We start from the raw sequence: 115,343 nt of genomic DNA, 5'->3' as shown, positions 1-115,343 counted from the left end.
AGGTTTGGCGAGAAGAGGCTATCCCACAAGTAAGGTCGTGCAAGATAATCGATCAAGAAAAAAGTGCATATATCTCCTGGAGACTGCCTCATACGGTCCTGAAATCACCTCTTAACGGGTTTACCCATTCAGATTTCAGGATCGTATAGCATCGGAAGGAGATATATGCACGATAACATTCTCTATCGATTATCTTTTTGGACGGCTTTTTTTACTTATGGGACAGCCTCTTCGTTTTGTTGCTAGCTGGTACATAACGAATCGAGCTGCCGTCATAGGCGAAGGTTACGTTACAGCAGTCGAAGACCTGCAAAGACCTCCTGCAAAGACCTGCAAAGCTTTGCCCCTTACTCCCGGAGCACCAGCTTTAACCGAATAATCTCGCTGCGGCTGCCCAGGCGAATCGGCGGTCCCCAGGAGCCGAAACCGGACGAGACAACAACGTGCATGGCGTCTTTGCGCATATAGCCCCAATCCAGCTCGAACAGCCGCCTCGTAAACAGATGGTTCGGCCAAAACTGTCCCCTGTGCGTATGGCCGCTAAGCAGCACGTCCGCCCCCGCCTCCGCCGCTTTGGCGAACTGCGTCGGCTGATGGTCCATCAGCACCACCGGCTTGCGCAGATCCGCAGCCTGCAGCAGCTCGCGAACGGCAAGCCTGCCGTCCGGCCCCGACGCCTCCACGGTTTTATCCTTGCGACCGGCGACATACAGCTTGCCGTCGATTTCCACCGTTTCGTCCTGCAGCACGCGTATGCCGAGCGACTTCATTTCCTCCGCGTAACGGTCGATATGCCCGCCATAATATTCATGGTTCCCCAGCACCGCATAGACGCCGTGCTTCGCTTGCAGCCGCCCCAGAACCTCGCCCATCCGGTTGCGCAGATAGGGCTCGATCGAATCGTCGATCACGTCGCCCGGAAGCAGAATCAGATCGGGCTCCATCGCGTTCATACGCTCGACGAGACGATGCAGATGCTTGCGCCCGACCAAGTTGCCGAGATGAATGTCCGATGCGACCGCAATCGTCCACTCTGTTGGCCCCCCGTCCGCAAACTTGTCAATCTGAAGCTCATGCGAACGGATAACGGGACTCCACGCGTTCCGCGAGCCGACAAGCAGCAGCACAGCGATCAAGCCCAGTACGACGCTTCCCGAGACGACGATATAGCCGTTGGACACTCCCGTCGTCAGCCACAGCGCTAGCCGAACCGCATCTGCAAGAAGAAAGAGCAGCAGTCCGATTTCCATGACGAAAATATAAATGGAACCCGCTACCTTCAGCAACCGACCTATCGGCCTTAATGGATCGGGGAGCGGGATTCTTCCCAGCACAAATCCGTAGGCGATCAGCGCAAACGGAATCCAAAATCCATAGGGAGAATAGCCGAGGCCGACCGCCGCCGACCATTCCGTAATATGCCATCCGATGTAGAAGTTAATAGCCGCATACACGGTAAGCAGCAATGAAACGAGGACGATAAACCGAGGTTGAACTTTCATCTGAAATGGGCTCCCTACCTTCACTATCAAGTTATGAGAAAAATTATATCATAGAAGAAGCCCTGAACCGAAACGGCTCAAGGCTTCTCTCCTTATCGGCGAATCATCCCCGGTCCCCCAGCAGGCAGCAGGGAAGGTCCAGCAGCACCGCTCTGGACCACCGCTCGACTTCCTGGCGGATCGGAGGACTCTGACAAGCTTGGAGCTCGCGGCGCTGCCGCAGCATCGCCCTGGTTCTGAACAGCACGGACTTGACCGTCGGCACCGTAACGTCCATCGTGTCGGCCACTTCCTGCAGCGTATAGCCAAAGTAACGGGCGAGCAGCCACATTTCGATACTGCGCTGGGAAAATCGCTCGGCCAACCATTCCAGCGAGCCGCGAATTTCAGCGTAATCGCTGTCCGTATAGACAGCCTCGGGCATTTCCAGCAAGGCGGTGCGTTTGCGCCGACGTTTGCGGCATTCGTCGATCCACAGGTTGCGGGCGATGCGGAAAACGAAAGCTTTCATATTGGCCTCCGGCTCAACCTTGACGAAGTAGACGAACGCTTTAAGCAGCGTGTCCTGCAGCAAATCCTCCGCATCCCACTTCGAGCCCGCCAAGTAGCTGCAGTACTTTTCCAGCTCAAGCATGTGGGGATTTACCCAAGCTTCGTACGCCGATGAAGCATCCATTCGCTCACTTCCCTTCCCGGCATGGACGAACGCTCCGCTCACCGTTCTACAGTCTGCCCCTCTGCCAGTCCATGCTGACCGCTCACGACGATGGAATCGCCTAAGGCAACCCCGCTGAGCACCTCCTGATAAGCTCCGTTCACCCGGCCGAGCTCGACTTTTCGCTTGCTTGCTTTATTCCCGTCCAGAACGAACACGAATGCGTCGGTTCCTTCCTTCAAAATGCTAAGCGCCGGAACGGCGACGACGTTTTCTTCCTCCTGCGTCGTGAGTTGAATGCGTACCCGCGAAGCCGGTTTTAGCGCTCCGTCGGCGTTGTCCGCCTCAAGCTCAAGCGCGTACAGCTTCGTGCTCGCATCGGGTACTCCAGCCATATATACGACTTTCGCTTTATTCGGTTTGCCGTCTCCGTCCGAGTCGATGTAAATCAGTTCCTTCTTGTTGCCGACGAGCTTGACCGCGGATTGCGTCAATTGCGCCTTGATTTTCACTTTATCGGTATTTTGGACGATGCCGAATGTGCCGCCTTGCTGCACGCTCATCCCGACATCCGCGCTGACATCCGTCAGCACGCCATTCGCGGGAGCGACGATTTGGCCGCCGTTCCATGCCTTCTCCGCTTGCTCCAGCGCCAGTCTTGACGTTTCGACGTTGGCTTCCAGCGAAGCAAGAGTCTTGCCGGAGTTTAACGTATTCATCTGCTGCATCGTTGCCTGAAGAGAACGCTTCGTTTTTTCGATCTCGATCTCCGGGCTGCCTTGAGCCGTCTGCTCCTTCAATACCTGTTCAAGATCCTTGATCGTATTCGTAAGCGTAATCCGAGAAGATACAATTTCCGCTTTTGTTTTCTCCAGCATCGCTTCGTCGGCAATCAATCTAGCTTGGGCGCTCCCCCGCTCCAGCTTCCCGCTCTTGCTCTCAAACTCGGCAATCACGTCTCCCGCCTTCACGAGTTCACCGTTGCGTTTCACCAGCTTCAACAGCTTGCCGCCGGCTTCGGCTACGATGTCCGTCTTCGTCGATGCGTTCACCTCGGCGATTTGTTCGCGCGGCTCGCCCATGCTCTGCTTAACCGCTTCCTCTACTTTAATCGTCGCTTTCACATCCGTGTCGGTTTCGGCAGCCGGAGTCGGGGCCGCCGAGCATCCCGCGATATAAGCTGCGCAAATGAAGACAATCGAGATTCGCATCGCTTTTTGATAAACGGTTATTTTGGAACCTTGTGCATTCATGTTCAGTCGCTCCCTTAATGCGATTTATACGTTGAGTTCTTGTCCGGACGATACTTTTCCTTTGCGGTTAAACAGACGGCTCATGCGCGCCTTGAACGATTCAATCATCTCGTACACGATCGGCACGACGACCAGCGTCAGAATCGTAGATGTGATCAGTCCGCCGATGACGACAACGGCAAGCGACTTGGAGATCAATAGTCCCTTGGTTAAACCAAGCGTTAACGGAACCATGGCCGCGATGGTCGCTCCTGCCGTCATAATAATTGGGCGCAACCGTACTTTGCCGGCTTCAATGAGAGCGGGCCGCACCATATAGCCTTCTTTACGCAGCTGTTGGGCGCGGTCCAGCAACACGATCGCATTCGTGACGACGATGCCGATCAGCATAAGAAATCCGATCATCGACGTCATATTGAGCGATTCCCCGGCTACAACCAGTCCCAGCAAGCCCCCGATGACCGCTAAAGGCAAGGAGAACAGGATCGCGAACGGAGTGCCCGCGTTGCCGAAGCAGAGAACCATGATCAGATAGACGATCGCAACGGCAACGCCCATGGCGACGAACATCTGACTAAAGCCCTCCATCATATCGATGTTCGTACCGCGAATCGTATTCGTTACCCCCGACGGAAATTCGACTTCCTGGATCGCGCTCAACACCGCGTTCGTTACCGTAGCTTTGTCTGCCGAATCGATCTTGGCCGTCAGCGATACCATCAGCTTCTGGCTTTCCCGTTGGAAGGCTGTCGGAGAATCCACTTCCTCGAGATGGGCGACTTCGTTCAAATACACGACGCTGCCGTTTGCCGTCCGAATCGGCATTTGCCCCAGCTGCTGCAGCGAGTTTTTATCTTGGGGCGCAAGCTCGACTGCCGCCTGATACAACGTGTTGTCCAAGCGAACGTCGCCGAGCGGGGACCTGCCGATCCATTCGGCCGTCAAGCCTTGAATTCTCGGCACATCCAATCCGAATTGACGCGCCTTGTTCGGATCGACCGTAATTTGCACTTCCTTCTTCCCGTCTCCCAAGTTGTCCTTGATTTCTTTAAGCTCGGAAAATGGTTTCATTTTGCCTTTGATTTGCTCTGCGACCTGTGCCAGCGTTTTCTGGTCGTCTCCGAAAATGACATACGTAAAATCGGGACCCGACGGTCCGCTGCTGCCCTCCGAGAATGAACCGGGCATGACTTCCGTACCTTTCGGGAGTTGGGCCAGAATAAGCTTTTGATAGCGATCCTGGACGGCTTTCGTATCCGCGTCGGCATCGACTTCCGTAATGATCTGCAAATAACTCGGCACGCGTTCCTGCGCGTCGCCCGCATATCCGACGAGCGCCTCCACGAATGTAAATTGCGGTCCGCCGCTCTCATTCTTTGCGTCCTTCAGCAGCGCTTCGATCTGCCTCGCCTGAAGATCGGTGCTGGCGAACGTCGTGTCGTTCGGCAGCTGGATCGAATAGTTCATTTGTTTCGGCGGCGGCGAATACGGCAGGAGTCCCATCGGCAGGAATGGAATCGTGCCCACGATTGTTACGATTAGCAAAAATCCCGAAAGCAGCAGCGTGACAACCTTGTGCTTTAAGCTCCATACGAGCGTCTTTTCATACCAACGCTCCATTTTGCCCCCATCGTGCTCCTTGGCGTCCGTAGACTTGACGTTGTTCAGCACCATGAGCTTGGCCAACATCGGAATGACCGTTAACGATACGAGCAGCGATGCGAGCAACGCGATCGACACCGTTATCGCGAACGGACGGAACAAGGCGCCGATAAAGCCCGTAACGAGCCCGATCGGCAGAAACACGCCGACCGTGACCAAGGTGGACGAACTGATCGCCATGGCCACCTGCTTCACCGCGAGAATAATCACCGACTCGTTTCTCTTCTGGGCCTTTTGCAAATTTGCGTATATGCTTTCGATAACGACGATGCTGTCGTCTACAACCCGGCCAACGGCGATGAACATGCCGCCAAGCGACATAATGTTCAATGTAATGTTCATGTACTTCATCATAACTAGAGTCAAGAGAATCGATAGAGGAATGGACACGACGACGATCAGCGTCATTCTCAGGTTGCGCAAGAAGAACAAGATCATCAGGGCGGCCAGTACGATGCCCATTGCCCCTTCCTTGATCAGTCCTTTGATCGAGCCTTTGACTTCGCTGGCGCTGTCGTACAGCGTCTTGAACGTCACTTCCGGATTCGTCTGCTCCCACTCGCGAATCAAAGCTTGAACGGCATCGGAAAACTCGACGGCGTTCGTATCGGCCGTCTTATACAGATGGATGCCGATTGCGGGCTTATCGTCCAGACGGGCGATAAAGTTGGACTCGTTCACCGCCTCGATCTTCGAGATGTCCTTGAGCTGTACCGTAGTGCCCGTAGCCGTGGCGATTTCCAGGTTTTTCAGCTCGTACAGGCTGTTCAGCTTTCCCGTTACGCGGGTCATCTGAGTGTTGCCGTTGAATTTCACGACCCCCACCGAACCGTTCGCCACGGCGGCTTGGATCGAGGCGTTCACTTCCGAAGGACTTAATTGATAGGCGGCTAGAGCGCCCGCGTCCAACTGGATATCGAGCGAGGATTTGCGCGCTCCGATCGCATCCATATGGTCGATCCCGCCAATGGCGTCGAAACGAGGCTTCATCTCCTTCTCGAACAGCTGATCCAGCTCGGTCTGAGACATCGAATCCGTCGCGTACATCGCCATATAATACACGGGCTCCGATGACATTCCGAATGTAGAAACTTTCGGCCTGCTTGCCGATTGCGGCAGGTTTACATCCTGAACGAGACTTTCCAAATCCTGCTTCGTTTTATCGATGTCGACCTTTTCGTTGAACTGGAGAAGTATGCTCGAGAAGCTATCGCTTGAAGTCGAGGAGAGCATTCTCAGTCCGGGGACATTGGCGATTTTGTCTTCAATCGGTTTCGTCACCTGACTCATGACGTCCTGCGGCGAGGCTTGATACGTGGTGGAGATTGCGACGAACGGAAACGAAAATTCCGGCATGTTCTCTACCTTTAACGAACTGCCCGAATATGCCCCCGCCCCGAACACGATGACGATCATAATGACCATCGCCGCGACTTTGTTCATGGAAAAATCAATGATTGCCTTCAAATCGGCGACCCTCCTGCAATTTCAAATTCGACATTCTAGCGGTTTCAGGAAAAGCTTTCCTGCATCCTTGCCTCAGTTTAATACACGAATATGAATAAATTATGACGCGACAAAAAAAGCCAACGGCGAAGGAATAAGATTCCCGCGCCAATTGGCTATAGTACCGCTCGGTTAATTCTGATGTGGCAACGTCACGGTTACGGTCGTTCCGCCGTCGGGATTGCCTCCGATCGTTACGGAGCCCTTATGCCTGGTAACGATTTTGTGGACGATGGCCAGCCCGAGGCCGTTGCCGATTTTCATTTTATTGTGAGACTCGTCCACCTTGTAAAACCTTTCGAACACCTTGCTCCGCTCCGCGATCGGAATTCCGATCCCGGTATCCGAAATGACAACGTCAATCTGTTCGGAGTGGTGAACGATGCGGATGCCGATGCGCCCGCCTTCCGGCGTAAACTTGATCGCATTGCCGAGCAGGTTGACCCACACCTGGTTCATCTGATCCTCGTCAGCCGTAATTTTCGTCTTCGGTAGCTGAAGCTGCCACTCGATCGCTTTGTCCGCCCATTGCGGCTCGCTTGCGACGACGGCTTTGCGAAGCTGCTCGTCCAAATCGTAAAGCTGCGGCTCGAACGGATGATGCTGACTGTCCAGCGAGGCCAGCTTCAGCAAATTGTCGCTCAGGCGGGACAGACGTTCGCTTTCGTTCTGGATAATGCTTAAGTAGCGGATCCTTTCCTCCTCGGACAACCCGCTCTGCTGAAGCGCCTTGGAGAAGCCGGAAATCGACGTCAGCGGCGATTGGATTTCATGCGAGACGTTCGACACAAAATTTTGCCGCATCGTCTCCAATTGCCCGACCTGGCTGGCCATTCCGTTGATGCTCTGCGCCAGCCTTCCCAGCTCGTCCTTGCGTTTGGACCACTTCAACTGAATGTTGAATTCTCCTTTGGCCATTCGCTCCGCCGCGGCTTTCATCCCGAGTAGAGGTTTGACGATATACCGCGCGGCTACGAGAATGATCAGCCCTCCTACGAGCAGATTGATGGCCAATGCAAACAGAAGCACTTTGGAAATCAGGGACAACGCCGTTTGCTCGGACACCTGCACGAACATCGCATAGCTCTCTCCGCCATACTCGTAAGGCAGTCCTACAAACATCTGATCCACGGAAATGTCCGCGCCGATATGCATTTTCCCGCTCAGCACCGAACGGATCGTCTGATTGGAGATGCTGTACAGCTCCAGGGGCGTATTCCCGGATCCGTCTTCCAGCAGACGAATGGAAGAGTCGTAGATTAAAATATCGTATTTGTCGTCCAACGTCCCTTTCCTTATCTCCTGCGCAGCCTTTTCCATGCCGTTCGCCACATACAGCTCATGAATCTTCTTGCTATCGCTTAGCAATTGGCTTTGCAGCTTCCCGGCATACCGATCTCCGACCGACGAGAGCAGCAGCAGCGTGAGGAAATAAGTGCTGATCAACCCGATGAGAACCGCCGCCATATAGGAAAGAACGACTCTGACATATAGCGACTTGATCATTCCGCAACCTCTAGCTTATAGCCGAGTCCCCGCTTCGTCTCGATGACAAAGCGACAATCCAGCTCCACGAACCGATCTCTGATCCGCTTGATATGTACGTCCACTGTGCGGTCGTCGCCTTCGAAATCCGCCCCCCATACCTGCTCGATCAGATCGTTTCTCGTAAAAATCTGTCCAGGATGGCTCGCAAGCTTGAACAGCAGATCGAATTCTCTTAGCGGCAGCGCAATCGGCGGGGAGTCAAGCTCGTCCTCTCCTCCGACAATGGCGGCATAGCGATGCTTGTCCAGCATTACGTTGCCGATCTGAACCTTCATCTGCGATTGGATGCGATAGCGCCGCAGCAGCGATTTGACGCGGGCCGCCAGCTCAAGCGGCTCGAACGGCTTGACCAAATAATCGTCCGCGCCGAGATGAAATCCTTTCAGCTTGTGGCCCGTCTCTCCTTTGGCCGTCACCATGATGACGGGCATGTCCGGATATTCGGCCTTCAGCTGCTCGCAGAGCGCCCAGCCGTCCATCTTCGGCATCATAATATCGATGATTGCCAAGTCCGCCTTCTTCTCCTCCGCCAGCTCCAGCGCCTGAACCCCGTCGGCTGCGGCAACAACCGCAAACCCTTCGCGCTGCAAGTAAAAACGCATCAATTCCACGATATCCGGATCGTCGTCGACAATCAGGATGTTAACCGCCATAAATACAAGCCTCCCGTATCCGAGTTTCCTCTTTCTAATACGGGAGATTCGACAATCGGTTCCCAACCGTCAGCGCTTCGATAAAATTGCCTGCGGCCGCTCCTGCATCACGGCCCGCGACCAACGCTCGATATCCGTGCGAACAAAAGTTCGCCGCTCGATCCGCTCGCTGCGAACGCGCAGCGTTTCGCGCGTGCGATGAAGCAGCGATTTGACCGCGGAGACGGATATATCCGTCTCCAGGGCAATGTCCTGCATCGAGTAACCGAAATAATAAAACAGCAGCCAAATTTCAATATTGCGCCGAGGAAGGCGCTCAGCCAGCCATTCGAGCGTTCCTCTCACCTCGACGTAGTCGCTGTCTTCAAAGACGCCGCTCGTCTGATCAAGCGCCGCGAAGCGTCTCCCGCGCTGACGCTTGCGGCAGGCGTCGATCCACAGATTTCTCGCCACGCGGATCAAGAACGGTTTAACGTCCACGTAAGGCTCCGTATGAAGGAAGAACACGAAAGCTTTCAGCAGCGTCTCTTGCAACAAATCCTCGGCATCCCACTTCGACTTCGCCAAATAGGTGCAGTAATTTTGCAGCTCGCGAAGATGCGGCAGCACCTTGATTTCATATTCGGAGTACGCGCCCATGCCCGTTCCCTCCTTTCCTCCGCGTAGGACAAGCGTTATTCGAATCGGAGCGCGTCGATTGGCTTCAGCTTGGCTGCCTTGTTCGCGGGGAACATGCCGAAGACGACGCCGATGCCGACAGAGAACGCGAAGGCGATCGCGATTACGTTCGCCGAAAACGAGATATCCATATTAAAGGCGGACGAAGCGCCTCGCGCCGCTCCGACGCCGATGCCGATGCCGAGCAATCCGCCCAAACCGCTTAGCACCATCGATTCGATTAGAAATTGAATGAGAATATCTCGCTTCTTGGCTCCGATCGCCTTGCGAATGCCGATTTCCCTCGTCCGCTCGGTAACCGACACAAGCATGATATTCATGATGCCGATTCCGCCGACGAGCAGCGAAATGCCTGCGATGCCGGCCAGAGCAAGCGTCAGCGTGTCGGAAACGGACGTCAGCGCCGACAGCGCGTCGCTCTGGTTGAATACGCGATAGCTGTCCGTGTTGCCGCGAAAACGGGAGCTAAGCGACTTCTCCAGCCCCGACACGACCGCATCCATCTGCTCGGTCGTCTCGACCTGCACATAGATCGTTCGTACGCCCTTCGTTTTGAACAGCCGCTCGAACGAAGTTTCCGGAACGATGACGACCTCGTCGTTCGAGCCGGTCATTGAGCTGCCCTTCTCGGCAAGCACGCCGACCACTTTGTAGCGCGTGCCTTGAATGAGCACGTATTCCCCGATCGGATCGGCAAAGCCGAACAGATCGGTCGCCGTCGTGTGCCCGAGCACGGCGACCTTCTGATAGACGTCCAGATCGATCTGGGCGACGAAACGCCCCGAAGCCACTTCGTATTCTCTGACGTTGGCATAATCCGCGTTCGTGCCGACGACGCTTACGTTTTCGCTTGAGGAGCCGAATTTGACCGTCGCGTTCTGCGTGTTCGCCGGCGCGATATATTGAATTCCCTCCACCTCGTCGCCGAGGGCAACCGCTTCCCCGACGTCCAGCGCGTTCGCCGATCCCCGGCCGAGAATGTTCACCGTTAACAGATTCGTTCCCAGGCTCTTCACCTGCTCGGTAACGGATTTTGTCGCGCCCTGCCCTAGAGCGACGAGAGAGATAACTGCGGTCACGCCGATAATGATACCCAGCATCGTTAGCAGCGATCGGAGCTTGTTGGACAAAATGCTCTTAATGGCCATTTTGAAAGCCTGCATGACGCTCATTCCGCTCTCGCCTCCTCTTCGTGCAGCCTGCCGTCCTGAATGCGGACGATTCTTTTCGCCTGCCGCGAGATGTCGGGATCGTGCGTAATGAGGACAATCGTATGCCCGAGCGAGTTCAACTCTCGAATGAATCCCATCACTTCGATCCCCGTCTTCGTGTCCAGCGCCCCCGTCGGTTCGTCCGCAAGCAGAATCGGCGGATTGCCTGCCAATGCGCGGGCGATTGCCACCCGCTGCTGCTGGCCTCCGGACAACTCGACCGGTCGATGATGAATGCGCTCGGCCAAGCCGACCTTGCCCAGCGCCTCGATAGCCTGTTGACGGCGCTGCTTCGCGGGAACTCCGCGATAGACGAGCGGCAGCTCCACGTTCTCGATCGCGGTCAGTTTGGTCAGCAGGTTGAAGCCTTGGAATATAAAACCGATTTTGCGGTTGCGGATTTCCGCGAGCTTATTTTCGCGCAGTCGGCTGATCTCTTCTCCGTCCAGCCAGTACTCCCCGGAGGAAGCCGTATCGAGGCAGCCGATCACGTTCATCAGCGTCGACTTGCCCGAGCCCGACGGTCCGACGATCGCCACGAAATCGCCTTCCCTCACCGTCAAGCTGACATTGTCCAGCGCATTCAGCGTTTCTCCGCCCATGCGATATACTTTGTTCAGATGATGAATTCGGATTAAATCTGCGGGTGGCGCACTTTGCTTGGTTGTCATCAACGGCCACCGCCCGCCCCTGCTCCGCCGCCGAATTGGCGATTGCCTCCGCCTCCGGTTCCCGACATACCGCCGCCTCCGCCCGCTCCCGGGAAAGCTCCGCCTCCTACTCCTAAGCCCGGAAAACCGCCCTGCATATTCATATTGGCCGAACCGGAGCTTGAAGTCGTCGGCAGCACGACGATATCCCCTTCCTTCAGGCCGGACACAATCTCGATGTTGTCCTCGTTGTTAACGCCGACCTCGACTTCCACCCTAGTCGTCGAGACCGCGCCCGTCCCCGCTGCGGCGCCCATTCCTCCCTGGCCGCGCTCGGACATGAAGCGCTCGCGCATCGCCGCCCGTTCCTCCTCGGACAGATTGGCGAATCGGTCGGCCCCGCCTTCGCCTGGGGTAAAGCCGCCTTGCCTGGTCTGCCCGTCGGCGCCTTCTCCGGAGGCCACCCCGCCTTGTCGAGTCTGACCGGAGGCGTCCGAGCCGCCTTGTCCTTGTCCCATCCTGCGTTGTCCCTGCTGGTCTTGTCCCCCCTGAGCTCCGTTCGCTTGAGCCGGAGGAGTTCCCGTCGCCAACGGCTCGCCCGAAGGAGCTGCAGCCGAAGGCGTTCCCGCGCCGCCCGCTCCTTGCTGAGCGCTCGCCGGAACCAACACGAAATACTTGCCCTGCGAGGATTGAACCGCTTCAATCGGCACGTAGAGCGCATCCGTCTTCTGTGCCGTCAAAATGCTGGCCTCGGCCGACATTCCCACCTTCAGATTGTCCGCCGCCGTTAAGGAGATCGTAACGTCGAAGGAAGCGACTCCGTTGCTGGACGCTCCTTCGTCGGCTATGGAGACGACTTTGCCCGTGAATTCCTGCTCGGGCAGCGCCTCGACAAGAATGGACGCCTCCTGCTCCAGCTTCACCTTCGGAATGTCCAGCTCGTCAATGCCGACGACCATTTGAAGCTGCGCGTAATTGACGATTTCCGCGACCGTCGAGTTCGGGTTAAGAACGTCGCCCTCTTTGACGTTAAACGACGTCAGCATTCCGTCGATCGGCGCCACTATCGGATCGGCGTTGTCAGCCTTTTCCTCCTTTAACGAAGCAATATCCGCCTGCACGCTTTCGATATCCAGCTCCTGCTTCTGGATGCTGAGCGCGATCGACTCTCGGCTTTCATCATCCGGGGCGGATTTGAACTTCGTTTGCAGGTCCTGCAGCTCCAGCTTTTTCTTCTTCAAATCAATCTCCTTGCTTCTGATCTGGTTTGCATTATCCACTTCTTCTTCCTCGTATGTAACAAGCACGTCGCCTTTCTTGACCGTATCGCCCTTCTTCGCATGCACCTTTTTCACCGTGCCGCTGACGCCGGCCGTAACCGTCTCCCGCGCCGAAGGCTGAATATTCCCCGTTCCGCTTACTTTAACCTCGATCGTTCCTTTGCGGACCTGGGTCGTCGACAAAGCCGCCGCGAGCACGGGCTCCTTCTGACTGTCGAAATAGCGGTAGCCCGCCCATGCTCCCGCCGCAATCACGACGACTGCGACCGTCCACCCTAGCATTTTCTTTTTCATCCGACTGGTTCACCTTCGCTTCTTCTGATCTTGCCGCCAATTATGAGCGGAAAACCTTAGCTCTAGATGAGCGCGCGCTGAATGTTTGCTGAACATCCTTGTGTAGGAGAGGTTCAAAAAAAGCATTTGCGCTTTCAGCATTCTTTCAGCTTTCTCTCAGCGCAAGTTAAGCTCTATCGCTCATAATGGAGAGAGGACGATAATGTCTCCGGGAGGATATAAGATGACGGTTTCAGCTAAACAAGCGCAAAGAATTAAAGTCTTGCTCGTCGACGACGAGCCGAATATATTGCAGTTTCTCGAGCTGGGGCTTGTTAACGAAGGCTATAAAGTGGCTGCGGCGCAGGACGGACAGGAAGCGCTCTCCCTCGCAGAGAGCTTCTCGCCCCACATCGTCATTCTTGATGTGATGATGCCGGGGATGGACGGCTTTGAGGTATGCAGCGCGCTGAAAAAGGAGCGGCCCGTTGCCGTAATCATGCTCACGGCGCGGGAGGAAATCGAGGATCGGGTGAAGGGACTTTCGCTCGGCGCGGACGATTACATGCCCAAGCCGTTCAGCTTCGCCGAGCTTCTGGCCCGCATTCAGGCAAGGGTGCGAAACCAGTTCCCGCATCTGCTGGAGGAGGTCACGATCGGGCCGTTCTCCGTCGATGCGGCGCGCAAGGAGTTCCGCTTCCGCGAACGCGAGTTGGACCTGTCGCCGACCGAATTCGAGCTGCTGAAGCATCTTGTCTTCCATCACGGCCATGTACTAAGCAAAAGCGCGATTCTTGATCGGGTATGGGGGTACGATTTCGGAGGGGAGGACAACATTGTAGAAGTTTACATACGCTCGCTTCGGGACAAGCTGCAAGATCGCGATCATAAGGTGATCCGAACGATCCGGGGCGCGGGTTACAGGGTAGATCTCGTATGAGCCGATTAGCTTCTTGGCTGCAAGGCGTGAGGCCGATTTTGTTCCCCCGCTCTCTTCGCTACCAATTGATCTCTCGCATCCTGCTCATTCTTGCCGGGTTGCTAGTCATTATCGGGCTATCCCAGTACTTGTTCATGGAGCGATTTATTTATCAAAACCGGGCTGCAGCTATACAGAGACAGGTGCAATCGGTCCCTGGCGAGGTCTGGGGGCGGCTGACGGAGTCGGGACGTCGCATTCCCGCGGAGCCGTTCGTCTTCTTCCCCTCCGCGTCCGTCGCTTACGTGAACAAGCAAGGCGTTTTTACCGTGCTTTCGACTAACGGAAGCGAATCTGTGAACTCCGTACCCCGCCTGTCCGACAACGACTATCGCTGGGCTGCGGAGAGGCCGCGCCGAGGCAAGCCGCTGTTTCGCATCGTGAACGGCGCCGGCGGGGAGCAGCTTGTCGTGCTGCAAGCCGTCCGCTCGTTCCAGGGCAGCGGCGGTGTCGTCCAGGTCGCCACCGGAACGGCTCCGCTAAAGGCAGAGCTTCGCCGTCAAGTGCTGCTCTATTCGGCGCTTGCTTTTGCTGCGCTGCTCGGTGCCCTGCTGCTGTTTCTGCCTGTCATCCGGCGCACGCTGACGCCGCTGTCTCGTATGGTCGAGACGGTAGAACGAATCGATTCGGGCAAGCTGAACGAACGTCTGCCGGAGCCCGTCGGTCCGATGGAAATCGATCGGCTGTCCCATTCTTTCAATCGGATGCTGGCGAGGCTGGAAAGCTCGTTCCGCGCGGAGCAGGAAAGCCGGGAGCGCATGCGCCGCTTCGTCTCCGACGCATCCCACGAGCTGCGAACGCCGCTTACTTCGATACACGGCTTTCTTGAAGTTCTGCTGCGGGGAGCCGCATCGGACCCGAATCAGCTGGACAAAGCGTTGCGCGGCATGTACGGCGAATCCGAACGAATCAACAAACTTGTGCGCGACCTGCTGCAGCTCGCCAAGGCGGATCGCATGCCGGATGCGCAGTTGGAGGCAGCAGAATTAGGCCCCATTCTGCGCGAGATGGAGCCTCAGTTCAAGCTGTTGGCCGGAGAACGGCGAGTTTTATTCGACCTGCAGCCGACGAACCAGCTTCAACTGGACGCCGATAAGGTCAAACAAATTGCCCTGAACCTGTTCCAGAACGCGATTCAGCATACTTCACCGATCGGCGGAATGATTACAGTGGCTGTGAGGCCGCGCCAAGACGGCGCGGAGCTGGCAGTTGTGGACAACGGAACGGGTATAGCGCCGGAGCATCTGCCTCATCTGTTCGAGCGCTTCTATCGGATCGATAGCTCCCGCGCCAGAACGCATGGAGGAGCGGGACTCGGGCTAGCGATCAGCCGCTCGCTCGCCGAGCTTCACGGCGGTACAATCCGGGCTGAGAGCCGAGACGGAGAAGGCAGCGCGTTTATCGTTTTTTTCCCTTATTCAAGCGACGAGGACAACGGCAAGGCTGTTACGACAGCTTCTGACGTCGACTAGCGCGAAGCACGGTTAGCGTTCCATACACTGAATGCCTTCGAACAACGTCGCCATATAGTAGCACCGTTCGTCTACGTCTACGTCCGTCACCTGACATCCGATTTTTAATGCCATTAATGAAATGCGTCCGCCGATCGAACTTACCCGATACAGGCCGCGATCGGTGCAAGCGAATATTTCCTGTCCTCGCGATACGATTGAGAAAATAAAAATTCCCGGCATCCGGTACCGATCAAACCCTCCACGCCGGTTGCCGGTCAGCAATTCCCCGTGTTCCGTTGCGCCGATAAGCGTTCCGCGGTGCACGGACAGACTCGTCACGGCCGTATCCAGCTTGTAGTTCATCCAGCTCGTCGTCATCCGATCCAGAATCGACATGCCTTCATTCGTTCCGAGTACGACATACTGAGGCAAATACAGAAAATCGTACACGGTCACATCCGAACGCATCATCATACGCCACTCCTCGTCCTCCATATACCAGAGTCCGCATACCGTCGCAGCCAGCCCGATTTCCCCGAACTGCTTGTACTGGTAGCAGCCAAGGGACAATCCCGCAGACTGCCATTTCCCCTCCGAACAGTTGAATAAGCCTTTGTTGGAACAAGCGTACAACTGATCGTCGTGCGCTTGCAGACGATTGATATGCGTCTGATCCGTCAGCCCTTCGCTGATCTCCACCCAGTCCTTGGCCGTTTCCTTTTTATAGACAATGCCTTTTCCCAATGGGGCGGCAACCAATTCATTGTCCGACAGCTTCTTCACCGAAGAGAAATGAAAGATCAGTTCTCCCGGATTGGTCGATAGTTGCATCGTAAACTGACAACTCCTTTATATGAAGGTGGCTCTAAAAGTCCGAATTTGATCGTTTGTTTATCTCTTCTCCCCTAGTATGAATGATAATGATTATCAATGTCAACTTTTATTGCTGACGATTTTCCTGATCTTCTAGCGACCCGCTCGGCAACCGAATTCGTACGTTCGCCTGCCCCTTACGGTCTCGCAGACCGTTTCGTGAACAACTTCGACTAACAGAAGGCTATTTTCGCAAAATAATCGCTCGAAAAGTCAGCCATAGAAAAAAGCCGCCCCGCAGCAGCAAAGTCTCTTGAGCAAGACTTCGTTGCTGTCGGAACAGCTTCTTGAAAATTAAACTTTAGGCGTCGGAAGCGGCATAAATAAGAGATTGATAGGCAGCATGCTGCCGTTGGCCGGCGTAAACGTAATCGTCACCGATTCCGCCGAATCCCCGGTTTTGTAAAGCATGCCAAGCTCGTTCGTATTGCGCAGAATGCTCGTCGACGTCGTATAGACAACTTTCCCGTTTACCGTAAAGGCACCGGCATAGTGGCCGCCGCGAGGGCTAAGCACAATCGCCGTATGCGGCTGTACGTTGTTCAACTGAATCGTGTACAGCACGCCGTAGTTGCCTGCGTTCAGAACGGGCATGCCCGTCGTCTTGTCGATGCCGGATATTCTCGTATCGACGGCGTTGTCGGCTAGCACCATGCGGCTTTTCACGTCGCCGACCATTTGATTCACATACATAATGCGGTTGGCGTTATCGAACGTTCCGCGCACGTGTACTTTGTCGCTTTCCAGAATGCTCAGACCCGGCAGCGCGCTTATGACATCGCGTTCCGCATCCACAACGACAACTTTGAAGTCCAAAGCAGCGCTCATCCACACATCCGCGAACATCGAGTACACATCGCCCGGTTTAACGGCTTTATCGCTGTATTCTTGGAAGATCATACGGCTTTCTCCCGCAGGGATTTGCACGTAAGAGTATTGCGGCGAGAGCAGAGATTCCAGGAACCGCCCCGTGACCGCTTTGCCTACCGTCGATACGATCGGATTAGGACCGGCCATGCCTTTGGCCCCCATGCGAACCGTAGCCGGCTCAAGGTTGTTGTTCGTCAGAACAATATAGATTTTGACCGGTTTGGAGCGTCCGTTCTGATTGTGAAGCAGGAAGCGGACATCGCCCGACACCATATCTTCGTAATAAATGCCTTCTTCGCGGATCGTCTCCGGGCTGTTCGCGCGGATCAACGTCTGCTGACGATCGTTGATGTTGTAACTCAGCGTCGGCCATTGGAGCACGGAGCTTCCGCTCATCTCGAACTTCTCGCCTGGCTCCGTGTAAAGCAGATCAAACTCTTCTTTGGTGTACAGCGTCTCGTCGGTAATCGTGATCGTCTTGGACACTTCGCCCACCTCGCCGAGCGCATCGGTTACTCTCAGCGTCACGGTCTGCGGTCCCGGTTCGAAAAATCCGCGCTGCGCGTTCGTCCAGACGCGGCTGACGATCCGATCCTCGTCATCCGTACTCAGATCGGTATAAGTAATAAATTCGCCCATTCTGTACGTTTCTTTCTCGATCGTAAAGCTGGCTACCGGAGGCTGGTTGGCCGGTTTAACCGTTATCGTCACCGAATAAGGCTCGCTCCAATTGCCCAGTTCGTCCTTAACCCAGTGAGTAACGACGTAAGTTCCCGGTTGCTCAAAAATGTCGTTGTTGTTCTCCCAACGCTCTTCGATAATCGCTAGCCCGCTGGGATGATAAGACTCGTCCGTATAGCGAACCGGAGTCTGCTCCGCGTAAGGGTTCAACTCCGACACGGAAAACTTGGCGATCGGAGCATTGGACCATGTCAGCTCGATCTGTTTCGTTGCCGGCAAATTTCTCATTGTAAGACCGAAGCTCTGGGCCGCGACCCGAATGGGGAGCATCAGCGTCCCTTTCAATACGTAGGGCGCCCCGGTCATGCTCTTCGTTGCGCCGTTGATCGTGTAGGTCGACTTATCCGCAACGAGTTGAAGAACGTTTTTGCCGCTGGTCAGCGTGTACTTCTTGCTCTTGGAGTCGTAAGCCACCTTGCCGTAAATTTCGTGCATGAATGCTTTTGCCGCAACGTATGTCACGCCTTTGACCTCCGTCATAGGCTGCGGGGCATTGACCGTGACTCCGTTATGCCACATTTCGTTGGAGTCTCGAACGAGAATAAGCGTCTCCAAACCGCCGGCGCTTCCTTCTGCATGAGCGGATTGAGGAATTTGGAACGATAACATCATGAGTGCGGAAAGCAACAAAAACGTAAAACTTTTCTTCATACTCTGCTCCTTCTGATTCTAGTTAGTGAACCACTCCCGTTTGGATCATATGTTATAACGCCAAAAACGGATAAAGGTTGCTAGATTTTACGAAAATAAACTTCCTATTAACTCCAACTTACTTATTTAGACTTTTGCGCATGCGAACATGCGGAATACCCGCATCCAGGAAGGGTTCGATCGAGACGGTCTCGTAGCCCAGTTTGCGGTAAAAAGGTTCTGCCGAGCACTGCGCGTCGAGAATAGAGGCCTGATAGCCTTCGCTCCTCGCTTCGTCTTCCATTGCCGACAACAGATACGAACCTACTCCCGTTCCCCGGCTGCGCTTCAAAACCGCGATCCGCTGCATTTTGGCAACCCCTGGCTCGTAGGATCGATATCTGCCTGCGGCAATGACCCCGTCCTGATCCGAACGAACGATGTAATGACGACAAGATAACGGGGATTCGTCATACTCGTCCAGCTCGATGTCAGCGGGGACACCCTGCTCCTTGACGAACACTTCCATTCGGATCGCAAACGCTTCTCGCAGCTGCTCCATCGTCTCCGCACGTATCCATTCCATTCACTTCCCTCCTCGCTAAGCTATTTCTTCGGGCCGGCGTTAGCCGGCAGGACAACCCGCATTCCTACAGCATACTCGAGCCAGCGGGAATGATCAATGGATCGGCGATTCCATTATTTGCATACGGCCTCGCTTCTTCGTTCATACTATACGGACGCAAAGGAGGGACACGTCCGTACATGCGCCAAGTCAAAATCAGTATCATTCAGGCCATCTTTTTGTTTAATCTGGCTATCGGAATTACGAATCACGTCATTATCGTCCCGCTTATTCTGCAATCCGCCTACCGAGATTCCTGGATCAGCGCGCTGCTCGCCGTTCCCGCGGTCATTCTCTGGACGATCGTCGTCTATCGGGTTATGAACATGACCAAGCAGCAATCGCTGTATCAATGGTTTAAGCAGCATTACAACCCCATTGTCGCATGGCTCGTTATCCTGCCCCTGATCCTGTTGTGCACGACGATTCTTTTCATCACAGTAAGGGATACGACAGCTTGGACCAAAGTGACCTACTTGCCGAAAACGCCGTATCCGATTACCGTCATTCTGTTCGTCGTCTCCGGCATGGTCGCGGCGGCAGCCGGATTGCGAACGGTCGCGATCGCGGCCGGCATCTTGCTGCCGGGCGTCGTTGCTTTCGGCGTATTCGTCATGAGCGTCAATTTCCAATTCAAAGATTACAGCTATTTACTTCCGGTATTTTCTAATAACGCATCGTCGATCTTGCGCGGGACGCAGTATACGCTTGGCGGACTGGTCGAATTTATTTTGTTGCTCGCCCTGCAGCAGCATCTCAGCAAAAAGTTCCGGCTGCGCGCGCTTCTTATTCTGACCCTCGCCGTAACCGGGCTCGTCTTCGGGCCGCTCCTCGCGGCAATTACGATCTTCGGTCCCTTCGAGGCCGCGGATCAGCGCTATCCGGCCTTCGAGCAGTGGAGAATGCTAATGTTGGGCAAGTTCATCTCCCATCTGGATTTCCTGTCGATCTACCAATGGTTGTCCGGATCGCTGATTCGCGTCGCCCTTGCCTTCTATCTCATGTTCGATCTGCTGCAGCTAACCGGGCGCAAGATCAAACTTCCCTTAATGGCGCTTGTCGGCTGCGTGCTTGTCGTCATCATCACGGACGGGCGGATAAGCGATGCGCATTTCCTTCATTTTATCGGCCAATACTTCCCGATCGTCATGACGTTCTTCTACGCCTTCCCGTTTGTCCTGCTGCTCATGATTCTCCCGAAACGAGGGAAAGCCCATGGAACCCAAGCAACCGTTACGTGAAGCACCGAACCCCGATCGTATCCAGGATGCGCAAAGCGGCAAATCCGGCCCGCCCCGGCCCTCTCTGTGTGAGCTCGACCGAGAGAAGCTGCGCGAGCTGTTCTGCGCTTCCGGCGACGTCAACATTCACTTGTATTACAAAGAAGACGAAGCTCCGGTCTCTCTGAATCCTCTGCTCGTTTATTGCGACGGAATGATCGACGGGCGGCAGTTGAACGATTTTCTGTACTCGCAGCTTAGAAGACTGCTGACCCGGGCACCTTCCGAAGAGGATTCTTCCGATGCCTCTCTTCCTTTCCAATCTCATAATTTTTACCGGCTTGAAGGGCATGGCGCGGTGGACAACATGATCCAGCAAGTGTTCTCCGGCAACCTCGTACTCTTCTTTGAAGAAACGAAACAATTGCACGTTGTCCAGATGGCCTCTACCCCGCAACGGGAGACGAGCGAGTCCAATACGGAAATTTCGATTAAAGGTCCTCGGGACGGGTTTACGGAAGCGGTCGAAACGAACGTCGCCCTCGTGCGCAAACGGTTGAAGACGCCCAGCCTTGGCGTTGAATACTTCCAAATGGGCGCTCGCAGCGTCACTTCCGTCGCCTTGCTCTATATGACGGACATTACGAATCGGGACCTTCTGGAAGAAGTCCGCGGCCGACTGCGCAACATCGATGTAGACGGCGTCCTGACGAGCCAACTGCTCGAAGAAGCGCTATCCGATTCCTCCAATTCCCTGTTTCCGCTTATCGAATACATGGGACGCCCGGATTATATTGCCGCCGGGTTGCTGCGAGGGCGCTTCGCGATCGTCGTCGACGGATCTCCGATGGTGCTGATGGCTCCGTCGAATATAATGACGATGCTTAAATCGCCGGAAGATATGCACCTGCCCTTCTATTACGTCGCGCTGGAACGGCTGCTGCGCATCGTCGGATTGATCGTGGCGATTTTCCTTCCCGGTTTCTGGGTCGCGATCTCCGCCTACAATCTCGATCAAATCCCGTTCCCGCTGCTGGCCACGATCGTTGTAGCGCGTCTCGGGCTGCCGTTGTCGGGACCGGTCGACCTGTTCCTGATGATCGGCTTGTTCGAGCTGTTCCGCGAAGCGGGCATGCGCTTGCCGAAAGCGGTCGGCCAGACCGTCGCGGTCGTCGGCGGCCTGATCGTGGGAGACGCGGCGATTAACGCCGGACTGACCGGTCCGACGACTCTGGTCATAGCGGCGCTGACGGCCGTTGCGACTTTCACGCTCGTCAATCAATCGCTTAGCGGTTCGGTAACGTTCATCCGGCTGTTCGTTCTCATTTTAAGCTGCATCTTCGGCATGTTGGGTTTCTTCCTGTCCGTGTTCCTGATCGTCGTATATTTGTCGTCGCTCACTTCGTTCGGCATTCCGTACCTTTCCCCGCTGTCCCCGCTTCGCTTCAAGGAGTCGCTATTCGCCATTGCGGCTTTTCCCAAGCAATGGTATAAGAAAAGGCCGAGCATATACAGAACGCATGATTCCACCCGCCAAGGAGAGAAGACGTAGGATGAGAAACTGGCTGCTCTGCGCATCGGTTATCGGCATCTGCTGCTTGCTGACAGGGTGCTGGGACGTGAAATCTCTGCAGGACGTCAATTATTTTACCGGCATCGGCATCGATTACGAGAATAAGCGGTACGAGGTATACGTTCAACAGCTTGATTTCTCCAGCGTCGCCAAGACCGAAGCGGGAAAGGGAGATAGACCGGCCCTCGTGTGGGTGGGACGAGCCAGCGGCGAGACGCTGTCGGAAGCCATCATCGAGCTGTATCAGACGACTCAGCAGACGGTTTTCTGGGGACATCTGAATTCAATCGTGCTAACGAACAGAGTTTTGAAGAACGGGGATTTGCTAGGACTGATCGATTCCTTGATCCGCTATCCTGAAATACGGTATACGCCCTGGATCTACGGCACGGATAAAAAAATCGAAGAGCTTTTTACGACCAAGCCTTTCTTTAACCTGTCGCCCATGAATTCCATTCTGTACGCCCCCGAGACCAATTACAGTCAACGTCCGATCATTGCGCCGATGCGGGTATCCCGTTTCCTCAGACAAGTTCGCGAGCCCGGGGAGACGACCCTGCTTCCCTCCTTGTCCGTGACCAACCATACGTGGACGCAAAATCGAGAACCCGATCCAAAGCTGGAAATTAACGGAGCCTTTGCGCTGCGCAATACGCATTACCAGGAATGGCTGCCCGCCGAGAAGCTGCTCGGCGTTCGGTGGTTGGTCGACAGAAAACAAGGCGCTCGGGTAAAGCTGAGCGAAGGGGACGAGCGTATCGCCACTCTTCGTTTGAGCAAGCCGCGCACGAAGGTGCGAATCGCCATGCAGGACGGCGAGCCCGTATTCCATGTGGATTTTGAAGCAGTCGCTTCCTTGCTGGAATTGTGGAAAATAAAGTCCGAGAAAGAGCTGGAGACGATAGCGGGGAAACAAATCGAGGAACAGATCAGAACGACCCATCGCATCGGCTGGGAGGCGAACGCCGACGTCCTCGACCTGGAGCATAGACTCTATCGCCGCGACTATCCGACCTGGAAACGGCTGACGTCGGGAGGACGCTCCCCTCTTGCGCCTACGCGCTTGGGGGAAGTGAAAGCGACGGTCAAGATCGCGACCAGCGGCATGTATAAAATGAAAAGAAGAATGACGCCTTATTGAGGGGCTGCAGATGATTGTATAGATAAAAATACAGTGGCAGCCGCAGACTTGATCTCCATAGTCCGTAGCGTACCACTGTTTCTTTTTAGTCATCAAACCAGACATAATCGCTCCAGCTGCTTCAACAAACTTTCGCGCGGAAACCCTTCTCCGATCAATACGACGACGTCATGGACGGTTCCCTGCGGAGTAATCCGCATATAATCGCTCTCCCGGTAGGCGTATTGAAACAGGAAGCGACTGGACGTATCCCGAAAAGTCACGATGCCTTTGCCTCGGTAGACGCCCTCCGGCAGCCCGGCGACCCATTCCTCGAAAATGCGGCTGTCGACCGGTCCGGGTAAATAATAGGTTAATGCTTTGACATGGTCATGAGTGGAATCATGCGCATGCTCGTGAGAGTGCCGATGCTCGTGATCATGCGTACACCCTGGAGGACATATGGCTTCTTGTCGTTCCGCTGGCGCCGAGACGTTGTGATCCATGCGGTAAATTGCGTCCAGATTGAGTTCCGTTCTTACCGTAGAGATCGCCCAGGCGTGCGGATTCCAGTCGGCGATGAAGCCCTCCAGCTCGGCAAGCTCCGCAGGGGCCACCAGATCGGTTTTGTTCAGCACGACAAAACCGGCCGCCTCAATCTGCTCTCTCATAAGCTTATAGGTTTTGCCTGCGCCTATGCGTACCCGGTCAAGCAGATGACGGGCGTCCGCCACCGCAACAACGCCGCGCAGCTCCAACTTCTCATACATGGAAGCCTCGGTGACCGCATCCATCACTTCAAGCGGACGTGCGATACCGGTCGTCTCGATCCAAATGACGTCAGGACGATGCTCGCGAGCAAGCTTCGTCAGCTCCATGCCAAGATCCGCGCGGATCGAGCAGCAGATGCAGCCGCCCAGCATTTCCGCCATCGGCACGTCCTTGCCCAGCAATTGGCCCTCTACGTTGGCGTCGCCGACCTCGTTAAGCAGCACTGCCACTTTCTTTTTCGTGACTCGGCCATCCTCTAGAATACGATTCAGCAGCGTCGTTTTGCCGCTGCCGAGAAAGCCGGTTAATACATATACAGGAATAAGCTGATCCATAGTTAAGCCCCTTTTAGAGGTAGTTCAACAAGTCCGATTTTGATCACACACTTTAGGATAAATACTGCGAGCTCCCGTAAACCCGAAGAAACTGGTCCTTGGCCCGCTCCCTCATCTCGTCGTCGAAGCCCTTTACCTCGCTCAACAGTTCAAAACGGTCCCCGTCTCGGGCTCGGGTTTCCGCGTACAGCAGCCATTGCGCCAGATCGTCGACCGCGCGAATCCGATCAAAGTAATGATGATACCAGATCGAAGCACGTTCGAGATACGCCTGAGCGTCGAACGGGCTCAGCTCGATCGTCTTGGAGAAGGCCGCGATTGCGTCGTCAGGCCGATTCAAATGATTATAGATATGTCCCAAATTGTAAAAGCCTTGTGCATCGTCCGGTACGAGGTCCGTGTAAGCCGTCATCTCGTGCAAAGCTCCGTCCAGATCCTCCATACGATATTGGATCAGCCCGCGAAGCCAAGTTAGCCTGGGGTTCGCCCCTGTCAATTGCAGCCCCCGATCGCAGTCCTCCAGCGCCGCTTCCCAGCGTTCCGCCGCAAAACGGCAGCGCGCGCGCCGATCGTAAATCTGCGGATTGTCCGGTTCAAGCGCCAGCGCCCGAGAATATTCGGAATCCGCCAGCTCGTGATTGCCCATCCCCATGTATAGCTCCGCCATCGCGTACGCCGTCTTGCTTTCCTTCAGAAGATTGCTGTCCAGTTCAGCCGCGGCCTGGATGTCGAGCATCGCTTCCTCATAACGCTCTTCCATATAGCGAGAATAGCTTCGGCGCATATAACATTCCGCGGATTGCTCCAACTGCAAAGACTGCGTATAGGCAGCATCGGCATCGCGATACTTGGCGGCATCGATCAGGATTTCGGCGCGCTGCTTCCAATTTAGCGGGTCGTCCGGCTCAAGCTCCGTTAGCTCCTCGTTCTCTTGAAGCGCTTCGTCCCCTTGACCGGATTCCCGGTAAGCGTCCGCCAACCAGTATCGGACGACAGGATGCTCGGGGTATCGCCGTTTCGTTTCAAGCAGTACTCGTACCGCCTCGTCCGGGCGATCCTGCGACCGCAGCAGAGCGCTCAGTTCCATATGGCCCGGCAGCCACGTCGGATAGTCGGCTACAAGCCGTTCCAGCGCTTCCTGCGCCTCTTGCGGACGATCGAGCAGGCGCAGCAATTGTCCTCGGCGAAGCTGCAAATCAGGGCCTGGCGAATACTGTTCGGTCGCTTCGCGAATCGAAGCGAGAGCGCTCTCTATATCGCCGGCCGCTTCCCTCAGCTTCGATTCGTAGAGAAGGAAGCCGTATTCTTCTTCAGCAGTCCGAATCAAAGTATCGATCGCTGTAGGAGAATAGTTCGTTCTCGCTCTGTAATTGGCGGCCCCTTGTTGCTCTTCATCGCGCCATTGCTTCTGCAGCCTGGTCGCTTGGGCCAACGTTTGAGCCGCCTCGTCCATCCTGTCAAGCATCTCGAATGCTTGAGCATGCCGGAAATAGTAATGAGGAATCGCGTTGCCCGCATCCGAACAAGCGCTTGCGAAAGCAGCCTCCGCCTCCTCGTAGCTCCCCATCTTCATATAGACGTTGCCTAATTCGTAATAGGTGGAAGCTTTGGAATCCTCTCTCCTGAGCAGCGCTTCCTGAAAATCGCGCGCCGCAAGCTCGAAATCCCCGCGATTGTTATGCGAAATCGCCCTGGTGTACCATACGATAGAAGGCTCGGGGTCCAACTTGATCGCAGCGTCCAGGTCGGCGATCGCTTCCTCTTCCCGCCCCATTTCATTGAAAATATGGGCTCGTCTTTCATAAGCCTTCGAGTATCCTCTCTCCTTCAGAAGAGATGTCAGAAACTCGACCGCTTGCTCCGTCTTTCCGTAGTCGTGCAGCAGCATTGCATAATCGACACGCTCCTGCAAGGTCATTCTTTCGATTCCCCAGCGCTCGTGCCAGCGGATCGATTGCCGCAGCTTCCGCTGTTTACTTAATCTCTTGGCCATCCAGCGGGCGATTCTGTACAGCATCGGCTTCGTCCTCCCTCCGGCTTGACGCAAAAGCTGCCGAGCGACTCGGCAGCTCTCTTATTCTTTGTGCTCTTCCGCAGTCTCTGCGACTTCCTCAACCGCATATTCGAAATCGTCGATATCGAACAGCTGTACGGGAACGGAATTGTGCACGACCTTGTCTTGAAACTCGATCTGATCGGTCAGAATCGGGCACTGCAGCTTATTCGCCATTAAAATAATTTCCGTCTCGATCGGATCGAACACTTCGCCGTACTGCATGTTCTCCGCCGCATTCACGATAATGAGCGAGACGTTGTCGTTGATCGGCAGCGGCGGACTTTCCCGCCATGGCGCCATCAACGCGCGCTCGATTTTCTTTTTATTAAACGAATCCTCGAAGTACGCAATCATCTCGCCGATCTTCGTCTTCACGTAAGCATCGTCGTCCGCTTCCGGCATGACCGGCTCCGGGCTGTCTTTCATATCATAGAGCTCCATAACCGAAGTGTACGGTATCCTGTACTCGACAGGACGCTTCGGCAAGAGCAATTGACCGTATATGGCGATCATGACGGCCTCGATGACAAAACGCCGACTCATCTTTGTATTTCCCTCCCACAACTCTAACCGCGCCTTGCGCATTGTTTTACATTATATCACAAGCCTAAACGGCTGTCGTCGTTCTTTGAATGGCGGCGCGGCTGCGTTATAATAATTCTTGAAGTTTTCCAAATTATTGCCGTTAAGGGGCTGTCGGGAATGTCGGAGTCTGCCTTCCTCCACTATATGCGGACCGAATCGGAGGAATTAGAGCAAACGTACAGTGAACGGATCGCGCAGGAAGGATATTTTTCCTTTTACCGGTTTATCGAGGATTTTCGCACAGAGCTGAAAGCGTACGGAGACGACAGGATCGCCACGATTGACCGCAAGCTGTCCCGAGCCCGCGAGCTTTTTCCCGAGCCGCAGCGGTTTAGTCCTTCCTGGAATGCCGTCTGGGACGAACTCGAGCTCATTTTCGTCATCAAAAACGATGTGCTGGCCGCCATCCCGCTTACCGGTCGCGACGGCGAATGGCAAATTCTGCTTGACAATCCGTATTCGCATCAGCAGGTCGTCTGCTATCCGGGCCTGAGCTTTCTTGAAGCGGCTTATCTATACGGCTACTTTCAGCGGGAGCTTAAGCCTAACGAAGTGCTTCGCCTCCAGAAAGTGTCGGACCTTCTGTCGGTCAACGGCAGTAAATCGGCTTCCCTGCTTCCGGAAGCGTAGGCAGACAACCACCCGTGCACTATCGCAAAAATAACAAGCGTCCTTCCAGATTCGAAGGACGCTTGTTTAATGCCGTTAAACGTTCGGCGCCGTACTGGCTCCGAGCGCACCGTCTCGGTAGAAGACGATTCTGGCCGGGTCATTGCGAAGCTTGACATTGGCAAGCTTCGCCTCATGCTCCGTCAGTTCCAGCGTCTCCCATTCCTCAAGTCTGCCTGCTGTCGTATCCTCCGGAGAGATTCCGGCTTGGGCCAACGCTTCCGCTGCAGCTGCTGCGGACGGCACGTTCTCCCAAGTTACGATTCCATAATAAGTAAGCTTATACCCGTTCGTTTGCCAGGCGGCCAACAGCGTTCCCGTGGCCGCGTGGCGATATGCGTAAGGCATCTTCTCAGCCTCCGCCCCATCAAAGGTAAGGATTGTCGTGCTTCGCCTTCAGCACGTTCCAACGCCGCTCGATCTCCGCTTCGAATTCTCGCAGCGTCTCCGCATACTCCGGTTTGTTCAGATGTCTTGTCTTGCCCATCATTTTGAGCCAGTCGGCGACGGGCACCCTTTTTCCCTTCTCCTCGGGGTTATAGGTAATCGTCGTAACGCCGCGCTCCACCTCGTAAAGCGGGAAAAAGCAGCTGTTCACCGCATGATCGATAATATCGGAGCCGTCCTTGTCGTCGGATAACCAGTTAAGCGGACACGTAATCAGGATTTTGCCGTACACAAGGCCGACGTTTTGCGCATACCACTGCGCCTTGGCCCCTTTGCGCACGAGGTCCTGGGGACTCGCCTCGCTGCCGGTGAAGACGTAAGGAATGTTGGTAGCGGCCATAATCTGCGCGGTATCCTTATGATGGAACACTTTACCGCCTTGGAACTTGCCGACGTTGGACGTCGACGTCCGGTGTCCCATCGGCGTCGAATACGAGAGCTGCGCTCCTGTGTTCATGTAGCCTTCGTTGTCGTATTCGAGAATGATCATCTTATGGTTGCGAAGCGCGGCGCCGATCGCCGGCCCCATGCCGATGTCCATTCCACCGTCGCCCGTAATCATCACAAAGGTAAAATCGTCCTTCAGCCCGTACTGATCCAGCTCTCCGCGGCGCTTGCGCTCATGGAACATCTCGACGACGCCGGACAGCGTAGCCGCGCCGTTCTGGAACAGATTGTGAATGTATGTCGCCTTATGCGCCGAATACGGATAGCCCGTCGTGACGACCATCGCGCAGCCGGTATGGAACAGGGCGACGATATCGCCTTCGATTCCTTTGAAGAACAGCTCGAGCCCCGAGAAAATGCCGCACCCCGGACAAGCTCCGTGTCCCGGAGCAATCCGTTTCGGCTTCTTCGTCAGCGAACGCAGCGGCGGAATCCGCACGTTGACTTTGCCCGTCTCCTCGTTCGGAGTTACGGTAATCAGTCCGGTTTTCAAATCCTCGTATTTCATCGGCTCCAACACGCGCTTAGGCGCTTTCGTAGGATCGCCGGGCGTTGCGCCATGATAGTCGAACGGCTTCTCCACATAGCCCTTGTTCATCGCGTCGATCGCGAACTGGAACAAAGCCAGACCGTCCTCGGCGTAGAAATCTTTGCCCCCAAGGCCGTAGATGCGACTGATGACAAGCGTGGACGAATTGCCGTACTGCTGAAGCGCGGCGCGCACCTCCATTACCATGTTGCCGCCGTGGCCCCCGTAAGAATCGGCACGATCGCCGACGGTGACGGCTTTGACGTGCTTCAGCGCCTCCGCGATTCTCTTCGCCGGGAACGGCCGAATAATGTTCGGAGAGATCGCCCCCGCCTTGATGCCGCGCCCGCGAAGCTGGTCGACGACATCCTTGATAATCTCGGCCGACGAATTGAGCAGGAAGACGGCGACATCGGCGTCCTCCATCCGATACAGCTCCAAAATCGGGTATTCCCGTCCGGTCAGCTCCGCATATTCCTGCTGAATGCGCTCAAACACTTCTTCGGCGCGATACATCGCCATGCTTTGTTGGTAACAGTTGTTGATGTAATCGGGCTCGTTCATATAAGGGCCCACCGTAATCGGATTGTCGCGATCCAGCACATGCTGGAACCCTTCCGGCGGATGCTCGCCGACGAACTTCTGCACGTCCTCGCGGTGAGTGAACGTCATTACTCTGCGCTTCTGATGACTGGTGAAATAGCCGTCCGAAGCGACGATGACCGGCAGGCGAACCTCCGGGTCCTCTGCGAGCTTAAGCGCGATGATATTCATATCGTACACGGCTTGCGGATCGCGGCATAGCACGATCGGCCAGCCCGTATTAAGCGCGAAGTACAAATCCGAATGATCCCCGTGAATGTCGAGCGGCCCCGAGACCGAACGGCATACGAGATTGAGCACCATCGGAAACCGCGTTCCCGACTGCACAGGCATTTGTTCGAGCATATAGAGGTAGCCATTCGCCGAAGTGGCGTTGAACACCCTTCCGCCCGCTGCCGAAGCCCCGTAGCATACCCCTGCAGAGCCGTGCTCTCCGTCTGCGGGAATAAGCACGATGTCGTGTTGGCCGTTTGCTTTCATCAAATCGAGAAATTGCGCGACTTCCGTTGAAGGAGAGATCGGAAAATAACCCATGATGTGATAGTTGATCTGGTGTGCGGCGTATGCGGCCATCTCGTTGCCTGATTCATAGACGATCCTTTGCTCTACGGTTCCTTGCTTCACCGCTTCTTGGCGAATATCGATCGACATTTCCAGACTCCACCTTTCCTATCGGGTTCTCGTTGAATGAAGAACATAGAGGCTTTATCTCTGAAAGTTCAAACCTCTTATATAGCCAAACTCTTATATAGCCAAATGGAACTTGTGCGCAACGCGGTGACCGTCCGCGTATCCGTCTTCCTCCAGTTCGGAAGAAAGCGCATCCGTCGGACAGGCTTGAACGCATTTCAAGCAGCCTTTGCAATACTGGTAGTCGATGCCCTGCAGAAACATTTGCGGGCGTCCCTTCTTGTCGGACTGTTCCTCCCAAACGAAGCAGAAATCGGGGCAGACGTTGTCGCACGCCGCGCAATGAATGCATTTGTCATCGGCGAAATGCGGCATTTTGCCTGCGCGGGAAATGCTCAAATCCTTCAAGATGCTGTTGCCCGGGTTCGTGATCAGGCCGCCAATCGGCTGCGTCTCGTAGCCGAGCACCGGCGTGTCCATGCGGACGAAGGTCGGCATTTCGTCTCCCTCCTCCAGACCGAACGTCTGAAAGCTCATTTCGTCGTAGCCGCGCTGAAAGGTGTTCAAAGCCGGCTGGACGGCGGCGGGATACTTTTTCTCAAGCGACTTGCGGATAACGCCCTTCATGAACTCGGCATCAAGAAATTCGCACAACCGGAACAGCCCGCCGAGCATGGCCATGTTGACGCGGTTGTTCTCCTCCATCGCGATGCCGGTGGCGTCCACGACCGCGATAATGCCGGCCTTGAGCTTCAACTGGCTCTTGAGCTGCTCCGGGGTCTTCTTGGAATTGACGAGTACGATGCTGTCTTCTTGCATTCCCGAAATGACGTTGATCGTCTTCGAGAGGTTCTCGTGGAACACTCCGATCACATGCGGCCGCTCTACAGGAGACGTGTCCCGGATGCGAGTGTTGATGTCGCAGAACCGGATGTGGGCCTTAACCGCCGAACCCTTCTTCTCCGAGCCGTAGGAGCTGAAGCTGACGCCGTTGAGTCCGACGCCCATCACCCCGGCTTCCGCGAGCATTTTGCCGGCCAGATTGGCGCCCAGCCCGCCGATCGATTCCAGTCGAATTTCAAAAAAACCGAGCTCATTAACCTTAGGCAGCGTCACCATGTTTTTCTGCAATCCCCTTTCGCTTGTGGTGAAGGAACATTCAGAAAATTTACAATATACAAACATTAATTATTTCGCCTTTAAAAGATGAATTCCTTCCTCTCGTGTGGAAATGCGCCAAATATAGCCAAACTTTATCTGAAATTTGTGCCGCGTCCCTTCCCCTCCCTTGCTTATTATATGTTCGCGATGTTACAGCCTTGCCCTATTGCTTGTTGCCGTCTTACAGTTCCTTCGAGCTTATGGTGGAGGCGGAGAATTGGCTCATTGATGTGAAAATGACGGGTAAGTGGCAGATTAGTTCGTGAGGCGGTCTTATTGGTGCGTTTGCGGTACGGAGATGGCGGATTAGTTCGTGAGGCGGTCTTATTGGTGCGTTTGCGGTACGAAGGTGGCGGTTAAGTTCGTGAGGCGGTCTTATTGGTGCGTTTGCGGCACGAAGGCGGCGGTTAAGTTCGTGAGGCGGTCTTATTGGTGCGATTGCGGTACGAAGATGGCAGATAAGTTCGTGAGGCGGTCTTATTGGTGCGGCCATAAACGAGAGCGGCGTTTTAGCCGCTCAATCGTCCCAACCGTTTAGTCAGCGTAGTCGTCCAGCTCTCGGATAGGGCGTCCACGGCAAGCAAGCGTCGGATGCCTTCCGCGTCGTCCCTATCCTGGTGCATAACCCGATTGGCTTCAGCTACAGTTATGCCGTGCGGGTGAGACTGCAGCAGCGCCAGTTCGTCGCTTGCATGTACCACTCCCGTCTCCAGCACGCGAAAATAAAAACCGGTAGCTCCGCTGTTCGTCACTAACAGAGGAAGCTCGTCCAAACCCCACCTCATGGCCAGCTTCCAGCAAGGCTGCCTGGGCTGGCTTACCTGCACGGTCGCAGAACCAATGCGATAAATATCGCCGACGCGCACGTCTCGTTCGCTCAATCGTTCAACCGTGAAATTTTCTCCGAACGCCCCATAATCGAGCCTATGTCCAAGCACCTTTTCCCAGTGGGGATAATGGTCGTAGCTATACACGCATATCGCTTTATCCGGTCCTCCGTGGTGCACCAGATCGGCTTGCTCGTCTCCTTCGAAGCCGAGCTTGGTCAGTTGCACCGCCTGTTCGACAGAGCTCTTGGCAATGCCGGATTTCGCCTCTTTGCCTTTATACATAGCAGCTTGAACCTTACCGATATTGAGCGCCAGCAGCGGATAATCCTGCGTAGTCACGGCGTTGCCCATGCACCAATTGCTCCCTTCTTCCCCCGCAAGCGACGACTGCTGAATAAGCACAAGCCGGATACGCCACGATAACTGATGTACCATTCATCTTTCTCACCCATTAAACGAAAGGCGGGAACAACATGTCCACCTCCAAACGTCGCCGAGAAAGCGTCTGGAAAAGCCGCAAGCAAAATCCCCAGCCTCACGGAAAAATTTCTTCGCTTCGCGAGCTGTCCGCCGAGACAGCCAACGAAGACAGGCCCGACTCGACGACCTGAACGCGTTCGCTTGTTTGTATTAGGCATTCAGCACTCTAACAGGACAGCTAAACAGCCCTAGCAAAGGCTGGATTGCTCTCCGCTTCAATGGTTGGCGGTCTCATGTATTCGACAGTCCCTTCCATCTTAGGAAGCATTTTTTTGCTTCTATGTTAGCCGCATCTTCTCCGCCGCCGTCAGGCGGCGGCCTCTCGCGGTCATAACCAGTCGCCCGTCCTGCATTCCCCAGATTTCGTCCGCGAACTTCTCTGCAAGCTCTACCCGGTGCAAGGCGGCGACGATCGTCGTCCCTTTCTCGCGGCACAGCTTCTTGAGCGTCGCCATCATCTCCTCGGACGTATGAGGGTCCAGACCGGAGACAGGTTCGTCGGCCAGTACAAGGCGGGCGCCGTGAACGAGCGCTCGGGCGATCGCGATCCGCTGTCGCTCTCCTCCGCTCATCCGCTCCACGATTTGCTTCGACCGTTCCATCAGGCCGACATGCTCAAGCATATCCATTGCGCCCATATAATCGTCGCTACGCACCATGCCGGTAATTCTTCGCCAGATCGGCGTTTGCTCGGACGCTCCTATCAGCACGTTTTTGAGCGCCGTCTTTTTTTCGTATAGAATCGGCTTCTGCTCCAAATAAGCGATTTGCCGCTTAAAGCGCATCTTCGCCAGAAAACCGGACTCCATCAAATCTTTCCCATCTATCTTATACTCCCCCGAGGTCCACACTTCTTTTAACGCAAGCGCTCTCAGCAATGCGGATTTCCCGCTGCCGCTCGAGCCGACGACGGCGATGAACTTTCCGGGCTCCAGCCTCGCGTCCACATCTTTAAGAATCGTTTTCCCGTCGGGTATTGTGCGAGTCAATCCAGAAATTACGATCATGGCTGTGTCCTATCCCTTCAATCTTGATAAATCTAGTGTAAAGTATAATCCCATCCCTTGCCATACGAACAAACGTTTGCTATAATAAAAACAGGAACAAAAGTTCTTATTCTGTTTTCTAAGGTGGGATAATGGATGGTGAAATGCGAACATCTCCGTTACTTGGAGCCTCAGAGAGGCGCCAGACCGTCTAGAGACTTGACCTTCAAATTTTACGACGACGGGAAGCTTGTCATCCTGGATAACGACACAGGCAACACGCTGAGCCCCCGCGAGCTCAGCGGGGGCAGCTACGATTTCTACGTCCGTCAACGCATTCGTCTAATAAAGCGCAACCTGGCAGAGAAAATTCTGAAACATGCATGAAGCAAAACGAAGACGCGGCTACCGCCCGCTTGATCAGGGCAGATTTTTATTGATTCCGTTTAAGCTGGGCGGAAAGCGCGTCATTCTTTTTACGTCTGGATCTTCCTTATGTTCCTTGACTCCCGATGGCTTCATAGGCCCGTTCGAGCTTCTGAACTGCTTCTTATCCATACAATTCACCCCCTGCCCATCGACTGTCCGATAGGGTTACTTTGTAGTTTTCCTCTTTTCACTCATTTACAAACCCGCCGTAGCGAGCCATAATGAGAAAAACGAATCAGGATTTAAGGAGAAACGCAGCATATGAACCAGCAAATTTTATTCGACCTTGACGATACGCTTGTCTATTGCAACAAATATTTTCATTCCATATTGGATCGCTTCGCCGACCGGATGGTTGATTGGTTCGGCTCCGCCGGCATCCGTAAGGAAGAGATCGCGGCCAAGCAGACGGAGATCGACATCGCCGGCGTTCATGTTCTTGGCTTTCAGAGCGAGCACTTCCCTCAATCGATGATCGACACCTACCGGCACTTCCAGCTCGTTACCGGACGATCCGGCTCCTCTCTCGAAGAGGATCTGCTATGGAAGCTTGGCAACAGCGTTTACGATCTGGAAATCGAGCCTTATCCGATGATGGAGGAAACGTTGGAATCGTTGGCTACGGAAGGCCACGAGCTTCATCTGTATACCGGCGGAGATGCCTCGATCCAGTTGCGCAAAATCGAAAGCATGCGGCTGGAGCGCTACTTCGACAATCGGATCTACATTCGCCAACATAAGAACACGGATGCGCTGGAACAGATTTTGTCCGGAGGCATCTTCGACCGCAATCATACGTGGATGATCGGCAACTCGGTTAGAACGGACGTGCTGCCCGCCCTTCACTGCGGCATCAACGCCGTGTACTTGAAGCAAGAAGCCGAATGGGCCTACAACGTCATTCCGATCGACGCCAAGCCTCGCGGAGCGTTGCTCACCCTTACGCAGTTGACGCAGGTTCCGCCGGCGATCCATCAATATTTGGACGCTAATCTGATGGAGGAGTCGGGTTAAGCCGCTCCTCTCGCAACAATAACGGGGCTGTTCCCAAAGGTCGCATAACGACTGGAGGAACAGCCCCGTTTTATCTTTAACCCCTTACCTAATGGCACCGCTCTCTTCACCCAATCCGCTGAGTTTGTCGAAAATTTTGCGAACGCCGACCGACCAGAGCGGGTCTTCGGCATAAGTGCGATTGAACCATTCGAACGGGTCGTAACCTTCGGGACGGCTCTCGCCCAGCTTCACGAGAAGTCTGGCCGCGATGCCCGCGGAGTTGGCGATGTCCGTATTGAACTCCATCCAGCTATGCCCGACGTTAAACGGATTGTTCGCGATCTTCGCCGCCTGCTTGGCCGACTTCGGCACAAAGCCCTGCTCTTGGCCCGTGATGGCGAACAGCAGATGAGGATGCAGATCGTACTCGCGCGCAGTGTCCATAATCGCCTCAAAATAAGGCGCCTCGGCAAGCAGAGAATCCCGTCCGTTCAAGTAGGCGATAAGCGCCTGTTTATCGATCTCCGCATACCTTAGCGCCTTCGGCATTCCAACGTCCGGAGCGGACGCCTGAGACGCTGCCGGCGCAGGAGGCGCGGCGCTCGTAGATTCTTCTATAGATGCGGAACGCTCCCCGCTAAGCGCGATCCACGCGGTCGCACTGCCAAGGGCAACGACCGACGCCAGAACGATGGCGGGGGCAGGCTTCGCCAAACTCCGTACCGCGGCCCAGGTCGCTCCCCGCCAGCCATTGCGGCCCGAAACCAGCTCCTCCGGCAGTTGGACACCTGCCAACGGTTCAGCCGCTGCAAGGAGCGGTGAAGGCCCTCTGTGCCTCTCCAGTCGGGAAGCAAGCTGCTCCGGGCTCCATCTCCGCTGCGTCCGTTCGTTCGCCCATTCCAACAGCGGTTCCAGCAGACGTTCCGTCAAGCGCTCGTCTCCCTGGCCAATTTCCGCAATTAGATCAAGCACGTCTTCCGGGTGAATATCGCGTTTTTCCCCTACCAGGTAACGCGTAATCAATTGATCGATCATTCGTAGTTTAAGCTCGTCCGGCACATTCGGCATCCTCTGCGCGAGCGCCCTGCGAATCGCGTCGGCGACGATCTCGGCTCGGCGTCCGTCCGGAAGCGGAGCGTACTTGGTCTGCACGTATCTGCGAATCGTATGTATGTCCATAGGCGACAGCAATGCCGCGCTTTCCATCACAAACTCCCCCCGCCCCGATTCGATGCCAGTCAGTCACAAGTGTAACATAGAGGAAAGATTTGGGGGAAGCCCTGTCTTCCGTACCATTCTCAAGCGAAATCCGGCCCGGCATTCGACGCCAATCGCGAACAATCGCCGTTACTCGCCCCCGCCAGACGCTGCTTTGGCAATTGTCTGCCGGACCTCCTCGGTGCGGATAAAAGCATTAATTTGCTCCTGCTCCCACTCGGTCAGCTGATATTCGCAATCGCAGCCCTCGTCCTGAGTCACCAGTTGGATCGGATGTCCGTTATGGGTACATACCGCGATAATTTGGAAGTCGGTCACATCCTCCGGCAGCGGCGTATCGCCTGCCGTCTCCGGACGCAAAGCCACATCGACCCACTGCCCATCCCTGCGCTCCGCCTGATATTGAAAGCCTGTAAACCTCAACTCCGACCACATTTCGTCTCCATACCGAATCATTCGGCCGTTCCTCCTCCGTTCATCCGTGAAAAAGAGGCCGTCCCGCAGCGCGGGAACGACCTCTATAAGATAACCGATATCCGTCATGGGAGCAACGTGTCGCCCATTAAGAACTTGTCGACTTCGCGCGCCGCTTCTCGGCCCTCGTTGATCGCCCAGACGATCAAACTCTGTCCGCGCCTCATATCGCCTGCCGCAAACACTTTATTCACATTCGTCGTATATTTGCCATAACGGGCCTTAACGTTCGAGCGGCGATCCGTCTCCAAGCCGAGCTGATCGATCAACGTGCTTTCCGGACCTTCGAAGCCGACCGCGACGAGCACGAGATCCGCAGGCCAGACTTTCTCAGTTCCGGGAATTTCCTCGTAGATTTTACGGCCTTGCTCGTCCACATAGCGGCGGATTTGCACAGTGTGCAGCTCTTTGACGTTGCCCTGCTCGTCGCCGACGAATTTCTTCGTCAGAACGGAAAAGGCACGGGGATCTTCGCCGTACAGAGCTTTCGCTTCCTCATGCGCGTAATCCAGCGTATACACGTTTGGATACTCCGGCCACGGGTTATTCATCTCGTCGCGTTGCTGCGGCGCCTTCGCATGCGTTCCGAATTGCGTAATGCTGGAGCACCCGTGACGCAGCGCCGTAGCGACACAGTCCGTCCCCGTATCTCCGCCGCCGATTACGATCACGTTCTTGTCTTTGCCGGAAATGTACGTGCCGTCCTGCAAGCCGTTGTCCAGATAGCTTTTGATCGTGCTGTTCAAATAGTCCATTGCCTGATGGATGCCCTTCAGCCCGTGCCCTTCCACGTTGCCGATCGGACGCGCCTTAGTCGCGCCGCCGCATAGCACAACCGCATCGTATTGCTCCAGCAGCTCCGCAGAGGAAATGTCTTTGCCGATCTCCGTATTTACGACGAATTGAATGCCTTCGGCAGCCAGCAGGTCGACACGCCGCTGCACGATATGCTTCTCCAGCTTCATCGTCGGAATCCCGTAGGTCAGTAGCCCGCCGGGACGGTCCGCGCGTTCGTATACGGTGACGGCATGGCCGGCCCTATTCAGCTGAGCGGCGGCGGCAAGTCCCGCCGGACCCGAGCCGACGACGGCGACTTTCTTGCCGGTGCGCGTCTTCGGCGGCTGCGGTACGACCCAACCTTCCTCGAACGCTTTATCGATAATCGCCTGCTCAATCGTCTTGATCGTAACCGGCTCGCCAATCAAACCGACCGTACAAGAACCTTCGCACGGCGCCGGACATACGCGGCCCGTAAACTCGGGGAAATTATTCGTCTTCGACAAACGCTCGTAAGCTTCCCTCCACAGGCCTCTGTAGACAAGGCTGTTCCATTCGGGAATCAGATTATTGATCGGGCAGCCCGATACGCTGCCTGCCAATTCGATGCCTGTATGGCAGTAAGGAGTTCCGCAATCCATGCAGCGCGCGCCTTGCGTGCTGAGCTGCTCCTCGGAGAGCATCCGGTGAAATTCATTCCAGTCTTGGATGCGAGCCAGCGGATCTCGGTCGCCCGGCAGCTCGCGCTTATATTCCATAAATCCCGTAGGTGTCGACATCGTGCAAAACCTCCATATCCGTCGGTATCTTTGTGAGTTCGTCCCCTTGCATCATTTGTATGCCGATGATAGATCATCCTAACAAATGAGGCTTATCCTCACAATGGATTATCCGTCGCATTGTTTGCACTTATTTGCTGCCGACCCGCTCATAGACGCAGTAGGCGTGCGGAATCGCGTTCCGCTCGTCTATAACGCCCTCCTCCCGCGACACCAGCCGCCATTCCTCTCGGTCGTATTCGGGAAAATAGGCATCCCCGTCAAAGGGCTGAGCAAGCTCCGTCAGCAGAAGCCGATCGGCGTTGGCCAAAGTCGCCGCGTAAATCTCCGCCCCTCCGATAACCATTAGCTCCTGGTCTCGATAGGCCTCCGCCGCCTCGTCGATCGTCCGCATGAGCACACAGCCTGCCGGAGCTACCTCCAGCGTCCGCGACAAAATAACGTTCTCGCGATCCTTCAGCGGGCGTCCCAGCGATTCGAACGTCTTGCGACCCATCAGCACAGGCTTGCCAAGCGTATTTCGCTTAAAATAGCTCAAATCTGCGGGAAGCCGCCAAGGCAGCTCGTTGTTTCGCCCAATCACTCCATTCGAAGCGACAGCGGCGATTAAGGTGACAGTCATAGCCAACATCCTTTGTATAATTGATCCAAACAGGCCTGTCTATACGGCTACAGGCGCTTTAATTCCGGGGTGATGCTCATAGCCCGCAAATTCGAAATCCTCATAGACGTAATCGAAAATCGAATCCGGCTTGCGCAAAATGTTCAGCTTCGGCAGCGGCAGCGGCTCCCTGCTTAACTGCAGCTTGACTTGCTCCAAATGGTTGCTGTAAATATGAACGTCTCCGCCGGACCAGACAAACTCACCGACTTCCAAATCGCACTGTTGTGCAATCATATGAGTCAGCAGCGCATACGACGCGATATTGAACGGAAGCCCGAGGAACGTATCGACCGAGCGCATCGTCAGCATGCAGCTCAGCTTGCCCTCGGCAACGTAAAATTGAAATACGAAATGGCAGGGCGGCAGCTTCATCTGATCGATGACGGCCACGTTCCAAGCGCTAACCAAATGACGGCGAGAGTCGGGATTTCTTTTGATGGCATCCACTACCTGCTGGATCTGGTCGATCGTTCGACCGTCCGGCGTCTCCCAGGCGCGCCATTGCGAGCCGTAGACAGGTCCGAGATCGCCGTTCTCGTCGGCCCATTCGTCCCAGATGCGGACTCCGTTTTCTTTCAGATAACGAACGTTCGTTTCGCCTTTCAGAAACCACAGCAGCTCGTGAACGACCGATTTCAGATGAATGCGTTTTGTAGTCACAAGGGGAAATCCTTCGGACAAATCAAAGCGAAGCTGACGACCGAAAACGGACAGCGTTCCGGTTCCGGTGCGGTCCTCCTTCTTCGCGCCATGATCCAGCACATCCTGCAGCAAATCCAAATAATTACGCAACGAATACACACCTCGACACCGAATTTTTGTTGTTAAGGAGGAGCAACGAAATTTAGAGATACTTAAACTCGTCGTAGTCTAAAATTGTACCACTCGTCCCTGCGGCTGTCACTCCGCGTTGCCTTGCATGCACAAGTCGCTTATAGCGTGGCGCTCAAGTTTTACGTCATTCCGTTGCGGAAAACCGCTGCGAGCGACGCTTCTTGCGCTGCTCGTAGCGCTCTGGAGCACTGTCGTGCAGCCTGCGCTCGGCTTCGTTCTCGGGGACGACAGCAGGCACCGGCGTCGGCTTGCCGTCGTCTCCGAGCGCGACAAACGTCGAGAACGCAGTGCATGTGACTCGGCGTTCTCCGGTGAACAGATTTTCCGCCCGCACGACGACGTACACCTCCATCGAGCTGCGATTCGTCCAGGTGATGAACGCTTCCAGTTCCACGGCCTCGCCCATGCGAATCGGCGCCAGAAAATCCAAGCTGTCCGATGAAGCCGTCACAACCGTCTTCCCGCAATGGCGCATAGCGGCGATCGCGGATATTTTATCGATATATTTCATCAATGTGCCGCCAAACATCGTGCCGTGATGATTCGTATCCGTCGGGAATACAAGCTCCGTCATGACCGATCTGGATCTTCCGACCGGTCTGGCCGTTTCCTCATTCATCTCGTTCGCCTCCTCACTATGCCTTATTTTACGCCGAAGCCGCGGGTTAAACAATCAGCGCCTTCGCTTTTGCCCAAAGGGCGGTTCGGCGAATAGCGCTGATTGTTTTTATTTGGTCGTACCGCGTTTTTTGCAGCCTTTTATCCTGAAAATGTCGAAAGCAACGCTGGCCAGATTTGCATATGCTGGCCGCAGGAAGGACAGTTTGCCTCTCCGGCCAAATACGGCAAATCGCGAGCGAGCCCATGTTCGCCGATTGCCGCTGCGTGCTTCGCTAACGTCTTCTGTTCCGCATCCGCAAATTTGGCCGTCGGTACGACTTCATAAGCCTCTTGCTCCTCCTCGAACACGGGGTCCTCGGCAAACGCCTGAATACGCCCACCTTCCCCATTCGGCCACAAATACACATCCTGCTCGCAGGCTGGACATACGGCAACGTACTCATCCCCTGACGAGAATGTCATCAGCATATTCGCCACCGGATGCGATCCCCGATAGGCTGCGTCGGCCAGAAGAATGTAGCGCTTCTCCGACTCGTCAACGGGCGCATCGGCGGCATGGGCGCGCACGTCTTCTCCTAAAGACGCCATCTCCCGTATCGCTTCAATATACGAGCCGTAGATGTCTGAGCAGACCGGCGCTCCCACTTGTTCGGCGAGCCCCGCCCAAGCCGCGGGGAATGGCGCCGCTTCACTCCGATCACGACTCGCTTCGATGACGCCGCATGTAACAAACAGATCGCGCCGGACTTCCGGATCGGTCGTCGAACGAGCCATCTGCGTCAAATAAGGAACGGCCGCATAAGTGACCGTATAAATTGTATTTTGATGAAACAAATATTCCTGAAAAAGCTCATCGGCTATTTCTTGATCGTACTCTCCCATCAACTGCTGCAGCAGCGCCGGCACTTTCTCTCCGGTACCATACGGTCCCGTCAATTTTCCCCACGCATCGCTAGTCCACTCAAGCAAAGCAGACGCCTCCCCGGCTCCCATAGTTAACTTATTCCATTGCGGATCAAGTGTACCATGCGACAAATAAGGATAAGAAGCGTCTACGTTCCTATTCCCGCAACTCCCGCAGAACTATCCGATCCCGGTTACGCCCGTCCGCCTGCCGTTAAGCCCCACACCTCTTCCACCGATACGATCGCCCTCGACCGCTTCTGAATCTGCTCGCCGCTCATGCACAGAGGCGGATAGACGGAGAATGCTTGATCCCCCCGCACTCGCTCCAGCTCTTCCTTCCAGCCCGGCCAGCGAAACGTTTCGTAAAACAAGTCCAGATCGCCGCTGCATGCCCACTCTAGAAAATCCGAGTACGGAACCCCGAAGCGCTCCCATTTCAGCGTGTCAGGCGCAAAATAGTAAACATCGCCATGACCGCCGTCAAACGCCCCGAAGTTTAAAGCGAAAAAGCCGCCCATCACATCGTCCGCGACTAGCAATGCTCCGTCCAGTCTACGTTCCGTCAGCTCCAATGTCCCCTCGTTCCATTCCGTTAAGCGGCGCGGCAGTCGGGGGCTGCCTGAACCGAGGATACGCAGCCATCCGTGCTGCACAAGAATACCGCCCGTATATTGCGCTACCGCCCCCAGAGTGGATCGCAAGGAGAGCTTCAGCCTTGCAATCTCCTCTTCGCCCTTGCTTCCTTCCACAGGAAGCAGTTCAACCGCATTGACCGCTTTCGCCGCCCAAGTCTGAATCATGCGCCATGTCGATTGCTCCTGCCTATCTTCTTGACGGTCCGTCATGCTTTCCCCTCCTTATAAAGCGCTGCTCTGGATCGAAAAAAAACAAAACACGGCCTACCTGCACTGTCAAGCAGCGCAGAATAAGCCGTGCATCGCTAACTACTAACTTAAGCTTTAGGCGCAAGCGTGTGGATCGGGTGACCCATAGCCAGCTCGGCTGTATCCATCGTGATTTCGCCCAAAGTCGGGTGAGCATGGATCGTTAGCGCAATATCTTCGATCGTTGCGCCCATCTCGATCGCAAGACCCAGCTCGGCGATCATGTTGGAAGCTTCGACGCCCGCGATTTGCGCGCCGAGCACCAGACCCGTATCGGCATCGTGAACGAGCTTCATGAAGCCGTCCGCGCCGCCCAACGTTACTGCACGGCCGTTACCGCCGAACGGGAACTTGCTGGATTTCGCGTTGATGCCTTTGTCTTTCGCTTCCTTCTCCGTGTAGCCGACGCTTGCGCATTCGGGATCGGAGAACGCCACGGCTGGAATGCACTTATAGTCCACCTTCGAAGGCAGGCCAGCGATCGCTTCCGCAGCTACCTTCGCTTCGTAGGAGGCTTTGTGCGCCAAAGCCGCGCCCGGCACGATGTCGCCGATAGCGTAAATGTGCGGAATGTTCGTACGGCATTGCTCGTCCACTTCGATCAGTCCGCGCTCTCCAACCTTCACGCCGATCAGGTCGAGGCCAAGCTCGCCGTCGGTGTTCGGACGACGGCCAACAGTTACGAGCAGGTAATCTGCCGTTACCGTCTTCTGTTCGCCGCCGACTTCGTACGTTACCGTAACTTCCTTGTCGGTCTGCTCCGCGCCTTTAGCAAGCGCGCCGTTCACGATCTCGACGCCGGATTTCTTCAGCTTCTTAACGACCAGTTGGCTCATATCCTTGTCGAAGCCCGGAAGAATTGTATCCGCGCCCTCAAGCACCGTTACCTTCGTGCCGAACTTGGCGTACATTTGGCCGAGTTCGATGCCGATGTAGCCGCCGCCGATAACAACAAGGCTCTTCGGCAGCTCAGGCAGGGACAGCGCTTCTGTCGAAGACAGAATGCGTCCGCCGAACGGGAACGGCTTCAGCTCGATCGGACGGGACCCCGTCGCGATAATGCAGTTTTTGAAACGGTAGCGCGGCGCTTCCTGATCGTTGAACAGACGGGCTTCGTTCTCGTTGATGAACATAACCTCGCCTTGGAACATTTGCACCTTGTTCGCCTTCAGCAGCATTTCTACGCCGCTCGTCATTTTGTTAACGACCGAGTTTTTGTAGTCCTGCACTTTGCCGAAGTCAACGTTGATGTTATCTGCAGACAGACCGTAGTCCGCCGCATGCTGCATCGACTCGTAGTGGTGCGCGGAGTTAATCAGCGCTTTGGACGGGATACAGCCGACGTTCAGACAGACGCCGCCGAACTTGGCTTTGTCCGCAATAATTACCTTCTGTCCCAGTTGAGCCGCGCGGATCGCCGCGACGTATCCGCCGGGGCCCGCACCGATAACGAGCAAATCAATATCGAGAGAAGCGTCTCCTACGACCATGTCTTATACCTCCATAACAAGCAGTTCAGGATCGTTAAGCAGCTGCTTGATGTAATTTAAGAAGTTTTGCGCCGTGGCGCCGTCGATGATGCGGTGATCGAAGCTGAGAGACAGTGCCATAACCGGAGCCGCAACGATTTCTCCGTTTTTGACGACGGCTTTCTCGGAGATGCGTCCCGTACCGAGAATCGCAACTTCCGGGAAGTTGATCACCGGCGTGAAGAACATGCCTCCGGCGGAGCCGATGTTCGTAATTGAAATCGTGCTGCCCTTCAGCTCGGCTGCGCTCAGTTTGCCGTCGCGGCCGCGAGCGGCCAGATCGCGGATTTCGTTGGCGATCGACCAAATGTTCTTGCGATCGGCGTCGAACACGACCGGAACGATCAAACCGTTGTCCGTATCCGTCGCAATGCCGATGTTGTAGTACTTCTTGTATACAATTTCGTTGGCCGCTTCGTCGATCATCGCGTTCATTGCCGGGAATTCGCGGCATGCGGCGACGAGCGCCTTCACGATAAACGGCAGGTACGTCAGCTTGACGCCCTTCTTCTCGGCGACCGGCTTCGCTTTGGAGCGCAGCGCCACAAGTGCGGACACGTCTATCTCATCCATCAGCGTAACGTGAGGCGCCGTGTAGACCGACTTGACCATCGCGTTGGCGATCGCCTTGCGGATGCCTTTGAACGGTACGCGCTCTTCGACGCCCGGACCGCTGACCGCCGCTGCCGCTTTCGGAGCAGCCGCCGCTGCCGGAGCTTCGGAAGCTTCCGCCGCCTCGGAGGCCGCAGCTTTCGGCGCGCCGCCGGAAGCGTAAGCAACTACGTCTTCGCGAGTAATGCGACCGTTCTTGCCGCTGCCTGCGATCTCTGCAATTGCAACGCCCTTCTCGCGCGCCAGCTTGCGTACGCTAGGCGTCGCCAGCACAAGCGCATTGCTTGCCGCCGGCTTCGCTTCAGCAGCAGCCGGGGCCGCTCCAGCAGCTTCCGCCGCAGGCTGTTGCGCCGGTTCGCCCTTCGTATCCGCGCCGCCGGTGGCGCTGTTGTCGCCGGCAGGCTGAGCGTGGCTGTCTGCAGCCGGAACTTGGTCAGGCACGTCGCCTTCCGCTTCGATGACGGCGACCAGTTCGCCGATATGCATAACTTGTCCGTCTTTGGCCAGCACTTCGAGCACTTTGCCGTTAACCGGACACGGCACTTCTACGACCGCTTTATCGTTCTGTACTTCCATAATAATGTCTTCGTCCGTTACCGTCTGTCCCGGCGCGATGAGCACTTTGACGATTTCGCCTTCGTGCATCCCTTCGCCGAGTTCCGGGAATCGATATTCGAATCTCGTCACCTGGAACCCTCCTTTTTCCGATTTAGAACTGCAGCACTTGATTAACGGTCTTCACGATGCGTGCCGGAGTCGGCAGCCACGCGTCTTCGATCTGCGCGTACGGATACACCGTATCCGGACCTGCGCAGCGAAGCACCGGAGCCTCCAGGTGCAGAATCGCTTTTTCGTTAATTTGCGCGATAATTTCCGCAGCCGCTCCGGAAGTTTTCTGAGCTTCCTGCACGACGATCGCACGATTCGTCTTCTGAATGGAAGCGACGATCGTGTCGATGTCCAGCGGCATCAGCGTGCGCAGGTCGATTACCTCTGCGGATACGCCGTTCTTCTCCAGCTCTTCGGCCGCTTTGACCGCAGTATGCACCATCAAGCCGTAAGCGATAATCGTCACGTCTTTGCCTTCGCGAACGACGTTCGCTTTGCCGATTGGCACTGTGTACTCGCCTTCCGGCACTTCGGCGCGGAACGCGCGGTACAAGTTAAGATGCTCCATGAAAAAGACCGGATCGTTATCGCGAATGGCCGAGATGAGCAGACCTTTCGCATCGTATGGATTGGAAGGCACGATCACTTTGATGCCCGGCGTCTGGATGGCGAGACCCTCCAGCGAATCCGTGTGCAGCTCGGCCGCCTTGACGCCGCCGCCGAACGGCGTACGGAATACGATTGGAGCATGATAGCGTCCGCCCGAACGGTAACGCATGCGGGCGGCTTGCACGAACATCTGGTCAAGCGCTTCATAGATGAAGCCTACGAATTGAATTTCTGCGATCGGGCGGAAGCCTTGCGTTCCCAGACCTACCGCAAGGCCGCCGATGGCGGACTCGGCCAGCGGCGTATCGAATACGCGCTGTTCGCCGAATTCTTTTTGCAGCCCTTCCGTCGCGCGGAATACGCCGCCGACGTGGCCGACGTCTTCCCCGAACACAAGCACGCTTGGATCGCGCGCAAGCTCTACCCGCATCGCATCGCGGATCGCGTCAATCATTGTCATTTGCGCCATGCTGTTTACTCCCCCGTCATTCAGTTTGCGACCGCAGCCGGCCGCTCTTAGTAGTTGCGATTATTGGAAATCCGCCTTTTGCTCTTCCAAGTGTGGCGGAGTATGTTCGAACATCGAATCGATCAAGCCGGAGATCGACATTTTTTCAGTCTGTTCCGCTTTTTTGATATGCTCGTTAACGGCAGCTTTCGCTTCTTCCTTCACGCGAGCCGTGTCCTCTTCCGTCCACAGCCCTTTCTTCGCCAGGAACTTGCCGAAGCGAACGATCGGATCCTTCTGGTTCCATTCCTGCTCTTCGTCTTTCGTACGGTACTTCGTCGCATCGTCCGCCATCGAGTGAGGACGGAAACGGTAGGTCAGACCTTCGATCAACGTCGCGCCACCGCCATTGCGTCCGATTTCGGCCGCTTCTTGCACGGCAGAGATGACAGCCAATACGTCCATGCCGTCGACTTGCACGCCGCGGATACCTGCGGCCAGCGCTTTATGCGCGATCGATTGAGCGCCCGTCTGTTTCTCGTACGGAGTCGTAATCGCGTAGCCGTTGTTTTGCACGAAATAGATAACCGGCAGCTTAAAGGATCCTGCGAAGTTCAAGCCTTCGTAGAAATCGCCTTCAGAGGAACCGCCGTCCCCGGTATACGTAATGGCAACGCGCTTCTCGCCTTTCAGCTTAAAGCCCATGCCGATGCCCGTCGCATGCAGGATCTGAGCGCCGATAATAATCTGCGGCATCAGAACGTTAACGCCTTCCGGAATTTGCCCGCCGTGCTGATGACCGCGGGAGTACAGGAACGCTTGATAAAGCGGGAGTCCGTGCCACACTAGCTGCGGCATATCGCGATAACCCGGGCAGACGAAATCTTCTTTCGTAAGCGCGTATTCGCTGCCGACCATTGTCGCTTCCTGTCCGGATACCGGAGCGTAGAAACCGAGACGGCCCTGACGTCCCAGGTTGACTGCGCGGTCGTCCCAAGTGCGCGTGAACACCATGCGATACATCACTTCTTTTAATTGCTCGTCCGACAGCTTCGGCATGTACTCCGGATTAATTACTTCTCCTTCCGGTGACAGTACCTGCAACGGCTTTACATCTTCGGACTTGACTACGTGCGGTTGAGCGCCGGTTTTGACCTCCGGAGCTTCCGTGGATACTTTGCTCATTAAGGTTCACCTCATCTTTGATTGTGGAAGAGGGCAATCTGTTATAGAATTATTATATCCCTGTTTAAGTGAATTGGTCAAAGAAAAACTCGAAAAAACCTTATTTTATAAAGCTTTTCTCCTTTTCATGTTTATATAACAGGAATTATAAATTTGTAATACAGTGTAGTACAATTTGTGTCTCATACCCTCAGTTGGTTTGCCCATGCCCGGTCAATCCCATACCTGCCAAGGAGGCGTCTCCTATGAGCGACAGCTCGTTGTTTAAGAGAACGATTCACAAGCACGACATCCCCAGCCGCTGGCTTCCGAAGAGCAGCCGCTCAATCCGGGTCTATTTGCCTCCCGGATTTCAGCCTTGGATGAGTTATCCTGTCGTTTATTGTCAGGATGGAGAAGAATTTTTTAATTTTGGCCGAATCGCTACCCATGCCCAAAGACTGATTCTAGAAGAAGACTGGGAGCCGTTTATCGTCGTCGGCGTCGACGTGAACGTCAAGCTTCGCACCTCGGAGTATACTCCGGATGGAGAACGCTATTTGTCTTATACCCGTTTTTTCGCGGAGGAACTCATTCCCTGGATCGAATCTCATTATCCGGTTCGCGATGTTCCCGAACAGCGCCTGCTTGCCGGCGACTCCCTCGGAGGAGCGGTATCGGTGTCGCTTGCGCTCGCCTATCCGGAGCTGTTCAGCCGCATTCTGTCGCTTTCCGGCGCTTTTTACGACGTCTACATGGAGCAGCTTCGCAGCGCCCCTTCGCTTGAGCGGCTAAGCATATGGATGATTGTCGGTCTGCAGGAAAACGAGTTTGCCACCGACCGAGGCACATTCGATTTCGTTGAGCTGAATCGTCAAGCGGAGCAAACATTGAGGGAAAAAGGGGCTCAAGTCCTCTACACGGAAAAGGACGGGGAGCATAAATGGGGGTTTTGGCAGAAGGAGCTGCCCGAAGCTCTGGCCCCCTTTCTCGGACCGGAGCCTCGGGCGTTTCGCTGACTTAGCGCTGAGGTAGCTTCTCGCGAATACGCGTCAAAATTCTCTCGCAGCCTTCATTGACGAGCTCGTACACCTCGTCGAAGTTGCCCGTATAATAAGGATCGGGTACGTCGTCCATGCCTCTCTCCGGAAGCAAGGACAGAAAACGGACGATTTCCGACCGCGGCGAAGCTCCGAGCTTCGCCCGGATATCCTTCTCGTTCTGCGTATCCATTGCCACGATCAGATCAAAATCTCCGCCGTCTTGAACGGAGAGCTGTCGGGCTCTCATCCCTTGATAAGAAATGCTGTAGCGATCCAGCAAGCCGCGCGTCCCTTCATGAGGCGGACGGCCGATGTGCCAGTCGCCGGTGCCGGCAGAATCGACCGTCACAAGATCGCTTAACCCCTCACGTTCGATCAGATGACGCATAACCGCCTCCGCCATCGGAGAGCGGCAAATATTTCCTAGACACACAAACAATACGGAGTAACTCATGATGGACCTCCCGACGCTGCGCGCAACGAACGGCGCGGCAGCTTCCATTTATAATGTACGGACAGCATTCGAAACGCAACGACGAGCAGGAACAGAATAAACAGGAACCAAGGGGCCTGCAGTTTCGATAAGCCGATGACCAAGCCGGCGGCAAGCGCCCAGACGGCATAAATCTCGTCGCGAAGCACGAGCGGCTTCCTGCCGGCCATAATGTCCCGCACCATTCCCCCGCCGATCCCGGTCAGCATAGCCGCGACCATAACGGCGCTAATCGGCAAATTCGCCTTCACCGCATAAAGCGCCCCTTGAATCGCGAAGGCCGACAGACCGATCGCGTCGAAGAAAGCTTCGCTTCTTTTCCAATGATGAATCCAGGCGATCGGCAGCACGAACACGATCAGAATCGAAATGCCCGCCGTCTTCAGAAACAAGCCTTGACTCCACAGCGTCGTCACCGGAACGCCGATCAGCAAATTCCGGATCACCCCTCCTCCGAACGCAGTAACAAGCCCAAGCACGAACACGCCCAATATGTCGTACTCTTCTTCCATGGCGACGATCGCGCCGCTGACCGCGAACGCGATCGTTCCGATCAAGCTGAAAATTTGAAACACATCGTCCAATTCCAACTTTAACTCTCCTCTGCAAACACCGGTTCAACACTTCCGCCGACCTTACGGCAGGCGCTCCGTTACTCATTGTAGCGGGTAGGTCTGCAGTTCTGCAACGGTCTATGCTAAAATTAAATAATATTGGACAATAGATTGCAGGAGGAGCTATTTAGATATGTCCCGTTCCTATTCCGAACGCGCTATTATTTTCGCCGGCGGCAGCCTCGGTCCGTGGGCTGCCGATTTGCCGGTCCCGGGAGATTATTTGATCGGAGCCGACCGCGGGGCGGAATTTCTTGTTCGCCACGGACTGAAGCCCGACCTCGCGCTTGGAGATTTCGATTCCGTCAGCGAAGACGAAATGCGGCGAATCTCCGCCGCTGCCAAGGAGGTGCTTGCCTGCGACGCCTACGATAAAGATTGGACCGATACCGAGCTTGCTCTACGCGAAGCGCTGGATCGCGGCTTCAAGCAGATCGTCGCTGCCGGGGCGCTCGGCACGCGATTCGATCACGGGCTTGGCAACGTGCATCTGCTTCGTCAGGCGCATGAACGCGGAGCTTCGATGACGCTTGTAGACGAGCACAACGAAATTCGGCTGTGCGCCAATCGCCTTCAGTTGGAAGCAGACGGCAAGTACCCTTACGTCTCGCTGCTGCCGCTGTCCCTGGAAGCGACCGGAGTGACGCTGACCGGCTTTCGTTATCCGTTGCTGAACGCTACGCTTAAGTTGGGCTGGTCGCTTGGCATCAGCAATGTGCTCGAAGCGGATACCGGTACGATTGAGCTGTCAGGCGGATTGCTGCTCGTCATACGCAGCCGCGACTAGACGGTTACGACCAGTCCCGCCTCGGCAAGCGATACGCAGGCGGGCAGCCCGTAATCGGCGCGAACGTCGACGTCGTGGGACAGATGCGTGAACAGAACGCGTTCGGGCTTCATCTCGGCAACAAGCTCCAGCCCTTCGCGCATATCGTACACCGACCGCGTCTCCACCGGATAATTTTCCACGACAAAGCTTGTGCCGAGGACAAGTAGAGACAGACCGCGCAAAGGCGACTTTTGCTCCCCTTCCAGATGGATCGAATCCGAGCAGTACGCCCAGGCTCTTCCGTCCTTCATACTCTCGAATCGATAAGCGTAGGAAAATCCGTTTTTACCGTGATTCACCCGCCATGGAGTAATCCGCCACTCTCCGTAATTCATGCCTTCGTCATTGGCCGTCATCGACAATTGGCCGACGATCCATGGAAAACGCTCGACAATGCTCTGAATGACTTCCTGCGGCGCGTATAGAGCGCCCCTCTCCTGCCTCCATCGACAAGCGTCCGCCCACTCCGTCAAGCCGCCGATATGGTCGAAATGGGCATGCGTGATCAGCGCTTGCGAGATGCCGCGACAGCCGATCGCCTCCATTTGCCCTCGCCAGTCCGGGCCGCAGTCCAGAAGCAGCGGCGGTTCGCCCTCCGTCTCCAGCAGAAGCGACGAACGATAGCGGCGGTTCAAGCCGCCGCTTCTCGCTTCCTCGCACACCTCGCAATCGCAATACACTCTTGGCGTCCCCAATGAATCGCCGTTTCCCAGAAAGGTGACTTCCATTCCGCATCCCCTAATTCCCGTATATTTTAAGGTAAGAAAGACAAACAATGACAAGGAGGTTTTATCCCCTTGAAGGAGGCCGCCCGTTGAAAACTCCGACCTTCTCTCTGCTGCAGATCAGCTTTATCTTTATCCAATCGATCGGTCTCGTCAACCATGTGCTCGTCATCCCGTTGCTGCTCGACGCTTCCGGTAGAGACGCCTGGATCTCGGTCCTCGCCACGTTTCTGATTCTCGTCCCCTTTTTCCTGCTGATCGCCCGAATGATCAAGTCGCTTAACCGACAAGCCGCACTTGCTTATCTCCAGGAACGATTTGGCTCCGTCGTATCCCGGACGATCGCCGGCTTGTTTGCGGTTGCGCTCACTTTGTCCGCCGCCGTGACAGTCAAAGACATGACAACTTGGACAACGTCCTCCTATTTGCCATTTACGCCCCAATACGCCGTGGCCGCGTCCTTCTTGCTGCTGTGCGCATACACCGCATCCCGAGGTTTGCGCTCCGTAGCCTTGTCGGCCGGAATTCTACTGCCCTTTATCGTTGTGTTCGGAGAATTCGTTATGATCGCCAACTGGCCACACAAAGACTATGGCTTGCTGTTCCCGATATTCGAGCGCGACGCGGCGGCTTTCTCCCGCGGTATCCCGTTCGCCGGCTCCGGCTTGGTCGAACTCTTGCTGCTGCTGTTCGTCCAACATCATGTTTCCACATCGATCAAAAAGAGACATCTGCTTCTGCTCGCGGTTCTGCTAACCGGCCTGACGCTCGGCCCCTTGCTGGGCAGCATCGCGGAGTTCGGACCGGTCGAAGGCTCGCTGCAGCGTTATCCCGCGTTTGAGCAATGGCGGCTCGTCAAAATCGGCTCCTTTATCGAACATGTCGACTTTCTGTCGATCTTTCAATGGGTGAGCGGAGCGTTCGTCCGATTAAGCTTTACTTTATGGCTGATTTTTCAATTTTTCAATTTTCATAAGCTTGCGCTACCGATCGTGACGCTGGCGATTCTCGGCCTCGTTCTTTATCCGATCGGCGACATCAGCTTCATCTCCTTGCTGACTCACTTTTATTTTCCGGCGGACTTCTATACGATGCTTGCCATGAGCCTGATTTTGCTAATCCTCTTCAAAATTCCCGCCAAAAAACGACAAGGAGCGCAATCATGACTACCGATGCCCTCGATACGCTTAAGGCACGATATCGCCACAATGCGGACGTCATTTCCGATCTCGTTCCTCTTCCGGATCGCACTAGCGCAACTTTGTTTTTCTGTCCGTCGCTATGCGACATTCAACTGATTAATCGGCTGGTGCTGCCGCAAATTCGCGAGCTTTACCACCAAACCGGGCTGGAGAAGACAGAGAATATCGAATACCGCGCTTCGATCCGCCTGCGGCCTATTAAGGAGCTTTCCGCCTCGACAACGGATGCTCTGCTGTTCAAGGGCAATGTAATTATCGGTTTTTCCCAACTGAATATGTTCTTCGCTTTTAACGCGGCTCAATTCCCAGAGCGCCAAACAGAGGAAACAAACATCGAGGTATCGATCCGCGGACCAAAGAATGGATTGGTCGAATCGATAGAAACGAACTTCGGCTTGCTCAGACGTTATATGCCCGTGCATACCGTGTCGTTCGAGACTTATATCATCGGCACAAAAACGGCAACCAAGGTCGGCCTCATCTTCGACTCGGAGAAAATCTCGCCCTCCCTGCTCGCCGATATTCGCGGGAGACTGGAGCGGCTTGGGGGGCAAATCGAGGAACTGATCAGCTCTACGCAGCTTGAAGAGCTGATCTCGGACACTCCATTCAGCCTCTTTCCGCTGACGATCTATACCGGCAGACCCGATTTCGTCACCTCCTGCGTGCTGCGCGGGCGATTCGCGATCGTCATCGACGGAGTGCCCGGCGCCATGATCGCGCCAATCTCGCTGTTGATGCTGCTGAAGACGCCCGAAGATACGCACTTTAATTTCCTGTCCGCATCGTTCGGGCAGCTGCTGCGTCTGTTCAGCCTGCTCGTCGCTATTTTTCTTCCCGGCTTCTATATCGCGCTGACCGGCTACCACCAGGATCAAATTCCGTTTCCCTTGCTGGCGACCATCGTGACGACGAGAATCGGCATTCCGCTAAGCACGCCGATGGAGATGTTTCTGGTGCTGACGCTGCTTGAAACATTTAAGGAAGCCGGATACCGTCTTCCCTCGATGATCGGACAGACGCTAACCGTCGTCGGCGGCCTTATTATCGGAGATGCCGCAATTCGCGCCGGGCTGATCTCCCCTTCCATGGTCGTCATCGCCGCAATGTCGACCGTCGCCGGATCAACGCTCGTGAGTCAAACGCTAAGCGGCACTGTGAGCATATTGCGTTATTCGTCGGTTTTTATTAGCGCAACCTTGGGAATGTACGGCTTTATGCTGTCCGTTCTTATCCTGCTCGTATACTTGACCAGCCTCAACTCGTTCGGAGTATCGTTCCTCGCGCCGCTTGCCCCGATCACGCCGAAAGATATCGGCAGAGCTCTGCTCATGTTCCCCCGCAAGCTGGGCACTTACGTTCCGCGATACTTAAAAAAGCGATCTTAAAGGAATGATTTCGCTTGCCTAAACTGCTGCTAAAGCTCTGCGCGCTGCTAACGATTACCCTCTCGTCCATGACGATCGCAGGATGCTGGGATTACAAAAATATCGACCGCATGAACTATTTGACCTCGCTGAGCATCGACTACGAGAACGAGCAGTTTGTCGTCTATCTCCAGTCGGCGCAATTTTCCGAAATCGCTAGGCGCGAAGGCGCACCCGTCGGCGCCAAGCAGAATGACGTGGTCGGGATCGGCAAAGGCAAATCGATTGCGGACGCGATGTTCAAGGTGTACAAATCCGAGCAATTTCCGATATATTGGGGACACATCAAGACGGTCATATTCACGAAACGAGCGCTGCGCAACGTCGGCATCATCGATCTGACGGATCTTATCAACCGATACCGGGAGATCCGTTACAACCTGTGGCTGTTCGGAACGGATGAACCGATTGAGAGACTGCTTAATGCGTTTCCGTTTTACAATCGTTCGCTTTACGATTCGTTAATGATGAAGCCCGACGAGTCGTATAGACAGTTCTCTTACATCAAGCCGGTTTATTTATACCGCTTCCTGTCCGATACTTACGAGCGCGGCAAAACCGCCATGATCCCGCGGTTGACGATTGATTCCTCAAGTTGGCTCGAAGGCGGCAAACCGATTTCGCTATTGATCATGGACGGAGCCTTTTTCTTCAAGGGAACCGACTTCTTGGGTACGTTGACTACAGAGCAATTAATAGGAAAACGGTACCTGGACGAAAAAATGTTCCGGGTACCGCTTACGATTGAAAATGAGGAAAATCCGGTTATCACCTTTGTTGTCCGCATGAAAAAATTTAAGGTCCGTTACGCCGTTCGGGACGGAAGGTTGAACTTCAACCTCGACATCAAGGTTAAAGCCTTCATTGATGAAATGCAGCAAAATCTCGACGAAGCGAAAATGAGACAGCTGCTGGAGCAAGAGGTCGAGAAAACCGTAAGATCCACTTACGACGCCGGTAAAAACATTGGCGCAGACATTCTGAACCTAGGTTATCCGATCTTCAAATATCATCATTCCGACTGGAAGTCCTACCTGCGCGGAGAGGGCTTCGCTTCCGCCGCGCTCGGTTCGGTTCGCGTGCGGGCTATGATCATCCATTCCGGCAAATACAAGGGACGAATCGCCGAATCGCCGAAGTCATAGCGGAAGCAGTTCGACCTCGTCCCTTCCTTCCAGCTCGCGGATCATCTCTTCCCATTCCTTCGGTTTGTTCGGCAGCGCCGAATAGTATTGCCGGAGGAAACGAACGATTAAGTCGGAAGGCAGCGAATGCTGCGCCGCCTCGGCCGAACAGAACCCGAGATCAAGCTCGGATACCGCTTTGCCCTCGTGATCCCACGAAGGGTGAACGTAATTCAGATCAAGCCTCCGATAGCCGATATGAGACAGCACTTCGCGTCTGACGGCCGGATGCATCGGAAGCACGTTGCCGAACTTCAGCGAGGAAACCGAATGCGGCCGATAAATCTCCGCGAACATGCCGATCGATTCCGTGCCGCTCTCCTTCTGCAGCCTTTCGAGATCGCGGGATCTCTCGATGTACAGAAAACGTCCGATACCCAGCCCGGCCGTGCCGATAATCGTAAAATCGGTCATTGCAACGCGCATATCCGGGTAATAGCGGTATTCCGTCGCACCGACAACGCTGTCGTTATGAACCGCGACATAGACGTGAATGCCCGGATCTTCGAGCGGTTCCTTCCATAATTCGAACGCGAGCACTTCCTCTGGCGGGAAGATCGAGCTCATTAGACGATGCATTTGCGCAAAATTGGGATCTTCTATCGATGTAACGCGGATATATTCCATATTCATCTCTCCGTCTTAAAAGGATTTCGCCATTCCATCAAAGCCGCATAATTCAAGGATTGCTCGTCTTCCAAGTATTCGGCGGCGACTCCTACCGGCAATCTGCCGCAGCGAAGCATGAAGGTGATCACCGGATCTTTCAGCGCGCCTTCGCATACTTTTCGAACGTACTCCTCCGGTCCCATATTGGCGGAATGGACTTTGTAGCCGGGTATGCGTCCTCCTCCGAGCAATCTGCGACAGCCTAGATGAACGACCGTCTCGAACATCGACTGCATCAGCCATTTCCCCAGCCCCAGCTTGCGATAGTGCGGATCTACGCACAGATCGACGACGTAAATCGTATCTCCGTCCGGCTCATGATTGCGAATGTAACCGTTATCCGTCATCGAGGCCCAATTGTGAGGCCTGTCTTCGGACACAGTAACTCGCAAAGCCGTCATCGAGCCAACGATCGTTCCGTCTACCTCCGCGCAAAGCGCTCCTTCCGGAAAACGGGTTGCGTGCTCGTTCAGCTGCTCTTCGTTCCACCACAGCTCGGACGGAAAAGGCGGAGGAAAACACCTCGCCTGCAACGCGATCAGATTCGCGAAGTCCCCCCTTCCATAATTACGAATGGTCAGCGACAGCATCCGGCCTTCGCCGGGCATGTTCACCAGTTTTAGCACCTCTGCACCTCCCGTAGCCGTTCCGGACACGGGGGCCGAAACAATGCTGAAACTATGTTCCCATTACTTACTTCCTATAGTATCGGAATCCGACAATGCCGAGCAAGCCATTTTTAGATCCGGCTGAGTTCAAGATTCGACGTCGAATCCGCTTCCTGTTGAACTTCCTCTTAAACTTTGCGGGGCAGTTGGATCGATACCGTTGTCCCCTTGCCCGGCTTGCTGTATACCTCTACGCTGCCCTCGTGAACGTCGATAATCTTCTTGGCAATCGACAGACCGAGGCCGCTGCCTCCGGTTGATCGGTGTCGAGCTTCATCCACCCGGTAGAAGCGCTGAAACATGTTCGGGATCTCGTTCTCGGGAACGCCGATGCCGTAATCGATCACCTCCAGCTTGATGCCGCTCTTCTGATTGCGAATTCGCACATCGATCGGCTCCTTGCTGTACTTCAGCGCGTTATCGATTAGGATGAGCAGCAGTTGCCGCACCTTATCCTTATCTCCCTTCATGTACACGAACTGATGATCCGAATGCACGCGAATGCTGCGATGGAACGTCGTCCCGAGCACTTCGGATAACTCCCGGACGATGCCCACGACGTCAAAACGCGATACGTTCAGCCAATTGTCCTGCTCCGCTTCGGCGAGGGTAAGCATGGAACGAATCAGATTTTGCAAACGTTCCGTTTCCCTGGCAATCGCTTCGATCGCTTCGTCCCGGACTTCTACGTTATCCCTGCCCCAGCGCTTCAGCATATCCGCGTAGCTGGAAATAACCGTAAGCGGCGTCTTTAGCTCGTGTGAGGCGTCCGCGACGAAATGCTTCTGGCTCTCGATCGTCCGGTCCAGCCGGTCGATCATCTGGTTAAACGCCCGCACCATCTGCTGCAGCTCAATCGATTCTTCCCGCCCGTTCAGCTTGACGCGGTACAGCTTGCCGCTTCGGTCGATCTCGCGCATCGTCTGCACCATCTGGCCGATCGGCCCCGTAAGTCGGGACGTAAACCAATACGTGCCGAAAATGGCGAACACGACCGCGCCGATGCTCGTGACGGTCAGAGCGCCGACCAGAATTTGTAAATAGCTGTCCAGCACCGTCAACCGGCGGGCCGCCTCTATCGTGCCGACCATCCGTCCTTGATCAAATATCGGCTTGGATAGAAACAGCACGCGCTGTCCGTTGATCTGCATCGTGTCCGAGTAGTTGTATACCTGGAACTGCGAAGGGATCGAGAGCAGCTCCTCGTCCGTCCCGACTTTATTGACAATCTGCTCGCCGACGACGACTCTCATCATCTCGTTGTAGTTATAAAGATCGCTGAGCAGCTTCGGTTCGTCAAGCCCCTGCATGCTTCGCTTGCGCAATGACTCGATCACCTGATCCGCCTTGCTGGCCAGAAGCTGCAGCTCTCCTCGCGTCGTGACCCGAATCACGAAGAAGTAGACGAAAATATTGTACAAAATCAAAATAAAAATCAACCAGAAAACCGTAAATAAGGTAAATCTGGATCTAAGGGTCATGCATCCGGCTCCTTCAGCATATAGCCGACGCCGCGAACGGTGTGCAGCAGCTTATGACGATACCCCTTGTCCATCTTCTGCCGCAAATAACGAATGTAGACGTCGACGACGTTCGTATCGCCGATATATTCGTAGCCCCATACATCGGACAAAATTTCGTCCCGCGTCTTCTCTTCGTTTTTATTGCGGGCCAAGTACAGCAACAGCTCGAATTCCCGCGGCGTCAGATCGATCGAATGATCCTTGCGATATACTTTGCGCGTCAGCAGCTCAATCGTCAAATCGCCGATTTTGATTACGTCCTCGCTATCGCCCTCTCGGGACGCTTTGAATATTCGCAGCAGATTCCGCACTCTTGCCAGCAGTTCCTCCATCGCGAACGGCTTCGTAATATAATCGTTGGCCCCATGCTCGAAGCCGCTCACCTTATCGGGAACCGTATCCCTGGCCGTCAGCAAAATGACCGGAACGGCAGCGTCGTTCTGACGCAGCCGACGAAGCACCTCGATGCCGTTCAGCTCAGGCAGCATCACGTCGAGCAGCACGAGATCCCATTCTCCGGACACGGCCATCTCCAGCCCTTTGCGCCCGTCGGCCGCTCTTCCTACGCCATAGCCTTCATGCTCCAGCTCAAGTTGCAAAATTCTTGCAATCGAATCTTCATCCTCGATAATCAATATATTTTCATTATTCATCATCATCACCTCGCGTTTGTTCCTAACCTATTGTACCACGCCTGTCAAAGCGAATAAAAATAGGTCGAAGGGCGTCAGTTTGTCAACGCGATCGTTCGGACAAAAGACTCATCACAGATCGCAGCGCCCGTTGCATCGTTCGACCCGTCCGCTCGTCCCGCGGAAAACCTTCTCCTCTCCACAGCGCGTTCAGCATGAGGGAGGAAGGGAGCTCAGGCAAGATGGCTGCAGGGGCTTCCGGAAACAGGGCCAGCCAACTGGAGCGATCGTCGAACGGCTGATCCCGGTTTGCGATCCATAGGCTGCGAATACCGCGGCGTTCGGCCTGTCCGAACAGCTCCGCGCAGGCCGACTGTCTGCGCGGCGACCATTTGGCCGGATAGCAGTCGACCACGAGCGCGACGAGATCGGCCGTGCGCAGCACATAATCCATCGTCGCGGGATGCTCCCAGCGGCTGGAAACGTCAAGCAGCACAAGCGGAACGCCAAGTCGCCTGATCCACTTGCCCAGCTCCTTGCCCGGCTCGCGGTTAACGGCCGGCTCCTCCTCCGGACGAAGCGGATAATAGGCGGCAGCGCCTTCTCGCCATGCGGGGACGGTCGCCTGTCTCCCGTCCGCGCGAGCGAATACGGCGCTCTTCGGCATCCGCCTCTCCCCGTTCAGCAGAGCGAACAGCTCCGCATCGCCGCCGGGACACTCGACGAGCGCGTGCGCCTTGCTTTGGCTACCGAGCGTCGCCGACAATGCCAACGACGCGAATGTCGCTCCCGCTCCCGGATACGCGGAGACGAGCGCTATGACTCGCGTATCCGCCCGGCTCTGTTCTTGCTCTTGCGCGGCGGACGGCGAAAAGCCGTCCAGGCCGACAAGCTCCAGCTTGATCCGGGATAACTCCTCGAGCAGTTCATCCGCGGAACGCGGTCTGTCCGCCTGCTCTGCCGCCAGCATCCGTCCGAGCAACAGAGAGAAATCGGCGGGAACGTCCTCCTGCAGCGCCTGGGCGATTGCGCCGCGATGGCGCATGGCGAAGCGTCCGCCCGACAGAAGGAAGTACGCTAATGCGCCTAAACCGTACAGATCGGTGCGCTCGTCGGACTGTTCGCCCCGCAGCTGCTCCGGCGCGGCAAAGCCCGGAGTACCGAGCTGCAGCGTGTCGCTCGTCTTATGCTCGCGATAGCGCCGGGCGATGCCGAAGTCGACCAAAATCGCCTTATCGCCCTGACCCAGAAGCACGTTCGCGGGCTTCAGATCGCGGAAGACGACGGCGGGAGCCTGCGAATGCAAATACGTTAGCACGTTTGTCAGGTCGATCAGAACATCGAGCACGAGCGGAAACCCGAGGCGCAGCCCGTACCGTTCGAAGCGCTCGGCAAGCGTATCGCCGGCAATGTACTCCATTACGATGCATGCGACGCCGCTTGCGTCAGGAGGATAATAATCGACGATGGCCGGCAAATGCGGGTGATCCAGCTCGCTCAGCAGCTGCGCCTCCGGAAGGAAAGCCCTGCGTTCCTCCGGCAGCGGCCGGGTCAGCTTAAGCGCCCTCATCTTCCCTCCGAGCCTCGTATCCTCGGCTAAGTAAACCCGCCCCATTCCTCCCCTGCCGATCGGCATCGCAATTCGATAGCGATCGCCAAACAGCATGCCCGGCTCCAGCTCAAGACCATGCATCTGCGAATTATCCATGTTTTTCCTCTCTCCTCTTCTAGGGCGTGTAGCCGGTTAACGCAAATAACCCGCATCTCGTTCCGCAGCTGCGAACGAATAATCGTTCGTGGCTGCGGCCGGATGCGGGATGCTTTCCCGATGGCGGATTTTATTTTCTCTTCACCCATATTGTAACTTCTTCGCGGTTGTGAAACAACTGCTTCACCTGACGAACATCGAAAAGTCGGCCATACTCCTCCGTCAACTCGTCGATCGTCTGCAGCGGCTTACGGTACATAAGCTTCAACGTAATGATGCCCGAGCCTCCGGCGCTAATCGACGGAGCCAACTCCGAAACGATCCGGCAAGTATGATACGGGTCCCAGCTCATGTCGCAAACGAACAAATCGAACGAGCCCGGAGAGAACGACACCTCTGCGGCATTGCGGCGAATATGGCGCAAATGCGGGTTCATAACAAGCGACTCGTCCATCTCGGCCGGATCGACTGCCGTTACCTTAAGACCGCGCTCCAACAGCACGGACGTCCAGCCTCCGGGAGCGGCCCCAAGATCAAGCGCGTTGGAGAATCGGTCCAGCGGCAGATTAAACGCCTTTTCCGCCTCAAGCAGCTTAAACGCCGCTCGCGAGATCAAGCTGTCATCCTTACGGAAACGAACGGCGCCGCCCGGCCAGTCGGACAAATTGTCACGAGGACGTGAGCAGCCCATGAACAGCTTTTTCTTCGACGCATAGATCGAAATGATCCAATCCGCCTCGCGAGCTACGACCTCGGCTCCAAACCCGTTCACGACCGGAACGATCGTATCCCGGCCTTCCGCCGACGAGAACGGGAAGGGACTGTTCTGCTCCTTGCGGACTTGAATCGCCGCCTTCGCGCCCTTCAGCCGTTCCCCGAGTGTGGCGGCGAAAGCTCTCATAAGCTCCGCTGTCGCCTCCCGGTCGCCGCTTGCTTCGCCCTCGGCTTCGACCGGAAACAGATGCCGCAGAAACACCGGCTCCTTGCGGCGAAGCTCCTTCAGCGTCTGCTCCCGCTCCTGCTCCTCGATCGCGAACATAAACGTCTCGCCCGGAGCGAGGCCGGACACCTTGGCGCCTTGAAACCGCCGTCTTAATTCCTCCATCGCGTAAGGAGCGAAGCTCGGATTGGACGTGCAGACGAACGCGATCATGCGTTGTTCTCCTTCCGGACTTCGATCCACGGACGATCGTTCGACCAGCGCACATCGATAGGGAGATCGTAGGCTTCCTTCAGCTTCTCCGGCGTCAGCACGTCCTTCTTCAAGCCCGAGGAGACGAAATAACCTTCGGCCATCAGCGCCACATGCGTGATCACGGGAACAATCTCTTCGATATGATGCGTGACATAGAGAAGAGAAACATCATTCTCGGCCAGCTCCGTCAGCGACTGCAGAAACTTCTCGCGCTCGTACAGATCCAGACCCGCGCAAGGCTCGTCCAGAATGAGCAGACGCGGAGACGACATCATCGTGCGGGCGAGCAGCGCCTTCTTGCGTTCCCCCTGCGATAACGTGCCAAACGGCTGCTCGGCGTAGTCGCCCAGCCCGACACGCTTCAATTGCTCGTAGGCTCTATCTTTCACTTCCTGCGGCACTTCCTCGTAGAAACGCAGGAAAGCGAACGCACCGCTCGCAACGATCTCCCACAGCGGATCGCCCAGCTCCATTTTCTCGATCAGAGCCGGACTGATATAGCCGATCTGCCTGCGCACCTCCCGCACGTCTATCGTTCCATAACGATTGCCGAGCACGTCGACGGTACCCGAGGTCGGGAACTGATAAGCGGTCACGATTTCCAGAATCGTCGATTTGCCGCAACCGTTGCGCCCGAGAATCGCCCAGTGCTCGCCCGAATTAACTTTCAGATCGACGCCGCGGAGAATATCGCGTTCCCCGCGCCGAAATGTCAAATTTTGCAGATGAATCATAAGTCCTCTCTCGCCTTCCTTAGCAGTTCCACCAGCTCCACGACGGAGGGGAAACGATAATGTTTGCTCCATGAGCCGCTCTTGCGCTTAATGATCAGGCAGGGCACGCTCTCGATCTTGAGCAGTTGGGCCATCTCGGGCATCGCGTTCAAATTCGCCCGCGCAACGGGCGTCTCCGGCACGAGCTCCGTCGCCACAGTAAGCATGCGCCCCGCCGCTAGGCAGGTGCCGCATAACGGCGTATGGACGAACAAAGCCAGGGGCGCCGGCGAGAATGTCCAATCCCGCATCCAGCTCTCCGGCTCCCAGTCACGCATCCCGCCGCTCCTCAGCCGCTTCGCGAAGCACGGACGGCGGCATCGGCCCGTCGTGAACTTCGACGCCGGCCGGATTGGCCGCGCGCAAATCCCGCACCATGTTCGCCCGTCCCAGCATGCTGGATGAATGAACGAAAATTCGCTTAGGGTACTTGTTCGCGGCAATCAGGCCATGCACGACCGCCAGACCGTTCGGTTGGCCAAAGCCCAGCTCGTAATCGAGCGACAAAATATCGACCTCGCATTCGGTCAACAGCAGCAGGCACTCCTCCGCCGAACGCGCCGCGACAAAGCCGCGCGGACAGGGCCGAATGTCATCCAAATAAACGTTGATCATCCTTCTTCCTCCCCCGACCATCGTCTAACCAGCTTCACCTGCTCCCGATGCGTGCCGTCTGTGCCCGCAGGCGTCTCCATAATAAGCGGAACGTTCCGCAACTCGGGCGTGCCGAGCAACTCCTCAAATTGCGCTTGGCCGATTCGGCCTTCCCCGATCGGCGCGTGCCGATCCTTGCGCGAGCCCGATTCATGCAGAGAATCGTTCAGATGAACCGCTCGCACATGCTCCCAAAGCCCCAAATCTCTGGCTCGCTCCGCGAAAGCCCCCCATCTGCCCTGCTTCCATTCGCCGCTAGCGTACAGATGACACGTATCCAGGCAAAAACCGATTTTGTCGGGATGCTGGGCCAACGAGCGAATTTGCGTCAGCTCTTCCGGCGTCGTGCCCATCGGACCGTGATCTCCGGCCTGATTTTCGAGTAAAATTTGCGCTTTGCCATGCCAGAGCGCAGTTACGCTATTGATCCATTGTATAACATTCCGGTAGCCTTGCAACCTGTCCTCGCCCTTATAAGTTCCGAAATGGACGACAACGCCGATTGAGCCGCAAGCCTCCGCGATCTGCAAATCGTTAAGCGTGCATAGTGCCATACTCCGCGACGCCTCCCCTTCGGAGGCGGGGTTAACGGGATAAGGTCCGTGCCCGATCGATAAGATGCCGCGTTCCCGGCACCAGACGGCGCACCTCTCGGCATCGCCGCGGTCGAACGCCTTCGGCTGAAGCGTTCTTGGGTTTTTCGGAAAATATTGAAAACAGTCTCCCCCGATCGCCGCCGCGTGTTCCGCCGCCGCGCGATAGCCGCGGCGCGTGCTGACATGGCTGCCGACCCTGCTCATTTAAGCTTCCCGCTGGCAATTCGGACAATAAAACATTTTGCGCCCGCTAAGCGTCTCTTGACGAATCGGCGTTCCGCACACGTCGCAAGGCTCGTCGGGACGGTCGTACACGAGGCAGCGATCATTGTAACCGCCGGTCAGCCGATCGTCCGGCGTCAACGGAGGCTCCATGTATCCGCCTGCCTCCTTCGCCTCGTTCAGTACCTTGTGCATGGCCCGATACAGCCGTTCTGCCTCCTCGTCGTTCAGCTTGTTCGCGGCCACCGCCGGATGAAGTTTCGCTTCGAAGCAAATTTCGTCGCTGTAGCAGTTGCCGATGCCGGCGATAAAGTGCTGGTCCGTCAGCGCCGTTTTTAGCTTGCTCCGTTTGGAGCCGACCAGCTTGCGGAACGCTTCGAGCGTCAGGCGCGGGTCGAATGGCTCCGGACCGAGCTCCTTCATGCGCTCAAGGGCCGTTTTGGCCGAAATCCGGTGCAGGTAGCCAAGACGCAGCCCTCCGAAATAAAGCGAATGATCGTCGTCGAACGCCAAAATGACTTGAAAATGGCTGTCCGGTTTAGGACCCTCCGTTCCATAGGCTAACCATCCGCCCAGCATGAGATGAAGCAGCAAACGGTTGCCGTCGTCCAAATGGAAAAGCAAGTGCTTGCCTCTGCGTTCGACAAACAAAATGGTGCGCCCGGCAAGCGCCGCAATGAATTCGTCTACGGGCTCGTTGACCGATTCGGCGCGATTTACGGTCGCCTTGACGATTTTTCGGCCGCCGAGCAGCGACGAAAGCTGTGTGCGGTAATGTTCCATTTCCGGATACTCCGGCATGATGATCTTCCTTTCTTTCCGCTCTGTTGGCGTTGTGCGCGCTTTATATTCTGTCGTGCAGAAACTGCTCAAGCTGCTCCGGCCCCGTGCAGACAACGTCGGGATACGCTTCGGCTTTGGCGCAATGCGACTCCCAATTGTCTGCGTCGCACAGGCCGGTCAGCACAAGTATCGCCGGGCATCCGGCGTTGCGTGCGGCGGCTAGATCGGTATACGGATTGTCGCCGATCACCCAGGTCCCAGCCGGCGAAGTGCCGGAAATTCGCAGCGAATAATCCATCAATATGCGCGACGGCTTGCCTATGACGATCGGCTCGATGCCGACCGCTGCCTGCAGCGTCGCTCCGATGCTCCCAGCGCCGGGCAGAAAACCGCCGTCCACCGGCAGCAATCGGTCGGGATTCGTCTGCACGAACGCCGCTCCGCCGAGCAAATGACGGACGGCTTCCGTCAGCCGATCGTAAGTAAGCTGGCGATCAAGTCCCTGCACGACGACGTCCGCCGTCTCGCCGTTCCCGACCAGTCGGAGGCCTGCGTCTTGCAGCGCCTCCTTCAGCCCTTTCTCGCCGATCGCATAAGCGGCGGCTCCCGGGTAGTTCGACCGGGCGTAATCGGCGGCGGCCATCGCCGAAGTGACGATTCGTTCCACGGGCGCCTCGACGCCCATCATCTCTAAGTGTTCCGCTACTTCGCCGGGCGTACGCGTCGAATTGTTCGTCACGAACAAACTTAGCATGCCCCGGCTTTGCAATCCGGTGATTAGCCTGCCCGCTCCCGGCACCGGCTCGTGCCCGCGGTACAACGTCCCGTCTAGATCAAACAGGAGCGCCTCGGGTTTGGCGAATTCGTCCAGCGGTTTAAGTATTCGTATCAATGCCGTCTAACTTCCTTTCGTCGCGCGACACTTTGTTCCTCAGTCTCGCTATTCTATGCTGCAATGCCGCCCTTTCCACATCGCGCTTGGCTTTGTCCCGCGCCAGCACGCCGCGTCGGACGGCCAGCTCCAGCGCTTTCTCGGCATAAGTTAGCGCCATCAAAAATTGCTTGTCCCGATGCTCGTAATACATCGCCAGTTCGACATGCGCTTCGATTGCAGGCGCCGCGGCTTCCTCAGCCGCGTCCGCAAACTTGCGCCAGAGCGGAAGCGCCCGCTCTAAGCGGCCCGCCTTCTTGTATCTGGCCGCCAGCGGCAGACGCCAGCCCGCTTCTCCGGCCTCTTCCCGTTCCGTCAGCCTCTCAAACAGCCTTTCGGCCACTTCAGTTAAACCGTGCTGTTCCAGCCATGCGGCGGTACGAAGTAGCTCTTCGCTTTCCATTGACGCTTCCTCGTCGCCCTCTCCGTCCAGTAGACGGCCAAAATGAACGGATAGCGAAGCCAGCGTCAAAATATCTTTCTCGTTATGCGCGTATACGCCATGAAGATGCTCAGGGTTGCCGTCGCTCAAATATTGAAAATAAAGCGTCGGCGCGAGCGAACCGGGTACATCCTCTTCCCTGCGCACGCCTAGTCTCGCCTCTTCCACCGCGCTAAGTCTGCACGAAGGCAGCGTTTTGCGCCACAGCGCCCGTGAAGGGTGCAGGAAATCGAGATGGCCCGGCGGTTGTCCGCTCTTGCGCCAGCCGTTCAAAATAAAGCGGTTGGCGAGCACCGGCCAATCGAACGTACGGCCGTTGTAGGAGACGAGATGCGACTTGTCCTTCATTCGTTCGAGCAAATAAGTGAGCATCGCTCGCTCCTCGCCCGGATGCCGGATAACCGCCTGCTCGACGATAAAAGCGTTGCCCGCATAGTAGCCGAAGCCGACCATAAACGGCACGTTGCCCGTTCCGACGCCCAGCCCGGTCGTCTCCGTATCCAGAAACAGCAAGCGGTACGGATCGACCGGCACGCTTCCGCCGTTCTGGCGCTCGGCGATCGGCTGCAGGCTTCCCGCCCGCGTTAGCAGCTCGCCAAGCTCGTGCTTGCCGTGCCTGAAGGGCAGCGGGTAAGCGATGCGGCGCAGCAGGAACGGACCCGCCTCGTTCTTCGCCAGCTCGACGCCGATCGCGCCGAAGCCTGCCGGCAAATCGGGCTGCAGCGTCTCGGCCGGAGGCGCGCTCTTAGGCGCGGGCGCTTCCGGCGAGGACGCGCCGCGCAGACGATTCAGCTTGTCCCGCAACCCGCTCATGACTTCGTCCCCTGCAGCAGCGACATCGCCAGCTCCTTGCCGAGCAAACCGACTTCCTCAATCGGCCCCACGCAAGCCGGACAGCCGCTTAGGCAGCCGCAGCCGCGAATAAGGCGCTCAGCCTCCTCCAGCAGCTCGCCGTGCTTCTCATAGAGTCGCTGGCTCAAACCGATGCCGCCGGGATAACGATCGTAGAAATAGATCGTCGGCCGCTTCGTATGCGTCGCCTTCACCTGCGGTACGACGCGGATGTCCAGCGGATCGCACATCAAATGGAGCGGCGCAAGGTGAATAAGCACGTTTGCCAGCCCGAGCAGCGCCATCTGCATGTCGTTGGCGCTTCGTTTAGCCGACTCCTCCTCCGAGAACGAGAACCAGTAACCGCTCGTATGTAAAATTTCCTCAGGCAGATGGATTGGCCCGGAACCGATGTTCTCATGCGTCCGCAGTCTGATTTTCTTGAAAATCGTCGGCTTGGCCATGACCGTAACTTCGCCGAACTGCCGCTGCAGCGGACCGGACGTCGCCTCGAGATCGACGTGCAGCACCTTCAGCTCAACCGCCATGCTCGCATCGGTAAAATAGTCCACGTTCACTTCGCGCACGTAAGCTTTTTTCTCCGGATAGTCCAGCTTCTCGACCTGATACTGCACCCCTTCGTGCAGGTAAATCGCTTCCTCATGGATAAGCGTCGGCGCGCCGAAGCGGTCGACCTCGCCGATGACGCGATGTCCTTCCGTCTGGTCGATGATGACGAAGTTTTCCTGCGCCGCCGACCGCAGCGAAATATTATGGGCCGGAAAAGCCTGCTCCATCCAATACCAACGAGAGCCGACCTTATGCAGTACCTTCTCCTCGGTCAGAAATTCCAACAAGTCCGTCAACTTCTCGCCCCCGAACGAATCTCCTTCCTCGAACGGAAGCTCGTACGCGGCGCACTTCAGATGATCCAGCAAAATCAGCAAATTATCAGGATGAATGCGGGCCTCCTCCGGCGGACGGCCGAGAAAATAATCCGGATTCTGGATCAAGTATTGATCGAGCGGATTGCTGCTGGCGACGAGGAACGTCACCGAGCTCGTCTGCCTCCGGCCCGCGCGACCCGATTGCTGCCAGGTGCTGGCGATCGTGCCGGGATAGCCGTTAAGCACGCACGCTTGAAGCTGTCCAATGTCGATGCCCAGCTCCAGCGCGTTCGTGCTGACGACGCCGCGAATCTCGCCGCTGCGCAGGCCGCGCTCGATTTCCCGGCGCAGCTTGGGCAAATATCCCCCGCGGTAGCCGCGAATCGTCTTGGAGCCCAGCTCATGCTTCACCGTCTCCTGAAGATAGGTGAGCAAAATTTCCACGCGGACGCGGCTGCGCGCGAACACGATCGTCTGTATGCCGCTCTTCAGCAGCAGCGCGGCCAGCTTCTGCGATTCGAGCACGCTGCTTCTGCGGATGCCGAGCTGCTTGTTGACGACTGGCGGGTTGTAGAACACCATATGCTTCTCGCCTGTAGGCGCCCCGTTGTCGTCCACGAGCGCGACTTCCTCTCCGATCAGCCGTTCCGCGTGCTCGCGCGGATTGCGGATCGTCGCCGAGGCGCACAGAAACTGCGGCTCGCTGCCGTAGAAACGGCAAATCCGCTTTAGCCTTCGAATGACGTTGGCCACATGACTGCCGAAAACGCCGCGATAGGCATGGACCTCGTCGATGACGATATATTTGATATTTTCGAATAGCTTAACCCACTTCGTGTGATGGGGCAATATTGCCGAATGCAGCATGTCCGGATTGGTCACGACGATATGTCCGGCGTTGCGGATCGCCTGCCGTACCGTCGGCGGCGTATCGCCGTCGTAGGTATGCGTCTTGATGTCCGCTTCCATCAGATTGGCGAGCTCCTGAAGCTCCGCTACTTGGTCTTGCGCAAGCGCCTTGGTCGGAAACAAGTACAGCGCTCTGGCGCTGTCGTCCTCAAGCAGCCGCTGTACGACAGGCAGGTTGTAGCAGAGCGTCTTCCCCGACGCAGTCGGAGTGACGGTAACGACGTGGCGGCCGAACGCCACCTCCCTGAACGATGCGGCCTGATGCGTGTAGAGCTGCGCAATGCCCTTGTGTCTCAGCGCTTCGACCAGCTTCGGATGAATGGAGGAGGGCAGCGCAGTCGTACGCGCCGGACGCGCCGGCTCGGTATGCCAGAACGTGACGTTATCCATCAGCTCCGGTCGGCTTCTGAGCAGCTCCAGCCATTCTTCCACGGACTCCGCTTTTTGCGTATACGGATTCATGGCAATTCTCCTAAAAACGATATAGATCTATTGTACAGAATACATGTTCGTGCGGCAATAACCGGATACGCCCATCGTTCGACAAAACGGTCTCCGGCAAGGACGGTCAGTCTCCCCGATTCGCAACGAACGGGCTAGTTGCGACATTTCCTGTCGTCTCCTGCGCTTTCCCGGGAAAGTATGATTTCCCGCCGTTGCAAGGCGCAAGGGGCTGTCTCATAGGCAAATCCACGAAATAGCGCAGAAAAATCAAACCCCGGCGCGAGGCGGCTGTTTTGCCGCTTCGCGTCGGGGTTCTAGGGCGTGTATGCATACACGTCCTAGCGATCAGGCTTTCTCGACGTTGAAATATTGCGCCTCAGGATGAGCGAACACCATGGCCGACACGCTGGCCTCCGGCTCCATCATAAAACCTTCCGTCAGCTCCACCCCGATATCCTCGGGCTTCATCAACGCGAACAGCGGGCCCTGATCCTCCAGATTCGGGCATGCCGGGTAGCCGAACGATACGCGAATGCCTTGATAGCGGGCGCCGAAACGCTTCTTCATTGTCATATCTGCCGAATCCGGGAAGCCCCAGATGTCCCTCATCATATGATGCACGCGCTCCGCCAAGCCTTCCGCCACTTCAAGCGCAGTAGCCAGCAGAGCGTGAGAGCGCAAGTAGTCTCCGCTGTCCTTCCACGCCTCAGCCTGCTCGCGGGCGCCCTGACCTGCGGTCACGACGAGGAAACCGACATTGTCCATCACGCCGCTGTCCACAGACTTCAAGAAATCCGCCAGACACAGGAACGGCTCCACCTGCTGACGCGGGAACGAGAAGCGCTGCAGCACCTTCGTCGTATCGGCCGGATCGTAGACCAGAATATCGTTGCCGTCGGACTGCGCCGGGAAAAACCGGTACATCGCCTGCGGATTCAACCAGCCTTTCGCTTGCGACTGCTTCAGAATATCGTCGACCGTCTCCTTCAGGTTAACGGTTCTCTCGTCTCCGGCAGCAAGCAAATCGTCCACATTGCCCTTCAAGCCGAGATGGTGGCCGAGCAGCATCTGCATGTTGACGTAAGGCATCACATGCGAGATCGGATAATCGCGCAGCACATGGCGGTCATGATCGGGCGGTACGAATACCGGCGCGTCCTGCGAAATGCTGGAGCGGCGTACGCGCGACGCTTCGGGCAGCTCCTTCGCCGGCTTGTCGGCTTCTTCCGCCAGCTTCGCTTGCGCGGCCCAATGCTCCTCGATAATGCGCGCCCGATGCCCCGGATCGCTTAGCTTGTTCGCCAAGTCGAGCCCTTCCATCGCGTCCTTCGCATACAGTACGACGCCTTCATACTCGGGCGCGATGCGGTTTTTCGTAAACTTCCGCGTCAGCGCCGCGCCGCCGACGAGAATCGGCGCATCGATGCCGGCGCTGCGCAAGTCCTGCGCGGTGACGACCATCTGCTGCGCGGATTTAACGAGCAGACCGGACAATCCGATCGCATCGGGATTTTCTCTGCGCACGGCTTCGACGATTTGATCCGGCGGCACTTTAATGCCGAGATTCACGATCTGATAACCGTTGTTGGACAAAATGATCTCGACGAGGTTTTTGCCGATATCATGCACGTCGCCCTTAACGGTGGCGAGCAGAATTTTTCCTTTAACAGCGGATTCGTTCTTCTCCATGTGCGGCTCAAGCTGCGCTACGGAGGCCTTCATTACCTCCGCACTCTGCAGCACCTCGGCTACGATCAGCTCGTTGTTGTTGAACAGACGGCCAACCTCGGTCATTCCCGCCATGAGCGGACCGTTAATAATATCGAGCGGCGCGTATTTCTGCAGCGCTTCGTCGAGGTCCGGCGCAAGGCCGTCCTTGCTGCCTTCCACAACGTAGTTGGCGAGCCGTTCCTCCAGCGTCAAGTTCTCGACTTTGACCTTCTTCTCGATCTTTTTGTCGCGGAAAGCGGCTACGAATGCAGCAAGCGTCTCGTCGTTCGTATCGTACAGCAGTTGTTCGGACAGCTTGCGCTCGTGTTCGGGAATGGAGGCGTAGCGCTCCAGCTTCTCCGTGTTGACGATCGCGTAATCCAGGCCGGCTTTCGTACACTCGTACAGGAAGACGGAGTTGAGCACCTCGCGTCCGGCTTCCGGCAAGCCGAACGAGATATTGCTAATGCCGAGAATCGTCTGGCAGGCGGGCAGTGCTTGCTTAATTAGCCGAATGCCCTCGATCGTCTCCTTCGCAGAACCGATATACTGCTCGTCTCCGGTGCCTACAGGGAAAACAAGCGGATCGAAAATGAGGTCCTCCGCCTGCAACCCATACTTGTTCACCAGCAGATCATGCGAGCGAATCGCCACATCCCGCTTGTCCTCGCGCGAAATCGCCTGGCCTCTCTCATCGATGGTGCCGACAACGACCGCCGCGCCGTACCGGTGCAAAATCGGCACGACCTTCTCGAACTTCTCCTCGCCGTCTTCAAGGTTAATGGAGTTAATAATCGATTTGCCTTGAATATATTTCAGCGCCAGATCGATAACCGCCGCATCCGTCGTATCGACCATGAACGGCACCTTGACCTTCTTTGTAACGAAGTCCAAAAACTGCTTCATATCGGCCGTTTCGTCGCGGTCCGGGTCTTGTACGCAAATATCGATGACATGCGCCCCCGTCTTCACTTGCGCTCTGGCGACTTCCGAGGCTTCCTCGTACTTGCCCTCGGCGATAAGGCGTTTGAATTTACGCGAGCCGAGCACGTTCGTCCGCTCTCCGACCATATACGGACGATTGTCGTTCTCGATATAAACCGTATCGATGCCGGAAACCGCCGGCGGATGCTCGCCTTCGATTTTACGCGGAGCGATATCCTTCATCGCATCGGCCATCGCTGCGATATGCGCAGGAGTCGTTCCGCAGCAACCGCCGGCGACGTTCAGCCAGCCTTGCTCCGCGAACCCGCGCAGCTTCTTGGCCAGAGAGTCCGGCGATTCATGGTAGTGTCCGTTCTCGTCGGGCAATCCTGCGTTCGGGTAGCAGCTGACAGCCGTCTTCGCAATCCCGGACAACGTACGGATATGATCGCGCATAAACTCCGGCCCGGTCGCACAATTCAACCCCATTGACACAGGCTTCAGATGCTCCAGCGAAATATAGAAAGATTCGATATTTTGACCCGCCAGCGTCGTTCCCATCGGCTCGATTGTTCCGCTGATCATAATCGGCAGCTCGCGCCCCATCTTCTTAAACGCTTCGCGCACGCCAATGCTCGCCGCTTTCACGTTAAGCGTGTCCTGGCACGTCTCGATCAGAATGCAATCCACTCCGCCCTCCATAAGAGCGACGACCTGATCCAGATAGTCCTGAATCAGTTGATCGAACGTAACGCCTCCCGTAACGGACAGCGTTTTGGTCGTCGGACCGAGCGCGCCCGCGGCGTAACGAGGTTTGTCAGGAGTCGAGTATTTCTCGCAAGCTTCTTTCGCCAGTCGTGCGGCGGCCAGATTAATCTCCCGAGCCTTCTCCGGAATATCGTACTCGGACAGCACGACAGCCGTCGAACCGAATGTATTCGTCTCGATAATGTCCGCGCCCGCTGCCAAATACGCTTCATGAATCGAACGGATCACGTCCGGCCTCGTCAATACAAGCAGTTCGTTGCAGCCTTCGAATTCTTCGCCTCCGAAATCCTCCGCAGTCAGATCCGCTTGCTGAATCATCGTACCCATTGCCCCGTCCAAAATAAGAATTCTGGAGCCCAGAGCCTCTTGCAGGGACGGTTTATTTTGCGTTAAAGTCATAATTGAGTCTCTTCCCCTGTCTGTCAAATCATTAAATTCTATAGTAACAGAATCCTCAGTGGACGGAAAGATACACATCGACAGGTTTACGGAATTGGACTATAATAAAGTCATTAATTCACATTGGGAAAAGGGGAATTAACATGGCAGAAATTCGCATCCGCAACACGAATGAAAGAATTGCCGGCGAAGATGAGGTTCGTGCGTTTCTGACAAAGCAAAACGTACTTTACGAGCACTGGGATACGAGCAAGCTCCCTTCCGAGCTGCATGAGAAGTTTGTGCTTTCCGACGATGAGAAAGCCCAGCTCCTCTCCACTTACGACGCGGAAATTCGCGATCTTGCCGGACGTCGCGGCTATAAGGTGTGGGACATCGTCGCGCTCTCCGAAGCAACGCCGAACTTGCCCGAGTTGCTCAAAAAGTTCGAACAGGTGCACACGCATACGGAGGACGAGGTTCGCGCCATTACGGCCGGACGCGGCATTTTCATCATCAAGGGCGACGACGAGACCGGATACTTCGATGTCGAGCTGAGCGCCGGCGACGTCATCTCCGTTCCGGAAGGCCAACCGCATTTCTTCACCCTAATGGAAAATAAAGCGATCGTAGCGGTCCGTCTGTTTATTGAGCCGGCAGGCTGGGTGGCGGATCCGTTCGAAGATCCGACATTCGTAAAATAGATGCCAGATACGACAAAGGGCTATCCCCTCTGATCATAAGATCAAGGGATAGCCCTTATTTTCGTCGTGCCGTCTCTTACTTCGCCTAGGGCGTGTCTGCATACTCCGAGGGCAGCAGATTTGGCCGAAAAGGTGGTGAAAGACGCCCCTGAGCGGGTTTGCGGACACGCCCTAGCGCTTGCAGGTGTTGAAGCCCATCACTCTATACATCAGACAGCTCCCGGCCAGTCCCGTCAGCAGCACCGCAAGCCCCAGCAAGCCGACGTATTTGACTCCGCCTTCCAGCAGGAAGAAGAGCGAGAGCACGCCAAGGCCGACAAGAATGCGCAATACTCTATCAACGGTTCCCACGTTTTTCATTCCGATCCCTCCGCATGAAATAGTGAATTCTATTTCAGCTTAGGTGAAATCGGTCTCGTTCACCGTGACTAAGTCACTAAAAAACGCTTAGCGCGAATTTAATGTACGAATTAATTCAGGAAGCTCGGTCAAGCTCTCAATCTCGTAGGACGGAACGATATCGTCGTTGCGAACGGCCTCATGCCGATTAATCCACACCGATGTCATTCCAATCCGGTTAGCGCCGAGAATGTCTGTCGTAAGCTTGTCCCCGATCATGACGCCCTCTTCCGCCGTAATTCCGATCTGCTCCATGGCATGCGCGAACAGTTTAGAGGAAGGTTTGCCTTCGCCAAAATTACCGGAAATAACAATCGCATCGAAATAGGGAATCAGATCGGGCATTCCGTCCAGTTTTTCCTGTTGGAGATCCGGGGAACCGTTCGTCAGCAGCAGCAGCTTGTACGACTTTTTCAGTTCTTCAAGCACTTCGAACGTTTCGTCGTACACATATTTGAGTTTTCTTCTCTGCGTTGGGAACATTTCCGCAAGCTGAGACCCTAGCCCGGGATTATCCACTCCGACCGCAGCCAACCCTTTCGTCCAGGCGGTCTGACGATAGCCGGGAGCGAGCTCTTGAAGCTTACGGAACATCGGATGCTCTCCGCGCTCGAATTTGCCCCACAGCGCTTCGAACGGATTGATGCCGATCATCTGGGTGAATCCGAAAGTCTCATAAGTTTCGTACAATGCCCTTGCTTCGCGGCGCACGGCTGCTTCCAGCTCCTGCTCGTCTACTCCCGTTGCTTCGGCACCATATCGGCATGTAGACCGGAATGCTTCGCTTACGCTCCGATCGTCCCAAAGCAAAGTATCGTCCAAATCAAACAGCACCGCTTTAATCGACATTTCCGTTCCTCACTTTGTTTTAATCTCGTAATCTACCCGGTTCACTTCCGCATACACTTTAAGCCGCTCGGCCATTCGGCTGATCGGATAACGGTTCATGATCTTGGAAAATACCCAGTTCGTTCCTTTGACGGATTCGATCAAGACATAACCGGGCTGAACGACGATTTTACGGATTTCCGACGGACGCAACGTCTTGTAGCCCGTAAATTTACGCGTCTCGAGCGTATCCCGACTCACAGCCAAATAGGGTCGCCTGAAATAGTAAAACACCGCAAGCAGAACGTAACACCCGATCGTCACCCAAAACAGCGTCGGATCCTGAAGGAATTTATCCGACCAGGGCTGCGACAACAAAATATAGAACAAAATCAACAATACTAACAGCGAAGGTATTACATAGTTCCGTCCCTGAAACCGGTCAATCTGCGGGGCATTGGCGGCAATCCCCTGTTTGCCTTCTTTTTTGCGCTTTTTGTTGATCTGCTTGGTGTTCTTCGTCACCATTCGTTCCCATGAGCGGGACATAACTTTCCTCCTCGTCACATTACGGACGACGCCCTGAACCTCTAGTTGTGTCGGAACTTCCTTCATCAGCTTGCGGTTCCTTCTGCGTCATCTTGCGGTTTCTTCCGACTGCATATCTATCGTTAATGCTTGATCTGGGGCTGATCGACGACCTCGATCCGATCCAGTTCTTGGCGGAAGTTGCTTTTGAATACCGACAAATATTGTTTGCGCAGACGGTCCCGTTCCGCGACCTCTTGCTCGCTTAAGCCTTCGCTCTTGCTCTTCCGAGATAACTCATTAATACGGTTAATCAACTGTTCCATCTCCATCGGTGTCTCACTCCCCTTTTCGCATCTTCTCTACTTTGCCACTTTCGCCGAGGGCTTGTCAAGAATCAATGCCTTGTCTGGACAAGCTTTGCTTAACCATCAAAAAAAAGACCGGCATAATGATTCGCCGATCTTTCTTGTATCCTCTATATCATCAAGTCAAGGCAATATATTCGCAGGAAAGATCAGCTCTTGTCCGCTCTGCAAAGCAGGAGAGGAAAGCCTGTTGCGCTCCATTAGAACATGGACTGCTTGGCGCGTATCGAGTGCAGGGTCCTTATAGGTACGGGCCAGCTCCCACAACGTATCTCCGCTGTCAACGGAAATTACGATTTCATCGTTCGAGGCAGGCGCCAACTCTCCGGTAGAAGCGAACGAGCGCATCAGCGTAAAGCCGCTGAATAGAAGCAGGAACGCCACGAGCACAAACAGCCCTCTGGCCGCTCTCCAATTCAAAGAGCCTTCCTTATTCTTCACATCGCGATTATATGTCATCTGAGCCGTGTTGTGTGCCTTCGTTGCAGAAATTGCTCCAGTAGAAACCCATGTATGAACCATTCCGCTCACCCCAAACATTTGTTCTGATCCCATCGTAACACGAACACATGTTCATGTCAACGATTTCAGGAACGTTCGTTCTCTAGAACGAGTGTTTGTGCGAACTCGGGTTCTGTGCTATAATTTGTCATCATGAGCTATTTTAATAGGGAGGTTTTGGCGTGACCAAGATGTCCAGCCGACAAAATTCCATACTTGAATTTATTAAAACCGAAGTGCGTGAGAAGGGCTATCCTCCTTCCGTCCGCGAGATCGGCGAAGCGGTAGGACTCGCTTCCAGCTCTACCGTGCACGGTCACCTCGATCGCCTAGAGAAGAAAGGTCTGATTCGGCGCGATCCGACCAAACCCCGCGCGATCGAAATTCTTGGCGACGAAGACGATCAGATGCACAGACTTTCGGCTTCCGTTCGCACAGTCCCGCTTGTAGGCAAAGTAACGGCGGGAGTGCCCATTACGGCCACCGAGAACATCGAGGAGTATTACCCGCTTCCAATCTCCATGGTAGGAGAACAGCCGGTATTCATGCTGTCCGTCCAGGGTGAGAGTATGATCGAAGCGGGCATTCATAACGGAGATTACGTGATCGTGCGCCAGCAGCCGACCGCCGTGAACGGCGACATCGTCGTAGCGATGACAGAAGACAACGAAGCAACGGTCAAGACGTTCTACAAGGAACGCGACCACATTCGCCTCCAGCCGGAGAACGCCAGCATGGAGCCGCTTCGCCTCTCCAACGTCAGCATTCTCGGCAAGGTTATCGGCCTGATCCGCTCGCTTCACTAATATTCGGTGATGATTGGCGATCTCGAAGTGTTCGCATAGTACGAGAACAACTATACTTACGCATACGAAAGAACCTCAACCTCCATTTAAGTGGCGATTGAGGTTCTTTTGTATGTGGCAAGTTCGTAAGTGTGCTTCGCTCGGTTAGAAGTGTTACTTTTTGCCGCGTGTTACCCCAATATTGTCAGGATAGGTGAACTATGATGACCGCGGGCATTGGCTGAGCACTAAGGCACTTTTTTGGCCCCCCATCCCCGTCACGGGTCTCGTCAAGGCACTTTTTGGCCCCCACTCCTCAGTTCACACAAACTGTTCGCCTGCACCATGGAGCGACAAGCTTTAACCTGACCACTTTGCGTGATCCCCCCTCTAACTTCTCAGCACAAAAACGCTCGACACCCTCACGAACAGAAGATCTCGAGCGCTTTTCAAAGCATCTTAATAATGCGTCAAATACTGATCCCGTTCCCATTGGTGAACCTGCGTTCGGTACATATCCCACTCGATTTCCTTCAGTTCATAGAAGTGGCTGAGGGCGTGGTCGCCAAGCGCTTCGCAGATGATGTCGTCCCGCAACAGCTCGGACAGAGCTTCTTTTAAGTCGATTGGCAAGCTCGGGATACCTTCTTCGATCCGCTCCTCGTCGCTCATCACATAGATGTTGCGATCTACTGGAGGCGGCGTCGGCAGCTTGCTGCTGATTCCGTCAAGACCAGCCTTCAGCAAGGCGGCAAGGGTCAAATAAGGGTTTGCAGCCGGGTCCGGATTACGAACTTCAACCCGCGTGCTGAGGCCGCGGGACGCCGGAATGCGAATCATCGGGCTGCGATTGCTTGCGGACCAAGCGACGTAGCACGGAGCTTCGTAACCTGGAACCAGACGCTTATAGGAGTTGACCGTTGGATTCGTAATCGCCGCGAAGCCGCGCGCATGCTTCAAAATGCCAGTCATAAAATGACGGGCTTCCTCGCTTAAGCCCAACTTGTCGCTCTGATCGTAGAACGCATTCTCGTTGCCTCTGAACAGCGACAGATGGCAGTGCATTCCCGACCCGTTCACTCCGAACAGCGGCTTCGGCATAAACGTCGCATGCAAGCCGTGCTGGCGCGCGATCGTCTTCACGACGAGCTTAAACGTCTGAATCTGATCGGCCGCTTTGACTGCGGAAGCGTACTTGAAGTCGATCTCATGCTGCCCGGGAGCCACTTCATGGTGAGACGCTTCGATCTCGAAGCCCATCTCTTCCAGTGTAAGCACGATATCGCGACGGCAATTCTCGCCGAGATCCGTCGGAGCGAGATCGAAATAACCGCCCTGGTCGTTCACCTCCGCGGTCGGATAACCTTTATCGTCCGTCTGGAACAAGAAAAATTCCGGTTCAGGGCCAACGTTCATCGTCGTATAGCCCATTTTCTCGGCGTCCTCTAATGCACGCTTCAGGATCCCGCGAGGATCGCCTGCGAACGGGGTGCCGTCCGGCATGTAGATGTCGCAAATCAAGCGCGCGACCTTATTCTCGGTGACCCACGGAAACACGACCCAGGTACTGAGATCCGGATACAAGTACATATCCGATTCCTCTATGCGAACATATCCTTCGATCGAGGATCCGTCGAACATCATTTTGTTGTCGAGAGCTTTCTCCAGCTGGCTGAACGGAATCTCCACATTTTTGATCGAACCGAGCAAATCGGTGAATTGCAGTCGAATAAAACGAACGTTCTGTTCTTTGGCGATCCGAGTAATATCTTCACGTGTGTAGGTCATGACAGCCTCCTAAAGCGGATGAGTAATTACTTGTTCTTGTAAAACCGGGAGAGCTCCCCTTGAATCAGAGAAACCTGACCCGGACGCTTAGCCTGCAGCAATTCCTGCTTAAGCATCCGATGCAGCTGGGAATCGCTCAGCTCCCTCCGCTTTACCTCGGACACTTCGTTAATAATCGTGCCTTCGTTCTCGTTCTGACCGACCGGATTCATCACTTGTTTGATGCCCGCAATATTGACGCCCTTCTCGATCAGCGACTTGATTTCCATCAGTCGTTCGACGTCGTTAAAAGAAAACAATCGCTGATTGCCATCCGTACGGGCGGGTTGAATGAGCTCGTGCTGCTCGTAATAGCGAATTTGGCGGGCGGTCAGGTCGGTCAGCTTCATGACGATGCCAATCGGAAATAACGCCATATTTCTGCGAATCTCGTCACCCATCTCGTACCCAACCTTCCAGCTTGACTTTGAAATCACTTTCATTGTACCCGCGGCCCCAAAACGTGTCAAGGAATGTAAGGTTTCTGGAAGCGTTCATTTACAAAAATCCGCGTATACGGAGCTCTTGCAGCGCCATCTTGACGGCAAACTTCACATGAGCGTAAGTCAACCCGCCTTGCATATAAGCAATGTACGGTTCGCGAACAGGAGCATCGGCAGACAGCTCCAAGCTGCCCCCCTGGATAAATGTCCCCGCCGCCATAATGACCGGATGCTCGTAACCGGGCATGTCCCAAGGCTCGGGTACGACGTGCGCATCGACGGCCGCCGCCTTCTGGATCGCCTGCACGAAATGAATCAGAGGCTCCGCTCCCGCGAACTTGATCGCCTGGATCAGATCGGTTCGCGGATCGTCCCACCGCGGATGCGTCTCAAAGCCCAGCTTCGCAAAAATAGCAGAAGCAAATACGCTGCCCTTCACGGCTTGTCCGACAAGCAATGGAGCAAGGAATAGCCCCTGATAGATCGATCGCGTCGTTCCAAGCATCGCTCCGACTTCCCCGCCGATTCCGGGAGCGGTCATCCGATACGCGGCCAGCTCCACCAGACGCTGCCTGCCGGCAATATAACCGCCGCTGGCAGCCAAACCTCCGCCCGGGTTTTTGATCAAGGAGCCCGCAATCAAGTCGACGCCGACCTCTGTCGGCTCCTTCTCCTCGGTGAACTCCCCGTAGCAGTTATCCGCGAATACAATCGCGTCCGATTTCAGCTCCTTGAGGCGCGAAGCCATCGCGGCGATCTGCTCGATCGTGAACGACGGCCTCCAATCGTATCCGCGGGAACGTTGAATCGCGAACACCTTCGTTCGCTCGCTTGTCGCTGCGGCCACACCGTCCCAATCCACGCTGCCGTCCTGCAGCAGCGGCACGATCTTCGTCGTCACGCCCCAGTCCGCTAGCGAGCCAAGCCCGTCTCCGGGCTTGCCGATCACTTTGTGCAGCGTGTCGTAAGGACGCCCCGTGACGAACAGCAGCTCGTCTCCCGGTCTCAAGCAACCAAATAAAGCCGCCGAAATCGTATGCGTTCCCGATACGAGATGAGGTCTGACGATCGCGGCCTCCGCCCCAAAGACGTCGGCATAGACGAGATCCAACACTTCTCTTCCGCTGTCGTTGTAACCGTAGCCCGTGGACGTCGCGAAGTGAAAGTCGCTCACTCGATGTTTCTGGAATGCCCGGATGACCTTCCATTGGTTATTTTCCGCGACGCGGTCCAATTTGCGAAACACGCCCTGAACCTGCTCCTCCGCCGCATCCTCCCATTGCTCCCATTGCTTTTCGAAATCCGCGATCTCAGCTGCCTGCATAATGCTCCCCTTTATTTCCGCCAATGTGCTATTGTGTATGAAATACGCGATACTCCTCAAGCTCGTGTCCCGATCTTTCCATATCCGCCGGATTCAGCCGTACGGACAGAAGCAAATGCTCCTCGTCCGTCTCCTGCCCGGTTACTTCCCCGACCCGGTAAGCGAGCGACGCCAAATCCCCTCTAGACGCCGGAATTCTGAACGTCGCCATCTCCCCCAGTATCCGATCCTCAATCGACGCGCGCAACCGTGCCATATCCTCGGGATCAAAGGCGCTAACCCGAATCGCGTCGGCGGCGCCGATAAGAACTCGTTCCGATTGCTCAACCAACAGATCGATCTTGTTGAACACGGTCAGCGTCGGCTTGCCGCCCGCGCCAAGCTCGCGCAGCACGTCCTCTACGACCGCCATCTGACGCTCCCTCATGGGAGACGAAGAATCGACGACGTGCAGCAGGAGATCGGCTTGCGCCGCCTCCTCCAACGTCGCACGGAACGCCGCGACCAGATCGTGCGGCAGATTCTGAATAAAGCCGACCGTATCCGTCAATACGACCGTCTTCCCGCTCGGCAGCTCCAAGCTGCGCGAGGTCGGATCAAGCGTCGCGAACAGCTTGTTCTCGGCCAACACGTCCGCATCAGTCAACTGTCTTAGCAGGCTGGACTTGCCCGCATTCGTATAGCCGACAAGAGCGACCTGCACGGCTCCGACCTTGCGCCTGCGCTCGCGGTGCAAATTGCGGTGAGCCGTCACAGCCTCCAGTTGCCGCTTAAGCTCGGTAATCCGCCTCCGGATATGACGGCGGTCCGTCTCCAGCTTCGTCTCGCCGGGACCGCGCGTGCCGATTCCTCCGCCTAGCCTTGACAGGTTTTTGCCCTGCCCGGACAACCGAGGGAGGAGATAGGTCAACTGGGCGAGCTCAACCTGAAGAATCCCTTCCCTTGTTTTGGCCCGTCCGGCAAAAATGTCGAGAATGAGCTGCGTGCGATCGATAATTTTCAGATCGAGCGTCTCCTCCAGATTACGAACCTGAGTGCCGGTCAGCTCCTGGTCGAAGATCGCCGTCGTCGCTCCGTCGCGCAGCGCGATGTCCCGAATTTCCTGGGCTTTGCCTTTGCCGACGTAATATTTGTTGTCCGGCGAGTCCAAATTCTGCATCACGGAACCGATGACTTCGACTCCAGCCGTCTCGGCCAATGAGGCCAGCTCTTCCAGCGAATGCTCAGGGTCCGCTCCGGATCTTTTTACCTCGTCCGTGACCAGACTGACGAGCAAAGCTCTCTCCAGGCCAGCCGCCTCCGTCTCGTATGCGCTTTGTCTCATCTGTGTCCCCTCATTCCGTTAGTGTTGCAATCCGCGAACGTCCTCCGGCCTTAGCGCCATCAGTTCCTGACGCCCCGGCGACGAGCCCGGATGCTGCGACAGCAGACGTACCGCCTGATAGCGGATCGCCCGCTCGAGAACGTTCCTGACAAACCTGGCGTTGCTGAAATCGCAGATCGCTTCCGATTTCTCCTGGACGAGCAGCTGTCTGAACTTGTAAATCGTCTGCGGAAGCAGAGTATACTCGCGATCTTTGGCCATGCCTTCGGCAATCTGGATCAACTGATCGACCGAATAATCCGGAAATGTCATCTGAATCGGAAAACGGGACGGCAACCCCGGATTCGTCATCAGAAAAGAGTCGATTTCCAGCGTATAACCGGCGAGAATGAGGACGAATTGATTCTTGTAGTCTTCCATCGCCTTAACCAGCGTATCGATGGCTTCTTTACCGAAATCTTTCTCTCCGCCTCGCGCCAAACTATACGCTTCGTCCACGAACAGCACGCCGCCCAGCGCCTTCTTGACCAGATCGCGGGTTTTCTGCGCCGTATGTCCGATGTACTCTCCGACGAGATCGGCTCGTTCCACCTCGACCAGATGGCCTTTGGCGAGCAGTCCCATGCTCTGGAACAGCTTCGCGAGCAGACGGGCTACCGTCGTTTTGCCTGTGCCCGGATTGCCCTTAAAAATCATATGGTACACATGAGCCTGCGCCTGCAGGCTCGCCTCGCTGCGATACTGCATAATCTGCAACAGCGCGTAAATTTCGTAGACGAGTTCTTTGATATCGTCCAGTCCGACCAGACGATCCAGTTCCTTGTGCCATTCCGCCCACGGGCCGGATTGAGGCAACGATTTTAGACTGCCCGAAGGATCGGCTGCGCTTGCATAACCGGCCGTCGTATCCTGGTCCGCATTGCGCAGAACAATATTGATTTGCCGGGACGGACGGGAAGACGAAGCAGCAGCCATCTTGGCCTCAGGCGCTCCCGCTTTAACGTTCATCAAGCTTCACCCCGTGAACTCGAGTCGACGATTAGCCGCAATACCAATGTATTCCGTTCGTCCGATCCCTAGTCATAGGAACAGCTTCGTGCCAAGCCACTTCGTGTAGGCCAGCACCTCTCTCGCTTGATGATACGGCACATTCAGCACTTCGGAATCCGTAACGCTGACTTGCAACGGGGAAATGCCCACCTTCCGCGCAATGTCCGCCGCCCTTGAGCCGTGATAGCTGTGCGTGATGACAATTGCGGAGTTCCAGCCATTGCTCTCCATAATGTCCTTTGCGAACAGCAAATTCTCATATGTGCTTCGGGACAGCGTATCCATTAGTACGGCCGATTCGGGCACGCCTTTGGCCGTAAGATAGTTGCGCATCCCTTCCGCTTCGGTAATCGTCGCACCGCCGGCATCCAATCCTCCGGTAACGATGATTCTGGCGAACGCGCCTTCCTCATACAGCTCCAAAGCGAGATCGAGCCGTTCCTTCAGCCCGGGACTTGCCTCGTCGTTCCAAAGCCTTGCGCCAAGCACTATGCCGACGTCCGAAGGAGTCGGTTTGCCCTCTCCGGGAATGCCGTCGAACCGAACGACAATCACGTAAATCGTCAGACACCAGAGGAGCAGTGCTGCCGCTCCAAGCGCCAACAGCCGCAGCACTCTCTTTTTCCACTTGCCGCGTTTAACGGGTTCGAAGGCTGTCTCCATGCCCGACGACCTCCCTTCTCCCTGCCGACCGAGCGTCATATCGGGCTCTTATCCCAGCCCAGCTTGTTTAGCAGCATTCGGCGATGCTGTAAGCTCAAGTCGAAATACGGAAATTTATTTTGCTTGATCAAATCCATCAACCGAGCCGCCGTCTTGCGCGCCATAGCGGAATCGCGGGGCGTGATCTCCCCTTCCTCCAGCGCCTCTTCCAGCTCGTCTTCGTCCAGCAGCAGCTTCTCCCCCGTCGGAAGCACCACAATGTCCAAAAACAGATCGTCGAACCATGGAACCTGCTGATCGGTTAACCCTTGAATTTTGCAGATGTCGATGTACCACTGTACGACTTGGCCCTGATCGTCGAACATCGTCGTCACGACGAAATGCTCTCCTTTAGGAAAATGCTGCATCCATAAATATCCGCGATCCGCCAAACACATTCTTTTCCCGTTGTACTCCTTCCACAGAGGGTCGCGCAGCTCGTGAATCCGGTACAGCGTTACGAAACCTCTGAACTGAGGCTCATCCATGGGTACGCATGCATAGCTTTTCTTTAAAATCCGCCGCCAGTTGGCCCGATCCGAAAATTTACGCTTCATCACGACTTTCCTTTCCGTCCGTTCAACATTTGTAAGCCTAGTATGCTCACACAGTGTCGTTAAAGTCCTACTCGCGTTGCCTTAAGACAACTCTACATATAAAAAGCTTACCACAAGTTGCCTTTACGAACCAGTTTTCCCCCTGCAGATCCGATCGGGCGCACATGAAACAAGGACGATTCCGGCATCATGCAGCCGAGATCGTCCTTGCGTATCAAGCTTATTGAGGGAAAGTGCCAACCAGCGGAACGGTTCCGTCATCGCCTTCGGTGACCGGAATGTCCGGACTCGGACTTTCGCTCGTCTCCGGCGGCGGAACTCCCTCCGAAGGCGTCGGGGTCTGCGATGGCGATTCTCCCGGCACCTCGATCGGCGGCTCCGTCGTTTCGGTCGGTTCGCCCGTCTCCACCGGAGGAATCGTCTCCTCGCCTTCCTCTCCGGTCGGAGGCGTAGTCTCCATGCCGGAAGTCACCGTAATCGTCTGCTGCTCGGACGGCTCGCTCTCAAGCGACTTCGACGCTTGATATGCCGTCACGTAATACGTGTACGTCTGATCCGGCAGCAGAGCCATATCGTCGTACGTCGTCCCTTCGACTTCGGCCATCATCTTGAATTCCTGCTCGGCAGCTTCCTTCCGGTAGATGCGGTACGTAATTTCTTCCCCCGGCACCGCGGTCCAGAGCAGATCGACGCTGACCGTCTCCGGAGAGTACGAGACCATCAAACCGCTTACGGCGTCCAGCTTCTGCTCCTCTTCCTCCTGCACGCCCGAAGGCACGGGGAAGCTCTTCTTCTTGTAGCCTTCCAGCACCTTGGACATGACCGCGGAGAACATCGAAGCGGCCTGACCGCTGCTGCCGTCGAGCAGATGATCCTTGTCCGTCTTATCGTAGCCGAACCAGACGGACGCCGTCAGCTCCGGCGTATACCCGACGAACCAGACATCGCGGTTTTTGCTCGTTCTCAGGTTCGGAATACCCGCTTGCGTCGTACCCGTCTTCCCGACCACGGTGCGACCGCTGATGGCAGCCCGCGTGCCGGTTCCGCCTTTCTGAACGACGCCCGAAAGCAGCTCCGTCACATAATGCGCGGTTGTCTCTTTCATGACCTGCTCGGGCTTCTCGTTGAATTCGTAGATCGATTTGCCGTTGACGTCCTCGATTTTGAGGACGCTATGCGGCTCGTAAAGCTTGCCGCCGTTCGCGAACGCCGAGTAAGCTCTCGCCATTTGGAGCGGAGTGACGCCGTGCGTCAGACCGCCAAGCGCGATCGATAGGTTGCGGTCTTCTTTGCCAAGCTCGATACCGAGCCTGTTGGCGAATTCCAATCCTTTGCCGATGCCGATTTCGTTCAGCAGCCAGACCGCCGAAACGTTGCGCGATTCCTTAATCGCCTGGCTCATCGGGATAGCGCCCAGATACTGGTTGCGATTGGAGTTCGAAGGGCAGTAGTCCCCGAAGCACTGCTTCACGTCCTGAACGGTCGACCACGGGAAGTAGTTGCCGGTTTCAAGCGCCGGTCCGTAGTCGATGATCGGCTTAAACGACGAACCGGGCTGTCTCTGCTTCACTGCGCGGTTCCAGCCCTGCGCTTTGTAGTCTCGGCCGCCGACCATCGCCACAAGCGATCCGTCATGCTGGTTCATAATGACCATCGCGCCCTGAACGATCTGCTCGTCCACGCTTTTCTCGAATCGTTCGGCGTTGGCGAACTCCTTCTCTGCGATCGTCTGCGCTTTCGTATCCAGCGTTGTCGTAATGATATAACCGGCGCTGCGCAGCTCTTCCTCGGTCAGGTTCGTTTTCTCCTGCGCCTCGTCGAGCACGTAATCGAGGAATGCCAAGTATTTGTCATCTACCTGGCTCGCCTTGGATGGCTTGTATACTTCTTTCGCCGCGGCTTCCTTTTCCTTCTCCGTAATCAGCCCTTGATCGTACATCAGCTTCAGCACGACCGAGCGCCGTTCCATCGACTTCTCCGGGTTGCGGATCGGGTTGTACGTGTTCGGCGCCTTCGGCATGCCGGCCAGCGTCGCAATCTGCCACAGCTCCAGTTCCTCCAGATCGTCCACGTCAAAATAGTACTTCGCCGCCGTTTTGACGCCGTATTGGCCTTTTCCGAAATAAATCCGGTTCAAATACAGCTCCAAAATTTCCGGCTTCGTCATTTTCTGCTCAAGCGCGAGCGCGATGGAAGCTTCCGTGCCTTTACGGAAAATCGTCTTGTCCGCGTTCAGGAACAGGTTTTTGGCGAGCTGCTGGGTAATCGTACTGGCGCCCTCAACCGCGCTGCGGGCGATGACGTCCTTGACGAGCGCGCGGCCGATGCCGAGCAGATCGACGCCGTTGTGTTCGTAGAAGCGCTTGTCCTCGGTTGCGACGAACGCATCCTGCACGACCTTCGGAATGGTCGAGATCGGCGCGAACTCCCGATTGCCTTCGGCATTGTACAGCTTGGCAACCTCGGTGCCATTGCGGTCTACGACAATCGAAGCTTTATCCAGATTCAATTTGTTGATATTGGCGTTAAGAATACGTTCCCCGTTCAAAATAACGAGCAAATAACCGACGACCGCGCATACGATTGCTATCAATACGATGAAGAACAGCCACACGAGCGCAAGCTTCTTCTTGCCCTTGCGCGGGCGCTTTCCTGCGCCATTCCCGTTGCCTTTTCCCTTGCTGCCGCTCTTGCCGCTTCTCTCCGCGCTGCTCGATCGGCTTGGAACTGTCGGTTGGTTCATCTGTGTCTCCCCTTCTATCCGTATCTCTCTGTCTCTAATTTACCCAGCCTATTAGAGGTTGTTCAAAAAGTCCGCTTTTGATCACGAAGCATCCCAGGAAGTAGACTCGACATCGAATCTTGAACTCAGCCGGTTCTTCCGGTGCTCACGTAGCTTCCACTACGCTCCGCTCCTCATACCCGGTCTTCATTCAACCTTCTCGGTGCTGAAAATCGAACTTTTTGAACGCGCACTACAAAGAAAGAACAACCCGGTTAGCGGGTTGCTCATGTGCCGGCCTATTCTCTTAGACGCATATGGCTGGGGAAAAGTTTCACTTGACCGCTGCCGTGAAGACGGCGGGTCAGTTATCCGTCCCGCTGTCCTGCTGCATGAGAGAGACGTTGCGCTGCGGCATAAACGTGCTGATCGCATGCTTATACACCATTTGTTGGCGTCCCTCGCTGTCGATCACGATGGTGAAGTTGTCAAACGCGCGAACGATGCCGCGAATTTGAAACCCGTTGGTCAAATAAACAGTGACCGGAATGCTGTCTTTGCGAAGTTGATTGAGAAAGGTATCCTGGATGTTAATGGACTTGTTCATTGGCCGTAAACCCCCATCGCCACTAATATTTATGAACAATTATATTCAATATCAATCTGAAACTTTCCTGCTATTATAGCACATATACTTTCGAAAAGGGCGCTGTTTTTTGCAGCGTCGCTTACATCCACCCATTCGAGCCCCTGCATATGGCGAAACCAGCTTAGCTGCCGCTTGGCAAAATGCCGCGTATCCCGCTTAAGAAGCGTCACCGCTTCCTCGTAAGAGGTCTCCCCGTCCAAGTAAGCGGCGATCTCCTTGTAGCCGAGACCGCGCATCGACACGGCGCCTCTCGGCACCCCGGCATTAAGCAATCGGCGCACTTCCTCCACCAGTCCGGCCTCCAGCATCAGATCCACTCTCGCGTCGATTCTTCCGTAAAGCTCCTCCCGGTCCATCGTCAACCCGATCAGGCACAGCTTATAGGGCGAACGCTTGACATCGCCGCGGGACTGGCTCTGCGCCTCGGAAAGCGGCTTGCCCGTTAGACGGAACACCTCGAGCGCGCGAATGATCCGTCCCTCGTCGTTCGGATGCAGCTTGGCTGCCGTAGCCGGATCGATTGCGGCCAGCTTGTCGTGCAGCGCCTGCGCGCCGTGCTCGGCGGCATACGCTCTCATCTCGGTCCGATACGCCTCGTCCGCTCCGAAATCCTGAAATCGAAAACCGTAGCAGACGGATTCCACATATAATCCGGTCCCTCCAACCATAAACGGCAGGCGGCCGCGGCTATGAATTTCGTCGATGGCATCGGCGCATACGCTTTGGAACTCCGATACGGAGAAGGGATGCTCCGGCTCGCGGATGTCGATGAGATGGTGCGGAACGCCCTCCATCTCCTCCGGCATCAGCTTGGCCGTGCCGATATCCATTCCCCGGTATACCTGCATCGAATCGCCGCTAATAATTTCCGCGTTCAACGCTTTGGCCAGCTTCAGGCTGAGCGCGGTTTTGCCCACCGCCGTCGGCCCGACAAGCACGAGCAGCGGCGGACGGTTATCCTCTTCTGCATGACTCAACATCTATCACTCCGTAAGCGACGGCGGACGAGGACGACTTGGCCAGCCGGAAGCCGAGCTGTTCGAACCTTCCGCTGTCGCGATGGTCTTTAAGAACGACTCGCCTGCGAGCGACCCGCTTGGCCTCCCGCACCGTTTCCGGCGTCAACGGCCCGTGAAAGGCGCGAGTCCGCAGCGGGACGAGCGAGCTCGAAGCGATCACCGGCTTCTCGAACATCGGGTCGAAGTAGACGATGTCCGCGCTGTCGTCTGGCAGCCCGGGAAGCCATTCCTCGCAGCTCGCATGCACGGCTTCGATGGCGCGCAGCGCCTGATCGGCATCCTGAAGGCCGGTCTCATACGTCTTCAGTCCCTCCCGCACGACAACATGCACCGTCTGCACCGCTTCCAGCGCCACGACCTTGCCCGCCGCTCCCGCCGCCCAGCTGAATACGAGCGAGTCCGCGCACAATCCCGCCGTGCAGTCGATCACTGTATCCCCCGGCTTGACGCCCGATACCTCAAGCAGCGAATCGCGACCTCCGGCCAGCAGGCCCTTGATTCGGACAAGCGCCATGCTCGGATGAAAATAGAACGGTTGCTCGTCCTCGCCGTGCAGACGAATATCCTGCGGACCGACGACCAGTACCTCTCTGTCATCCGTCGTTGTCTGCAGCGAGCGGATCGTCCGACCTTCCCTTGCAACGCGGACAACGCCCAACTCTGCGGCCAACCGGACGGCCCTTTCGACCGTTTCCTCGGAAGGCCGCTGCGAAGTCGTTACGATCAAGACGTCACCCGCTTAAACATTTTTTCGAGCTCGTAGGTTGTGAAGCTGACGACGATCGGCCTTCCGTGCGGGCAAGTGTACGGCTGCTTGCAGGCGGCCAGCCGCTGCAGCAGCTTCTCTCCCGATTCCCGCGTCAGCGCCTGATTCGCCTTGATCGACGCCTTGCAAGAACACATAATCGACGCCTGCTCCCGCAGCACGCGCAAATCGACGCTTTTCTCCTGAATGATCCATTCCGCCATTTCGCGGACGATCGCCGCTTCGTCGCCGGAAGGGAACCAGTGAGGCACCGCCCTTATGATAAAGGTATTTCCCCCGAAATCCTCCATATATACCCCGGCGCTCTCGAAGGCAGCCAATCGTCCGCGAAGCAGGGCGCACTCATCCGGGGCAAACTCCAACGTCATCGGGAGCAGCAGCTCCTGGCTCGCTTCCTCCGGCCGCCCGAATTTGTCGTAATAATACTCGTAGTTAATCCGCTCGTGAGCGGCGTGCTGGTCGATCAAATACAACCCGTTCGGATTTTGCGCCACGATATACGTGCCGTGCAGCTGTCCGACCCAGCCGAGCTCCGGAAACTCCGGAACCCCGGGCTGGACGGCTGGCGCGGCGAACGCGCTCTTCCATACCTCGGACGGAATCGGGTCCGAAGCGCCGGTCGCCGCAGGCCATGCAGGCGACGAACGCGCCGGCGGCTGGCCGGACTGCGGCCGAGAGGAAGCATTCGACACTGCGGTCGCCTGAGACGGACTGGATGCGAACGTTGCTGACGAGACATCCCGGCGATCGTAGGTTGAAGACGATGCAGGCGAAGCTTCCCCCCGCTCGAAGGGCGCGGCCGATGTCTGCGAAGCTTCGCTCCGTTCATAGGACGCAGCCGTCTCCTTCACGAAGTCGGTCTGCTGTCGGCCGAGTGGCTCCCGCGTCGGTTCCTCCGGCGGTTCAGGCAGCGGCGCTTGCTCACGATCGGCCACCTCCGTTGCCGGCGGAAGCTGAAAACGAATCTGCTCCTGTACCCACGAGTTTGTCTTCGGAGACCGAACGGCCGTTCCCGACGGAATGTAGGCCGTCTTGCCTACCGCTTTCTTGATCGCGCCCTCTACGAAAGCCCGCAGCTCGACTTCTTTGCTGAAGCGCACCTCCAGCTTGGCCGGATGGACGTTGACGTCTACAAGCGTCGGATGCATTCGCAGGTTAAGCACGGCAAGCGGATAACGGTGCAGCGGCAGCAGCGTATGGTATGCCTGAAGCAGCGGCTGCACGACCGCTTGGCTGCGGACGTAACGACCGTTGACAAGTACGGTCAATGCATTGCGGTTCGCTCTCGTTTCAGTCGGCATTGCGGTCAGGCCGTTCAGAGAATAGTCCGGGTTCTCATCCTGCACCTCGATCATCGCCTTCGCCGAAGCCGTTCCGTAAATCGCCGCCACGACTTGGCGCAGATCGCCCGTTCCCGGCGTTCGCAGCAGCACGTTGCCGTTGTGCGAAAAAGTAAACGCGATGTCCGGCCTCGCCAGCGCCTGCCGATAAACGATATCGGACAAGTGGCCCAGCTCGGTCTGGATCGTCTTCATATATTTCAGCCGCGCAGGCGTATTGTAGAAGATTTCCTTGACGACCATCTCCGTGCCTTTGGGCGCATTCGTCTCGCGATTGGTTGTCACCGTTCCGGCTTCGATCTCAAGCAGGCTGCCGAGCCCGCTGTCGTCCGTCGCGCTGACGCATTTCACTTTGGCCACCGCCGCGATACTCGGCAGCGCTTCGCCGCGAAACCCGAGCGTCGCGATCTGGAACAGATCTTTATCCGTCGATATTTTGCTTGTCGCATGTCGCTGGAAAGCGGTCAGCATATCGTCCGGCTGTATGCCGGCGCCGTTGTCCGCCACTCTAAGCAACTGCAGACCGCCCTCTTCCGCGGATACGTCGATTCGACTGGCCCCGGCGTCGACGGCGTTCTCGATCAGCTCCTTCAGAACGGAAGCCGGACGTTCAACGACCTCTCCCGCGGCAATCTGGTTCGCCAAATGCTCGTCAAGCGGGCGTATGATTCCCATCTCTTTCTCCCCCCTTCCTTATTCCTCATAACTCGTTTAATTATCGCGAGCCGAGCTTCAACGTATCTCCGGATGTCGAGAACGTAACGCCTTTGAACCATTTCGCCAGCAGACGAACATCGAGACTCGTGCGCCCGTCCTTGATTAGGATGCGGGAATCGCCTTGCTTGATCGTCTCCTTCTGATTTCCTTTTGCCAGCGTATAGGTGCGATTCTTGGCATCGTACGACAGCTTGGCTCCCGCGATTTCGGCGCCCAGCTTCAAGTTGACGTACCACAGGTTCTGTTCTTTCCGCGCGGCATCCGGCTGCGACATGCGTATGCCATTAACCGTCAGAATGCCATTCTGCCAGCTTGCGGCCAATTTCTTGCCGCCCGCGAGACGGAAAGCGCCGATCAGCTGCTCGGCGGCTCCGCTCAGCGCCAAGTCCGGCGCCAGGCCGACTTGGTCCACCTTTTTCCCCTTCGGGGTGTAATATTCTTGAATCGTCACTTTCAACACGCCTCCGCTGCTTAGCGGCATCAGCGATTGCACGACGCCTTTACCGTAGGTTTTAGCGCCGACCAGCTGCGCGACTCCGTAATCCCGCAGCGCGCCCGACAGCAATTCCGACGCGCTCGCCGTATTGCCGTTGACGAGGATGACGACCTCGTAAGGCCTCTTCGTTCCGGAGATGGACAGCGGCTCGTCATGTCCGGTACGATCTCTCATGTGCGCCAGCACGCCCTTTTCGACGAACAGCCCGGCGATTTCCTGCGCGGCGACGACGTAGCCGCCGCCGTTATTGCGCAAATCCAGCACAAGGGAAGAGAGGCCGTTCTTCTCGAGCTTCTCCAGCTCTCGCTTCACCTCTTTGCCCGCCTCGGAAGTAAAGCTGGAGAGCGCCAAGTAGCCGATTCCCTGATCAAGCATTTTCGTCGAAACGACCGGCACATGCACAGACTTGCGCGTAATTTTGAATTTCAGCGATTTGCCGCTGCGAGACACGGTTAGCGCTACGGACGTTCCTTCTTCGCCGCGAATTTCCTTCTGAATGTCGGCCATCGATTTTCCTTTGAACGATTTGCCGTCCGCGCTGACGAGAAGATCTCCCGCCAGTATGCCGACCGACGAAGCCGGACTCTCCGCGATGACATCTTCTACGTAAACGCCGCCTTTGTCTTCTCTCATGACGATGCCGATGCCGACGAAAGTCTGCTCCAGCTCGGAGCTGTAGGCCGACCACTCGTCATCGTCGAAATACTCCGTATACGGATCGTTCAACGAATCGACCATTTCGTCGATTTCCTTGTTCGCGAGATCCGTATCCTGGGGATTCTTCAAATGATATTGTTCGAGAAGCTCTCTTACTTCCTCAGTCTGCTGAGCGGTTGCGCCCAGCGCCGCAGGAATATAAACGAAAAATAACGAGAACGTAAGCAGCAGTACGACAGAGTGCTTGATTTTTCTGACCCAATTCAAATTCATGACGCGCCCCCGCTCTCCGTTAATTGGTTTCTTGCATCGTTCAGCCATTCCAACGCCTGCATCGGCGTCATTCTCATCACGTCGAGCTTCCTGAGCTTGTCCAGTACCTTGTCGGCCGAAGTCGACTTTGCCGCCTTGGCTGGGGGCGCTTCTTCGGCGAACAGGCTGAGCTGCATGATCGACTGCGGGGACGACTCTACGCCGGTCGCCGCTGTCTCTCTGACCGTTTGGGCTTGCGGGCTAATCGGTTCCGACTTCATCTGCGCGACAGCGACTGGCGCCGTATCCCGATCATTCAGGAGCGAATACGCGCGGGAGACGATGGTCTCCGGCAATCCGGCAAGCTCCGCGCAGTAGATGCCGTAGCTGGAGTCGGCTGCGCCCGGTACGAGCTTGCGCAGGAACGTGACCCCGTCCGCGCTTTCTCTGACTGCCATACAGCCGTTGCGAAGGCCGCTCAAGGACGATTCGAGATGAGCCAGCTCGTGAAAATGGGTCGAGACCAGCGCCTTGCAGCCGATATGATGATGCACGTATTCGATGACCGCCTGAGCGATCGCCATTCCTTCGTCCGTCGAGGTGCCGCGTCCCAGCTCGTCGATGATAATCAGACTGCGGGAAGTCGCCTGCTCGGTCATAATCTGAATATCCTTCATTTCCACCATAAAGGTACTCTGACCGCCGACCAGATCGTCGGCCGCGCCGATCCGGGTGAATATCCGGTCGACAAACGGCAGCACCGCCCGGCGCGCCGGAACGAAGCAGCCGATCTGGGCCATCAGACAGATCATCGCCACCTGACGCATGTACGTGCTCTTCCCGGCCATATTCGGCCCGGTGATCAGCAGGATCGAGCCTCCGTCTTCCGTAAGCGAGGTTTCGTTGGCGATGAACACGCCGTTCTCGTTCACCGACTCCACGACCGGGTGGCGCCCTTCTTCAATTAACAGGTCGTAGCCTGCGCCGTCGGTCCAGCCTGGCCGCGTATAGCGTCGTTCTGCACTCGCCTCGGCGAACGACTGCAGCACGTCGAGCGCAGCGACGCTTTCCGCCAGACGCTGCAGCCGCGACATCTGCCCGGCGATCTGATCGCGCAGGGCGATGAACGTCTCGTATTCGAGATCGAACATTCGATCCTCCGCTTCCAGAATGAGCGCTTCCTTCTCCTTCAGCTCCGGCGTGACGAACCGCTCGGCGTTGGCCAACGTCTGCTTTCTTTCATAGCGACCCTCAGGCAAGCTGGCAAGATTCGCCCGAGTCACCTCCAGGTAATAGCCGAACACTTTGTTGAAGCCGATCTTGAGCGACTTGATGCCCGTCGCCTCGCGCTCGCGGCGTTCCAGCTCGGCAATCCATTGCTTGCCGTTCTGGCTCGCCTCTCTCAGCTCGTCCAGCTTCTCGCTATAGCCCGAACGGATAATGCCGCCGTCTTTAATCGTGGTCGGAGGCTCTTCCGCGATCGCCGCCTCAATCGCATCCGCGATATCTTCGCAAGCGTCCATCCCTTGCGCAAGAGAATCAAGCGGAAACGCGCCGAGGCTCTCGCATAGCTCCTGGACGGCGGGAATGCGTCTGAGCGAATTTTTTAGCGCGTTCAGGTCGCGCGCATTGGCCGTTCCGTAAGCGATTCTTCCGGCCAGTCTCTCCAGATCGTACACTTCGCCCAGTTCGTCGCGCAGCTCCTTGCGCTTGATCCAGTCCTTGTTAAGCGCTTCGACCGCATCCAGCCTGCGCTCGGTCTCCTCGCGACTGAGCAGCGGCTGGTCGATCCAGCGCTTCAGCAGGCGCGCGCCCATCGCCGTGCGGGTGCGATCAAGCAGCCCGAGCAGCGAACCCTTGCGGGAACGGTCGCGTATCGTCTCCGTTAGCTCGAGGTTGCGCCGCGTAAACGCGTCCAAGGACATATAAGCTTCCGTGTCGTAAGCTTTAACGGTGCGCAGATGCGCAAGCGACCTCTTCTGCGTCTCCTCCAAATACGAGACAAGACGCGACACCGCAAGCTGACGCACCGATTCGTGCGCGTCCCATCGCTCCTCCGGAAATTGCTCGGCCAGCTTGTCCGTTCCGGCGTCCTCGCGCACCGTCGTCGACAAAACGCGGCCGGCCGGATGCAGCGTCTCGCGAATGGCCGCGATCGCCGCCTCGTCGCCGACCGCTTCCGACGGACGGTATACGTTCAGCACATTGTTGATCGCCTCCGACGACTGACCGAACGAGGTCAAATAAAGCTCCCCGGTCGTCAAGTCGCACGCCGCAATGCCGATACGACCGCCTTGCGACGCCGTTCCGACAATAAAGTTATTGGATGCGTCGCCGACCAGCTTCGCATCCATCACCGTTCCCGGCGTCACGATGCGGACGATCTCGCGCCGTACGACGCCCTTCGTGCTGGCCGGATCTTCGACTTGCTCGCACACGGCGACTTTATAGCCCTTCTCTACCAATCTAGCTATGTATCCTTCGGCTGAATGGTGCGGAACTCCGCACATCGGAACCCGCTCCTCCATGCCCGCGCCCCGCCCAGTCAGCGTAATCTCCAACTCTCTCGACGCCGTGATCGCGTCCTCGAAAAACATTTCATAGAAATCGCCCAAACGGAAAAACAGCAAAGCATCTTTCGCCGTCGCTTTTACCGACAAATATTGCTCCATCATGGGGGTATATCCAGCCATGGTCTTCCTCCCGATATTTTGCAGCAGTGCAAAGTTCAATATCTCATTATATCAAATCGAGACGGACCGGGACACCCCGGGGGAACCACTCGGCTAAAATCCGGCTTAATGCCGATAAGTTGCCATACATGCTTAATAGTCGCAGTCTACTAAGGGGCTTATTAATAGAGTCGCTTTTCCGGAGTTGCGCCACAAGTACCGCCTATCCCCGTCAAAATTTGATAGTCGCAGCTCTATATTCCATCCGCAACAACTGCAACGCGCTTGCCCTCATCCGCAACTAGCTCGCATTCTCGCACGTCTCGTCGATCTCTCGTCAGCGCACAGGAATATGCCATTTCACGCGGATATCGGCCCCTTCGTTCCAGCTTTTTCCCCGTTCGATCGCGTCAAAGACAAAATCGACCGATTCGCGATACGCCTCGTAACCCGCGGTCCCGGCAATCGCCTCATACACACGTCTAACGGCGGGCAGCAGAGTATCCCGATCCCCTGTATAAAATGCCTCGCGCACCTGTTCCTCGTCCAGAGGACGACCGCAAGCCGCCAATTCTCGCGAATGCTCGGCAGCCATCTTCGCCAACGAGAATACGCCAAGCGTGAGTCGCGGCGATACGAGCCAGCTTGGCGGCGTCCGATACTCAAAGCCGCCATGAGGCTGTCGCCTCACATCGCCGAGCGCGCCGTAGCGCGGGCGGCGGCTTCCCGCTCCCGGCGGCTCCAGCAATCGAAGCGGCAGCGCAACGGCATTGTCGAGCGCGCGCAGCCGCTCGCCGTGCAAAGCCGCCCCGCTTAAATGGACGTGCCCGCCCAGCGGCAAGCCTCGCACGGGCAAAGCCCCGGCGCGCCACGACAAGCCGGCGCCGGCGGTGCGCCCGGCCGCCTCCCTCAGCAAGCTATGCAGCTCAGCCGTCAGCTGCGCCGGCTCTGGGCACGGGCGCGGCCGCAGCTCTACAAGCGGCCATATTTTCTCGCCGCGCACGCGAATAGAGTCGCACCCCGCTTCTCCCCCATACGGAAAATAGCGAGAGGCCGGCACGACCCGACCGGCGCTCGATAGCAGCACAAACTCCGGGTCCGCCCCAAGCATCGCCCGTACGCTCGTTGCCGATGCAGTCTCGGCTCTCCAGCCGGCAGAGAAGATTTCCACCGCCTCCCGCCATCTCTGCTTCGCTTCAAGCGTATGCAGCGTCAGCCGGGGATCAACAGCGATGACGGCGAGCCTGCCCTGGTCGCTTACTCTAAGCTCAACTTGTCCAAAATCGAGCCCAAGTGCATAGACCGCCCGAACGGCCATTTTTTCAGCGGGTTTCCAGAACGCGTGCTCTTGGGCAATTGTCATTTTCCGGGTTGCGTCCTGCAGCCGATTCCTTCCATATCCCATGCTGTCGCCGGCGAAGTCTCTGCGCATTTCAAGCGCATGGAAGCCCCATACGGATACGGTCAGCGTCATACTGCCTTTCTCCCCGATCCGCGCGGATATGCCTTCGCGACGCAGCCGTCTTTCCAGCTCCCGGCCATCCAGTTCCGCCAGCCGGGTTGCCGCCGCGTTCATGAGCCAAGGGGATAGCGGCAAAGCGGCCGATTTTCCGAACGGCTTCGTCCCCCCCGATTCTCCTGACCAAACGGGATAACCCGCCGCCACTTCCTCCAACTTCCCGCCTATCCCATCTAGTCGCTTTCCCGTCCATTTCCCCGTCAAGACGACGCAATCGTTCGGCCCAGCCTCCTCCGGCGTCCGCAGCAGAGGAATACCCGCTTCGCGAGCGAGCTCCTTCCACCCATTCGCCCCGGCGCCGCCGGCAATCCACATTTTCAACGTTCCGGCTCCGTGCGCCATCCGGCTCCCTCCATTCAAACACGGGAAGGGCCGTCCCGCAGGCGGCGCGTAAACGCCGAAGCCGAATGACCCTTCCCCATGTTTGCCCCTGCTGCAATCAGGCTTATCCCGTTGATCCGACAGGGCATCCGCCCTCGACTTTTGATCTGCGTCCGCATAGACTTAAGTACCGGCCGATGACCGAACCGATCACAAATCGTCTTCCAGAAGATCGGAATCAAGGTCTTCGTAATCCGCATCCTCGCCCACGCCGAATTCGACGTCTTTGCCGTCGTCGTCTCCCCCGATCGGATCGACGATGACGTATACCTTCGTCTCCGCTACCATTTCCACGGCGAATTCCCGTTCGACGCGGATCAGGACGGAAGACCCGTTAGAGCTGACCGTCGCTTCCACACAGTTGGGCTCCTGCGTTGCGTCCGCGGAAACCTCTTCGGTGGAAGTGCGGTGCCTCGGGTCGACGTAAGACAAAGGAACGTGTTCCACGTAGGAGATCGTCTCTTTCGCTACGTCGGTTTGCGAGTTTTTGCTGTACGAGTACCAGATGTTGATATCGTAAGACCCGATGACTTCGATTCCGTTCCCCGATTTCACCGCCTCATACTGGTGGTTGATGATCCACGCGCCCAGTATGCTGGTCGGGTGGTGCGGCGGCGTTACGGTGTGGGTAATCGTCGAGAACTTACGGCCTTTGCCGCAAACTGCCTTCGTGATGATTTCCCTGCGCTGCAGCCGTTTATCCGCAATAGCCATTTCGATAGACCTCCTCCATACGATCAAGTCACTTAAAGTCTATGCAGGACATTCGTCTAGAGTGACAAAAATGTATCCATGCACCGACTTGAACTTATTCGTTTCATTGTATGATCGCATGGGCGGAAATTGACTTCCGTTTTTTCTCATTCATATGAAAAATGAATGGAGTCTACTCATCGGCCTATTTGCGTACGGCTCGGCCTTCCTACTCCAAACGGTAGATATCCCGGTATTTATTTTCCAGATAGTCGCACAAATATGAGGATTGCAGCGGCTTCCCGCTGATTCGCTCGATAATTTCGGCCGGACGCTGCAGCTTGCCGTACTGGTATACCTTGTCGGTCAGCCAGTCCTTAAGCGGCAACAATTGCCCGGAGGCGATCTGATCGTCCAGATCGGGAATTTCTTGGCGCGCGATGTCCATAATCTGCGCCGCGTACATATTGCCGAGCGAGTAGGACGGAAAATAACCGAAAGCCCCGCCCGACCAGTGCACGTCCTGAAGAACGCCCTGCGCATTGCTCGGAGGCGTAACGCCCAAAGCTTCTTCGTACTTGCGGTTCCACACCTCCGGCAGATCGCGCGGATTCAAACCTTCATTAAAGAGCATCTTCTCGATCTCGTAGCGGATCATAATATGGAGGTTGTAGGTCAGTTCATCCGCTTCGATTCGGATCAGAGACGGCTCCACCACATTAATGCCTCGATAGAACGCCTCCGTCGACACATCGTCAAGCTGCCCCGGAAAATGAGCCTTCAGAGCCGGCAAATATTGCGACCAGAACCCGAAGCTGCGTCCGACCATATTTTCCCATAGACGGGATTGCGATTCGTGAATGCCCATGGACGTTCCCGTGCAGAGCGGCGTAGTCGCCAGCTCGTCCTTGATGTTCTGCTCATAGAGCGCATGGCCGCACTCGTGAATTGTACCGAACAGCGCGCTCGTCAAATCGTCCGGCAAATAACGCGTCGTAATGCGCACATCGTTCTTGTTCAAGCCCGTCGCGAACGGATGCACGCTCTCGTCCAGCCTGCCGGCCTCGAAATCGTAGCCCATTTCCTTCAAAATCAGGTTGCTGAACTTCTTCTGGGCCTCTTTGGCAAATTCGCCGACCAGGAAGGAGGTATCGGGCCGATTGCCCGATGAAGCGATTTGCTCGGCCAGCGGCACAAGCCGCGCCCTAAGCTCGCCGAACAACCGATCCAGCTCCTCCGTCGTCAGTCCGGGTTCATACATATCCAGCAGCGTATCGTACGGAGTCGTCTTTACGCCCCACAGCTCGATGAACTTGCGGTTAAAGTCGATGATTTTCTCCAAATAAGGAACGAAGTTAGCGAAATCGTCGTTCGCCTTCGCCTCTTCCCATGCGGACTCCGATTGAGAGGTTAGTACGACATACTCGCGGTACATATCCGGAGGGATGCGCCGATTGCGCTCGTAATCCTTCGTCGTCTCCTCGACAAGCCGACGGTCGATCTCGCCCAGCTCCGCCAATTGTTCCGGCTTGTTGAGCTGCTGCAACAGCTCGCCCATCTCCTCGGACGTCGACAGCTTAAACGTCTCCGCGGACAGCGCTCCCACCGCTTCCGAGCGCTGCTCGACGCCTTTGCGCGGCGCTCCGGTTCTCATATCCCAATAAACCAGACCCAGAATTTCCTCGTATTGTTTAATTTGACCCGTCAATTCCCGAAACCGCTTCAGCGGCGACGATACGGTCAGCTCTGCGTTGCTCATCGTATGGGCACAACCTTTCTCGACTCGATATTGTCATCTTGATCATACTCTCCGCTATCTTTATAATCAACTTTACCGTTTATTTCAGAAAAGAGGAAACGACATGATCGTGGAGTGGAGCGAAGCCGCCTTGGCGGAGATTGCGACGCGGTATGGTCCAGAGGCGCGTATTTGGAAGCTGGTATCGGATTCCGAGGGCTGCGGCTGCGCGATGAACGGAGTTGCGGCGTTGTGGCTGATCGAGGAACCTGAACAAGGAGATTTACAGGCGGAAAGCAACGTTGTCGAAGTATGGTACGAGAAGCGTCACGAGGTATTTTTCGATCAGCGGATGCGGGTTTCATACGACCCTTCCAAGCGGTCGTTTAAGCTGGCCAGCGACGGCCAGATTTACAGCAACCGGCTTCGGCTGGAGGATCGACGAGCGACGGCGGCCTATTAATAGCATACGAAGGAGAAATGATGCTTGCGCAAAATGGATGAGATATTGGCCTTCAACAAACAATTCGTCGAAGGCAAAGATTACGAGCAATATTTGACGACTAATCGACCTCCCGAGAAGAGAGTCATCATCGTCACCTGCATGGACGCGCGCCTGACGGAGCTGCTCCCGAAGGCGATGAATATGAAGAACGGCGACGCCAAAATTATTAAAAACGCCGGAGCGATCATCACTTCCCCGTTCGGCAACATCATGCGGAGCGTGCTCGTAGCGCTGTACGAGTTGCATGCCAACGAGGTGTTTCTAGTCGGCCACCACGACTGCGGCATGACCGGCATCGATCCGAACGAGGTCGTCAAGCATATGCAGGCGCGGGGCATTCCCGAGCATGTCATCCATACGCTTCGCCACTCCGGCATCAACCTGTATCGCTGGCTGACCGGCTTCGACAGCGTCCGCGAGAGCGTCGTGAACAGCGTGGAAATCGTTCGCAACCACCCGCTTCTGCCCCCGGGTACGCCTGTGCACGGCCTGATCATTCATCCCGATACAGGGGAGCTCGAGGTCGTTACGGACGGCTACCAGGCTCTGGAAGCTCGCGACTGAGCGCCTTGCGCCTTGCCGACTCCGCCCGCGCGGCGACGACTTCCTCCCGATCGCGCGTCAGATGCCGGTGGATGATATCCTCTCCCGCTCTCGCTCCCGGCAAGCCCCACGTATAGCCTAGCTCGGCGCAGCGACGGCGCGCGGCGGACAGCAAGCGCTCATCGCGAATCGGCAGATCGATGTCGCGATAAGCGGCTCCCGGCCCGCTCCATTCCAGCGCTGTACGCTTAAGCAGTTCGGCCAGCTGGCCGCCGTCGACGCCCAATCGGTCGAACAGCGCGGGCTCCGCTTCCGTCGCGGCTTTGCTCATCAGCTTGATCGCGCCGCCCCAATTTCCCCGACGGGAATGATACTGGCACACCGCGATACGGATCAGCACTAGCCAGCACGTGCGATAAGCCGGCAGCGCATCCTCCTTCCAATATTCCTCCATAATCTCGTGACATTCGAAATAATCCCGCGAGCCATAATATTCGGCCAAAAAATCGATGTACGCTTGAGGATACTCGATCGCGCTCATCCTGCTTCTTCCCCTCTACTGTCTCTTCCTTCTTTCTCTAGCATAGCGCAATTTCGGACGCTCTGCATGGAAATTAAGACAGCGCGTACGACACCGCCTGTTCGGCGGCTCGTCGTCCCTGCTCGATGCAATCGGGAATGCCGACGCCTTCGTAGCCCGCCCCGCACAGCCATACGCCCGGCTTCTCCACCGCCAGATTAGCCCGCAGCTCCCTTAAGCGTTCGCGGTGCCCGACCGGATACTGCGGCATCGAGCGATGGCAGCGGCTGATTTCGATGAACAGCGGCTCGGCGACGATGCCCATCGTCGCTTGAAGATCCGCCCGAACGCTCGCGATCAGCTCCTCTTCCGACAGAAGCAGCCATTCCTGCGCATTCGCCCTTCCGACATAGGTTCTCAGCAGAGCTTTGCCTGGCGGAGCGGCATGGGGCCACTTGGAAGACGACCAGGTACAAGCCGTAATCAGTCTGCCTTCTCTGCGAGGGACTACAAAACCGGAGCCTTGCAGCTTGCCGGGGATGTCCTCAGCGCGATAGGCTAGAGCTATGTTCGCTACCGAAGCATACGGGATGCGCCCTAACCACGCGGTCTCGGCAACATCCGGCATTAGTCTCGCAGCCTCCGCGGCCGGGAGTGCCATAATCAAGCCGTCCGAATGCAGAGCATCTCCGCTTTCTAGCAGCAGTCGATATCCCTCCGCATCCTTTTCGATCCGATTAATGCCCTCTCCCGTCAGCTTCCGGACCGTCGGCAGCGATTGCTCCAATCGTTCCACCAGCGTCGACAACCCTTGATCGAACGTTAGAAACAGGCTTTTTCGCGCGATCTCCGGCCCATCCGCCAATGCGGGCGGCGCGCTTTTCTTGCCTGCCAGCATTCCGATCATCAGGCTGCGATAATCGCGCTCGATCTGGCGGAATTGCGGGAAGGTCGCCTGCAGGCTCAGAGATTGCGTTTCTCCGGCGTATATGCCGGCCAACAGCGGCTCCGTAATGTTGTCCAGCACCTCCCGGCCCAGCCGACGCCGGATAAAACCGCCCAACGATTCGTCGGCGTCGTCCTTCCTTCGCGGCAGCAGCAAATCCATCGCGGCGCGAAGCTTGCCGAGCGGGGATACGAGGCCGGTTTTGACGAAAGGCGCCAGCGCTGTCGGAATGCCGAGCACGAGCCCCAGCGGCATCTCATGAAGCTTCCCTTTATGCAGGATGTAGTTTTTTTTCGCTTGCGGATCCGGATTGGTCGCCGCCAGACGCGCCTCCAAATTCAACTCGCGAATCAGCTTCATGACGGGAGCTTTGCGAGCCAGGAAGGAATCCGGACCCTGCTCGATAATGAAGCCGTCCCGATGAATCGTACGAATATGACCGCCCAGCCTGCGACTTTTCTCCACTAGAACGATGTCGACCGGCATCTGTCGTTCCGCAAAGTATTTAACGGCATAAAAGGCCGCGCTCATTCCCGTAATTCCTCCGCCCGCCACGACGATCTTCAGCCTTTTCCCATCCATCGCGTCCCCGCCTTTCTTCATCCGTCGCTGAACGCTTCAAACGACCGGGCTGATTTCCCGCCATTTCTTCGGAATATAAGCGCAGTACGGATCGCTTTCCAGCTCATCTCCGGTCGTTGCGTACGCTCTTGCCCGAGAGCCGCCGCACAGCTCCTTGAACTCGCATACCCCGCATTTCCCTTTGAGCTGCGATTTATCGCGCAGCCGCTGCAGCAGAGGCGAGGTGCGGTAAATGTCCGGCAGCGGCCGCTCCCGAACGTTCCCGCAGGAGATCGGCAGGAACCCGCTCGGATACACGTCGCCGATATGGCTGATGAAGACGAAGCCGTCCCCGTCGTTAACCCCTTTGTGCGCGCGCCCGAGCAAATCGGCTCTTTTTGCCCCCGCCTGCTCCTGTCCCGCTCCCGCGCGCAGCTTCTCCTGCATAAACACCCTGCGAAAATGGGGCGCTTCCGTCGCTTTCACGCCATACGGCATGCGCTGCTGCACCTGGAACAGCCACTTCATCACCTCTTCGTGCTGCTCGGGGGAAATCATGTCCTTCTCCATGCCGCGCCCGGTCGGTACGAGGAAGAAGACGCTCCACAGTACTGCGCCCATCTCCTTCACCTTCTCGGCCGTCGCGTCAAGATCATGAAGATTGTACTGCGAGACCGTCGTGTTGATCTGGATCGGAATTTGCATCTCCTGTAAATATTCGATTCCTCTCATCGTCAGATCGTAGGAGCCCTTGGTGCCGCGAAAATGATCGTGGATTTCCGCCCGCGATCCGTCCAAGCTGAACGCCCAGCGCGACAGCCCGACCTCCTTCGCTTTACGGATCGCCTCGCGCGTCACTCTTGGCGTAGCGCTCGGGGTCATCGAGACAGGAAGCCGTTTCTCCTCGATCGCATACTGGGCAAGCTCGAACAGATCGGGGCGCATCAGCGGATCTCCCCCAGTGAACACGAACAAAGGGTTGTCCATTTCAGCAATGCTGTCGATCAGCTTCGTCCCCTCTTGAAAGGTCAATTGACGCGGATCGGCGCGATACTGCGCTTCCGCCCGGCAATGCAGACATTTCAAAGCACAGGCTCTGGTCACTTCCCAGATCACGATAAACGGATTGACATTGTAATCTCTCTCGCGAACGATCGACGACATGAGAATGCTCCTTTCGTTTCGGCTACTCTTTGAGCGCGCTCGCGATGGCCGCCCTGCTGCTTCTGTCCGCCCGCCAGCTGCGATGCGGTCGCCCACTGATTCGCCAGGGCGTGTCCTGTCAGAAAACACTGTGATCCACGTCATCATAACATCCTGCCATCTTTCGATGTGTGAGGGTCGTCACAGTCGATCGTCCACGTTTGGATTAAAGTGAGAAAGAGCAGGACGACAAGGAGGACAACCTATGATTATTAAGCTGGACAGCGATCCGATTATGGAGAAAATGAAAGAGCTCTGCGAGACGTTGCTCGGGCAAGAAGCATACAAGGAACTGCGCGATGCAATCGACCATTTCGCTTCGGACGAACAGTCGCTGCAGCAATATGAACGCTTTATGGAGAAGCATCAGCATCTCCGTCAGAAGGAGGACGCGGAGGCGGAACTGACGCCCGAAGAGGTTTCCGCCTACGAGGAAGAAGAACGCGCGTTGTATGACAACCCGATCATTCGCAAGTTTTTGTACGCCCAGCGCGAATTCGGTCAACTGCACAACAAAATCAGCCAGTATTTTACGAAAACGGTCGAACTCGATCGTCTGCCTGAGCCGGGCGACCTCAAGAAGGGCGATTGCGGCTGCGGAGGCAGCTGCGGCAGTGGCCACGGGCACTAAAGGCGATCTTGCATTCCCCACCATACCGCATACCGCAGGCTTGCTTAAGATGAACGATTAAAAAAGAAGCCATATACTTCTCGCAGACTCCTACGAAGAAACTTCCGCGAGGGAAGTAGTCGGAAAATCGTACAACGCAGCTTAAATCAGGCTTAAACGGCGGACGTTTGTCCGAAAAATCGTACAATGCAACTCCATTCAGGCTTATACGGACGACGTTTGTTCGAAAAACCGTACAAAGCGACCAATACCCAAGGGTTGTACGTCACTAAGCGTCTTCGATGATTATACGGATAACCATTGGCGATTATCTGGAAGTGTTAAGGATCATGATTAGCTCGTAGACTGCCCCATACGCTCCTGAAACATTGTAACGGGTTTTCCTATTCCAATTTCAGGAGCGTATAGCATCAGAGGAAGGGAAATACGCCTTGCACCTTTAACATTGATTTTCTTTCGGTGCGACTTGACATTGTGGGCTACACTTTGAACTTGCGAACCCTCTCGGTCAGACCGGTCGATACTTGCTCCAGTACGCCGGCCTGCGTCGCAATTCGATCGACGTAACCGGACTGCTCGTGAGCCGACGCCGATACTTGCTGAGCCGACGCGGCCGTCTGTTGGATAAAATGAACGAATTCCGTCGTCGCTTCGACTACCTCCTCAATAAACCGCGCGATATATTCCGATATTTGCTGCAGCTCCGTCACGCTTCGTTCCGTCCTAAGCACTTGATCCGTAATCGAAGCAAGCGCTTCTCTCCCTTGAACCATAAAAATCGTCTGCCGCTCGACAGCGACCAGCGTGTTCTCCATCGCGGCGACGGTAAGCGCCGTCTCTTCCCGAATCTCTCCGATCATGTCCGCGATTTGCTCTGCGGATGCTTTCGATTGCTCCGCCAATTGGCGCACTTCTCCGGCCACTACCGCAAAGCCCTTGCCCTGCTGTCCGGCTCTAGCCGCTTCAATCGCCGCATTCAGCGCGAGCAGATTCGTCCGGTAGGCAATTTGCGAGATAACCGTCACGATCCCGCCGATCTCCTCGGATCGTCCGCCTAGCGCATGAATCGAACCGACGGACCGTTTGACAGACTCCATAACGGAGTCAAGATGCGCGACGGCTTCCCCGATCGCCGATTCGCCTCTTTTCGCCTCTTCCGTGGACTGGCCGGCGACGGAAGCGGCCGTGCGGGCTTTGGCCTCCCCGTTCACGATCTCGCGCTTGGCGCGCTCCACCAGCTCCATAACCGAGCCGGCCCGCTCCGACTGCCGCATCGCTCCTGCCGCAACTTCGTCCACGGCCAGAGAAATTTGCCGGGAGGCTTCGCCCGTATGGGCGGCCGTCAACGTCAATTCGCGGCTGGCATCGGACAATTGCGCCGACGTCTGCATCATCCCCCGTGCCAATGCGGACAAGTCGCCGACCATGCTGCCGAAGCTCTTGAACAACTGCCCGGCTTCATCCCGACTTTTGATCTCTCCCGTCATCGCAGTGAAATCTCCTTCCGCGACGCGTCGGACCTCCTCATTGACGATTTTGAGCGGCGCGATCGTTCTTCGCACGAACCAGATTGTGATCGCCGCGGCCGCGAAAGGCAGCGCCAAACAGATTAACATTAAGTCCTTGATCATTGTCCACGTCCGCTCGCTCAAAATGGCGGCGTCGAAATCGATCGCGTTCAGCGCAATCAACGTCCCGTTCGGATCGTTATTTTCGAAGATCGGCGCATAGCCCGTTATTCGCTTGCTGCCGGCAAATTCGTACACATCGGAGTAAGCGGGATGTTTCATCGTACGGATCATATCAAGCGCTTTCTCATCCAGATAGAAGGAGTCCCCCGCCTTTACGCCTTGCGCTTGCAGCGCTGCATCTGCCGCTAACACCTTACCGTCCAGCGACAAAATATATTGATTTTTGAAGATCGGCTTGTGCGCAATCGTCCAGCCGATGTCTCGTTGCACCCGATCGAGCGGGGCGGCATCGCCGTCCGCCAGTCGCTTGACCTCGCCGGAGGAGAAAATGCCGAGCGTAATGTTGGCGCAGCCGATCAATTCCTCTCCTGCCGCGGCCTTAATCTGATTGTAGCTGTTCCAATAGCTGACAAAGATGACGATGGCCGAACTGGCAAGGACGATGGACAGGACGATAGCGGTCATTTTCCCAGTGATCCCGGCTTTCATAATTCCCTCCGATAGAATTGGACTATTAAGGACTGCTAAATTATAGCAAGAAAAGAAATTCCGGTTAGTGAGAAAAGTCACTTTGGAGGACGGAAACAAACATTCTGTGGAAATCGACCGAAAATCGCCCGCATTGTGATTAAAATCACTTAATAAACACTACATATTGTATTAAAATTCTTTTCATCGCCCACATATAGAAAGTGAAAACAGGAGGTGATACGGTTAATCGCAATACTATTAAAGGAGTGATTTCGGTATGCTCGCGTTTTATCCCGGTTTCATTCGTACGTTCGACGATCTCCCGGGGCGCGTATCTTTGCTGATCCATAGCTGGAACGGCTGCAACATGCGCTGCTTCGGCTGCCACAATTACGACGAGTTGATCGCGACCAAGCCGGATGCGCGTCGGCTCACCGCGACGCAGGCCGTCGAACGCATTCATGCCAATGCCGGTTTGTTTGACGCTCTGCTCGTCAGCGGAGGGGAGCTTCTAATGAACAACGCCTCCGACCTTTCCGACTTCTTCCGTCGTGTCCGCGATGCGTTCGAGGGCGTAGTTATCGTGTACACGAACGGCACCTATCCGCGAAAATTGCAAATGCTGCTGGATTGGCGACTGATCGACGGCGTACATATCGATATGAAGCTGCCCTATCATCTGCTGGATCCCGACGAGGACTCCGACGTCTATGAAACGATTATCGGAACGGTTCCATCCCGGAGCTTGTGCCGGAACATGCTGGAATCCGTGGAAGCCGTCATCCGGCACAACGGCGCGAACAGTCAAGTGCGAACCGTGCGGTATCCGCAGTTAAGCGATGAATATTTTGAGCGGATTCGCGCTTATGTGAACGGATTAAACGCCAAGCACGGCAGCCGTGTTCCTTACTTTCTCAATCCGTACCATCCGCCGCAATCGAAGCGGCCGCATCAGCACCATTAATTTGGAGGGATATCCATGTTCAACCGCACCGAAGAAATTATCGATACGTTTACTTCCCCGTCGGAAACCAAGCAAGCCGATTACTTGAAACGAGAGAACAGCAACTTCGTCTACTCCCTTCCGCTCCTACGGCACAATCTGACCAACTTTTCGGAGGAGCGCTATCTGCTGGAACGCGTGCTCCCGGCCAAGCTGACCGAGCTGTATCGGGACGGAGTCGTCTATATCCACGACAAGCAGCTCAGCCCTTATTGCCTAAGCGTATCGTGCAAAGATATTGCCGCCAAAGGCATCCCCACGCTGGCCAAAAATATGATGAGCTCCAAGCCGACACGCAAGCTGGATACGCTGCTCCGGCATTTTAGCAACGTTGTCGTGCTCATGTCCCAGCAGGTGTCCGGAGCGGTTATGCTGTCGCAGATGACGACGATCTCCGCCTCCTACCTGTATGCGGAGGAATGCATCCACGGCCGTCGCTTCACGGTGGACGAGCTGATACAGCTATTCCAGAGCTTGATCTGGGAGATGAACATGCCGCTGCGCGGCGGCTCCCAGTCTGCGTTCACCAACATCACGCTCGAATTCGGCAAACCGTCCGACGAAATCAAGGACGAACTGGTCATCATAGGCGGAGCGCCGCTCGACATTCGTTATCGCGACATTCCCGCCGATTACTTCGACCGGATCAACAGCGCCGTCATCGAAGTGATGAAGCAAGGCACGGGCAACGGCATTCCGTTCACCTTCCCGCTGCTCACCGTGCCGATCGACGATGAATTCGACTACGGCAACCGGCTGTTTCTGGAGCTGCTCGACGGCATGTACCGCTGGGGCGGAGTCTATTTCGAGAATTTCCGAACCGCTCCTTTTCAAGACGAGCGCTACAGACGGCTTAACCCGTTCATGAAGCCGCGCGACCCGGAGGCGAGCCGCAGTCTATGCTGTCGTCTACAGATCGACTTGAACGTGTTGTCCAGAGTCGGCAGCGGCATCTTCGGCAGCTCGACCGGCTCGACCGGCGCGGTGCAGGTGCTGAACTTGAATCTGAACCGGATGCTGCTCGAATACGGCCATAACGAAGATCTGCTGTTCTCCAAGATCGCCGAGTTTTTGAACGTTATGCAGAAAGGACATATGGCCAAGCGAAAATGGATCGAGCGGAACAAGGAGCTGTATCCGACCTTCTTTGCCTTTAATCGCGACCTGTCCAACTATTTCAACGTGTTCGGCGTTGCCGGCATGCACGAAGGCCTGATTAACTGCGGATATACGGGCGGTATGAGCAGTGAGGCCGGCAAGCGGCTGGCGCATCGTATTATGCAGTTTATTACCGAACGGATCAACGAATTTATCGTGCGGGATCGCGTAGCCTGCGGCATCGAGTACGCGCCTGGAGAGAACGCGGCGATCAAGTTGGCCCGCCACGACGTCAAGTGGGCCCGTAGCCGAAACCGAGACATCTTCGTGCAAGGTTCGGGAGATCATGTTTACTTGACGTCCGGGTGCATGCTGCCCTTTAGCGAAGATGACTTTACCCGGCAGATCGAGAATAGCGCGGAGTTTCAAGCGTATGCCACTTCGGGAAGCATTCTGCACCATTTCCTGGAAAGTAAAGTGTCTCCCGAGCGATTGGCCGATTATTTGCGGAAAATTTTCGATAAGCCGATCCAGTACATCACCTTGACCCCGACTCTGACCAGTTGCCTGGCCTGCAGCCGGCAGATCGTCGCCGACGACGGCAAAAATCTCGAGACCTGCCCCGTATGCGGCAGCGACGATCTGGCGACATATAGCAGGGTGATCGGCTATGTTAAAATGATCGCTCGCAAAAAAATCCGTGTTGACGAAGAGGGCTGCTACTCGGGGCAGTTCAACTTCTGGAGCAAGGCAAGACGCTTCGACTGGAATACGCGCAAACGGCTGAAGGAGGAAACCCTTCAGTAAGCGCCAGCAAAAACAAGGAGGCCCGACTTGCCGGCATCTTCATGCGGCGGAATCGGGCCTCTTCGCTATTCAGGAAATAGAAGGACGGTCAGGATTAGAAATTGCAAAGCGCCGACGATTTCCATGATGCCGACTTTGGCCGGCCTCATCGCTTTGCCGGCGTAGGCGAACGCGCGCAGGGCCGGAAATACGAACGGAATCGTCATTAACGGGGAGCCCAACGCCAAGGGAACTATTAAAGCCAATAGATGGTAGATACGCGCATAAGCGGTCCAACGGGAGTTCTGCCGTTCTCTGAACACCGTTTTGACGAAAAAGGCGGTCCCCATGAAATAGATCAAGTTAAACGCCGTGAGCGCAGCCATTTTAGCGCCCCATTCTCCCCCTCCCGCCAAGTAAGCGGCAGCGGCGGCAAGCGAAAAGCTGACGATGGCGCATAGGTCGTTCAACAATGCTCGTTCCGTCTTCCGCTTCGAGTGCCAGACGTTCACGGCCAGCAGCGCTACCAACGGAATTCCGAAGTAGGCCAGCTGCGGACGATCGATCAGCGGCACAATTAGACATGCGAGCGCGCCCAGCGCATAACCCGCGCCCCACTTCAACATATAAGCTCTGTTAGACGCTCGCTTCACCGCTTGCAGGAGCGGATACGACGCCAAATATAGAAGCAGCCACCCAACGAAGAGCGGCGCATGAATCCACTGCGGAGCTGCGACCGCCATGCCGGTCAAGAACGGCACGCTGACCATCGCCCATCCTCCGTGTTCGTGAGGAATCACCAGTTTTTTCTTCTTTTTCATTGCCACTCCCCCGTCACCGGTCCGCAGCCTCCTGCGTATCGAGCGCAAGCAGGCTCTCGTACTGTTCCGGCGTATTCAAATTCAGGACAAACCTGGAATCGATTCCGTTGCGCCTGAATTCGGCCTCCTCCACCTTCACGCAGCGGATCGCGTCCAGAAAACCGTTGACCCGAAACTGTCCTCTGCCGAATAGATACGGAATTCGTTCGACGCAGCTTTTGTCGTAAATGCCGTGAAACGGATACATTTGTCCGTGGAAGTACGGAACCGCCGCCTCGCCGTCTCCCTCGGTCTTGACAGCCAGCAGCGTTCGGGCCGCTTGCGGAGAGATAAACGGCATATCGCAAGCTACGACCCATACGTTAGTATGACAAGCAAGCGACAATGCGGCGTGAATCCCGCCGAGCGGGCCTTTATCGGGATAGAAGTCGGTAATGATTCTGACATTGTTGTCGACAAGAGGAAGAAACGTTCTCGGTTCATTCGTGACCAGTATAATCTCCGAGCAGATTTCCTTCAGCTTTCCCAGTTGGCGATGAATCATCTTCTCTTCGCGAAACGGCAGCAGCGCCTTATGAACGCCTCCCATTCTCCGGCTTCTTCCCCCGGCCAGAATGATTCCGGAGAGGCAGGCTCGCTCGTCAATCGGCAATCGATCGGTCGTATCCAACATCGCATTCCTCCGGATTTCTATGGAATATTGCGCTTCTTCCCCGTTCTCCCATTATTGTCCTCGCCAATCGATTCCTCTATGACATAACTCACAGCCTTGCGGGCAAAAGTTCGCTATTCTGTTGAAAATCGATCTCATTAACGGATAGCTATTGATTCGATTTTCGCTAGAATTTAAACTAGAAACAATTGCCCGCCTTACGTTCGGCCGAACGCCGTCATTCGCGCCGCTTCGTTAATCCGATTCGCAAGGAGGATGTTCATGAGCAAGGATAAAGCGTCCGCATTCCTGCATCAGGTTCCGCTGTTTCACGATTTGAATCCGCAGGAAATGGCGAGAGTCGAGGAAATTACAATATCCCGTTCCATCTCGAGAAGGTCCGTCGTTTTCACCGAAGGCAGCGAGAAAGAGGCCGTCTACTTCATCCGCAACGGTCTGGTAAAGACGTTCAAGACGGACGAAAACGGCCATGAGCAGATTGTATCTTTCCTGAAGACCGGCGACATGTTCCCGCATACCGGCTTTTTCAATCAAAACCCGTATCCGGCAACGGCCGAAGCGATCGTCGACACGCAGCTGCTGGCGATTCCCGTCAAAATGTTCGAGCGGTTGATGATGAATACGCCGTCCATCGCGATCAAGATGATGCGCGTGATGGGCGACAAGATTCGGGAGCTGCAGGAGAAGCTTCAAGTCTTGTCCGGACAGGATGTCAAACATCGCGTGCTGTCGTTCCTGCTTCAGCTTGCGGAGCATCACGGGGACATGAAGGACAACAAAATTACGATCAATCTGCCGATGACGCACCAGGAGATCGCCAACTCCATCGGAACGACGAGAGAGACGATTAACCGGCTGCTCAATCAGTTCAACAAAGACGAACTGCTCGAAGTCGATCGCAGCCGGATCGTCATTATCGATCTTGAAGCGTTAAAGCAGCAGAAGGAGATCAAGTAGCGCCAATCCTCGTGGCGCTTTTAGACTCGCCCCTGCTCGACCCTTGGAAACAGCACGTTGTTCTCCAGATGAATGTGCTCGAACAGGTCCGCCTCCAGCTCGACCAGCTTGCCGAATGCGAGCGAATAGGTTGTGCACGCTTCCGCAGGCAGCGCGTAACCGTCCGACTTCGCTCTCATTTCCTTCAGATAGTCTCCGACGACGCTGTGGTCTTGCTCCAGGTCGTCCAGCCCTTCGACCGCTTTCTGTTGCGCCTCCGCGCTCGGCTCGGCCGCATAGCGCTTCAGCAGAGGGAAAAGCGCCTCTTCTTCGGCGATCAGATGCTGATCCAGCTCGATTTTCATTTGATGGAACTGTCTATGCAATGCGGCGAGCTCGGGATGCCCTGCGCCATGAACGCGGAGCACCTTTGTCAGCAGTTCGCTGATCAACGGCAGCTCCTTCTTCAAATACCCGTGGTGGCGAGTAACGATATGATCGATTAAATCCGCGATCGGCGCCGTCTTCCAGTCCGCTTCTGCCGCTACGTTCCTCGCGGCTGCTTCCTCATAGCTTTCGTTCAAGCGGCGCAGAAGCTCGTCCAAATCCAGCTGCTGGCCGCGAGCGGCCTCCGCCAACGGGCGATCCCCGCCGCAGCAGAAATCGATTTTCGTCTCCTTGAACAGATGGCTGGCTCCCGGAAAATCGGCCACAATGTCGCCGATTTTCTCTTCTCCGTTAAATTGCTGGCTCATATCCGATCCTTCCTTTCATTTTCTATAGGTTCACCCCCAGTATAGGCATAACCGCCGCCCTGCTCTGTGACGCAGAACACACTTTAGCGGCCCGGACGGCTCAAGATGTGAGATGTATCACACTTGACGCTGTATTCCTTTGCTATACTTGCTCCAACGTATCTTGGAGGTGGCTTATGTGACTACCGCTCACCAGCAAACCGAATGCCGCTCGATCTGCAACTCTTCCTTATTTTCCGACGATAATCTGCAGAAACTGCAGCAAATTATGTACTTCCAAAATCTGAACGCGAACGTTAACGTATTCCGCGAAGGAGATTCCGCTGGGAGTCTATATTTTATTCAATCGGGCAAGGTCAAATTGACGAAGCTGTCGGAGGAAGGCAAGGAATACATTATGTCCTTGTTTCATGAAGGGGACTTTTTCGGCCAGCTCGACCCTTCCCCCAAAGCGTTCCATCAGTTCACCGCCGCAACGATCGAGAAGTGCGTCGTAGGCGTATTTCAAAAGAGCGATCTGGAAGTGCTGCTCTGGCAGCACGGCGATTTAGCGATCGAATTCGTCAATTGGATGAGCTTCATGCATCGGCTGACCCAGACGAAGTTCCGCGACCTCGTCATGCTGGGCAAGCCCGGCGCGCTCTGCTCCACCTTGATTCGCCTGTCCAACACCTACGGGCGTAAAGACGAGAAAGGCATCCATATTACTATGAAGCTGACAAATTCCGAATTGGCCGACTATATCGGCTGCGCGCGGGAAAGCGTAAACCGGATGCTCGGAGATCTGCGCAGAGCGGGCGCCATTCTCATGAACGACGGAATGATCACCATTACGAATTTGAGTTACCTGCAAGCGATGTGCCGGTGCGAATTGTGCCCCAAGAACTTGTGCCGGATGTAAATCCAGCGGACAACGGACGGATAATCGACCAACGGGCTATCCCATAAGCAGAGCTGCTTGAGATGATCGATAGACTAAAAAAAGGGGATGCACCTCTCCGGAGACTGCCTTATACGCACCTGAAATGACTATGCAACGGGTTTACCCATTGCCATTTCAGGTGCGTATAGCAGCGAAGGGAGGTACATGCCCCTTTCACCTTAATGTCGATTATCTACGACGATACAGCACATAACTTCTTCTTAAATAGCCCAAGGGCAAGCTGAACACATGAACGAGCCGCGTAAACGGGAACACGAGATACAGCGCAAACGTCGTCAAAATATGAATCTTGAACCCGATCGGCACTGTCTCCATAAGCTCGGGGTTCGGCTGGAACGCCAGTACTCCCCGCAGCCACGGGTTGATCGTTGTCCGGTAATCGAAATCGCCGTGGCTCATCGAGCTGGCCGCCGTCGCCGCCAGTCCGGTGAACAGAACGACGATCAGCACGATCAGCGCCACCCGGTCTCCCAGACTGCTGGTTGCACGAATGCGAGCATCGGCATATCTGCGATACAGCAATAGAAGCGATCCGGCAAACGTGACGATGCCCGCAGGCATCCCGCCGACAATCGCCGCAAGATGGTATGCCTCATCGCTGATTCCTAACCCCCGGTACACTTCAACCGGAATGAGCAAGCCGGCGATATGTCCGCAGAATACGGCCAGAACGCCGTAATGAAACAACAGGCTGCCCCATCTCAACTTGCGTTTTTCCAGCATTTCGCTTGATTTGGACGTCCAACTGAACGGGTTGGTAACGTACCTCCAGACTAATCCGGAGATACAAAGCGTCAGAACCACGTAAGGGAGCGCGCCCCACAGCAGTACCTCCATCGTCTATCCTCCCTCTCTCGCCGATAATATCGATTCCTGCGCTTCATCCGAAGGCATCGCGGGAACCATTCGCAAGAGCAATTCCATCAATGCCGCATACGGGCTGGCCGCCTCCGCCAGCTTTCGCCGAATCGATTCCAGCTCCTTCGTTCTCGCTGTAAGCAGCGCCCCCGACGAATCCCAAGGAGCGGCCGAAGCAAATTCGAGCATCAGAGGAAGATAATCGGGCAGCTCGCTTCCCGCCAGCTCAAAGCCCTCCGCGGCATAACGCCGCTTCAACTCCAGCAGGGCCGGTCCGCGGTCGCGTTCCTCGCCGTGCTGCTCATAGGTTAAATACAGGTTGGACGCCTTGCCGAAATCAAACGTTCGCACATAACTGTCCTGCCACTGCATATCGTCCGTCTCCTCCGCCGCTTGCAGAAAGGCGATCAGAATTCGGCCGGCATCGGCATCGGGAAGGGCTTCCGCCTCCTCGCGGCAGAGCGGAAGCTGGTCTCGCCACGCCCGATCGGGGTATTGAAACAAATAGGATAGAATCCCGCAAGCCGTCTGGTTCGTCTCGATATCCATCCGCAGCTCCTCCTTGGTCAAAATACGCCGCACGCGCCCGGACCGCCCACGAAATCAAGCCCGCAGCTGCCCTGTTCGTTAAACAAATCGGCAACTTGCTCGCGATGCGCCGGCGGAATGACAAAACGGTCGTCGTATTTGGCGATCGCCAGCAGCCGGTACATATCCTCCACCGTCTGGGCGCTTTGCCCGATCGCCTCCAGCATCGCCGGATCGCTGACGCGCCCGGTTTGCTTGTTGCGCATATGAATCCGCATAACGGCCATTTTGCGCAGGACTTCCCGAATCAGCCTCGAATCTCCCGCGGTCAGCAGGTTGGCCAAATAGTCGACCGGGATTCTCATGCTGTCGATCGCCGGGAAAATGTCGTTCGGGTCCAGCGCACTGCCCTGCCCTTCGATCCGGTTCGTAATCGGGCTGAGCGGAGGCACATACCACACCATCGGCAGCGTCCGGTATTCCGGATGCAGAGGCAGAGCGATCCGCCACTCCATCACCATTTTATAGATCGGCGAGCGCTGCGCGGCCTCGATCCAATCCTCCGGGATGCCTTCCTTGCGCGCTTCCCTGATCACTTCAGGGTCGTGCGGATCAAGAAAGATGTCCATCTGCGATTCATACAGGTCTTGCTCGTTCTCGACCGAAGCGGCGGCTTCAACCTTGTCCGCGTCATAGAACATCAGCCCA

Annotated in this window: 106 protein-coding genes (1 of these 106 only partly in view); 23 read left to right on the top strand and 83 right to left on the bottom strand. The window is 56.0% G+C overall.

Translation table 11 applies throughout. From position 1 onward, the window contains the following. Positions 1-347: 347 nt before the first annotated feature. The 10 genes from DFP98_RS13660 to DFP98_RS40005 all read right to left on the bottom strand — a co-directional run bounded on the left by DFP98_RS13660 (position 348) and on the right by DFP98_RS40005 (position 12,892). On the bottom strand, positions 348-1,502 hold the full coding sequence (locus DFP98_RS13660) for a metallophosphoesterase (RefSeq protein WP_116061152.1): 1,155 nt from the start codon (positions 1,500-1,502) through the stop codon (positions 348-350). Positions 1,503-1,605: 103 nt separating this feature from the next. Beyond that, complete coding sequence (locus tag DFP98_RS13655; protein WP_116061151.1) at positions 1,606-2,178, bottom strand: RNA polymerase sigma factor; 573 nt, start codon at positions 2,176-2,178, stop codon at positions 1,606-1,608. A gap of 38 nt (positions 2,179-2,216) precedes the next feature. Continuing rightward, positions 2,217-3,410: an efflux RND transporter periplasmic adaptor subunit gene (locus DFP98_RS13650; protein WP_116061150.1), complete on the bottom strand. Its 1,194-nt coding sequence runs from the start codon at positions 3,408-3,410 to the stop codon at positions 2,217-2,219. Positions 3,411-3,434: 24 nt separating this feature from the next. Then, on the bottom strand, positions 3,435-6,539 hold the full coding sequence (locus DFP98_RS13645; protein ID WP_181917673.1) for an efflux RND transporter permease subunit: 3,105 nt from the start codon (positions 6,537-6,539) through the stop codon (positions 3,435-3,437). 171 nt (positions 6,540-6,710) lie between these two features. Next, positions 6,711-8,084 carry a sensor histidine kinase gene (locus DFP98_RS13640; RefSeq protein ID WP_116061149.1) on the bottom strand — a complete coding sequence of 458 codons (1,374 nt, stop codon included), beginning with the start codon at positions 8,082-8,084 and terminating at the stop codon, positions 6,711-6,713. Next, a complete protein-coding gene (locus DFP98_RS13635; protein ID WP_116061148.1) occupies positions 8,081-8,779 on the bottom strand; it encodes a response regulator transcription factor in 699 nt (232 codons plus the stop codon). The genes DFP98_RS13640 and DFP98_RS13635 overlap by 4 nt, the downstream gene beginning before the upstream one ends. 69 nt (positions 8,780-8,848) lie before the next feature. After that, positions 8,849-9,418 (bottom strand): RNA polymerase sigma factor, encoded by a 570-nt coding sequence (locus DFP98_RS13630; protein WP_116061147.1) that lies wholly within the window; start codon positions 9,416-9,418, stop codon positions 8,849-8,851. 35 nt (positions 9,419-9,453) lie between these two features. Then, complete coding sequence (locus tag DFP98_RS13625) at positions 9,454-10,629, bottom strand: ABC transporter permease (RefSeq protein WP_116061146.1); 1,176 nt, start codon at positions 10,627-10,629, stop codon at positions 9,454-9,456. Further along, a complete protein-coding gene (locus DFP98_RS13620) occupies positions 10,626-11,339 on the bottom strand; it encodes an ABC transporter ATP-binding protein (RefSeq protein ID WP_116061145.1) in 714 nt (237 codons plus the stop codon). The genes DFP98_RS13625 and DFP98_RS13620 overlap by 4 nt, the downstream gene beginning before the upstream one ends. Next, on the bottom strand, positions 11,339-12,892 hold the full coding sequence (locus DFP98_RS40005) for an efflux RND transporter periplasmic adaptor subunit (protein WP_116061144.1): 1,554 nt from the start codon (positions 12,890-12,892) through the stop codon (positions 11,339-11,341). Before DFP98_RS40005 ends, DFP98_RS13620 begins: the two co-directional genes overlap by 1 nt. Positions 12,893-13,115: 223 nt before the next feature. Between DFP98_RS40005 and DFP98_RS13610 the strand changes: the two genes are divergently transcribed. Together DFP98_RS13610 and DFP98_RS13605 are read left to right on the top strand one after the other, a co-directional pair. After that, positions 13,116-13,811, top strand: coding sequence for a response regulator transcription factor (locus DFP98_RS13610; protein WP_116061143.1), 696 nt, complete (start codon positions 13,116-13,118; stop codon positions 13,809-13,811). After that, complete coding sequence (locus DFP98_RS13605; protein WP_116061142.1) at positions 13,808-15,322, top strand: sensor histidine kinase; 1,515 nt, start codon at positions 13,808-13,810, stop codon at positions 15,320-15,322. Before DFP98_RS13610 ends, DFP98_RS13605 begins: the two co-directional genes overlap by 4 nt. A gap of 12 nt (positions 15,323-15,334) precedes the next feature. Here DFP98_RS13605 and DFP98_RS13600 read toward each other — a convergent pair whose 3' ends face one another. From DFP98_RS13600 to DFP98_RS13590, 3 genes are all read right to left on the bottom strand, one after another. Then, positions 15,335-16,135, bottom strand: a complete 801-nt coding sequence (locus DFP98_RS13600; RefSeq protein WP_116061141.1) for a hypothetical protein — start codon at positions 16,133-16,135, stop codon at positions 15,335-15,337. Positions 16,136-16,471: 336 nt separating this feature from the next. Next, the gene (locus DFP98_RS13595) at positions 16,472-18,439 is read right to left on the bottom strand and encodes a copper amine oxidase N-terminal domain-containing protein (protein WP_116061140.1); all 1,968 of its coding nucleotides are present in this window, start codon (positions 18,437-18,439) and stop codon (positions 16,472-16,474) included. Positions 18,440-18,557: 118 nt separating this feature from the next. Then, a complete protein-coding gene (locus DFP98_RS13590; RefSeq protein WP_116061139.1) occupies positions 18,558-19,004 on the bottom strand; it encodes a GNAT family N-acetyltransferase in 447 nt (148 codons plus the stop codon). Positions 19,005-19,183: 179 nt separating this feature from the next. Between DFP98_RS13590 and DFP98_RS13585 the strand changes: the two genes are divergently transcribed. The 3 genes from DFP98_RS13585 to DFP98_RS13575 are packed head-to-tail and all read left to right on the top strand — an operon-like array spanning position 19,184 to position 22,977. Beyond that, positions 19,184-20,284, top strand: coding sequence for a GerAB/ArcD/ProY family transporter (locus DFP98_RS13585; RefSeq protein WP_181917672.1), 1,101 nt, complete (start codon positions 19,184-19,186; stop codon positions 20,282-20,284). Then, positions 20,259-21,815 (top strand): spore germination protein, encoded by a 1,557-nt coding sequence (locus DFP98_RS13580; protein WP_116061137.1) that lies wholly within the window; start codon positions 20,259-20,261, stop codon positions 21,813-21,815. The genes DFP98_RS13585 and DFP98_RS13580 overlap by 26 nt, the downstream gene beginning before the upstream one ends. A gap of 1 nt (position 21,816) precedes the next feature. After that, a complete protein-coding gene (locus DFP98_RS13575) occupies positions 21,817-22,977 on the top strand; it encodes a Ger(x)C family spore germination protein (RefSeq protein ID WP_181917671.1) in 1,161 nt (386 codons plus the stop codon). A gap of 92 nt (positions 22,978-23,069) precedes the next feature. On the opposite strand, the gene DFP98_RS13570 is transcribed toward DFP98_RS13575, so the two are convergent. The 3 genes from DFP98_RS13570 to DFP98_RS13560 are packed head-to-tail and all read right to left on the bottom strand — an operon-like array spanning position 23,070 to position 26,661. Beyond that, positions 23,070-24,062, bottom strand: coding sequence for a CobW family GTP-binding protein (locus DFP98_RS13570; RefSeq protein WP_116061135.1), 993 nt, complete (start codon positions 24,060-24,062; stop codon positions 23,070-23,072). Positions 24,063-24,114: 52 nt separating this feature from the next. Next, positions 24,115-26,079 (bottom strand): tetratricopeptide repeat protein, encoded by a 1,965-nt coding sequence (locus DFP98_RS13565; protein WP_116061134.1) that lies wholly within the window; start codon positions 26,077-26,079, stop codon positions 24,115-24,117. 57 nt (positions 26,080-26,136) lie between these two features. Beyond that, positions 26,137-26,661, bottom strand: a complete 525-nt coding sequence (locus DFP98_RS13560; RefSeq protein WP_116061133.1) for an ADP-heptose synthase — start codon at positions 26,659-26,661, stop codon at positions 26,137-26,139. Between the two features lie 159 nt (positions 26,662-26,820). On the opposite strand from DFP98_RS13560, the gene DFP98_RS13555 reads away from it, so the two are divergent. Beyond that, positions 26,821-27,333: a hypothetical protein gene (locus DFP98_RS13555; protein WP_246016522.1), complete on the top strand. Its 513-nt coding sequence runs from the start codon at positions 26,821-26,823 to the stop codon at positions 27,331-27,333. A gap of 75 nt (positions 27,334-27,408) precedes the next feature. On the opposite strand, the gene DFP98_RS13550 is transcribed toward DFP98_RS13555, so the two are convergent. The 4 genes from DFP98_RS13550 to DFP98_RS13535 all read right to left on the bottom strand — a co-directional run bounded on the left by DFP98_RS13550 (position 27,409) and on the right by DFP98_RS13535 (position 32,370). After that, on the bottom strand, positions 27,409-27,720 hold the full coding sequence (locus DFP98_RS13550) for a hypothetical protein (protein ID WP_116061132.1): 312 nt from the start codon (positions 27,718-27,720) through the stop codon (positions 27,409-27,411). 19 nt (positions 27,721-27,739) lie between these two features. Next, positions 27,740-30,049: a thiamine pyrophosphate-dependent enzyme gene (locus DFP98_RS13545; protein WP_116061131.1), complete on the bottom strand. Its 2,310-nt coding sequence runs from the start codon at positions 30,047-30,049 to the stop codon at positions 27,740-27,742. Positions 30,050-30,142: 93 nt separating this feature from the next. Further along, entirely contained in the window at positions 30,143-31,147 is a 1,005-nt protein-coding gene (locus DFP98_RS13540; RefSeq protein ID WP_116061130.1) for a 2-oxoacid:acceptor oxidoreductase family protein, read from the bottom strand. 551 nt (positions 31,148-31,698) lie between these two features. Beyond that, positions 31,699-32,370, bottom strand: a complete 672-nt coding sequence (locus tag DFP98_RS13535) for an MOSC domain-containing protein (RefSeq protein ID WP_116061129.1) — start codon at positions 32,368-32,370, stop codon at positions 31,699-31,701. A 122-nt stretch (positions 32,371-32,492) separates the two neighbouring features. On the opposite strand from DFP98_RS13535, the gene DFP98_RS39050 reads away from it, so the two are divergent. After that, positions 32,493-32,630 (top strand): DUF6254 family protein, encoded by a 138-nt coding sequence (locus DFP98_RS39050; protein ID WP_181917670.1) that lies wholly within the window; start codon positions 32,493-32,495, stop codon positions 32,628-32,630. Positions 32,631-32,777: 147 nt separating this feature from the next. Here DFP98_RS39050 and DFP98_RS13530 read toward each other — a convergent pair whose 3' ends face one another. Beyond that, positions 32,778-33,506 carry a phosphonate ABC transporter ATP-binding protein gene (locus DFP98_RS13530; RefSeq protein WP_116061128.1) on the bottom strand — a complete coding sequence of 243 codons (729 nt, stop codon included), beginning with the start codon at positions 33,504-33,506 and terminating at the stop codon, positions 32,778-32,780. Positions 33,507-33,641: 135 nt separating this feature from the next. Here DFP98_RS13530 and DFP98_RS13525 point away from each other — a divergent pair, with 135 nt between their 5' ends. After that, positions 33,642-33,872 (top strand): hypothetical protein, encoded by a 231-nt coding sequence (locus DFP98_RS13525; protein ID WP_116061127.1) that lies wholly within the window; start codon positions 33,642-33,644, stop codon positions 33,870-33,872. A 303-nt stretch (positions 33,873-34,175) separates the two neighbouring features. Next, the gene (locus tag DFP98_RS13520) at positions 34,176-34,928 is read left to right on the top strand and encodes an HAD family hydrolase (protein WP_116061126.1); all 753 of its coding nucleotides are present in this window, start codon (positions 34,176-34,178) and stop codon (positions 34,926-34,928) included. Positions 34,929-35,012: 84 nt separating this feature from the next. On the opposite strand, the gene DFP98_RS13515 is transcribed toward DFP98_RS13520, so the two are convergent. The 12 genes from DFP98_RS13515 to pdhA form a co-directional block, all read right to left on the bottom strand. Continuing rightward, the gene (locus DFP98_RS13515; RefSeq protein WP_116061125.1) at positions 35,013-36,116 is read right to left on the bottom strand and encodes a hypothetical protein; all 1,104 of its coding nucleotides are present in this window, start codon (positions 36,114-36,116) and stop codon (positions 35,013-35,015) included. A gap of 141 nt (positions 36,117-36,257) precedes the next feature. After that, positions 36,258-36,584 carry a hypothetical protein gene (locus DFP98_RS13510; protein ID WP_116061124.1) on the bottom strand — a complete coding sequence of 109 codons (327 nt, stop codon included), beginning with the start codon at positions 36,582-36,584 and terminating at the stop codon, positions 36,258-36,260. Positions 36,585-36,667: 83 nt separating this feature from the next. Then, entirely contained in the window at positions 36,668-38,158 is a 1,491-nt protein-coding gene (locus DFP98_RS13505; protein WP_116061123.1) for a glutamate synthase subunit beta, read from the bottom strand. A gap of 130 nt (positions 38,159-38,288) precedes the next feature. Beyond that, complete coding sequence (locus tag DFP98_RS13500) at positions 38,289-38,780, bottom strand: dihydrofolate reductase (protein WP_116061122.1); 492 nt, start codon at positions 38,778-38,780, stop codon at positions 38,289-38,291. 39 nt (positions 38,781-38,819) lie between these two features. Beyond that, entirely contained in the window at positions 38,820-39,614 is a 795-nt protein-coding gene (gene thyA / locus DFP98_RS13495) for a thymidylate synthase (protein WP_116061121.1), read from the bottom strand. 166 nt (positions 39,615-39,780) lie between these two features. Then, entirely contained in the window at positions 39,781-40,275 is a 495-nt protein-coding gene (locus DFP98_RS13490) for an acyl-CoA thioesterase (protein ID WP_116061120.1), read from the bottom strand. A gap of 140 nt (positions 40,276-40,415) precedes the next feature. After that, positions 40,416-41,246 (bottom strand): hypothetical protein, encoded by an 831-nt coding sequence (locus tag DFP98_RS13485; protein ID WP_116061119.1) that lies wholly within the window; start codon positions 41,244-41,246, stop codon positions 40,416-40,418. Between the two features lie 128 nt (positions 41,247-41,374). After that, entirely contained in the window at positions 41,375-42,028 is a 654-nt protein-coding gene (locus DFP98_RS13480) for a DUF2625 family protein (protein WP_116061118.1), read from the bottom strand. Positions 42,029-42,135: 107 nt separating this feature from the next. Then, a complete protein-coding gene (gene lpdA, locus DFP98_RS13475; protein ID WP_116061117.1) occupies positions 42,136-43,557 on the bottom strand; it encodes a dihydrolipoyl dehydrogenase in 1,422 nt (473 codons plus the stop codon). 3 nt (positions 43,558-43,560) lie between these two features. Further along, complete coding sequence (locus tag DFP98_RS13470) at positions 43,561-44,895, bottom strand: dihydrolipoamide acetyltransferase family protein (protein ID WP_116061116.1); 1,335 nt, start codon at positions 44,893-44,895, stop codon at positions 43,561-43,563. Positions 44,896-44,917: 22 nt separating this feature from the next. Beyond that, positions 44,918-45,895: an alpha-ketoacid dehydrogenase subunit beta gene (locus DFP98_RS13465; RefSeq protein ID WP_116061115.1), complete on the bottom strand. Its 978-nt coding sequence runs from the start codon at positions 45,893-45,895 to the stop codon at positions 44,918-44,920. A 60-nt stretch (positions 45,896-45,955) separates the two neighbouring features. Continuing rightward, positions 45,956-47,059, bottom strand: coding sequence for a pyruvate dehydrogenase (acetyl-transferring) E1 component subunit alpha (gene pdhA / locus DFP98_RS13460; RefSeq protein ID WP_116061114.1), 1,104 nt, complete (start codon positions 47,057-47,059; stop codon positions 45,956-45,958). A gap of 245 nt (positions 47,060-47,304) precedes the next feature. On the opposite strand from pdhA, the gene DFP98_RS13455 reads away from it, so the two are divergent. Continuing rightward, complete coding sequence (locus DFP98_RS13455; RefSeq protein ID WP_116061113.1) at positions 47,305-48,057, top strand: alpha/beta hydrolase; 753 nt, start codon at positions 47,305-47,307, stop codon at positions 48,055-48,057. A 1-nt stretch (position 48,058) separates the two neighbouring features. Here DFP98_RS13455 and DFP98_RS13450 read toward each other — a convergent pair whose 3' ends face one another. Together DFP98_RS13450 and DFP98_RS13445 are read right to left on the bottom strand one after the other, a co-directional pair. Beyond that, entirely contained in the window at positions 48,059-48,535 is a 477-nt protein-coding gene (locus tag DFP98_RS13450) for a low molecular weight protein-tyrosine-phosphatase (RefSeq protein WP_116061112.1), read from the bottom strand. Continuing rightward, on the bottom strand, positions 48,532-49,164 hold the full coding sequence (locus DFP98_RS13445; RefSeq protein ID WP_371822850.1) for a trimeric intracellular cation channel family protein: 633 nt from the start codon (positions 49,162-49,164) through the stop codon (positions 48,532-48,534). The genes DFP98_RS13450 and DFP98_RS13445 overlap by 4 nt, the downstream gene beginning before the upstream one ends. A gap of 157 nt (positions 49,165-49,321) precedes the next feature. Between DFP98_RS13445 and DFP98_RS13440 the strand changes: the two genes are divergently transcribed. After that, positions 49,322-49,975 (top strand): thiamine diphosphokinase, encoded by a 654-nt coding sequence (locus DFP98_RS13440; RefSeq protein ID WP_116061111.1) that lies wholly within the window; start codon positions 49,322-49,324, stop codon positions 49,973-49,975. On the opposite strand, the gene DFP98_RS13435 is transcribed toward DFP98_RS13440, so the two are convergent. Beyond that, positions 49,972-50,745: an MBL fold metallo-hydrolase gene (locus DFP98_RS13435; protein ID WP_116061110.1), complete on the bottom strand. Its 774-nt coding sequence runs from the start codon at positions 50,743-50,745 to the stop codon at positions 49,972-49,974. The two genes, DFP98_RS13440 and DFP98_RS13435, sit on opposite strands and share 4 nt — an antisense overlap. An 86-nt stretch (positions 50,746-50,831) precedes the next feature. Between DFP98_RS13435 and DFP98_RS13430 the strand changes: the two genes are divergently transcribed. From DFP98_RS13430 to DFP98_RS13420, 3 genes are read left to right on the top strand one after another with little or no spacing between them, the layout of a single operon-like run. Beyond that, positions 50,832-51,908, top strand: coding sequence for a GerAB/ArcD/ProY family transporter (locus DFP98_RS13430; RefSeq protein ID WP_181917669.1), 1,077 nt, complete (start codon positions 50,832-50,834; stop codon positions 51,906-51,908). After that, positions 51,905-53,332 carry a spore germination protein gene (locus DFP98_RS13425; protein WP_116061108.1) on the top strand — a complete coding sequence of 476 codons (1,428 nt, stop codon included), beginning with the start codon at positions 51,905-51,907 and terminating at the stop codon, positions 53,330-53,332. Before DFP98_RS13430 ends, DFP98_RS13425 begins: the two co-directional genes overlap by 4 nt. Positions 53,333-53,346: 14 nt before the next feature. Then, complete coding sequence (locus DFP98_RS13420) at positions 53,347-54,516, top strand: Ger(x)C family spore germination protein (RefSeq protein ID WP_116061107.1); 1,170 nt, start codon at positions 53,347-53,349, stop codon at positions 54,514-54,516. On the opposite strand, the gene DFP98_RS13415 is transcribed toward DFP98_RS13420, so the two are convergent. The 15 genes from DFP98_RS13415 to metH all read right to left on the bottom strand — a co-directional run bounded on the left by DFP98_RS13415 (position 54,511) and on the right by metH (position 72,223). Next, positions 54,511-55,182 carry a GNAT family N-acetyltransferase gene (locus tag DFP98_RS13415; protein ID WP_116061106.1) on the bottom strand — a complete coding sequence of 224 codons (672 nt, stop codon included), beginning with the start codon at positions 55,180-55,182 and terminating at the stop codon, positions 54,511-54,513. The two genes, DFP98_RS13420 and DFP98_RS13415, sit on opposite strands and share 6 nt — an antisense overlap. 2 nt (positions 55,183-55,184) lie before the next feature. Continuing rightward, on the bottom strand, positions 55,185-55,832 hold the full coding sequence (locus DFP98_RS13410) for a GNAT family N-acetyltransferase (RefSeq protein WP_116061245.1): 648 nt from the start codon (positions 55,830-55,832) through the stop codon (positions 55,185-55,187). Positions 55,833-56,020: 188 nt separating this feature from the next. After that, positions 56,021-57,373, bottom strand: coding sequence for a sensor histidine kinase (locus tag DFP98_RS13405; RefSeq protein WP_116061105.1), 1,353 nt, complete (start codon positions 57,371-57,373; stop codon positions 56,021-56,023). Next, positions 57,370-58,071, bottom strand: a complete 702-nt coding sequence (locus DFP98_RS13400) for a response regulator transcription factor (protein WP_371822895.1) — start codon at positions 58,069-58,071, stop codon at positions 57,370-57,372. Before DFP98_RS13400 ends, DFP98_RS13405 begins: the two co-directional genes overlap by 4 nt. 79 nt (positions 58,072-58,150) lie before the next feature. Further along, on the bottom strand, positions 58,151-59,755 hold the full coding sequence (locus tag DFP98_RS13395; RefSeq protein ID WP_116061104.1) for a serine/threonine protein kinase: 1,605 nt from the start codon (positions 59,753-59,755) through the stop codon (positions 58,151-58,153). 130 nt (positions 59,756-59,885) lie between these two features. After that, on the bottom strand, positions 59,886-60,908 hold the full coding sequence (locus DFP98_RS13390) for an SAM-dependent methyltransferase (protein ID WP_116061103.1): 1,023 nt from the start codon (positions 60,906-60,908) through the stop codon (positions 59,886-59,888). After that, on the bottom strand, positions 60,905-61,684 hold the full coding sequence (locus DFP98_RS13385) for an ABC transporter ATP-binding protein (protein WP_116061102.1): 780 nt from the start codon (positions 61,682-61,684) through the stop codon (positions 60,905-60,907). Before DFP98_RS13385 ends, DFP98_RS13390 begins: the two co-directional genes overlap by 4 nt. After that, on the bottom strand, positions 61,681-62,001 hold the full coding sequence (locus DFP98_RS13380) for a thioredoxin family protein (RefSeq protein WP_246016521.1): 321 nt from the start codon (positions 61,999-62,001) through the stop codon (positions 61,681-61,683). Before DFP98_RS13380 ends, DFP98_RS13385 begins: the two co-directional genes overlap by 4 nt. After that, positions 61,994-62,338, bottom strand: coding sequence for a cyclic-phosphate processing receiver domain-containing protein (locus DFP98_RS13375; RefSeq protein ID WP_116061101.1), 345 nt, complete (start codon positions 62,336-62,338; stop codon positions 61,994-61,996). Before DFP98_RS13375 ends, DFP98_RS13380 begins: the two co-directional genes overlap by 8 nt. Further along, positions 62,335-63,177, bottom strand: a complete 843-nt coding sequence (locus tag DFP98_RS13370) for a deoxyribonuclease IV (RefSeq protein WP_116061100.1) — start codon at positions 63,175-63,177, stop codon at positions 62,335-62,337. The genes DFP98_RS13375 and DFP98_RS13370 overlap by 4 nt, the downstream gene beginning before the upstream one ends. Then, complete coding sequence (gene mutM / locus DFP98_RS13365; RefSeq protein WP_116061099.1) at positions 63,178-63,996, bottom strand: bifunctional DNA-formamidopyrimidine glycosylase/DNA-(apurinic or apyrimidinic site) lyase; 819 nt, start codon at positions 63,994-63,996, stop codon at positions 63,178-63,180. Positions 63,997-64,039: 43 nt separating this feature from the next. Beyond that, positions 64,040-64,870, bottom strand: coding sequence for an HAD-IIA family hydrolase (locus DFP98_RS13360; protein WP_246016520.1), 831 nt, complete (start codon positions 64,868-64,870; stop codon positions 64,040-64,042). Next, entirely contained in the window at positions 64,854-66,164 is a 1,311-nt protein-coding gene (locus tag DFP98_RS13355; protein WP_116061098.1) for a ribonuclease H-like domain-containing protein, read from the bottom strand. Before DFP98_RS13355 ends, DFP98_RS13360 begins: the two co-directional genes overlap by 17 nt. Then, complete coding sequence (locus DFP98_RS13350; RefSeq protein ID WP_116061097.1) at positions 66,161-68,440, bottom strand: DEAD/DEAH box helicase; 2,280 nt, start codon at positions 68,438-68,440, stop codon at positions 66,161-66,163. Before DFP98_RS13350 ends, DFP98_RS13355 begins: the two co-directional genes overlap by 4 nt. Before the next feature lie 327 nt (positions 68,441-68,767). Next, positions 68,768-72,223 carry a methionine synthase gene (gene metH / locus DFP98_RS13345; protein ID WP_116061096.1) on the bottom strand — a complete coding sequence of 1,152 codons (3,456 nt, stop codon included), beginning with the start codon at positions 72,221-72,223 and terminating at the stop codon, positions 68,768-68,770. A gap of 143 nt (positions 72,224-72,366) precedes the next feature. On the opposite strand from metH, the gene DFP98_RS13340 reads away from it, so the two are divergent. Next, on the top strand, positions 72,367-72,906 hold the full coding sequence (locus DFP98_RS13340; protein ID WP_116061095.1) for a 1,2-dihydroxy-3-keto-5-methylthiopentene dioxygenase: 540 nt from the start codon (positions 72,367-72,369) through the stop codon (positions 72,904-72,906). Positions 72,907-73,077: 171 nt separating this feature from the next. On the opposite strand, the gene DFP98_RS13335 is transcribed toward DFP98_RS13340, so the two are convergent. From DFP98_RS13335 to DFP98_RS13315, 5 genes are all read right to left on the bottom strand, one after another. Then, a complete protein-coding gene (locus DFP98_RS13335; RefSeq protein WP_116061094.1) occupies positions 73,078-73,266 on the bottom strand; it encodes a YgaP family membrane protein in 189 nt (62 codons plus the stop codon). Positions 73,267-73,353: 87 nt separating this feature from the next. Continuing rightward, positions 73,354-74,154 carry an HAD family hydrolase gene (locus DFP98_RS13330; RefSeq protein ID WP_116061093.1) on the bottom strand — a complete coding sequence of 267 codons (801 nt, stop codon included), beginning with the start codon at positions 74,152-74,154 and terminating at the stop codon, positions 73,354-73,356. Positions 74,155-74,163: 9 nt separating this feature from the next. Continuing rightward, positions 74,164-74,682, bottom strand: a complete 519-nt coding sequence (locus DFP98_RS13325; protein ID WP_116061092.1) for a hypothetical protein — start codon at positions 74,680-74,682, stop codon at positions 74,164-74,166. A 122-nt stretch (positions 74,683-74,804) separates the two neighbouring features. Continuing rightward, on the bottom strand, positions 74,805-74,993 hold the full coding sequence (locus DFP98_RS13320) for a DUF896 domain-containing protein (protein ID WP_116061091.1): 189 nt from the start codon (positions 74,991-74,993) through the stop codon (positions 74,805-74,807). A gap of 159 nt (positions 74,994-75,152) precedes the next feature. Next, positions 75,153-75,449, bottom strand: coding sequence for a LysM peptidoglycan-binding domain-containing protein (locus DFP98_RS13315; protein ID WP_220377092.1), 297 nt, complete (start codon positions 75,447-75,449; stop codon positions 75,153-75,155). 263 nt (positions 75,450-75,712) lie between these two features. On the opposite strand from DFP98_RS13315, the gene lexA reads away from it, so the two are divergent. Continuing rightward, positions 75,713-76,336, top strand: a complete 624-nt coding sequence (gene lexA / locus DFP98_RS13310; RefSeq protein WP_116061089.1) for a transcriptional repressor LexA — start codon at positions 75,713-75,715, stop codon at positions 76,334-76,336. 438 nt (positions 76,337-76,774) lie between these two features. Here the strand turns inward: lexA and glnA are convergent, their stop codons facing one another. From glnA to DFP98_RS13225, 17 genes are all read right to left on the bottom strand, one after another. After that, complete coding sequence (gene glnA / locus DFP98_RS13305) at positions 76,775-78,103, bottom strand: type I glutamate--ammonia ligase (RefSeq protein ID WP_116061088.1); 1,329 nt, start codon at positions 78,101-78,103, stop codon at positions 76,775-76,777. Positions 78,104-78,129: 26 nt separating this feature from the next. After that, entirely contained in the window at positions 78,130-78,543 is a 414-nt protein-coding gene (locus DFP98_RS13300; RefSeq protein WP_116061087.1) for a MerR family transcriptional regulator, read from the bottom strand. A 97-nt stretch (positions 78,544-78,640) separates the two neighbouring features. Further along, positions 78,641-79,909, bottom strand: coding sequence for a methionine gamma-lyase family protein (locus DFP98_RS13295; protein ID WP_116061086.1), 1,269 nt, complete (start codon positions 79,907-79,909; stop codon positions 78,641-78,643). Positions 79,910-79,937: 28 nt separating this feature from the next. Beyond that, the gene (gene hflX / locus DFP98_RS13290) at positions 79,938-81,233 is read right to left on the bottom strand and encodes a GTPase HflX (RefSeq protein WP_116061085.1); all 1,296 of its coding nucleotides are present in this window, start codon (positions 81,231-81,233) and stop codon (positions 79,938-79,940) included. Positions 81,234-81,251: 18 nt separating this feature from the next. Next, entirely contained in the window at positions 81,252-82,241 is a 990-nt protein-coding gene (locus DFP98_RS13285) for an AAA family ATPase (protein WP_116061084.1), read from the bottom strand. A 72-nt stretch (positions 82,242-82,313) separates the two neighbouring features. After that, positions 82,314-82,946, bottom strand: a complete 633-nt coding sequence (locus DFP98_RS13280) for a YdcF family protein (protein ID WP_181917667.1) — start codon at positions 82,944-82,946, stop codon at positions 82,314-82,316. Between the two features lie 35 nt (positions 82,947-82,981). Beyond that, the gene (locus tag DFP98_RS13275; RefSeq protein WP_116061082.1) at positions 82,982-83,542 is read right to left on the bottom strand and encodes a ribonuclease FAU-1 family protein; all 561 of its coding nucleotides are present in this window, start codon (positions 83,540-83,542) and stop codon (positions 82,982-82,984) included. Positions 83,543-83,762: 220 nt separating this feature from the next. Continuing rightward, entirely contained in the window at positions 83,763-86,285 is a 2,523-nt protein-coding gene (locus tag DFP98_RS13270; protein WP_116061081.1) for a transglycosylase domain-containing protein, read from the bottom strand. A gap of 343 nt (positions 86,286-86,628) precedes the next feature. Next, positions 86,629-86,871 (bottom strand): RNA chaperone Hfq, encoded by a 243-nt coding sequence (gene hfq / locus DFP98_RS13265; protein WP_094042585.1) that lies wholly within the window; start codon positions 86,869-86,871, stop codon positions 86,629-86,631. 29 nt (positions 86,872-86,900) lie between these two features. Beyond that, positions 86,901-87,893, bottom strand: a complete 993-nt coding sequence (miaA, locus tag DFP98_RS13260) for a tRNA (adenosine(37)-N6)-dimethylallyltransferase MiaA (protein WP_181917666.1) — start codon at positions 87,891-87,893, stop codon at positions 86,901-86,903. Then, positions 87,868-88,659 (bottom strand): class I SAM-dependent methyltransferase, encoded by a 792-nt coding sequence (locus DFP98_RS13255; RefSeq protein WP_116061080.1) that lies wholly within the window; start codon positions 88,657-88,659, stop codon positions 87,868-87,870. Before DFP98_RS13255 ends, miaA begins: the two co-directional genes overlap by 26 nt. Beyond that, positions 88,656-90,713: a DNA mismatch repair endonuclease MutL gene (gene mutL / locus DFP98_RS13250; RefSeq protein WP_116061079.1), complete on the bottom strand. Its 2,058-nt coding sequence runs from the start codon at positions 90,711-90,713 to the stop codon at positions 88,656-88,658. Before mutL ends, DFP98_RS13255 begins: the two co-directional genes overlap by 4 nt. Before the next feature lie 40 nt (positions 90,714-90,753). Beyond that, a complete protein-coding gene (locus DFP98_RS13245; protein ID WP_181917665.1) occupies positions 90,754-92,181 on the bottom strand; it encodes a S41 family peptidase in 1,428 nt (475 codons plus the stop codon). Then, complete coding sequence (mutS, locus tag DFP98_RS13240) at positions 92,178-94,853, bottom strand: DNA mismatch repair protein MutS (RefSeq protein WP_116061077.1); 2,676 nt, start codon at positions 94,851-94,853, stop codon at positions 92,178-92,180. Before mutS ends, DFP98_RS13245 begins: the two co-directional genes overlap by 4 nt. Positions 94,854-95,169: 316 nt before the next feature. Further along, the gene (locus tag DFP98_RS13235; protein WP_116061076.1) at positions 95,170-96,693 is read right to left on the bottom strand and encodes a putative amidoligase domain-containing protein; all 1,524 of its coding nucleotides are present in this window, start codon (positions 96,691-96,693) and stop codon (positions 95,170-95,172) included. Between the two features lie 189 nt (positions 96,694-96,882). Further along, positions 96,883-97,446, bottom strand: a complete 564-nt coding sequence (locus DFP98_RS13230; RefSeq protein ID WP_116061075.1) for an outer spore coat protein CotE — start codon at positions 97,444-97,446, stop codon at positions 96,883-96,885. Positions 97,447-97,654: 208 nt separating this feature from the next. After that, complete coding sequence (locus DFP98_RS13225) at positions 97,655-99,184, bottom strand: carboxypeptidase M32 (RefSeq protein ID WP_116061074.1); 1,530 nt, start codon at positions 99,182-99,184, stop codon at positions 97,655-97,657. Positions 99,185-99,287: 103 nt separating this feature from the next. On the opposite strand from DFP98_RS13225, the gene DFP98_RS13220 reads away from it, so the two are divergent. Next, positions 99,288-99,626, top strand: coding sequence for an iron-sulfur cluster biosynthesis family protein (locus DFP98_RS13220; protein ID WP_116061073.1), 339 nt, complete (start codon positions 99,288-99,290; stop codon positions 99,624-99,626). A gap of 24 nt (positions 99,627-99,650) precedes the next feature. Beyond that, positions 99,651-100,232 carry a beta-class carbonic anhydrase gene (locus DFP98_RS13215; protein WP_116061072.1) on the top strand — a complete coding sequence of 194 codons (582 nt, stop codon included), beginning with the start codon at positions 99,651-99,653 and terminating at the stop codon, positions 100,230-100,232. Here DFP98_RS13215 and DFP98_RS13210 read toward each other — a convergent pair. From DFP98_RS13210 to DFP98_RS13200, 3 genes are all read right to left on the bottom strand, one after another. After that, positions 100,195-100,752 (bottom strand): DUF309 domain-containing protein, encoded by a 558-nt coding sequence (locus DFP98_RS13210; RefSeq protein ID WP_116061071.1) that lies wholly within the window; start codon positions 100,750-100,752, stop codon positions 100,195-100,197. The genes DFP98_RS13215 and DFP98_RS13210 overlap by 38 nt on opposite strands. A 73-nt stretch (positions 100,753-100,825) precedes the next feature. Next, positions 100,826-102,259 (bottom strand): protoporphyrinogen oxidase, encoded by a 1,434-nt coding sequence (gene hemG, locus DFP98_RS13205; protein ID WP_116061240.1) that lies wholly within the window; start codon positions 102,257-102,259, stop codon positions 100,826-100,828. A gap of 36 nt (positions 102,260-102,295) precedes the next feature. Then, positions 102,296-103,402, bottom strand: coding sequence for a TIGR04053 family radical SAM/SPASM domain-containing protein (locus DFP98_RS13200; protein ID WP_116061070.1), 1,107 nt, complete (start codon positions 103,400-103,402; stop codon positions 102,296-102,298). A gap of 244 nt (positions 103,403-103,646) precedes the next feature. Between DFP98_RS13200 and DFP98_RS13195 the strand changes: the two genes are divergently transcribed. Continuing rightward, complete coding sequence (locus DFP98_RS13195; protein WP_116061069.1) at positions 103,647-104,072, top strand: YlbF/YmcA family competence regulator; 426 nt, start codon at positions 103,647-103,649, stop codon at positions 104,070-104,072. Between the two features lie 479 nt (positions 104,073-104,551). Here the strand turns inward: DFP98_RS13195 and DFP98_RS13190 are convergent, their stop codons facing one another. Further along, positions 104,552-106,252: a methyl-accepting chemotaxis protein gene (locus DFP98_RS13190; protein WP_116061068.1), complete on the bottom strand. Its 1,701-nt coding sequence runs from the start codon at positions 106,250-106,252 to the stop codon at positions 104,552-104,554. A gap of 259 nt (positions 106,253-106,511) precedes the next feature. On the opposite strand from DFP98_RS13190, the gene DFP98_RS13185 reads away from it, so the two are divergent. Continuing rightward, the gene (locus DFP98_RS13185) at positions 106,512-107,198 is read left to right on the top strand and encodes a 4Fe-4S cluster-binding domain-containing protein (protein WP_116061067.1); all 687 of its coding nucleotides are present in this window, start codon (positions 106,512-106,514) and stop codon (positions 107,196-107,198) included. Between the two features lie 15 nt (positions 107,199-107,213). Continuing rightward, positions 107,214-109,142, top strand: a complete 1,929-nt coding sequence (gene nrdD, locus DFP98_RS13180) for an anaerobic ribonucleoside-triphosphate reductase (RefSeq protein ID WP_116061066.1) — start codon at positions 107,214-107,216, stop codon at positions 109,140-109,142. 65 nt (positions 109,143-109,207) lie between these two features. Here the strand turns inward: nrdD and DFP98_RS13175 are convergent, their stop codons facing one another. Both DFP98_RS13175 and mobA read right to left on the bottom strand, forming a co-directional pair. Continuing rightward, on the bottom strand, positions 109,208-109,942 hold the full coding sequence (locus DFP98_RS13175) for a YwiC-like family protein (RefSeq protein WP_116061065.1): 735 nt from the start codon (positions 109,940-109,942) through the stop codon (positions 109,208-109,210). A 13-nt stretch (positions 109,943-109,955) separates the two neighbouring features. Then, on the bottom strand, positions 109,956-110,615 hold the full coding sequence (gene mobA, locus DFP98_RS13170) for a molybdenum cofactor guanylyltransferase (protein ID WP_116061064.1): 660 nt from the start codon (positions 110,613-110,615) through the stop codon (positions 109,956-109,958). Between the two features lie 261 nt (positions 110,616-110,876). Between mobA and DFP98_RS13165 the strand changes: the two genes are divergently transcribed. Next, on the top strand, positions 110,877-111,572 hold the full coding sequence (locus DFP98_RS13165) for a Crp/Fnr family transcriptional regulator (RefSeq protein WP_116061063.1): 696 nt from the start codon (positions 110,877-110,879) through the stop codon (positions 111,570-111,572). Positions 111,573-111,592: 20 nt separating this feature from the next. Here DFP98_RS13165 and ric read toward each other — a convergent pair whose 3' ends face one another. After that, positions 111,593-112,306, bottom strand: coding sequence for an iron-sulfur cluster repair di-iron protein (gene ric / locus DFP98_RS13160; protein WP_116061062.1), 714 nt, complete (start codon positions 112,304-112,306; stop codon positions 111,593-111,595). A gap of 178 nt (positions 112,307-112,484) precedes the next feature. Here ric and DFP98_RS13155 point away from each other — a divergent pair, with 178 nt between their 5' ends. Next, positions 112,485-113,207 carry a Crp/Fnr family transcriptional regulator gene (locus DFP98_RS13155; RefSeq protein WP_246016519.1) on the top strand — a complete coding sequence of 241 codons (723 nt, stop codon included), beginning with the start codon at positions 112,485-112,487 and terminating at the stop codon, positions 113,205-113,207. A gap of 210 nt (positions 113,208-113,417) precedes the next feature. Here DFP98_RS13155 and narI read toward each other — a convergent pair whose 3' ends face one another. The 3 genes in view from narI to narH are tightly spaced (at most 17 nt apart) and all read right to left on the bottom strand, a layout consistent with a single transcriptional unit that may run on beyond the window. Further along, positions 113,418-114,086 (bottom strand): respiratory nitrate reductase subunit gamma, encoded by a 669-nt coding sequence (gene narI / locus DFP98_RS13150; protein WP_116061061.1) that lies wholly within the window; start codon positions 114,084-114,086, stop codon positions 113,418-113,420. Positions 114,087-114,089: 3 nt separating this feature from the next. Next, the gene (narJ, locus tag DFP98_RS13145) at positions 114,090-114,656 is read right to left on the bottom strand and encodes a nitrate reductase molybdenum cofactor assembly chaperone (protein WP_116061060.1); all 567 of its coding nucleotides are present in this window, start codon (positions 114,654-114,656) and stop codon (positions 114,090-114,092) included. A gap of 17 nt (positions 114,657-114,673) precedes the next feature. Further along, a protein-coding gene (narH, locus tag DFP98_RS13140) for a nitrate reductase subunit beta (RefSeq protein WP_116061059.1) crosses the window boundary here: on the bottom strand, positions 114,674-115,343 show its 3' end. Its footprint extends 800 nt past the window's final position; only the last 670 of its 1,470 coding nucleotides appear in the window; the start codon falls outside the window, past its right edge; it ends in the stop codon at positions 114,674-114,676.

Origin of the sequence: Cohnella phaseoli, assembly GCF_003386235.1 — a bacterium.
GTDB classification, from domain to species: domain Bacteria; phylum Bacillota; class Bacilli; order Paenibacillales; family Paenibacillaceae; genus Cohnella; species Cohnella phaseoli.
The sequence above is the reverse complement of the archived record's forward strand: the minus strand, read 5'-3'. Positions and strand labels throughout refer to the sequence as shown.

Bases quoted from the DNA above. Each gene is read 5' to 3' on its own strand.
- DFP98_RS13455 (WP_116061113.1), top strand. From the start codon at position 47,305: ATGAGCGACAGCTCGTTGTTTAAGAGAACGATTCACAAGCACGACATC.
- DFP98_RS13480 (WP_116061118.1), bottom strand. From the start codon at position 42,028: ATGACGGACCGTCAAGAAGATAGGCAGGAGCAATCGACATGGCGCATG.
- DFP98_RS13295 (WP_116061086.1), bottom strand. From the start codon at position 79,909: ATGCAGGCAGCTGAGATCGCGGATTTCGAAAAGCAATGGGAGCAATGG.
- DFP98_RS39050 (WP_181917670.1), top strand. From the start codon at position 32,493: ATGTCCACCTCCAAACGTCGCCGAGAAAGCGTCTGGAAAAGCCGCAAG.
- DFP98_RS13520 (WP_116061126.1), top strand. From the start codon at position 34,176: ATGAACCAGCAAATTTTATTCGACCTTGACGATACGCTTGTCTATTGC.
- DFP98_RS13610 (WP_116061143.1), top strand. From the start codon at position 13,116: ATGACGGTTTCAGCTAAACAAGCGCAAAGAATTAAAGTCTTGCTCGTC.
- DFP98_RS13195 (WP_116061069.1), top strand. From the start codon at position 103,647: ATGATTATTAAGCTGGACAGCGATCCGATTATGGAGAAAATGAAAGAG.
- DFP98_RS13350 (WP_116061097.1), bottom strand. From the start codon at position 68,440: ATGAATCCGTATACGCAAAAAGCGGAGTCCGTGGAAGAATGGCTGGAG.
- DFP98_RS13325 (WP_116061092.1), bottom strand. From the start codon at position 74,682: ATGTCCCGCTCATGGGAACGAATGGTGACGAAGAACACCAAGCAGATC.
- DFP98_RS13650 (WP_116061150.1), bottom strand. From the start codon at position 3,410: ATGAATGCACAAGGTTCCAAAATAACCGTTTATCAAAAAGCGATGCGA.
- DFP98_RS13200 (WP_116061070.1), bottom strand. From the start codon at position 103,402: ATGTCGTCGATCGTTCGCGAGAGAGATTACAATGTCAATCCGTTTATC.
- DFP98_RS13355 (WP_116061098.1), bottom strand. From the start codon at position 66,164: ATGAGCGGGTTGCGGGACAAGCTGAATCGTCTGCGCGGCGCGTCCTCG.
- DFP98_RS13400 (WP_371822895.1), bottom strand. From the start codon at position 58,071: ATGATGAATAATGAAAATATATTGATTATCGAGGATGAAGATTCGATT.
- DFP98_RS13210 (WP_116061071.1), bottom strand. From the start codon at position 100,752: ATGAGCGCGATCGAGTATCCTCAAGCGTACATCGATTTTTTGGCCGAA.
- DFP98_RS13285 (WP_116061084.1), bottom strand. From the start codon at position 82,241: ATGAACGTTAAAGCGGGAGCGCCTGAGGCCAAGATGGCTGCTGCTTCG.
- hemG (WP_116061240.1), bottom strand. From the start codon at position 102,259: ATGGATGGGAAAAGGCTGAAGATCGTCGTGGCGGGCGGAGGAATTACG.
- DFP98_RS13340 (WP_116061095.1), top strand. From the start codon at position 72,367: ATGGCAGAAATTCGCATCCGCAACACGAATGAAAGAATTGCCGGCGAA.
- DFP98_RS13275 (WP_116061082.1), bottom strand. From the start codon at position 83,542: ATGAAGCGTAAATTTTCGGATCGGGCCAACTGGCGGCGGATTTTAAAG.
- mobA (WP_116061064.1), bottom strand. From the start codon at position 110,615: ATGTTGGATACGACCGATCGATTGCCGATTGACGAGCGAGCCTGCCTC.
- DFP98_RS13405 (WP_116061105.1), bottom strand. From the start codon at position 57,373: ATGACCCTTAGATCCAGATTTACCTTATTTACGGTTTTCTGGTTGATT.
- nrdD (WP_116061066.1), top strand. From the start codon at position 107,214: ATGTTCAACCGCACCGAAGAAATTATCGATACGTTTACTTCCCCGTCG.
- mutL (WP_116061079.1), bottom strand. From the start codon at position 90,713: ATGGGAATCATACGCCCGCTTGACGAGCATTTGGCGAACCAGATTGCC.
- DFP98_RS13530 (WP_116061128.1), bottom strand. From the start codon at position 33,506: ATGATCGTAATTTCTGGATTGACTCGCACAATACCCGACGGGAAAACG.
- DFP98_RS13235 (WP_116061076.1), bottom strand. From the start codon at position 96,693: ATGGCGCACGGAGCCGGAACGTTGAAAATGTGGATTGCCGGCGGCGCC.
- DFP98_RS13320 (WP_116061091.1), bottom strand. From the start codon at position 74,993: ATGGAGATGGAACAGTTGATTAACCGTATTAATGAGTTATCTCGGAAG.
- narI (WP_116061061.1), bottom strand. From the start codon at position 114,086: ATGGAGGTACTGCTGTGGGGCGCGCTCCCTTACGTGGTTCTGACGCTT.
- DFP98_RS13630 (WP_116061147.1), bottom strand. From the start codon at position 9,418: ATGGGCGCGTACTCCGAATATGAAATCAAGGTGCTGCCGCATCTTCGC.
- DFP98_RS13270 (WP_116061081.1), bottom strand. From the start codon at position 86,285: ATGAACCAACCGACAGTTCCAAGCCGATCGAGCAGCGCGGAGAGAAGC.
- DFP98_RS13390 (WP_116061103.1), bottom strand. From the start codon at position 60,908: ATGATCGCGTTCGTCTGCACGTCCAATCCGAGCTTCGCTCCTTACGCG.
- DFP98_RS13410 (WP_116061245.1), bottom strand. From the start codon at position 55,832: ATGCCCGGCGAAGGCCGGATGCTGTCGCTGACCATTCGTAATTATGGA.
- mutS (WP_116061077.1), bottom strand. From the start codon at position 94,853: ATGGCTGGATATACCCCCATGATGGAGCAATATTTGTCGGTAAAAGCG.
- DFP98_RS13190 (WP_116061068.1), bottom strand. From the start codon at position 106,252: ATGAAAGCCGGGATCACTGGGAAAATGACCGCTATCGTCCTGTCCATC.
- DFP98_RS13620 (WP_116061145.1), bottom strand. From the start codon at position 11,339: ATGACAACCAAGCAAAGTGCGCCACCCGCAGATTTAATCCGAATTCAT.
- DFP98_RS13465 (WP_116061115.1), bottom strand. From the start codon at position 45,895: ATGGCGCAAATGACAATGATTGACGCGATCCGCGATGCGATGCGGGTA.
- glnA (WP_116061088.1), bottom strand. From the start codon at position 78,103: ATGACCTACACACGTGAAGATATTACTCGGATCGCCAAAGAACAGAAC.
- DFP98_RS13380 (WP_246016521.1), bottom strand. From the start codon at position 62,001: ATGCGTGACTGGGAGCCGGAGAGCTGGATGCGGGATTGGACATTCTCG.
- DFP98_RS13575 (WP_181917671.1), top strand. From the start codon at position 21,817: ATGAGAAACTGGCTGCTCTGCGCATCGGTTATCGGCATCTGCTGCTTG.
- DFP98_RS13395 (WP_116061104.1), bottom strand. From the start codon at position 59,755: ATGGATAATTCGCAGATGCATGGTCTTGAGCTGGAGCCGGGCATGCTG.
- DFP98_RS13300 (WP_116061087.1), bottom strand. From the start codon at position 78,543: ATGGGTGACGAGATTCGCAGAAATATGGCGTTATTTCCGATTGGCATC.
- DFP98_RS13175 (WP_116061065.1), bottom strand. From the start codon at position 109,942: ATGAAAAAGAAGAAAAAACTGGTGATTCCTCACGAACACGGAGGATGG.
- DFP98_RS40005 (WP_116061144.1), bottom strand. From the start codon at position 12,892: ATGAAAAAGAAAATGCTAGGGTGGACGGTCGCAGTCGTCGTGATTGCG.
- DFP98_RS13555 (WP_246016522.1), top strand. From the start codon at position 26,821: ATGTCGGAGTCTGCCTTCCTCCACTATATGCGGACCGAATCGGAGGAA.
- DFP98_RS13335 (WP_116061094.1), bottom strand. From the start codon at position 73,266: ATGAAAAACGTGGGAACCGTTGATAGAGTATTGCGCATTCTTGTCGGC.
- DFP98_RS13545 (WP_116061131.1), bottom strand. From the start codon at position 30,049: ATGTCGATCGATATTCGCCAAGAAGCGGTGAAGCAAGGAACCGTAGAG.
- DFP98_RS13590 (WP_116061139.1), bottom strand. From the start codon at position 19,004: ATGGAATGGATACGTGCGGAGACGATGGAGCAGCTGCGAGAAGCGTTT.
- pdhA (WP_116061114.1), bottom strand. From the start codon at position 47,059: ATGAGCAAAGTATCCACGGAAGCTCCGGAGGTCAAAACCGGCGCTCAA.
- DFP98_RS13165 (WP_116061063.1), top strand. From the start codon at position 110,877: ATGAGCAAGGATAAAGCGTCCGCATTCCTGCATCAGGTTCCGCTGTTT.
- DFP98_RS13600 (WP_116061141.1), bottom strand. From the start codon at position 16,135: ATGCAACTATCGACCAATCCGGGAGAACTGATCTTTCATTTCTCTTCG.
- DFP98_RS13385 (WP_116061102.1), bottom strand. From the start codon at position 61,684: ATGATTCATCTGCAAAATTTGACATTTCGGCGCGGGGAACGCGATATT.
- metH (WP_116061096.1), bottom strand. From the start codon at position 72,223: ATGACTTTAACGCAAAATAAACCGTCCCTGCAAGAGGCTCTGGGCTCC.
- DFP98_RS13500 (WP_116061122.1), bottom strand. From the start codon at position 38,780: ATGACTGTCACCTTAATCGCCGCTGTCGCTTCGAATGGAGTGATTGGG.
- DFP98_RS13425 (WP_116061108.1), top strand. From the start codon at position 51,905: ATGACTACCGATGCCCTCGATACGCTTAAGGCACGATATCGCCACAAT.
- DFP98_RS13640 (WP_116061149.1), bottom strand. From the start codon at position 8,084: ATGATCAAGTCGCTATATGTCAGAGTCGTTCTTTCCTATATGGCGGCG.
- DFP98_RS13655 (WP_116061151.1), bottom strand. From the start codon at position 2,178: ATGGATGCTTCATCGGCGTACGAAGCTTGGGTAAATCCCCACATGCTT.
- DFP98_RS13535 (WP_116061129.1), bottom strand. From the start codon at position 32,370: ATGGGCAACGCCGTGACTACGCAGGATTATCCGCTGCTGGCGCTCAAT.
- DFP98_RS13505 (WP_116061123.1), bottom strand. From the start codon at position 38,158: ATGTCGACACCTACGGGATTTATGGAATATAAGCGCGAGCTGCCGGGC.
- DFP98_RS13510 (WP_116061124.1), bottom strand. From the start codon at position 36,584: ATGATTCGGTATGGAGACGAAATGTGGTCGGAGTTGAGGTTTACAGGC.
- DFP98_RS13580 (WP_116061137.1), top strand. From the start codon at position 20,259: ATGGAACCCAAGCAACCGTTACGTGAAGCACCGAACCCCGATCGTATC.
- hfq (WP_094042585.1), bottom strand. From the start codon at position 86,871: ATGAACAAGTCCATTAACATCCAGGATACCTTTCTCAATCAACTTCGC.
- DFP98_RS13605 (WP_116061142.1), top strand. From the start codon at position 13,808: ATGAGCCGATTAGCTTCTTGGCTGCAAGGCGTGAGGCCGATTTTGTTC.
- DFP98_RS13440 (WP_116061111.1), top strand. From the start codon at position 49,322: ATGTCCCGTTCCTATTCCGAACGCGCTATTATTTTCGCCGGCGGCAGC.
- DFP98_RS13185 (WP_116061067.1), top strand. From the start codon at position 106,512: ATGCTCGCGTTTTATCCCGGTTTCATTCGTACGTTCGACGATCTCCCG.
- lpdA (WP_116061117.1), bottom strand. From the start codon at position 43,557: ATGGTCGTAGGAGACGCTTCTCTCGATATTGATTTGCTCGTTATCGGT.
- DFP98_RS13330 (WP_116061093.1), bottom strand. From the start codon at position 74,154: ATGTCGATTAAAGCGGTGCTGTTTGATTTGGACGATACTTTGCTTTGG.
- DFP98_RS13595 (WP_116061140.1), bottom strand. From the start codon at position 18,439: ATGAAGAAAAGTTTTACGTTTTTGTTGCTTTCCGCACTCATGATGTTA.
- DFP98_RS13660 (WP_116061152.1), bottom strand. From the start codon at position 1,502: ATGAAAGTTCAACCTCGGTTTATCGTCCTCGTTTCATTGCTGCTTACC.
- DFP98_RS13635 (WP_116061148.1), bottom strand. From the start codon at position 8,779: ATGGCGGTTAACATCCTGATTGTCGACGACGATCCGGATATCGTGGAA.
- ric (WP_116061062.1), bottom strand. From the start codon at position 112,306: ATGAGCCAGCAATTTAACGGAGAAGAGAAAATCGGCGACATTGTGGCC.
- DFP98_RS13550 (WP_116061132.1), bottom strand. From the start codon at position 27,720: ATGCCTTACGCATATCGCCACGCGGCCACGGGAACGCTGTTGGCCGCC.
- DFP98_RS13375 (WP_116061101.1), bottom strand. From the start codon at position 62,338: ATGATCAACGTTTATTTGGATGACATTCGGCCCTGTCCGCGCGGCTTT.
- DFP98_RS13245 (WP_181917665.1), bottom strand. From the start codon at position 92,181: ATGAATTTGAATTGGGTCAGAAAAATCAAGCACTCTGTCGTACTGCTG.
- DFP98_RS13225 (WP_116061074.1), bottom strand. From the start codon at position 99,184: ATGAGCAACGCAGAGCTGACCGTATCGTCGCCGCTGAAGCGGTTTCGG.
- DFP98_RS13415 (WP_116061106.1), bottom strand. From the start codon at position 55,182: ATGGAATATATCCGCGTTACATCGATAGAAGATCCCAATTTTGCGCAA.
- DFP98_RS13220 (WP_116061073.1), top strand. From the start codon at position 99,288: ATGATCGTGGAGTGGAGCGAAGCCGCCTTGGCGGAGATTGCGACGCGG.
- DFP98_RS13585 (WP_181917672.1), top strand. From the start codon at position 19,184: ATGCGCCAAGTCAAAATCAGTATCATTCAGGCCATCTTTTTGTTTAAT.
- DFP98_RS13570 (WP_116061135.1), bottom strand. From the start codon at position 24,062: ATGGATCAGCTTATTCCTGTATATGTATTAACCGGCTTTCTCGGCAGC.
- DFP98_RS13450 (WP_116061112.1), bottom strand. From the start codon at position 48,535: ATGAGTTACTCCGTATTGTTTGTGTGTCTAGGAAATATTTGCCGCTCT.
- DFP98_RS13435 (WP_116061110.1), bottom strand. From the start codon at position 50,745: ATGGAAGTCACCTTTCTGGGAAACGGCGATTCATTGGGGACGCCAAGA.
- DFP98_RS13525 (WP_116061127.1), top strand. From the start codon at position 33,642: ATGGTGAAATGCGAACATCTCCGTTACTTGGAGCCTCAGAGAGGCGCC.
- narJ (WP_116061060.1), bottom strand. From the start codon at position 114,656: ATGGATATCGAGACGAACCAGACGGCTTGCGGGATTCTATCCTATTTG.
- DFP98_RS13370 (WP_116061100.1), bottom strand. From the start codon at position 63,177: ATGAGCAGGGTCGGCAGCCATGTCAGCACGCGCCGCGGCTATCGCGCG.
- hflX (WP_116061085.1), bottom strand. From the start codon at position 81,233: ATGAGACAAAGCGCATACGAGACGGAGGCGGCTGGCCTGGAGAGAGCT.
- DFP98_RS13490 (WP_116061120.1), bottom strand. From the start codon at position 40,275: ATGAATGAGGAAACGGCCAGACCGGTCGGAAGATCCAGATCGGTCATG.
- DFP98_RS13625 (WP_116061146.1), bottom strand. From the start codon at position 10,629: ATGAGCGTCATGCAGGCTTTCAAAATGGCCATTAAGAGCATTTTGTCC.
- DFP98_RS13540 (WP_116061130.1), bottom strand. From the start codon at position 31,147: ATGGTGACGCTGCCTAAGGTTAATGAGCTCGGTTTTTTTGAAATTCGA.
- DFP98_RS13280 (WP_181917667.1), bottom strand. From the start codon at position 82,946: ATGGAGACAGCCTTCGAACCCGTTAAACGCGGCAAGTGGAAAAAGAGA.
- DFP98_RS13560 (WP_116061133.1), bottom strand. From the start codon at position 26,661: ATGAGTCGGCGTTTTGTCATCGAGGCCGTCATGATCGCCATATACGGT.
- DFP98_RS13565 (WP_116061134.1), bottom strand. From the start codon at position 26,079: ATGCTGTACAGAATCGCCCGCTGGATGGCCAAGAGATTAAGTAAACAG.
- DFP98_RS13515 (WP_116061125.1), bottom strand. From the start codon at position 36,116: ATGGAAAGCGCGGCATTGCTGTCGCCTATGGACATACATACGATTCGC.
- DFP98_RS13230 (WP_116061075.1), bottom strand. From the start codon at position 97,446: ATGGCTATTGCGGATAAACGGCTGCAGCGCAGGGAAATCATCACGAAG.
- mutM (WP_116061099.1), bottom strand. From the start codon at position 63,996: ATGCCGGAGTATCCGGAAATGGAACATTACCGCACACAGCTTTCGTCG.
- miaA (WP_181917666.1), bottom strand. From the start codon at position 87,893: ATGTTGAGTCATGCAGAAGAGGATAACCGTCCGCCGCTGCTCGTGCTT.